Source organism: Streptomyces jumonjinensis, assembly GCF_009600885.1.
Classification (GTDB): domain Bacteria; phylum Actinomycetota; class Actinomycetes; order Streptomycetales; family Streptomycetaceae; genus Streptomyces; species Streptomyces jumonjinensis.
In genome coordinates this window covers 2,910-117,366 of sequence record NZ_VCLA01000145.1, presented here as the reverse complement: position 1 = coordinate 117,366, position 114,457 = coordinate 2,910, and the positions used below count along the sequence as shown (strand labels likewise).

The window sequence follows — 114,457 nt, the reverse complement described above, 5'->3', positions numbered from 1 at the left end:
ACTCCGAGCCCATCGCCGTCCTGGTCCTCGTGCTGCCGGTCGTGACCGTACTCGCCATGGCGGTACGCGCGCGCCGCCGCGCTCGCTGAGCCGAGGGATCCTCCCCCGGACGCTCCCCCTCCGGGCCTCCGTGCGAAACGGCTGAACCCCCGTCATGAACGGGCGCTGTCCTCGGTGCGCGCGCAGGGGCGGCCCAGGATTCTCGACATAGTCACTTCAACGGAATAGTCTCTTCAGCGTAATATCCTCCCGGTGCATCCGGGCCACCGTCGGCCACGCCGGCCACCGGCCCGCCGTGCCCGGCGGCCCCTGACCGCGCCGCCGCACCGGACCCGTCCGAGCGAAAGGGCGCCCCGCAGTGCCGTTCACGCTGTCCCACCCGGCCGCCGTTCTCCCGCTGCTGCGCCGCCCGTTCGTCCCGGCGGCCCTGGTGGCGGGCGCGATGGCGCCCGATGCCCCCTACTTCCTCCAGACTCTGGGCATCAAGCTCTCCGCCGGCGTGTGGTACGAGCCCTATCTCAACGCCACCACGTCCCACTCGGCGACCGGAGTCCTGACCGTCGCGCTGCCGTTCACGCTCGCCCTGCTCGCCGGGTATCACCTGTTGCGCGGACCGGTCACCGCGCTGCTCCCGGCCCGTCTCGCACCCCGGGCGCCCGAGCCCCCGGCGCCCGCGCCGTCGCGCGGCGCCGCACACCGTGCCCGCCATGGCGGCTGGCTCGTCCTGTCGGCGCTGATCGGCATCGCCACCCACCTGGTGTGGGACTCCTTTACGCACGTCGACGGATACGTCGTCACCCGGGCGGCGTTCCTCAGCGAGCCGGCGCTGGGCGGACTGACGGTGGCCCGGGTGCTCCAGCACATGAGCACGGTGATCGGCCTGGCGGCCCTGGCCGTCCACCTCGTCCGTCGCCGCCGCCGCCGTCCGGGCGCCGGACGGCCGGGAGCCGCCGCCCGTCCGGCGCCGGCCGTCCGGTGGGGCGTGACGGCGGCCCTCGCACTGGCCGCTCTGCTGGGCGCCGCAGCCCAGACACAGGGCATCGACGCATACCGGGAGGAGACCGTGTACGACACCAGCCGCCCCATCGTCCGCGAACACGGCGACGGGGTGGTCGAAACGACCTACCCCAGCAGGACGGAACAGGTCCCGTGGCCCACGGTCGCCGAGAACATGCTGTCCCACGCGGCCAAGGGCGCGGGCGCCTGGCTCACCGGCGCCCTGCTGCTGTACTCGGCCGGCTGGCACCTCCGTCTCGTACCGAGCGGCCACGACGGCCGGCGCCGGAGAGACCGCGACCGGGATCAGCTCGACACCGTCCGGTAGCGCTGTAGGCGGTTGCCGTCGATATGAGGGAGTGCGGCGCGTTGGAAAGGCCGTCGTGGCGGCGGCGGAACGGGCCGCGGACCGACCCGACCCCCGCGGCGCCCTCCCGAACCCGTCGCAGGGCCGCCCGTTCGCCCCCTGCCCTCACGCCTCCGACACATCACCCGGGCCCCTTCGACGCCCAGGCCCCGGAGCCACCGGCCATGGGAGAACCCCGCAACGGAGAGAGCGAGCCGAGGGCGCGGCAGGCCGTGCGGGCCGTTACGCGTCCGGTCGCCAGTCGAACGGGAAGTGCTTGCTGGACCCGCCACGGTACTCACGGGAGAAGTCGAAGCCTTCAGCGTGGTCCGCGCTCACCACACCCCATGTCGCGACCTGGCCGGGCCCCACCTCCGCTCCAGGGGCGTTGATCAACTGCACCCGGCGCGTGGGGTCCGACGTGGGACCGGTCAGCGCCGTGGCGCCCACGCTCACCTTGTCGGACACGGTCGCGCGCCAGTACGCGAGATCCGGCGCGGCATCGAAGCGGATCGGGGCGTACTGCACTCCGCGCACTTCGCTGATCAGCGAACCGAACGTGCCCGGCCACCCCCCGGCGTTGCCGCGGAAGATCTCCTCCAGGGCGTCCCGCTGTGCCGGCGTCCCCTTCGCGTCGATGTAGAACATCGCCGTCATCGTGGCGTCCGGGTCGTTCACCCACATGTTCCCGGCGAACTCGCCGAGCGCCACGACGCCCAGGCCGTCCAGGCTCACATCCCCGAAGTGCCCTTCATGGATCTGCCATACGAGCGTGAACAGGCAGGCGCCGTCCGTCGGAGCCTGCGCGAAGGTGCAAGGGCAGGGCATCGAGCAGCTGCATACGTCGAACCACTCGCCCCTGAGCCGCCACTTCGTCTCACTCATCGCCATCCCCTTCTCTGATACCCCGGTGGGGTATGCATCTGACGTGAGGTTAGCCCGCCGTCCGCGACCGTGTCAAATACCCATGGGGGGTATCTTGACGGCCCGCGGGAGCGACAGTCCCGAGGCAGAGGAAGGCGGCCGGGGCAGCCGTTCCCGTCAGTCACCAGGGTGAACTGCCTCCGCCGGCCGGGGAGATCTCCGTATGATGCCCGCACACAGAACCGCACCGCGGCAACTGCTTTCAGGGGGAGATGTGCCTCAGGCCGCCATCGTCTTCGTGCATGGGCTGTTCTCCTCGCCCACCACCTGGACACCCTTGCAGCAGGAGTTACGCGCGATTCCCGCGGTGGCCGACGAGTTCGACTTCCTGTTCTTCGAGTACGCGACGCGTCCGGTGACATGGAACCCCTTGCGTCGGATGCCCGATCTCGACACGGTGGCGGAGAGCCTGCGCGGATTCATCGGGGACTTCACGGCAGGGCACGAGCGGGTGGCTCTGGTGACCCACAGCCAGGGTGGTCTCGTCGCCCAGAGGTTTCTCTCCCGGATGCTGCTCGCGGGCAGAGGCCGGGACCTCGCCGGCATCCGCCGGCTGGTGATGTTCGCGTGCCCCAACAACGGGTCCGATCTCTTCCTCCTGGCTCGCAGGGGGCTGATGCCGGTGACCCGGAACAGTCAGGAGCGGGAGCTCAAGCCGCTGCAGACCGCGGTCCTCGAAACACAGCGCCGGGTCATCGACGGGATCGTCCGGGCCCCGGATCTCGCGCGCGACCGATGCCCGATCCCCATCGTGGCCTACGCGGGCGAGAGCGACAACGTGGTGGTCCCTTCTTCGGCCGCCGGGTTCTTCCCCGAGACGGGTGTACTGCCCGGTGACCACTTCTCCGTCATCCGGCCGAACGGCCCGGGCAGCAGACTCGTCCAGGCAGTACGGAAAGAACTGACACAGGCTCTGGCCGAACCGTTCCCCGCGGAGCCCCAGCCCGAAGCCGACATCCCCCACCACCGCCAGCCAGGTTCCTCCTCCACCGCCGACGTCTTCACGGAGCTGGAGATGCTCGGCCCCATCACCCTCCCCGTGGCCGGGCCCGGCACGCGCTCAACGCAGTTCTTCCTCCACGGAGGGCCCGTGGAGCAGCTCAGAAACATCGACATCGTCGTCTCATCGGAGAACACCTACCTTCAGATGTCCCAGTTCTTCAAACCCTCGACCTCCGGCAGCCTCCGCTGGGCGGCGGCGGAGAAGAGCGGAAGCGGCCAGATCATCGAGGATGTGACGGGCGACCACCTCGCTGCCTGGCTGCGCAGCCACGGTAGTTACGGCCTGCCGGTCCCGGAGGGGACCGTCGCCCCGACACCGGCCGGCGCGCTGCTGAGGCGGAACGTCCAGCGGATCTACCACGCGGCCATCGCCAGCCCCGAGTCGGGCACCAACAGCTACCGGATCGCTCCGCAGGCGATCCCCCGGGCCGTGCACAACACCTTCGACCTCGCCCGGCGGGAGAGGGACGAGCTGGGGCTCCCCCTGTCTTCCATCTGCTTCCCTCTCTTCGGGGCGGGACGCGGGAAGATGAGCGTGTCGGAGAGCTTCGAGCGGATCTGGGAATCGATGACGAGCGAACTCGCCGACGACCCCAACTGGAGCATTCACTTCACCACCCGCCGCAGAACGATCTTCGATCTCCTCCACAGCCGCCTCCAAGCGAAGAAGCGCGCGTACGACGAGACCACGTAGGGAGACGCCAGGTGACTCCGCCGGAACGGGTCCCCCCGTCGCGACCGGTCTGCATGGACCATATATCCGACGCCCATCTCCGCCGCCGCCTCAGTGCCCTGACGACCACGGCTCCGTGCTCCTTCTGCACCCGGACGGCCGGCCCTCACCCCGGTGCGGTGGACCTGAAGCTCCTCGTGCGGAGCGTGATGGCGGGCGTACGGGAGAAGTACGAGGAGACGACCGAGCACGACCGCGGAATTCCCACGGCCCTCGCCGTCGAAGACGTCTGCCGCACAGCTGTGGACCCGCTGGTCGCCCGTGCGCTGCTGGGCTGCGAGACGCGGCCTGCTTCGTGGCGGCTGCGGGAGATTCCCCAGCCGAGCCGGGCAGACGCGGTTCCCATCGAACCGTGGTCCGCCTTCCGTGAGCGCGTCGGACATCAACGGCGCTTCACTCTGCTGTCCGGCGCCGACGAGGCGGGCGACGTGTCCGTGGTCCGCATGCTGGACGCGGTGTCGGCCGTCATCCAACGGCTCGGACTGGTCCGGACCCTCCCGCGGGGCCATCAGGTGTGGCGCGGCCGGATGCGCGCGGACACCGCGAGGCCCGGCTACACTGCCGCGTCCATCGGATCGACCCCCACGTCGAGGGCCACCGCGAACCGGATGAGTCCCGCAGGCGTTCCGATGTTCTACGGATCCGAGGACGTGGACACCGTCGTCGCGGAGATCTCAGCCCACGACCCCCGCCCTTATGTAGCGGCGGCCGCCTTCCAGATCACCCGACCCGTACCGGTAGTCGACCTCTCGACCGTTCCCGACGCGCCGAGCGTCTTCGACCCCCGCCGCAGGTCCCTGATCCGCCCTGTCGGGTTCGTCAGAGCCTTCTCCGAGAACCTCAGCCAGCCGGTGGTCCTGGACGGGCGGGAACGCATCGCCTACGTACCCACGCAGGTTCTGACCGAGTACTTCCGCTGGCTCTCGCCTCTGCGCGTGCAAGGGATCGTCTTCCGCTCCGCTCAGAACGGCGGAATCAACTACGTGCTGTTCACCGGCCCCGAAGGCTGCGTCGACGCGCACACCACCGACCCCGAAGCGATGCTCCGCCTCCAGCCGAACACCGAGACCGTCGTCGGACGCGCTCCCGGCATGGCGCGCGGAACACCGGACTCCGTAGGCGCGAACACGGCTCGGCCGGCCTGAACAGCGATGTTCCGCGGGTGGTACGGGACGAGGGCCGGATCGGCGGCATCGCCCGTGCTGCCCTCACCGTCAACGGAGTCCGGAAGTGATCACCGTTGAGAAACTCACTGGCGAGCCCGGGCCCTCACGGACGAACATGGCGCGCATGAGCGACACACCTCCACGATGGAGCAAGGCGACCGTCTACCCCGACATGTGGGCCGACCCGGACGACGACCCCCGCGACAGCGTGGGAATCGGTCCGGACGGCGAACTGGCGACGCTGCAGGACTTTCTGACGAGCTACCGCATGACCCTGCGGATGAAGTGCGAGGGCCTGGACGCGGAGCAGCTGGCCCGCCGGTCGGTTCCGCCGTCGACGATGTCGCTGCTCGGCCTGGTCCGGCACCTCGCCGAGGTGGAGCGGGACTGGCGCAACTGGATCAGCGAGGGCGAGCCGCTGCCGAAGCTGTACGGCGAGCGTGACGCGGACTTCGACGGCGCTGTCGCCGAGCAGGCCGAGGTCGACGCCGCGTACGCCGCTCTGGAGCGCGAGCAGGCCGCGACCGACGCCGCGCTGGCCGAGCACCCGGATCCGAGCGAGCGTCTGGCGAAGGACGGAATCGCGGTTCGGGAGCTGCTGGTGCACAGGATCGACGAGTACGCCCGTCACTGCGGGCACGCCGACCTGCTGCGCGAGTGCGTCGATGGAAGGGTGGGCCAGTGAGGTTCTCCTCAGCGGAGACCGTTTCCAGCGCTCGTTGAGGACGAGGGGAGCGCACTCCGCTCGTTGAGGACGAGGGAGCGCACTCCCCAGGCTGACCGGACCGCGCACGCCCGGCGCACGGGCACCGGGTGCGGCGCAAGGACACGCCAACAGCCAGGCGTATGCGCTGGTCAGTCCTGCCGGAGCCCGGCGAGTTCGGCATCGATGGCGCCGCGCATCAGTTCCTGCGCGTGACGAATCCCGATGCCACCGCTGAGCCAGCGCATGCTGAGTCCCTCCAGCAGGGCGGTGAGCCGTTCGGCGGCGGCGGCGAGCGACGAGGCCGGCGCCGTCGGCCGGACCTGACCCAGCAGCGCGGCGACCTCCTGCACCCACACCAGGGTGGCCTTGGCGAGATCCTCGCGCAGCACCTCGTCGAAGACGGCGCTCGCCCGCAGTTCACCCCAGGCCGAGCTGTTCTCCCGTACCTCCACCGTGTCCTGGAGCTCAAGCAGGAGGGACTGCTCCAGCTCCTCTCGCGGAGTGGGCGGCGGCTCGTCCGGATCACGGTCGGTGGTGTAGGTGTCAGAGTGGCGGCATGTGACCGCACCGCTTCATCCCCTGCACCGGCCGTTCGCGGGGTCGAGCGCGGACCCTTGTCCCAGGTCGTGTCTTCAAAGTCCCGTCTGTCCGGGCCGGACGCGCTGTTCCGCTCAGCCCCACGATCGGAGTTCCCATGTCGAACCGTCCCTCCACTCGCCGGACCGCCCTCCGCGCGCTCGCCGGGCTCGGCGCCGTCGCCTTCGGCACCGCGGCCCGCGGTCCCTCCGAGACATGGGGTTCGGCGACCGCAAGGCCGACGCCCGCGCCCGCGGCATCCTGCAGGAGCACTTCCCCGACCGGGACATCGTGCCGGTCGGGATCGACACGATCGCCTCGGGCGGCGGCGGCATCCACTGCGCCACCCGCGACCAGCCCGGCGAACCCGCCGCCTGACAGGGCGGTCTGCCCGGAGGGGGCTCCTCGTTCCTTTCAGCCGGCGTTGTCCGGAGCGGTGTCGTGCGGGTGGATGACGACGGGCAGTTCGTGGTGACCGTTGGAGATGAAGCTCTCCTTGGGGCGCAGCTGGTCCGGGGGCACGGCGAGGGTGAGTCGGGGGAAGCGCTCGAAGAGGGCGCGCAGGGCGAGTTCGGCTTCGAGGCGGCCGAGGGCGGCACCGAGGCAGAGGTGCGTTCCGTGGCCGAAGGAGAGGTGGGTCTTGTCGCTTCGCCGGGTGTCGAAGTCGTCGGCGGTGGGGCCGTGCAGATCCGGGTGCCGGTTGGCGGCGGCGTAGGAGGCCAGGATGGCGTCGCCGCTCCGGATGGTCGTGCCGTGTTCGGGGAGGGGGATGTCCTCCACGGCGAAGCGCATGGGGAGGTGTGCGAGGGGGGCTTCGTGACGGAGTGACTCCTCGACGACGTCCTTCCAGTCCGCGTGTCCGGCGCGGACGTGGGCGAGCTGCTCCGGGTTGGTGAGGAGTGCAGTGACGGCCTGGTCGAGAAGGTTGACGGTGGTCTCGAAGCCGGCGTTGATCACCAGCAGCAGTGTGTCCTTGAGTTCGGCCTCGGTCAGGGACGATCCGTCGCCTTCCGTGTCCCTGGCGGCGATGAGGGCCGAGGCGAGGTCGGGTCCGGGCTCGGCGCGTTTGGCGGCGATGAGGTCGGAGAGGAGCGCGTACAGGTCCGTCACCGCGGCGGCGGTCTCCTCGGGGCGGTGGCTGGTGGAGAAGACCACGTCGACGGTGCGGCGGAACCGGGGCCGGACGGACGGGGAGAGGCCGACGAGATGGCTGATGACCCCGATGGGCAGCGGGTAGGCGAAGTGCTCCCGCAGGTCGGCCGGCTCACCGGGCGGGGTGGCGGCGAGGCGGTCGAGCAGCTCCGCGACGAGCTCCTCGACGACCGGCGCCAGCGCGTTGATCCGGCGGGCGGCGAACGCCGGGCCGATGATACGGCGCAGCCGCCGGTGCTCCTCGCCGTAGGCGGTGAACATGTTCTCCACCGTCACCCAGAGTGCGAGCGGCCAGACTCCGGCGATCCGGTCGGGGAAGGCGGGCCAGTGCTGCCGGGCGTCCTTGGATACCCGGGGGTCCAGGAGCAGCCGTCGCAGCAGCGCCGGGTCGGTGATCGACCATGCCTCCACGCCGAGGACGTCGACTCGGGTCAGGGGGCCGCGCGCGCGGAGCGCGGCGTCCTCGCCGTGGCGATCGCTGCCGCGGGGGTCGAGCACGAACACGGATTCTCGGTCCATAAGGGCTCCTTGGGAGCAAGGCGCGGACGGACGACGGGGCCGACCGTGCGACCGGGGAGGAACATCGGACGGGTGCGCCGCCGATGCCGTGCGGACGATGTACGGGGGAATCCTCGGGCCAGTGGAACTCAGGGGATTCCGGAGGGAATCCACGGGGCCAGTCTCATGTCCGCCGCATCGTCACGTCCAGTACGGGAACGCTCGGACGGCTGTCCACAGGACCCCGTCTCCCGGCGCCGGACGGTCCGGTTGAGTGTCGGGGGGACGGCGCGGCACATCCGCCCGGCGACCGCTCCGAACGGACGGCAACGGCAGGGGCGGCCCGGTGACGCCCGTTCCATTCACCGGCTCGGCCCCGCCCCCGCCCTTCCTTTGGCGGCGGTCGGGGCGAACCGGCGCACCTGGGGAAGCGTGGTGACCATGTGTGCCACGGCTCGGTCGCTGAGGCACACATGGACGTGCGGTACGTCGCCGGGAAAGTGCGCGAAGTCGCCGGCTGCCAGCTCGACCGGTTCGCTGACCGGGCCGGTGCGCAGTCTCCCGGAGATCAGGTAGATGTGGTGGAGGGTGCCTGCCGGGTGCGGGGCGATGGCCTCGCTGTCCTTGCCGCCGCGCTCCAGGCGCAGCACCAGGGTGCGTACGTATCCGGAGCCGTAGGTCTCGTCCAGCAGTCGCTCCGACCAGTTGGCGGCCTCGGACCACTCGCCTTCGTCGTGCCGCTGGACGTAGACCGGGGTGCCCCACTCGGTCAGCAGGCGGCGGGCCGGCATGTCGAGTGCCGCGCCCAGCAGGGCGAGAGTCTCGATGGTGGGGTTGCCCGCACCTTGTTCGATCTTGGACAGCGTCTGTTTCGACAGTCCGGACCGGCGGGAGAGTTCGCCGAGGGACATCGCCCGCTCCAGGCGGAAGCGTCGCACGTTACGTGCCACGAGGTCGTTCTCATGCGGGCCGGTGTCACTTTTAATATGCATTCCGTCATTGTTGACGAACGGGCGGCCTGCGCGCACTCTTGTCACGTAGATCCCTCCGAACGGTGTATTAAAAGTGACGCCGTTCGCCTCTCGCAGCTGAGGTGAACACCATGACGGCCACCCTTGCCAGCCCTGCTCGTGATGATCGCGCCGCGGTCGACAAGGCCATCAGCCTGCTCGTCGCCCTGGGAGACCGGGCCGGCGGCGGAATGGGGGTCAGCGAGCTCGCCCGGCGGGCGCGGCTGAGCAAGTCGACCGCGTTCCGGGTACTGGGGTTGCTGGAGCGCAACGGCGTCGTGGAGCGCGTCGGCACGGACTACCGGCTGGGCGAGCGCCTGCATCACCTCGGCAGGTCCGTCTACGCCCCCGAATCCGAGGGGGTGCGCGACAGGCTTCTGCCCTTTCTGGCCGACCTGTACGAAGCGAGCCGGGAGACCGTGCATCTGGCCGTGCTGGACGGCTCCCACGTGATCTACCTCGCCAAGCTGTACGGTCACCGCCCCGCACCCGTGCCGTCCCGGATCGGCGGTCGTCTGCCGGCCCATGCCACGGCGGTCGGCAAGGTCCTCCTGGCGTACGACTCCGATGCCGCGGAACAAGCGCTCTCCCGGCCGCTGGAGCGGTACACCGCCCACACGATCGCCGACCCCGGGGATCTCGCGGCCGAGCTGAACCGGATCCGGCGTACGGGCGTCGCCTTCGACCACGCGGAGTACCAGCCCGGCCTCGCCTGTGTCGCGGCGCCGGTGCTCGGCAGGGGCGGGCGGGCGGTGGCGGCGCTGTCGGTCGCGGGCCGACAGGGCCGGATCGACACGGAGCGGCTCGGAGCGCGGGCACGCCTTGTCGCCGCCGAGGCGTCGCGGGCCTGGTCACGTCAGGTACAGCGGGCGTACCTCGCGTGATCAGCCTGATCCAAGGCCCTGTAGCGGACAGAACACATGTTCCAGGTGAGTGTCCGTCCACGCGGAGGTGAACGGCGGAGGTTCCCTCTCCCCCGGGCGCCCCTGGTGCGGACGGACGAGGCAGGGGCGGCGACCTGCCGGGGGGACAGGTCGCGTCCGGGCTTCCCCTCAGGAGGCTGCCGGTGATGACCCGAGCAGGTCCAGGGTGATGTCGACGATCATGTCCTCCTGCCCGCCGACCAGTCCGCGGCGGCCGACTTCCAGCAGGATGCTGCGTACGTCGAGACCGTACTGGACCGAGGCGGCTTCCGCGTGGCGCAGGAAGCTGGAGTAGACACCGGCGTAGCCGAGGGTGAGGGTCTCCCGGTCGACCTGGACGGGACGGTCCTGCAGCGGTCGCACCAGATCGTCGGCGGCGTCCTGCAAGGCGAAGAGATCGCAGCCGTGCTTCCAGCCGTTGAGCGCGGCGACCGCGATGAAGGGTTCGATCGGGCAGTTGCCCGCCCCCGCGCCGTGTCCGGCCAGAGAGGCGTCGACCCGGGTGACGCCCTCCTCGACGGCGACGACGGAGTTCGCGACCGCCAGCGACAGGTTCTGGTGCGCGTGGATGCCGATCCGGGTCTCCGGATCCAGCAGGTCACGGTAGGCCCGGACGCGCTCGCGGACACCGTCCATGGTGAGGCGCCCGCCCGAGTCGGTGACGTACACGCAGTGAGCGCCGTACGACTCCATCAGTGCGGCCTGCCGGGCGAGCTCCCCCGCCGGAGCCATATGGCTGAGCATGAGGAAGCCGGAGACGTCCATGCCGAGTTCGCGGGCCGTGGCGATGTGCTGGGCGGCCACATCGGCCTCGGTGCAGTGGGTGGCGATGCGTACGGACCGCACGCCGAGGGAGTAGGCGTGCTTGAGCTCGGCGATCGTGCCGATGCCGGGCAGCAGCAGCGTGGTGAGGGTGGCCCGTTCGAGGACGGAGGCCGCGGCCTCGATCCACTCCCAGTCCGTGTGGCTGCCGGGACCGTAGTTCACCGAGCCGCCCGCGAGACCGTCGCCGTGAGCCACCTCGATCGCGTCGACGCCGGCCGCGTCCAGTGCGGCCACGACACGGGACACGTCGGCGGGCGTGATGCGGTGCCGCACGGCGTGCATGCCGTCCCGCAGGGTGACGTCCTGGATGTAGAGGTCGGCGGTCATGCGGAGGCCCCCTGTCGTGAGTGCTGGGCGATGCGCTCGGCGGTGCGGAGGGCGGCCGAGGTCATGATGTCGAGGTTGCCGGCGTAAGCGGGCAGGTAGTGGGCGGCGCCCTCCACCTCCAGGAACACCGAGACCTTGGTGGTCGCCTTCGGCGCGTCGGCGGGCAGCAGGGTGTGCACGGGCTCGTCCGCGGGTACGGGGGTGAACTGCACCTCCTGCTTGAGCCGGTAGCCGGGGACGTACTTCCTGACCTCCGCCACCATGTCGTGGACCGAGGAGCGGATCGCGTCGTGGTCGGCGTCGCCGATGAGACAGAAGACGGTGTCGCGCATGATGAGCGGCGGCTCGGCGGGGTTGAGGACGATGATCGCCTTGCCGCGGGAGGCGCCGCCCACCCTCTCGATCGCGGCCGACGTGGTCTCGGTGAACTCGTCGATGTTCGCCCGCGTGCCGGGACCGGCCGACTTGGAGGCGATGGAGGCGACGATCTCCGCGTAGGGGACGGGGGTCATGCGGGCGATCGCGTGGACGACGGGGATGGTGGCCTGGCCGCCGCAGGTGACCATGTTGATGTTCGCGGCGTCCAGGTGGGCGCCGAGGTTGACCGCGGGCACGACGAACGGGCCGATCGCGGCGGGGGTGAGATCGATGAGGGTCTTGCCGAAGGGCACCAGCCGGTCGGCGTTGGCGAGGTGCGCCTTGGCCGAGGTCGCGTCGAAGACGATGTCGATGTCCTCGAAGCCGTCCATGGCGATCAGGCCCGCCACGCCCTCGTGGGTCGTGGGCACCTTGAGACGGCGCGCGCGGGCGAGGCCGTCGGACGCCGGGTCGATGCCGACCAGGGCGGCCATCTCCAGCGTCTCCGACAGCCTGAGGATCTTGATCATCAGGTCTGTTCCGATGTTGCCGGATCCGATCACGGCTGCTTTCGTCTTCTTCATGACGGGTCCTTGTCGGTGAAAGCGGCGCGCACCGTGCCGAGGCCGGAGATCTCGGCGGACACGGTGACTCCGGCGGAGACGCTGACCATGGGGCCGAGAGCGCCCGAGAGAACGACCTGACCGGCACGGAGCGGGTCGCCGTACGCGCGTGAGGTGCGGGCCAGCCACAGCAGAGCGTTCAGCGGGTCCCCGAGGCAGGCGGCGCCATGGCCCTCGGAGACCAGGGTTCCGGCCGCGTGCATACGCATCGTCGCCTCGCGCGGTTCGAACGCCGTGAGCGGGAGGCGGGCCTCGCCGAGGACGTAGAGGCCGCTGGAGGCGTTGTCGGCGACGGTGTCGGTGATGGTGATGTCCCAGTCGGCGATGCGGCTGTCGACGATCTCCAGCGCGGGTGAGGCGTAGGCCACCGCCGCACGGACCGCGGCGAGGTCGAGGCCCTCACCGTCGAGGTCGGCGGCGAGCACGAAGGCGATCTCCGCCTCCGCCTTCGGCTGGAGCAGCCGGTTGACGGGCACCTCGGCGGCGCCGGACACATCCATGTCGGCGAAGAGGACGCCGAAGTCCGGCTGATCCACGCCGAGCTGTCGCTGCACGGCCGGGGAGGTGAGGCCGATCTTGCGGCCGGTGACGACGGCGCCAGCGGTGAGCCGGCGGGCGGTCAGCCGCCGCTGCACCTCATAGGCCGCGGCGACGTCCGTACGGCCCAGGAGGTCACGGACCGGACTGCACGGCCGGCGCTCGGCGGCGGCGCTCAGAAGCCGGCCGGCGGCTGCGGAGACGATCCGCTCACGGTCAGCGGCTGCCGAGATGATCCGCTCACGGTCGGCGGCTGCGGAGACGACCTGCTCACGATCGGCAGCTGCGGAGACGACCTGCTCACGATCGGCAGCCGCGGGGACGATCTGCTCGCGGCCGGTCATGAGGTCGGCTCCTGTTCCGCGGTCGCCACGGCGAACCCGGCGATCCACTCGGGTATCGGCGCGTAGAAACAGGACGTCATCCGGTAGGGGCCGGTCGCGGCCAGCGAGGCGAAGGCCGCGATCCAGGTGCGTACCTCATGCGCCGAACCGCCGCCCTCGGCCCCCATCCAGTCGACGGTCCAGCGGTCGACATCGGTGAGACGGCCGCTCTTGAACGTGTCGAGGACGAGGTTGTCCCAAGCCGGGTTGATCGGGGTCATCGTCGTCGAACCGGCCGCGTAATCCCGCCCGGCCTCAAGGACCCGCTGTTCACTCCGGGCCCGCTGCTCGGGAGTGGGCGGGTGCCCGTCGATGAGCGCGTCGGCCACGCGCGGTGGAGCGCCCTCCAGCACCGGCACCGGCGGGTCGTGCGACAGCCCGCCGGAGCCGAGGAAGAGCACGCGCCGGTCGAGTGCGGCGGCTGCTTCGCCCAGCGCGGCGCCGAGCGCGCGGACGCGGCCGACCGGACCGAGTGGTGTCGCGACCCCGTTGACGAAGACCGGAACGACGGGGATCTCGTCGATGCCGCCGAAGAGGACCTCCAGCGGCTGAACGAAGCCGTGGTCGACCGTCATACGGGCCGAGACGGTCAGGTCGACGCCTCGGTCGAGGACACCGCGGGCGAGGGCGCGGGCGTCGTCGGCGTCCACCGGGAGAGGCCCGGCGGACGAGCCGAAGTCACCCACCGCGTTCGCATCCGTGCCCAGACAGAAGGGGGGCATCTCCCGGTAGAAGAAGCCGTTGTAGTGGTCCGGGGCGTAGAGGACGACCAGATCCGGGTCGAACGCGCGGACGAAGGTCCGTGCGGTGTCGACGGCGTCCTCCACGGCCGCGAGAACCTCGGGTGCGGGATCGTTCCTGCCGATGAGAGGCGAGTGGGACAGGCCGACGGCGGCGGCGGTCATCGTGACGTTCCTGACTGCTGGGGGCCGGACGGATGGATGACGAGCTTCCCGGCCAGCCGCCCGTCGATCATGAGCTGAAAGCCCTGGTGGATCTCGTCCAGCGGCAGCGTGCGGTCGATCGCCGGGCGCACTCCGGTGGCGTCCAACAGCCTCAGGAGCGCTACCAGTTCGCCGCGGGTGCAGCCGGTCGAGCCGAGGACGCGCTGCTGGAGGTAGAAGATCCGGCCGAGATCGGCGGGCGGGTTCATGCCGCTGGTCGCTCCGGCGACGACGACCGTTCCGCCCGGCCGCAGCGACTTCAGGGAGTGGGACCAGGTCGCCTCGCCGACGGTCTCGATGACGGCGTCGACCCGCTCGGGCAGCCGTTCACCGGTCGGCACCGCGGCCCGCGCGCCCCAGGACAGGGCCTGGGCTCGCTTGTCCGCGCTCCGGCTGGTGGTGTAGACGACGGCGCCCGCGGCCACGGCCAGCTTGATCGCCGCCGAGGCCACCCCGCCGCCCGCGCCCTGGACCAGCACGCGGTCCCCCGCGGTGATCTGTGCCTGGGTGAAGAGCATGCGGTAGGCGGTGCCCCAGGCGACAGGCAGACAGGCGGCCTCGTCGAAGGTGAGGCAGGCCGGCTTGGGGATCAGATTGCGGGTGGGCACGGAGAGGAACTCGGCGAAGGCGCCGTTGTGCTGTTCCGACAGCAGGGCACGGCCCGGATCGAGGGTCTCGTCGCCCTGACCGGCGTCCGGGTCGGCGATGACGGGATACACGAGGACCTCGTTGCCGTCCTCGTCGTATCCGGCGGCGTCACAGCCGAGGATCATGGGCAGCCGCTCGGGCGGGTGGCCGACGCCGCGCAGCGTCCAGAGATCGTGCATGTTGAGCGAGGACGAGACGACGCGGACGGTCGACCAACCGGGCCTGGGCTCGGGCCGGGGAACGTCGCCCAGGACGAGCCCGGCGAGCGGGTCGGTCGCGCTCTGGGAGACGGCGATTGCAGCAAGCATGCGCCCACGCTCTCCCGCTGACCGGGCGGGCCGACAGCGCGTGTGCCGTCGTACGGAACGACGGATGGCACGCCTGTGTGCCACTGCTGTTGCCTGGGCGCATGACCTCGACGATCGAACCCCAGGGCGCGGCCACCGCGACCCCGCGCGGGACCCTGCGGCGCCCGGCGGACCTGGCGCGGAACATCGACGTCTCCGGGCTCGTCGACACCGAGGGCGGGCTGCTGGATCGCGTCGTCTTCACCGACCAGGAGCTGTACCGGCAGGAGCTGCGCCGTGTCTACGCGCCGAGCTGGCTGTTCCTCGCGCACACCGACCAGTTCCACAAGCCGGGAGACTTCTTCACCACGTACATGGGCGAGGACCCGGTCATCGTCACCCTCGACCGGGACCGCCGCATCCGCGCCTATCTGAACTCCTGCCGTCACCGGGGCGCCCGCGTCTGCCGGGCCGACTCCGGCACCACCCGCAACTTCACCTGCACCTACCACGGCTGGTCGTACAACCTGGACGGCTCGGTCGCGAGCGTGCCCAACAAGGACGGCTACCCCGAGTCCTTCGAGTCGGGTCAGTGGGGCCTGGTGGAAGTGCCGCATGTGGAGAGCTACCGCGGGCTGATCTTCGGCACCTGGAACCCGGAGCCGATCCCCCTGCGCGAGTCCCTCGGCGACATGGCCTGGTACATGGACGCCATGCTCGACCACGACGACCAAGGCACCGTCGTCGTGGGAGGGGTCCACAAATGGGTCCTGGAGGGCAACTGGAAGCTGGCCGCCGAGCAGTTCGCCACCGACTGGTACCACGTCAACATGAGCCACGCCTCGGCGCTCATGATCCTCTCGCCCGCCGGTAAGAAGCCCAAGGACGAAGTCGTCCACCGCACCGGCCGCCAGTACTCGGACGCCCATGGGAACGGCGCGGGCTTCCCCGTCCACCCGAAGAACCGGTTCGACGCGCAGACCGTGCACGCGTGGATGGACTACGACGCCCTGCGGGAGCGGCTCGGCGACGCCCGTGTGGAGGGTCCGCTCACGAACGGGCACGCGACCGTCTTCCCGAACTTCTCGTATCTGCCGGTCAACGGCTCGATCCGGGTGTGGCACCCCAAGGGTCCCGACCGGATGGAGGTGTGGGCCTGGACCCTCGTCGACAAGTCGATGCCGGAAGAGGTGCGTGAGGCGCAGCGCCTGTACAACCTGCGGACCTTCGGACCCAGCGGCGTCTTCGAGCAGGACGACGGCGAGAACTGGAGCGAGGCGCAGTCCCCGTCACACGGCTTCATCACCAACGGCGTGGCCCTGAACTACCAGATGGGGCTGGGGACCGAACGCGAGGACGGCCGCCACCCCGGCAGGACCAGCGAACTGTACAGCGACGCCGCAGGCCGGGCCTTCTACGGGCGCTGGCGCGAACTGATGAACACCCCGGCCTGGCACGAGGAGAACCACTCATGAACAAGGGCATCCGCGTCGCGGCGCTCGACGACATTCCCCAGGGCGAAGGGCTCGCCGTGGACAGGACGATCACCGGCACCGACGACGACATCGCCCTGCTGCGCGACACCGACGACACCGTGTACGCGCTCGACGACACCTGCACCCACGAGGACGCCTCGCTCGCGGACGGCTGGGTCGAGGACGGATACGTCGAGTGTCCGCTGCACTCCAGCAGATTCTGTCTGAAGAACGGCGAGGTCCAGGGCCTGCCCGCCACGAAGAACGCCTGCCCGCACCGGGTCGAGGTGCGCGACGGCGAGGTCTACCTCTTCCCCGGGGAGGCGCCGTGACCGACCGGGTCGTGATCGTGGGCGGCGGCATCGCCGGCGTCAGCACGGCCGCGGCCCTGCGGGCGGGCGGCTTCGACGGCGACCTCACCCTGGTGGACGCCGACGAGTTCCCTTATGACCGGCCGCCTCTGTCGAAGGAGTTCCTGGCCGGCGCCAAGGGCGTCGAGCAGCTCGCGCTCCAGCCGCAGCAGTGGTACGACGACCAGCGAGTACGGCTGATCAACCGCGCCGTGGTCACCGCGCTGCGGCCCGGGGACGGAGCCGTCGAGCTGATGGACGGCCGGCTGGTGCACGCCGACCGGGTGGTACTGGCGACCGGCGGCAGTGCCGCCCGCCCGCCGATCCCCGGCATCGACGGCGGCGACGGCGACGGCGACCGCGTACATGTGCTGCGGACGGCGGACGACGCCGACAGGCTGCGTCCGTCCCTCGTACCCGGTGCCCGTGTCCTGGTCGTCGGCGCCGGGCTGATCGGGGCCGAGGTCGCTTCCACCGCCGTACGCCTCGGCTGCGAGGTCGTCCTGGTCGACCCCGTGGCCACGCCGCTCGCCGCCGCGCTCGGCCCGGACCTGGCCTCATGGCTGCACGCGTTGCACGTACGGCATGGGATCACCGCCGTGCAGACCACCGTCGAGAGCTTCGTGGACCGCCCGGCGGGTATCGAGGCCGGCTTCAGCGGGGTCGCCGCACCGCGGCTCTTCGACGCGGTGGTCCTCGGCGTCGGCATGGTGCCACGCACCGAACTCGCGCAGACCGCACGACTTGAGACGGACCGCGGCATCGTCGTCGATGAACGGCAGGTCACCTCGAACCCGGCCGTACTCGCCGTCGGCGACCTCGCCCGCACACGCCGCGACGGTGTCCTCCTGCGGCGTACGGAGCACTGGGAAGCGGCCCAGCACGACGGCGCCCGCGCGGCGGCCGGCCTCCTCGGCGCCCAGCCGCCCGCTCCGTCCGCGCCCTGGTTCTGGACGGACCGGCACGGCCGGCACATCGAGGCCACCGGGCATATGGACGCCGCCGCGCGGACCGTGGTCCGAGGCCGCATCGACGACCCGTCCTTCTCGGTCTTCGGACTGCGGGACGGACACGTCGTCGCCGCGGCCTCCGTCGACGACCCCTCAGCCGTACGGGCCGCGCGCCGCATGATCGACCGCCGCACCCCGGTGGACGCCGCCCGGCTGGCCGACCCGGCCGTGAACCTGCGTGCGCTGTTGCGCGGCTGACGTTCCACCAGACGGCACACTCCGTACCAGCTCGCCCCGAGAAGGGATCGAATGACATCGTGAGCACAGCCACCGACCAGCTCCGGTCACGCGCCGGGACCCGCGCCGACCGGGACACGCACTTCGAGGTCGAGCAGTTCTACTACGAGGAGGCCGACCTCCTCGACTCCGGCCGCTACGCCGACTGGCTCGAACTGCTCGCCGACGACCTCGACTACTGGATGCCCACGCGGACCAACCGCCTGCGCCGACAGCAGGCCCTGTCCATCGCCGCACGGGGCGAGGCCGCCTTCTACGACGAGACCAAGGACAGCCTCGCCTGGCGCATCCGCCGTTTCGATTCCGGCATGGCCTGGGCCGAGGACCCGCCCTCCCGCACCCGGCACCTGGTCACCAATGTGATGGCGCGGCACGTCGACCCGGCGGAGCAGGACGGGTTCACCGCTGACGATCTATGGGTGCGCTCGTCGTTCCTGGTCCACCAGAACCGGTTGGAGCGGGAAGTGAACATCTTCGCCGGCTCCCGCACGGACATCCTGCGCCGCACCGCCGACGGCCGGCTTCAGGTCGCCCGCCGCGCCATCCTGCTCGACCAGAACGTCCTGCTGGCCAAGAACATCTCCACGTTTTTCTGACCATCCGCCTCACCGAGCACCCGTCTCACCGAGCATCCACCTCGCCAAGCATCCACCTCACCGAGCATCCACCTCACCGAGCATCCGTCTCACCGAGCACTCGAATCCTCCGATGGGAAATCCCGTGACCGACCTCGACCTCAAGCAGCACCGTGTGCCCACCTCGCTGGGTGAGATCACGGTGGCCGAAACCGGCGAAGGACCCGTTCTGGTGATGCTGCACGGCGGCGGGCCGGGCGCCTCCGGCGTCGGCAACTACCACCAGAACCTGCCGGCTCTGGCCCGGCGCTTCCGTGTCGTCCTGCCCGACCAGCCCGGCTTCGGGGGAAGTTACCGCCCCACGGAGGACGACCTGGGGACGCGGTCCATCACCGAGATCACCGTCGACGCCCTCTACCAGGCCCTCGACGCCCTCGGGATCGGCGACTTCCACCTGCTGGGCAACAGCCTCGGCGGCGCCGCCGCGATCGCCATGGCCCAAGAGCGCCCGGAACGCGTCACACGACTCGTCCTCATGGCGCCCGGCGGCGGCTGGCTCCCCTTCGGCCCCACACCCACCGAGGGCCAGAAGGAGATGTTCCGGTACTACAACGGCGGGGGCCCCAGCGAGAAGAAGATGGCGGCGTTCATCCGCACCATGGTCTTCGATCACCGGCAGTTCGGCGAGGACGTCGTACGAGCGCGCTACGAAGCCTCGCTCGACGAGAGCCACATCGCCTTCTACCACCGCTACAACGCGGCCTTCGCCCAGCGCGGCGGCATGGACCCCCTCTGGCGTGATCTGCACAAGATCACGGCGCCGACGCTGCTGCTCTGGGGCCGGGACGACCGGACGATCACTTTCGACGGCGCGCAGCTCATGCTCAAGCAGATCCGTGATGTGCAGCTGCATGTGTTCAGCCGCTGTGGCCACTGGGTGCAGCTGGAACGGCGACGCGAGTTCGAGGCCCTGGTCACCGGCTTCCTCGGGGAGCAGGCATGAGCGGCGGCTGGCTGGAGGGCTACGCGGCCCTGATCACCGGTGGCGGATCCGGCATCGGCCGCGCCGTCGCCGAACGGTTTCTCGCCGAGGGCGCCTCGGTCACCGTCCTCGGCAGGGACAGGAGCCGGCTGGAGGAGGTCGTGGACTCTGCCGCCGACCGGTCGCGGATCCACACGGTCACCGGTGACGTACGGGACTCCGACACACTGCACACCGCCGTCCAGGAGACGGTCGACCGCTTCGGGAAGCTCGACACCCTCGTCGCCAACGCCGGAGTATGGGATTACCAGCGGCAACTCACCCGGCTCACCGCCGACGAGCTGGACACCGCCTTCGACGAGGTCTTCTCCGTCAATGTCAAGGGCTATCTGCTCGCGGCGGAAGCGGCCTGGCGTGAGCTGGTGAAGACACGGGGCAGCATCGTCATGACGCTGTCCAACGCGTCCTTCTACGTCAATGGCGGCGGCCCCCTCTACACCGCCAGCAAGCACGCCTGCCTGGGCCTGATGCGCGAACTCGCCTACGAACTGGCCCCCAAGGTCCGGGTCAACGGAGTCGCCTGCGGCGGCATGAACACCGATCTGCGCGGGCCTCGGTCCCTGTCCCTGGCCGATCGCTCGATCGCGGCGTCCTTCGCCAGGCGAGGACCGGACACGCCGCCCCCGCCGATCCCCCTGCACGACTCCAGCACCGACCCGCGCGACTTCACCGGACCGTATGTGCTGCTCGCCTCCCGCGCCCAGAGCGGTCCGGTCACCGGGCACGCAATCAATGCCGACGGCGGCATCGGCGTACGCGGGTTCGCGCACGCCGCCGGCGGCGATCACCTCTGATCTGACGCTCGACGAGGAGCCGACAGTGACCACACCGCCATCAGCCACCACACCTCACCCACGGAACTCGGGGCTGCGGATCGATCTCAATCCCGCCGCGGCCGTCGCACGCAACGCGGTGCACCACGGCGACACCGTCGTCATCCGCTACGCCGGCGGAGACCTGACGTATGCGCGACTCGACGACAAGGCGGCACGGTTGGCGACCGTGCTCGTCCACTCCGGCGTCGGTGACGGCGACCGGGTCGCCTACCTCGGGCTCAACAGCAGTTCCTTTCTGGTCACGATGCTCGCCGCCTTCCGGCTCGGCGCGGTGTTCGTCCCGGTCAACTTCCGGCTCGCCGAGCCGGAGCTCGAAGCTGTCCTCGCCGGAAGCGGTGCAGCGGTCCTGGTCTGCGAGGAAGGGCACCGGGCCAGCGTCGACAAGGTGCGTTCGAGGACCGCGCTGACGCGCTTCCTGCTCGTGGACGACGACCCGGAGGCGCCGACCGCCGGTGCGGCCGGCTGGGAACCGTGGTCGGCCCTGATCACGGCCGCGGTTCCCGAGCCGAAGGTGTTCGCCAAGTACGCCGACGACGCGGCGGTCCTCATGTTCACCTCGGGCACCACCGGCCGGCCCAAGGGAGTCGTGCTGACGCACGGCAACATCTGGTGGAACTCCGTCAACGTCGAACTGAGTCTCGACACGCGCAGAGGTGATGTCACCTACGTGGCGGCGCCGCTCTTCCATGTCGGCGCCCTGAACAGCTTCACCCTGCGCACCCTGGTGCGAGGCGGCACCGTGGTGGTGCGCCGCCGCTTCGATCCGCAGGAGTGTCTCGACGACCTCCTCACCCATCGGGTCAACTCCATGTTCGGGATAGCCCAGATGTTCGCGGCGCTGTCTCGCGTCCCCGGCGTCTTCGAGCACGATCTGAGCGAGCTGCGCTCGATCGTGGTCGCCGGCGCACCGGTCCCGCCCTCGCTCATCGAGCTCTACGCGCGGCACGGCGTGCTGCTCCAGCAGGCATGGGGGCTGACCGAGACCGCTCCCTTCGCCACTCATCTGCCGGCCGAGCGAACCCTGGACAAGATCGGCTCCGCCGGTATCCCCATGCCCTTCACAGAGGTCCGGGTCGTCGACACGGCCGCCAATGAGCCCGTCATGTCCGGCGAGCCCGGTGAGATCGTCGTCCGCGGGCCGAACGTCACCGCCGGCTACTGGAACAACCCGGAGGCGAACCAGGCCGCGTTCGACGACGAGGGCTGGTTCCACTCGGGCGACATCGGCTACCTCGACGAGGAGGGATACCTCTACATCGTCGACCGGCTCAAGGACATGATCATCAGCGGCGGTGAGAACGTCTACCCCGCGGAGGTCGAGCGAGTCCTCGCGTCCATGCCGGGCGTCGTCGACATCGCGGTCGTCGGTGTCCCCGACGAGCAGTGGGGCGAGACGGTGGTCGCCGTGGTCAGCGTGGACGGGTCGCCCTCGGTCACTCTGGAGGAGGTCCGCGCGTACGGCGCCGCACAGCTGGCCCGGTACAAGCTTCCGCAACGCCTGAAGGTCGTTCCGGTCGTACCGAGGAACGCCTCGGGGAAGCTCGACAAGGCCGTCACCCGGCGGCTGGCCGCTGAGGGCGTCTGACGTGCCCGCGATACCTCCCCTGCCCGAACTCGCGGTGCCGGACGCATACCGGACCACCGTGGAGTCGTGGCAGCGCTTCACGGGAAGTCTGCGCCTGCACGGTCAGGGGACCGAGGCCGCCGTCCAGGTGGAACGCTGCGCGGCCGGCCGTCTCCAGGGCGCCTACCCCGCGGGCGCCCACGACGTGGAAGTGCGGATCGAGTCGGAAGTGCGGGGCGACGTGTTGACGACGCTTCTCCGGACTCTGGTGGGGGCCGTCCGAGCTGCGGACGCGCGGTGCCGCCGCATTGTGTACGCCGTCGACGAGGGCGGAGTGGAGAAGATCGAGGCCGCGGAGGCCGCCGGTTTCCGATACGTCGTCGATGTGGACGTGCAGGACCTCGAACTGAGTCTGCTGGTCGCCGAACCCTCTTGGGTCACCGCCACCGACATGGACTTGGACCTGGCGCACGTTCCGGGAACATGAGGCCGACACCGTGCGGCATCCGGGATGGCCCTCTCCCCTGAGCGGCCTCGGGCCGCACCGCCGGCCCGGGTCCGGTCACGGTCCGCAGTCCCGGGCCGACACCACCCCGGCGCCTCCGTCCACGGTGACGATCTGCCCCGTCCGGATGGCCTCCATCGCGCCCCGTACGCCCACCACGGCGGGGATCCCGTACTCCCTCGCCACCACCGCCCCGTGGGAGTTGGCTCCGCCCATCTCCATCACCAGGCCGCCGGCGGTGAGGAAGAGGGGTGTCCAGCCGGGGTCGGTGGACGGCGCCACCAGGATCTCGCCCGGTTCCAGCCGGGCGCCGACCGGGTCCGTGATCACCCGGGCCGGGGCGGTGGCCGTCCCCGCGGACGCCGGGGTGCCCGTCAGGGAGCCGGGGGCGGCCGGTGCGCGGTGCGCCTCCGGGGCCGTGCCGTCCGAGAGCAGGACGCGGGGAACCGGTCGGCGGCGCAGTTCCCGGGCGTAGCTCTCCTTGCGTCGGGCGACCGTGCGGCGGAGATCCCCGTCCTCGGTCTCCATCTCCGTGAAGTCGAGGAAGAACACGTCCTGCGGGGCGTCGATCCGGCCTTCTGCGTGGAGTTGTGCCCCGCGTTCGGCGACCCGCTCGCGCACCACGGCGAGTACCCGGACCGCGAGGTACTTCGGGTACTCGCGCAGGCCGGCGAGGAGCCGGGTGCGGCGCAGCGCGAACCGCACCAGCGGGCCCCGTGGCCCGGCGCGGCGGGCGAGGCGTTCGATCATGGCCTCGGCGTCGGCCCGGGCGCGTGCGAAGACCGCGTCCGGGCGGGCCGCCGGGTCGTCGGCGCGCAGGAGGTTGGCGATGACGCCGATGATGTGCGAGGGGTCCTCGGACCAGCGGGGCAGGCCGATGTCGATCTCGGCGACGGCTCGGTGGCCCCAGCGGTCCAGGAATGCCGCGAGGCCCCGCTGGGCGGTCGGGGGAAGCTCGCCGTTCCGGTAGGCGTGGGCGTGCTCGCCGGCTTCGCGGCCCGGGTTCTGGAAGGCCCGGGCGGCGGCGGGGTCGGCGCGGATGGTGTCCGCGAGGTCCTCCAGGGCCAGGTCCATCTCGGTGGTGATGTTGTGCGGCAGTCCGCGCAGCACGGTCTGGAGCTCCCCGGGTTCCGTGCGGACGATCCGGCCGGTGAGGGCGAGCATCGCGTATCCGATGAGCACGGCCGGGGCGAGCGCCGGCAGGACGGGGACGATCTGGTCGCGCAGGGCGCCCCGGGCGGTCGTGGACCTGGCCGCGGTGATGATGCGCGGTTCCAGCCGGTGCGCCTGCCGCAGCGCGGCTTCGGGGCGGACGAGTGCGCGGGCGGCGGTGGCCGGGGCGTGGAACCGCCGGGCCAGGCGCAGCGCGCGGCGGAGGGCGGGCCGGATCGATGTGTGGGTGAGGGCGAGGCGCGGGTCCCGGTCGCAGAGCTCGGCGAGTACCTCGGCGGACCGGGCCTCCATGAGGCCGAGCAGCCTCAGTGCGAACGCCCGGCCGATCCGGTCGCGCAGCGCGTTGGTGAGGTCGAAGAAGATCCGCTCTCCCGCCTCGGTGTAGCCGGTCGACATCGGGTCGCCGATGACGATCTCGTTGACGGAGCGGGCGATCTCCCGGAACGCGGCGCGTCCGGCCGGGGTGATCGGGCGCTGAAGGCCCTGGGCGAGGCTGAAGCAGAAGTAGACGTGGAAGCCGTCCCGCTCCGGTACGGGGAAGAGGGTGGTGATCTGCCGGGCCTGGGTCAGATGGAGCACGCCGTCCGCGTCGATCGCCCACTCGATGTCCTGGGGGCTGCCGTAGTGGTCCTGCACCGCCGCGCCGAGGGCGACGAGCCGGCGGATCTGTTCGTCGGTCAGACAGGGTCGCTCGTCCGCCCGGACCATGACCTGTTCGGTGCCGCCGCCCGGAAGGGGGCGGACGGCCAGCCGTTTCTCCCCCGTGCGCCGCTCGATGACCGTGTCGCCCTCGACGATGTAGTGATCGGGGTTCACGGCGCCTGAGACGACGGCTTCGCCGAGCCCGGGGGCGGCGTCGATGACGGTATGCCGCCGGTCGCCGGTCACCGGGTCTGCGGTGAACAGCACTCCGGAGACGGCCGACCGGACCATGCGCTGCACGACGACGGCGAGATACACGGAGTCGTGGGGGATGCCGTTGGTCTCGCGGTAGGCCACCGCCCGGTCGGTCCACAACGACGCCCAGCAGCGCCGGACCGCGTCGGCGACGGCGTCCGCGCCGATGATGTTGAGATGGGTGTCCTGCTGGCCGGCGAAGCTCGCGAACGGCAGGTCCTCCGCCGTGGCGCTGGACCGCACCGCGACCGGCGCATCGTCGCCGAGCGCGCGGTAGGCGGTGACGACCGCCTCGTACACCTCCGGTGGCACCGGTGCGCCGAGCAGTGCCCGCCGGGCCGCGTCCGGGGCGAGGCCCGTCAGTTCGCGGGTGGCCGGCAGCATCCGGTAGGCGTCCGTGGTCACGGCGAATCCCGGGGGTACGGGCAGTCCCGCGCGCAGCAGCTCACCCAGGTTCGCGGCCTTCCCTCCGACAAGGGCCGGCATCGTGGCGTCGACGGCGTGCAGATCGATGACGAGCGGCATACGGGCCTCCAGGGGTGGCTCCTGCCAGGCTAGGAGGAGCGGTTCGGGCGCACCACCGGGCCGTCGAGCGCGTTTCGGGCCGGCTCATGCAACGCCGCCGCCTGGCATGCGGCTGTTCATGCAACGCCGCCGCCCGGCATGCGACCGCGAAGCCGGACCCCACCGTTCCGCTATTTCGCGGCTGTGTCGGGGTCAGGGCCGGGTCGCAGGCGTACGGGGAGGGCTTTCAGGTGCCGGTTGACGGGGTTGGCGCCGCGTTGCAGATGCTTCGGATCGGTGGCGAGCCGCAGGTCCGGTACACGGTTGAGCAGCGCGGTCAGAGCCACGGCGGTCTCCTCCTGGGCGAGGTGCGCGCCCAGACAGCGGTGGGCGCCGTGCCCGAATCCGAGGTGGGGTTCCCTGCTGCGGCGGGTGCGGCTGAGGTCGAGGCGGTCGGGGTCGGTGAAGACGGCCGGGTCGCGGTTGGCCGCGGACACGATCGGCAGGACGGCTTCCCCGGCACGTACCGGGGTGCTGCCGACGGTGGTGTCGCAGGTGGCGTAGCGGGGCAGAGCGCGCACGACGGGGCCGCAGTAGCGCATGAGTTCATCGACGGCGTACGGCATGAGGGTGGGGTCTTCGCGCAGCAGAGCGAGCTGGTCGGGGTGGGTGAGGAGCGCTTCGGTGCTGTTGGCGATGAGGTTGACGGTGGTGATGTGCCCGGCGACGACCAGGTTGGTGATGAGTGCGACAAGCTCGTCGGTGCTCAATCGATCGCGGTGATGGGGCGCGAGCAGTTCGGAGATGAGGTCGTTGCCGGGGTTGGTGGTGTGGTGGTCGATGAGTGTGTGGGCGTCGTGGACCATGCCGGCGAGTGCGTCGCCCAGCTCGTCACCGCATACGCCGGCGCTCAGTGTGGCGCTCCGTGCCCGCCAGCGGTCGCGGTCTGCTTCGGGGACAGCGATGAGTTCGCAGATGACGGTGATGGGCAGCGGCCGGGCGAAGTGTTCGATCAGGTCGACGACGCCGTTCTCGGTGTGGTCCGGCAGGCGGTCGAGCAGTTGGGTGGCGATGGCGTCGATCCTGGGGCGCAGCGCGGCCACGCGGCGTGGGGAGAACGCGGCGGTGACCAGGCCGCGCAGACGGCGGTGGTCGGGACCGTCGGCGTCGAAGATTCCGGCGCGCAGGTATTTCTCGTGCCCCGAGTGCATGCCGCGGGCCTGCCAGGTCTGTTCGGTGCGGTGAGCCACCGGCGCACCGGGGACGGTCGCCGCGTCGATGGTGAAGCGAGGGTCGCTCATGATCGTACGGATGTCGTCGTGGCGGGTGGCCACCCACATGAGGTCGACGCCTCGTACGCGCCCCCGCGCCATCTGCTCGCGTTCACGGATGGGCGCGTAGGCGGTGAACGGATCACGGACCAGCTCCTGATCGGCCAGGTCCAGTGGTTCGCCGTCGGCTTCGGTGGTGCCCGGTTCCTGCACAGTCATATGGGGGCGCTCCAAACAGGTGGTCGTTCAGTGACGGCATCATCACGCCGAGACCACACCCTGCGCCCCCTGAGGGCGCCAATCCCCCCGAACGAATGCATTCGCCGCAGACGGGTTCGTGGCACACCCGTTGGGCGGTCATGACAGAGGGCGCTTCCCCAACAGCGTCCTCCAACAACGTCCTCCAACAGCGCCCTCCCTGAACAGGCCGTCCGACGGAGTGGGACGCCCCGATGGGCCCACGCGGTGGAGCGGGGCCGGTTCAGGATCCGGTGAGGACGTCGCGGACGGCTGAGTCCAGGACGGTGCGGGCGTGGGCCGGGTCCATGAACTGCACCTGGGTCATGCCGCCGTGGCGCAGGAGCATCAGGCGGTCGGCGGCCGGCTCGGGGGTGGGGTGGTCCGCCTCCCGGAGCAGGGCGAGCAGTTGGCCGTGGAGCCAGTCCATGTGGGAGCGGATGGCGCGGGAAACGGGGCTCTCGGGGTCGGGGTGCTCGGCGGCGGCGTTCAGGAAGGGGCAGCCGCGGAAGCCCGGCCGGCACAGCTGGTCGCCGACGCCGCCCGGGCCGCCGAAGAATGCCTCGATCGCGGCGTGCGCGGACAGCTGGACCCGGATGCTCTCGACCAGGCCCCTGATGTCCCGGTCGATGCTCTGTACGTAGGCGACCACCAGCTCTTCCTTGCTCGGGAAGTGATCGGCCCGACCACGGGGAAGATCATATAGATGCCCGGACCGAGCAGGCCGATGACCAGAAAGGTGCGCACCAGATGATGGGCCGGGAACCGGCCCTCGGCGGCCACATGACGCAGCTGGTACACCGCGAAGACGACCGCGGCCACCGCCAGCTTGACGTAGACCCAGTCGAGAACATGGGCGCCGATCGGGCCGGTGGCCGTGACCATCCGGCCTACCAGCCACGACGGGTTGCCCAGTGCTTGATCGGCGGTCAGCACATACTGGTCGAGCACCTCGGGGCGGGTCTTCGACGTGATCAGCAGCCAGGTATCGCCGGTTTTACGGCCCGCCACCAGCAGCAGGCCCAGCGCGACGCCCTTCAGCAGCAGAACACGTTCCTGGCCGGTGCGGCGTGTCACAGCGATGACCGCACAGCCCAGAATCACCCACAATGCAATTGCCATACCCTTGTTCGGCGCCGGCCGCCCACCGTACGAGCCAGAAGGCGATGTCGATGCCGACCGCGATGAACCGTTGCCGCCATGTGAGCACCACCATCATCAACGCCATGCTGACGTAGAGCAGGGGCCCCGACGCGGGGACGAATATCGCCTCTCTCGCCTGATGGGCGATCGGCCCCGGCAAGTGATAGTTACGCGCGGCGATCTCCAGCGCGATAAGGAATCCGAGGGCGACCACACCCGCCGCGGCCCACAGCCTCGCCCGCGGTTGACGCCACACGGCGAATGCGGTTTCGCATTTTTCTCGCGAGAACCACCCTGTTGCACGTATCGATTATTTAGCCAATTTACTTGATCTTGATCGAAAGGTCATTCTTCGTGCCAGGCAGCACGGTCCATGCACGGTTCGTGCACGGTCCATGCACGAGACGGGCGATCAGGGTGATCGCCAATCATCCGATCATGCTATCGAAGCAGTCCAGTGAGTCCCGCTGGTCACCTGGGCTGCCTGCCGGCACCTGACCCTCCGCCGCCCCGCCCCTTCCGGCAGCAGCCGAACCCGTGGTTCGCCTGGATGACCGCGCGAGACGGCGGCGCCGTCAAGGACCTGATGTCCACGTCATGAGAAGACCCACCCGCCGATGCATGGGCTCCATAGCCATCACCGCAGGTGAGGAGCGTCACACGCCTTGCCGGCGTGGAGGTGTCGCGGCTTGGAATCGACCACCGGTTCCGGAGACCGGCTGAGCACGGCCTTGCGGTGCGGCTCCCCCCTCGGTCAGGGAGGCGGGGAGCCGGGTGAGCCGCCGGCCGGTCACCCACCGCACCGACGGCGGCGCCGAAGCCCCGCCGCCCCCGCCACTCAGACCGCGGCCGACTCCTCGGCCGCGCTGTGCGGGAGCAGCTTTCCTTCGTCGTCGACGGGTGCCCCGGCCCATGCCCGCAGGGCGTCCATGGCGGGGCCGAGGCCCGTGCCGCGCTCGGTGAGCCGGTAGGTCACGGCGACGGGGGGACCGGGGGCGACTTCACGCTCGACCAGGCCGACCCCCTGGAGTTCGCCGAGCCGGTCGGTCAGGACGCGCTTGGACAGGGCCGGCAGGGCCGCGTGGATCTCGCTGAAGCGGGCGGGGCGCTGCAGCAGGAGATCGATCAGAGGCCCCGTCCAGCGCTTGGCCAGCCGCAGCCGGCAGCGCCTCGACACGCTCACCCAGCTGATCGGACCGGGCCTCGCCGCCAACCTCAAGGGCGTCAACGCCCCGTACGGAACCTTCGACGAGGCCCGCGACCTCGCCGCGAGGATCGCCGCCGAGTACGGCCGCGTCGACCACGTCGTCGCCTCCGTCGACGGCTGGTGGATGGGCAATGCCCTGTGGGACACCAGCGAGACCGAGTGGCAGAAGTACTTCATCGACACCACCACCTCGCATATGGCCCTGGCCCGTGCCTTCATCCCCCGGCTGGCCCCGGACGGCAGCTACACCGTCATCGCCGGCTTCTCCGGCCACAAGCCCTACCCCGAGGTCACCGGCGAGCGCATCGTCCTGGACACCGTGGACGACCTGAAGCGGGAGCTGGGACATGAACCCCTGACCACCCCTTGAGGGGTTCCGTGAGGCACTCGACGAGGGCTCTGGGCTTGGCCTCGCCGATGCCCTGGACGTTGATGACAGGCGATCAGGCGGACGGACCGCCGACCGGACCCCTGCCGTGGACCAGCGGCAGAAAGACCTCGTCGACGATCTCGGCGAGGACCGCGTCCGGCACCGCCGGGGCGCCACGCGTCACATACTCGTTGCGCAGCAGCGCCGTCGGCGCGGAGGCGACCCGGGGGTGCAGCGCCTCGGGCGCGGCCTCGCCGCGGGCCACCGCCCGGCCGAGCAGCGTCAGCCACGCCGCCTCGCACGCGCCGCCGCCCGCCGCCGGGTCGCGCCGCAGCTCGGCCAGGAGCTCCGAAGTGCCGTCAGCCGCCACGATCAGGCCGCGGAGGATCTCCCCGTACGGCGATGACCAGGTGCTGTTCGCGCGCCGCAGCATCTCCAGAGCGTCGCAGCGCAGCGAGCCGGTGTCCGGCGGCACGGTCTGCGCCTCGGCCAGGCGGCGGTACGCCGCGACGCCGAGCGCGAGGCGGTTCGGCCAACGCCGGTAGAGCGCGTTCTTGTTCGTCCCCGCCCGCCGGGCCACCTCCTCCATGGTCAGGCCCGCGACGCCGGAATCCTTCAGCACCTCGGCCGCCGCTCGCAGAATCGCCTCCTCCAGCGCGGCTCCACGCCGCCGCCCCTGCCCGCCATGCGCCACCGGTCGTCCCCTCCCCCCTCCGCGTACCGAGGTCTACGGTACGCATCGTACGTTCCGGATACCCGTGTTCCCTTCCCCAACCCAGGGTTAAGGTACGGGACGTACCTTACAGTTGGGGGAGAGAGGACCCGCCGTGCGCGCCTTCGGCATCACCTACGACACCGGCTTCACCTCCGCGGGAACCAGCACCCGCGAACCCTTCGACCTCGCCACCGTCCGCCGCGAGATGCAGATCATCCGCGACGAGCTGCGCTGCGACGCCGTCCGTGTCACCGGCGGCGACCGCGACCGGCTCGACACGGCCGCACGGTACGCGGCCGACGCCGGACTGGAGGTCTGGTACTCGCCGTTCACCCATGGTCTGACCCAGGACGAACTCCTCGGCTTCCTCGCCGACAGCGCCGAGCGCGCCGAGCGGCTGCGCCGCGCGGACGCCGGGGTCGTCTTCCTCACCGGAGCGGAGATCTCCCTCTTCACCACCGGTTTCCTGCCCGGCGACACCCTTGAGGAGCGCACCGCCGTCCTCGCCGACCCGCAGCGGCTGAGGGCCGCGCTTCCCGGCCTCCCCGCCAGGATCAACGCGTTCCTCGGCGAGGCGGTCGCCGTGGTGCGGGCCCGGTTCGGCGGCCCGATCGGGTACGCCTCACTTCCGTTCGAGGGCGTTGACTGGGCGCCGTTCGACGTCGTCGCCACCGACGCCGGCTACCGCGACGCGCAGACCGCCGACCGGCTGGCCGACGGCCTCCGTGCACTGACCGCACTCGGCAGGCCCGCCGCCGTCACGGAGTTCGGCTGCACCACCTATCGCGGGGCAGCCGACGCGGGCGGCCGGGGCGACACGGTCGTCGTATGGGACGACCGCGCCCGTCCCGCACGGTTCAGCACCCACGTCACCCGCGATGAACAGGAACAGGCCGACTACCTGTGCGAGCTCCTCGTCGCCTTCGACCGGGCCGGCATCGACGCGGCCTTCGTCAACACCTTCGCCCGCTACGACCTCCCGCACTCGGACGCCGACGACGACCGCGATTTCGACAAGGCGTCCTTCGGCGTCGTCAAAGTCCTCGACGGCGGCCGAACCGGCACCGCATACCCGGGCCTCCCGTGGGAGCCCAAAGCCGCCTTCCACGCGCTCGCGAAGTTTGGACGCAGCCGGACGAACGACGGCGGGAACACCGCCCCGGGTGCGGCAGGGTGAGGACCCGAAAGCCGTCCAATGGACCGGGATGCGGCGCGGACCGGTGCCTGCGGTGGAGTCGCCGAGGACATGGTCGTCGAGCAGGCCCCGCAACATCCGGTGGGCGGTCGTCGAGATGCTCCCGGAGCACGTCGAACGGCAGCGGTCACCGGACACTCGACCCTCCGGGCTTCCGGGCTTCCGGGCTTCCGGGCTTCCGGGCTTCCGGGGCATCGAGCGTCGCAGCGGGGCACGCCAGCACGCTCCTGCCCCGCCCCGATAAGGCAGATGAGCGACGACAGAAAACATGAACGAGCAGACATGTCACCTATATCCGTGATTCAGCCAACCTTCGCCTGGCTCAGGTCATTCTTTGCCGCTTCGTAGCCTTCGGAAGGCCTTCGCTTGACCCTGTGCGGGAGGACGGGTCATCCGTCTCGTCGCCGGCTCAAGGGTCCGCACCCGGCCCGCAAGCTTGGCCGGCAACACCATGGCAGAAGGAGTCTCGGCATGATCCGCCTCTCCAGAACGCTTTCTTCAGGGTGGTTCGCGGCGGCGGGAGCAACCGCGCTGTTCAGCTTGTCGGTGCACCCGCCGGCGGCGCACGCCGCGCAGCTCTCCTGCGGTCAGACGGTCACAGTCGGCGTCGTTCTCACCGCTGATCTGCTCGACTGCCCCGGCGACGGTCTGGTCGTCGGCGGCAGCGGCATCACCATCGACCTCAATGGGCACACCATCGACGGCGTCGGCCTGGGCGTCGGGGTCCGCAACAACGGATTCGACAACACCGTCATCACCAATGGCAGCAGTACTTCCGCCCGTGTGCAGCAGTTCGACCATGGAGCACAGCTCAGCCCCGGTGCTTCAGGCAATGTCATCGAAAAGCTCACCATCCATGACAACGAACTCTCCGGCATCGAACTCGACAACGCCGACAACAACAACCGCGTACGCGACAACCTCATCGAGCGGCAGGCCCAAAGGGGTGTCGTGATCACCGGCGGATCGAGCGGCAACGTGATCGTCGGCAACACGATCACCGCCAACCAGGGCGAGGGCGTCCTCGTTCAGAACTCCGCCGACAACCATCTGGAGGGCAATCGCATCGCCGACAGCGGGGACGGCGGCCTGATCCTGGAGGGCGCCAGTGGCAACACCCTGCTGACCAACACCGTCGGCAACAGCAGCGACGGTGCGATCGCCCTGCGGCTCGGCTCGAACGACAACCTCGTCCAGGACAACTCGTCCTCCCTGAACCAGGATGCCGGGCTGACCGTCTCCGATTCCACCGGAAACCATCTCCTGTCCAACACGCTCCAGGACAACGGCGACAGCGGAATCGTCCTCCAATCCGCCCACGGCAACACGGTCACCGGAAACGACGTCAGCAGGAACACCGGCGGCATAGAGCTGAGCCAAGCCGACCACAATCTGATCCAGTCCAACATCGCCGACCACACCACCGGGGACGGCATCAGCCTGGAGCTCTCGCTCGACAACTCCCTGCGGCTCAACCAGGCCGGCCACAACGGATCACAGGGCATCCGTGTCGAGGGAGAAGCGGCGCCCGGGACCGGCAACCGGCTGGTCCGCAACACCGCCAACGCCAACCAGGGCGGCGGCATCTTCGTCTCGAAGGCCGTCCACACCCTTCAGGGCAACACCGCCCGGGACAACGACGGCTGGGGCATCTTCGCCGACCCGGGCAATGTAGACGGCGGAGGCAACCGGGCAGGCAACAACGCCGAACCCGGCCAGTGCGCGGGCGTCGTCTGCACTCCCTGAGGCCCGGCCCGGCCACCGTGTCCGGCCCGGCCACAATCCCCGTCGGCTGACTGTTCAGAACGGGCAGGGGAATTCAGTGACGGCCCCGGGGGCGGCCCGGTCCGGCACGTCGGCCAAGAGGGAACTCAGCAGGCGAAAGCCAGTCCTGCATGGGCGCCGCCGATCAGCACCGAGCCCGACGTGCAGTACAGCCGTCGCGGCCACTGGTCCCGCTGACCGCGGCTGCGGTACTGGACGCCGATGAGGTTTCGCCATGCCCACACCTTTCACCCCGCACGGCCTTCGTCGAGGTGTTCGTGGCCGTCATCCCCTTGCACGCGCCGTGTGCGACCTGCATGGCGTGGGTCGGCACTCAAGGTGCTTCCCATGTCAGCCTGTTACCACATATGGGTGATCGCAACTTGCACGGTTCCCGCGCGTGAAATCCCGCTCAGCGGCGGCCGCTGGACGGGCGCCGCGTTCCAGATCAGGCCCGGGAACCGTACCGACGGCCCCTGTACGTACACCACCGCAACCGGACAGACCGTCACCGACACCTGGAACAGCGCCTACTCGCACGGTGCCCACGATCTGAGCGTCCACGGCCCGAACGGCTTCCTGTGCCGCTTCGCCGGCCATGTCGAGAACGGCCGCCCCGGCACGAGCGACCCGGGCCTCCGCACCGCCTGCCCCCGGGCCCGGATCGCCCCCGTCCCGCAACCTCCCGACTGTGGGACGGGGTACGGGCAGAGCCTGGGCCCCGCACGTGGACGGTGGTGCGCCGGCCGGGAGGGCGGAGCATCCCGACCGGCACCGACCCACCCGGCACAGGAGGCATCCCGAAGGAGCGGGGAACTGCACACCCACCGGATACCCGCACGGACGTGACGCGCCTGCTCGTGGTGACCCGGAGGCGCGTGGACCCGCCCCCTCACACCCACCCGCTCACACCCGCCCGGCCGACCGGCCGGCGGAGTCGAACGCCGTACGGCTGTTCGTGGCCCGGGTCACCGCCCGCCGCTCCCGGCTCCGCCCTGGAGCCCGGCAACGCGGAGGCCGTCGCGACGATCTGCCGCCGAGGATGACTGGACGGCCCTGCGCCGTGCCGTGGACACCGTCCTCGACCCGTACCGGCAGGACCCGGAGCACGCTCTCGCGCTGCTGAACCTCGTGCAGGAGACCTCGTCCCTGTGTGCCCGGCGGCTTGAGAAGCAGGACGGCTGGCACGCCCTCCTGGCCCGTGCTCTCGCGGAGCGCAAGGGGTCCGGCACGCCCGCCGGGCTGGCGCAGTCCGTCCTCGCGGCGGCAGCGCTCGACTGTCTGAACGCCGCCCTGGAGCACTGGGCCGCCGCCGAGGGGCGCTCCGATCTCACCGCCCTCATCGACGAGGCCTTCGCGGTTCTCGCCCGCTGACGAACCGGCGCCACCGGTCAGTCGCCGATCGTCAGTACGTCGCGCACGGGGCGGCGTGGTGTCCTGGGGCCTCGGGGCCCGTATCCGAGGCGGATGACCATCTGGACGTGGCCGGTGCCGGAGACGGGTTCACGCAGGAGCCAGCGGAGGTCGGGCCATTCGAGGGCCTGGGTGGCGAAGGCGGCGACCAGTCCGCGCCGGGTGGCGAGGAGGAGGACGCGTTCCAGCGCCTGGCCAGCGTGCAGCCAGTCGGCCGGCTCGTCGCCTTCCGTGCTCAGCAGGGCGAGTTGGGGGTGGCCCTCGAAGTTCGCAACGGGTCGGCCGGGGAGGGTGCTCCGGCCGGCGAAGTCGCGGGTGGCCGCGGCGCCGCCGCCTCTGCGTGGTCCGAAGGCGTAGTCCGGGATTCCGTCGCTGGGGGCGTCGGTCTTGGAGTCGCGGGTCCAGCGCCTCGTCTCGGCGTCCCTGTCGTCGTCCATGCGGTTGTAGCCTTCGGCGTCGCGGATCAGGTCCAGCACGTTCCCCAGGTGCTGCTCGGCGGGGAAGGTCAGGGCGGCGCCTTCGTGGCGGGCTGCTTGTACGAGTGCGTCTCGCAGGTACGGCGGCATCTTCTGGTCGGCGAAGGGGGAGCGGCTGGTGTGGCGGTCGTGGATGGCCGGGTGGAGATCGCCGAGTTCTGCTGCCGGTCCCGGACGGCCTTCCGGTGGTGCGGGGGCGAGCCGCACGGTCGCGAGGAGATGCGGGGTGCCGGGGTCGGGGAGCAGTGTGGTCGTCGGCTGCCAGCCGTGGTGGGTGACGGCGACGCGCAGGTTGAGGAGGGCGGCGGCGCAGCCCACGTGCAGTCCCCGTGTGGTGGGATCGGTGTGGGGCATGGCGCGGTCCAGGTCGGCGAAAAGGGTGAAGGTGCGGCTGCGCGGAGCAAAGTGGAAGCGCCATGGCTGTGCGTTGTGCATGGAAGGTGCGGCGATGGCATCGGCGACGAGGCTGGTCACCGTGCGTTCGTCGAGCGTTGGTGAGGACACGGGGTTCCCTGCCGTCCTTCTTCTGCCCGGCCGTCGGCATGACCTGATCGGCCCCTCTTCGTGACCGGATCGGCCCCTCTTCCAGTCTCGCGCGGTTCCGGCATCCCGCCAGAGCCCACCGTCCGGGAGCAGGCGTCCCCCCTCCCCCCGGACTCTTCCGAACGGTCCGGGGCCGTTCGTGTCGCAGATCCCACCGGGCGCGGCCACTCTTGAAGTGTGTTCGCGGTGCCCGTCGGAGGACCGCGCCACCGGACGGGGTCCAGTCCTCGTCACAGGAGACGGGAACAGACGTGGAGGAGGCGGGGCACATCATGGAGCCAGTCATCACCGTCGGCCTGGACGGGACGCCCGAGTCTGTGGCCGCGGCCGGCTGGGCGGCCCGGGAGGCGGCCCTGCGCGGGGCGACCCTGCGCTTGTTGCACGCCTGGGTGCTGCTGTCCTTGGAATCTGCCCAGTCCCCTTCGGAGGAGGACCAGAACTACTGGGCCAGGCAGATTGTCGATGGTGCCCGCGCGGCGATCGGGCAGCGTTTCCCGGACCTTCCCATCGTCGAGGATCTGGTGCGCGCGGACCCCAGGGACGCGTTGCGGGCTGCGGCGGACGCGTCGGGGATGCTGGTGCTCGGTTCCCGGGACATGGCACCCCTGACCAGCTACTTTCTCGGTGATGTCGGCCTGCAGGTGCTGGCGCGGTCCCCGGTTCCGACCGTTCTCGTGCGTGCCCGGGAGAACTCGGCAGACACTACGGACACCGGGGACGAGGGTGACGTGGTGGTGGGGCTGAGCCTGCACGGTCCGTGTGACGCGCTGGTCGCCTTCGCGTTCGAAAGCGCCGCCAAGCGGGACGTCGCCCTCCGGGCCGTCCACGGCATCAGGGTTCCGGTGCCCGCATACACACGGACGGATGTCGACTCGTACATCTCCGTGAGCCTCCTCGAAGGCGCCCGGCGGAATCTCTCCGAGGCGCTGCGCCCCTGGCGGAGCGAGTACCCCCGGGTCCGCGTGGAGGAGGTCGTACGGACGGAGAGCCCTGCGCGGGCGGTGGTGCGGGGGGCCTCCGGGGCCGGGCTGCTCGTCGTGGGCCGTCGGCAGGAGCCGCTTCCGCTCCGGCCCCGGATCGGTCCCGTGCTGCAAGCGGCGGTGCACCACGCGCCCTGCCCCGTGGCCGTCGTCCCGCACGAGTGAGCCGTCCCGTGCTCGGGAAGACGGTGCTCGGGGCCGTGCCGCGATCGGCATTGGCGGCAGGCGATGGAGGACGTACGGCTGAGACATCACGCCTAGGACCGCCGTGTGCGGAGCCGATCTCCCTGAGGTGGCCGGCTGGCGCGGAACCGATCTCCCCGAGGTGGCCGGCTGGACCTGGAGCCAGGCTCCGCCGACACCCGTCCCGGCGCGGCCTGACGCGTCCGGCTACCCCTCCACGCGGACGTGACCATCGCCGAGGCCGCGAGGATCATGGCGCGGCGGCAGGTGAAGAGACTGCCCGTGGTCGACCGGGTCGGCATGCCGGAAGGCGTGGTGAGCCGCAGCGACCTGCTCAAGGTGTTTCCGCGCCCGGATGAGGAGATCGCGGGCGAGACCCGTGCCACGGTCCTCGGGAAGGTACCCGCCGCTGCCGGCGTGAACGCCTCGGTCGCCGCTGCCGACGTGAACGCCTCGGTGACGGACGGGGTCGTCACCCTCAGCGGCGATCTTCAGGACCGGTCGCTGATTCCGCTGCTGGCGAGGGCGGTGCGTGCGGTGGAGGGCACGGTCGACATCCGGGTGGACCTCAGCGGCCCGCCCCCGCGCAGCCACGGATAGCGCGGCAGGGGCGGGGCAATGCCGGGCGGTCGTTCAGGGCGTGTCGCCGCCGGGGCCGTCGCCTTCTGGGGGCGGGGTTCCCGCCTGTCCGGCCAGGGGGGTGCCCAGGGAGTTCACGATGCGGCGGCCGGTGATACGCCGGGGTGAGATGGCGAGCCAGAGGGGGCGTTCGCCTCCGGCCCAGGCCAGGCCACGGGCCTTCGGTTCGAGTTCGCGGATGGTGTCGGGGTCGGTGATGCGGCGTGCTTCCCCGACCACCAGGACGCTCCAGCCCTGGCTGAAGGTGTCGTCGATGTGGTCCACCTCGAACGCGACCTCGGCTGCTTCGGCCGCCGAAGCGGGCACGGTATCGGGAGCGGTCCGGTAGACGATCTCGTCGTCGGCGAGGAGGTAGTTGACCGGTACGACGGCGGGGCCGTCGGAGGCGATGAGGGCCACCCTGCCGACGCCGCCCTGAGAGAGGAGGGCGCGGCATTCGTCTTCGCCGAGTTCCCGCAGGCTCGCGTCGCGGAGGGCGGATCCGCGGCCCTGCGGCCGGTCGACCGTCCCTCCGGTGAGTTCGGGGACCGTGGTCTGCAGGGCGTCCGCGATCCGGAGCATGACGCCGATGCCGGGCGCTGATTCCCGGTCTTCGAGGTAGTCGATGTAGTTGGTCGCGGTTCCGCTGCGCTCTGCCAGTTCCTGACGGGAGAGTCCCAGTGCCTCGCGCCGTGTGGTGATCCGGCGTCCGATATCCGTGCGCCGGATGCCGTCTCCCCGTGGGCCGGAGGGGGGAGGTGTCGTGTCCGGCATGTCGTTCGCCTCCATCGGGTGCTAGTTCGCGGGCAGCACGGTGTCGTGCGGGGTACCGCCCAGGACCACCTTCATCGCGCCCGTGTCGGCGGCGCGGGAGAAGACGTCGTACGCCTCCTCCATCTGATCCAGCTCGAAACGGTGGGTGACCAGCGAGGTCAGGGGGATCTTCCCGGCAGCCGTCATGCGCAGCAGCAGCGGTGTGGAGAAGGTGTCGACCAGGCCGGTGGTGATGGTCACGTCCTTGATCCACAGATCCTCCAGGTGAAGGGTCGCGGGTTTGCCGTGGACGCCGATGTTGGCGACCCGGCCGCCGGGGCGGACCATCCGGGTGCACAGGTCGAAGGTCTCGGGCAGGCCGACCGCTTCGATGGCCACATCGGCGCCGAGGCCATCGGTGAGATCGGCGACGAGCCGTTCGGGGTCCTCGGTGCTGAGAACCGTGGCGTCGGCGCCCATGGCCCGTGCGGCGGTCAGCCGGGATTCGGCGAGGTCGACGGCGATGATCCGTTCGGGGGTGCAGAGCCGGGCGGTGGCGACGGTGGCGAGTCCGATGGGGCCGGCGCCCACGATGACGACGGTGTCGCCGGGCTTCACCTGACCGTTGACCACGCCCACCTCGTAGGCGGTGGGGAGGATATCGGCCAGCAGCACCGCGTCGGCGCCGTCGACAGCGCTGGTCAGGGGGTGCAGGGAGAGGTCGGCGAAGGGTACGCGGACGTACTCGGCCTGGGTTCCGTCGATCAGATGGCCCAGGACCCAGCCGCCGCCGCCCTGGCACTGTCCGTAGCGGTTCCCGCGGCAGAAGCGGCACCGTCCGCACGGGGAGATGCAGGAGATCAGCACCCGGTCGCCGGGGCGGACGGTGCGGACCTCGGCCCCCACCTCCATCACCTCGCCCACGGCCTCGTGCCCCAGGATTCTGCCGGGTGTCACCTCGGGTACGTCTCCCTTGATGATGTGGAGGTCGGTGCCGCAGATCGTCACCGTGTCGCCCCGGACGATCGCGTCGGCGGCGTCCTTGACCTCAGGGTCCGGCGCATCCCGCCAGGAGGTTCGTCCCGGGCCTTCGAAGACGAGCGCTTTCATCGCGGTGACCTCGCTCTCTGCTGTCGCAGCCGCGCTCCTTCAGCGTCTCGCGGGCCGGCGGATCGGGCATCTGGGGCGGGCCCGTTCCCGGATGCCCGATCGGGGGCCGGCCCGGACACTGGACGGGGAGAGCACCTGTCGCGAGGAGGCCGCTGCCATGGCGGAGCAGTCCGTGCGCCCGGCCCCCATGGGCCGGGCGGTGCCGTCGCTGCTGACCTTACTCGGCGGGGTGGGCACGGTCACCGGCAGCAAGTTCCTGGTGGAGGGCGCGCGCTCACGCGTTCTGGTCGACTGCGGGCTGTTCCAGGGGCTCGCCGATCTGCGGCGCCGCAACTGGCGTCCGCTGCCGTGCGACGCACGGGACATCCACGCCGTGGTCGTGACCCACGCCCATCTGGACCACTGCGGCTACCTCCCCCGCCTCGTCCGGCACGGCTTCCGGGGACCCATCCTGACCAGCGCGAACACAGCCCGGCTGGCAGAAATCGTGCTGCGCGACAGCGCCCGGCTCCAGACCGAGGCGGCCCAGCACGCCAATGAGCACGGCTGGTCCAAGCACCGCCCGGCCCAGCCGCTCTACGACGACCTCGACGTCGACCGGACCGTGTCCTTCTTCGACCCGGTGGGCATGGACACCGAGGTCGAGATCATGACGGGCATCCGGCTGACCCTGCACTCCGCCGGGCACATCCTCGGCTCGGCCTGGGCCCGGCTCACCCTGGAGGACGGGCACACCCTCGTCGTCAGCGGGGACCTCGGCCGCCCCGGACACCCCCTGCTGAAGCCCGCGGAACCCTTCTCCGGCGCGGACGTCCTGCTCATGGAGTCCACCTACGGCAACCGCCGCCACGACGACGCGACCGGCAGAAGCCTCTTCGCCGACGTCGTCGACCGGACCATCCGGCGCGGCGGCATCGTGGTCGTGCCGGCGTTCGCCCTCGACCGCACCGAGGTCGTCCTGCACGAACTCGCCGCCCTGCGCCGCGCGGGCACCCTGCCCGCCGGCGTGCCCGTCTTCGTGGACAGCCCCATGGCCCTGGCCGCCCTGGAGGTCTACCGGGACGCCGTCCGCGCCCAGGCCCCCGAGCTGCGGCCCGGTGTCTCCGCCGACGGCAGGGCGTCACGGCCACCAGGCAGAGCGCAGGTCAGATCACCTCATAGTTGTGCAAATCATCTCATGATCCTCGTGGTCCAGCATGTGGCAGTGCCAGACATGGACACCTCGTCTGTCGAACACCGCCCTGATCCGGGTGACCCGGCCGGGGGGTGCCTGCACCGTGTCCTTCGGGCCGCGTTCCAGGGCGTCCGGCGGCTGCGGGGTTCGGATCCGGACCTCGGACAGCGCACCGCTCCCCGGGTCCTGCTCGGGCCGGACCGATGGGCCGCCGGGCCACTGGGGCGAGGCGGCGGGAGCATCGGGAAGGCCAGACGGCCGTCCGGCTGGAACATGCGGTCCTGGATGACCAGTTCGACTTCGTACCGCCCGCTGGGCAGGTGGTTGCGGTCGATCAGCGCCATCTCCCGGTCGTCACGGAGCAGATAGAAACCGGCGAGTCCGGCGTGGACGTTGAGCCGGGTGATTCCGAGCGTGTGATTCGTGATACCAGAGTGTGGCCGCTTCCTGGCTGTTCTCGTACGAGGACCAAGGGACGCCGGGGATACGCCCGCAGCGGGTGCCGGATGTGTCGCGTGGAGCGCGAGCGCACTCCCGGCCGCCGAAACGGCGCGGAGCAGGGTTCTTCTCAGCACGGGCACTCTCTCCACAGGCCGGCGGCGAATCGGTGTGTCGTCACCGCAGCGGCCTGCGGACGGCTGATGACATTTCACTCATGTGAGGGCAGGGCAGCCACCGCCCGGCTCACCATGGGCACCCTCGCGCTCCGGCGGTTCGTGGCCGGCGGAGGAAGTTCACCGCCGACAGGAGAAGGAGGAGACCTTCGACGACCAGGCTGACCAGTCCGAGGGGCTCGGTCCAGTTGCCGACATCGCTGCTGTAGTCGGGCAGCCCCGGCCCCCGGGAAAGGACGTATCCCACGATCGGTCCTGCCGCCACCCCCATCGCCAGGAACCAGCTCAGCCGGGTTCCGCGCGCGACGAGTAGCACGGCCGTCAGGACACCCGCGATCTCCAGGGCGTAGTAGAGGACGGCGACGTACTGCGGTGTCTTCGAACCCGGCACGCCCCCTTGGTCCACGACATGCACGGCCACCACCGCGAGACACAGCAACGCGCCCAGTGAACGCACGCCCCAGCCCGGAGTGATCAATGTCCGCTCTGTCATGCATCAGCTCCTCAGGCATCCGTGAACCAGTGAGTACCCGGTCGGCTTTCCCTCTCTGCCGGCTCCCCTATCGCACACCTGAGGATCTCGACCCTGATGCCTGACACGGGCCGGGCGAACGGGTAGTTCGAGCAAGAGGTCAGTCGCCCGGCAGGGTGAGGTTGCAGGTCTCCCCGGTGCCACCGAGACCGTGCGGTCGGGAAGTTCGACACCGACCGGTGCGCGGTCCAAGTCCGGTACGGACATATGGAGTTGTCCGTCGCGCAGCCGGAGCCGTACGCCCCAGTGCCCCTGGTAGCGGATCGCGAAGCTGTACGCGGCGGGGCCGGGCCAGGGTACGGGCCCCGGACCATCTCAGGATCGGGATGGGTCTGCGACAGCCCCTCGGCCGCGTCCCGGGGGACACGCTCCGACCAGTGGCGGTGGGTCTCCTCGCGCGCTGGGTCTCCTCGCCCATGACCGGAGCCTGGCCGAGGGGCACGGGTTCCCAGACGTTCACGAGCCTCAGCGGCAGACGGCGCAGAGACGCCTCCCTGGCCGCCCACTGGGCAGCAGCGAGGCTCTCCCGGGAGCCGTCGAGACCGACGGTTACGGTGCGGGGCATGTGCGCCCCCTGAGGCGGCGGTGGCTGAGGGGCCGCCTCTTCCAGCATGAACGCCGGGACGCGAACGGGCGAGGCATCACAGTCCCCCGCCTCCCTGCCGGAGAGCCCGGACCGTGGGGCCGGACGAGGCTCCGGCCTCGCGGCTGCCCGCCCGGTGGCGGGATGCTGAAGGCCCGGGCGAAAGGAGACCCCCTTGCCCCAGCGCGCCGACGACGCCGGCGGGAGACGGCATCGGTTCCTTCCACCGCTGCCGGGAATCACGCTGCTCGCCGGATACCGGCGCTCCTGGCTGCGGGGCGACGTACTGGCCGGGATCACGGTCGCGGCCTACCTCGTACCCCAGGTCATGGCGTACGCGAGCGTCGCGGGACTACCGCCGGTCACCGGGCTGTGGGCGGTTCTGCCCGCCCTGGTGCTCTACGCACTGCTCGGCTCGTCCCGGCTCCTGTCCGTCGGCCCGGAATCGACGACCGCGCTGATGACCGCCGCCGTGGTGGGGCCGCTCGCGGCCGGAGACCCCGCACGCTACGGCGCGCTGGCCGCCGCGCTCGCGGTCACGGTCGCGCTGCTGTGCCTGGTGGCCTGGACGGCCCGCCTCGGATTCGTGGCCGATCTGCTGTCGAGGCCGGTCCTCATCGGCTATCTGACCGGGATCGCCCTGATCATGATCGTGGACCAGCTCCCCCGGCTCACCGGCGTCCCCACGACAGGGGCGGAGTTCTTCCCCCAGGCGCTGTCCTTCCTTCGGAATCTCTCCCGTGCCGAACCGGCGACCGTGTGCTTCAGCGCCGTCGTCCTGGCCTTCCTGTTCACGGCGCCGCGCCTTTGGCAGGCTGTTCCCCGGCCGCTGCTGGCCGTCGTCCTCGGCACCGCCGCCGTCGCGCTGTTCGACTGGGGGGAGCAGGGCATCGCGGTGGTCGGGGCGGTCCCGTCCGGGCTGCCCGTCCCCTCCCTGCCCGACCTGGGCGAGCTTCCCCGCCTGCTGCTGCCCGCACTGGGCGTCCTGCTCGTCGGCTACAGCGACGTCATCCTCACCGGACGCGCCTTCGCCGACCGCGACGACCCCGGCCGGCACGACCCGAACCAGGAACTGCTCGCCCTGGGCGCCGCGAACCTCGGCTCGGGCCTCTTCCACGGCTTCCCCGTGAGCAGCAGCGCCAGCCGCACCACCCTCGCCGCGTCGGCGGGCGGACGCAGCCAGGCGTACTCGCTCGTGACCGCCGCGGCGGTGGTCGCCGTGCTGCTGTTCCTCAGCCCCGTGCTCAGCCACATCCCGGTCCCCGTACTGGGGGCGCTCGTCGTCTACGCGGCCGTCCGACTGATCGACCTGGCCGGATTCCGGCGCCTGGCGGCCTTCCGCCGGCGGGAGCTTCTCCTCGCCGTGGGCTGTCTGCTCGGTGTGCTCGCCCTCGGGATCCTGTACGGGGTCCTCGTCGCGGTGGGCCTGTCCGTGGCCGAGCTGCTCAGCCGGGTCGCCCGACCGCACGACGCCGTCGAGGGACTCGTGCCCGGCATGCCCGGCATGCACGACGTCGACGACTACCCGAAAGCACGCACCATCCCCGGCCTGCTGGTCTACCGCTACGACTCCCCTCTCTTCTTCGCCAACGCCGAGGACTTCAAGCGCCGGTCCCTGGCCGCCGTGAACGAGCAGACCGAACCCGTCCGCTGGTTCGTGCTCAACACCGAGGCGAATGTGGAGGTGGACATCACCGCGCTGGACTCCGTGGAGGAACTGCGGCGGGAGCTGACCGAGCGGGGCGTCGTGTTCGCCATGGCCCGGGTCAAGCAGGATCTGCGCGACCCGCTGGACGCCTACGGGCTGACCGAGTCGGTCGGCCCCGAGCTGATCTTCCCGACCCTGCCGACCGCCGTGGCCGCCTACCGGAGGTGGTGCGGGGACCGGGCAGAGCCCGAGGACGACGAACCCGGGTGACGCCAGGCCCGGATACCGGGTCGGCGTCCCGGATTTCCGGTGGGCTGGACGTCAGCCGGGCACCAGTACGGCGGCGCCGTTCACCCGGTCGGCCGCCAGATCGGCGAGCGCCCGGTCGGCGCGGCTCAAGGGGTAGGGGCTCACCGTGACCCGGATGCCGACGCGTTCGGCCAGCGCCAGGAAGTCCCGCCCGTCCTGGCGGGTGTTGGAGGTGACGCTGCGCAGATTCCGCTCCTGGAACAGATGGCGCTGATAGTTCAGCACCGGGATGTCGGAGAGGTGAATACCTGCGACGGCGAGGGTGCCCGACCGGTCCAGGGCCTCCAGCGCCACCGGCACCAGGTCGCCCACCGGGGCGAACAGGATCGCCGAGTCCAACGGCTCGGGCGGCCGGTCGTAGGCACCACCCGCCGAAGCCGCGCCGAGTTCCAGGGCGAGCGCCCGCGCCCGCGCAGACCGGGTCAGCACATGAACCGTGGCGCCCTCGGCAAGAGCCACCTGGGCGGCCAGATGAGCCGACGCGCCGAAACCGTAGATCCCCAGCCGCCCGCCCTCGGGCAGCACGCTGCGCCGAAGCGCCCGGAAGCCGATGATCCCGGCGCACAGGAGAGGGGCGAGCAGCTCCGCGTCCCGGTCCTCCGGCAGCCGGTAGACGAACGCCTCCGGAACCACGGCCGTCTCGGCGAAACCGCCGTCCGCGTCCCACCCCGTATAGATGGACCGCGGGCAGAGGTTCTCCCGGCCGGCCCGGCAATACCGGCAACACCCACAGGTTCCGCGCAGCCAGGCCCCGCCCGCCCGGTCCCCGACGCGGAACAGGCCGACGCCTTCGCCCACGGCCTCGACCCGGCCGACGATCTCATGCCCGGGAATCGTGGACGGCCGGTGCGGTACGAGGTCCCCCTCTGCCAGGTGCAGATCCGTACGGCACACACCGCACGCCTCCACCCTCAGCAGCAGCTCCCCCGGACCGGGTGCTGACATCTCCCGCCGGACCCGCTCCAACGGCCCGGTGTCGATCGGCCCCGGTGTCCTTACGGCCCAGCCACTGTGCGCGGCAGGCGTGGACGCGGATACAGCCATGCCTCAAGCCTGCGGCGGATGACCGGACGGAGCAAACGGACTGGCGGCACGGGCCACCGTGATGGGGTGCGCCCCTGCGGCCGGCTTGCCCTACCCGGACGGCGCCAGGACCGCGGACGGAGGATCCCCCTGCCCCAACTTGTCGACCTGACAGACCGGAATTCGGCTTCGGGCTGAGCCTGCCGACCAGAGCCCGGGGGCGTCGAACCGGATGTCCCCGCAGTATGGCTTCAACGGCGGTTCCTCACCCCGAAACGACTCCAGCAACCGCCGTAAAGGACACACCAGTGACCAGAGTCGGAGATGCACTAGCACATGCGGCTCCTGTTGATCATCTAACCGACCAGATTCCCCTCTGCGCGCCCACTCTTCGCCATTTGTCCAAAAACTGCTATAGAGCAAGCCCTCTGCCGACGGTCACAGGAACGGATCTGCTCATCCGCCTCGACCTGTTCACCCGGCTGCACGACAGGATCGGAGCTGCCCACTGCCGAGCCGGGGTGTCAATGTCCACCGGGTGTCAGCAGACAGCGACGTCTTCGATGACGAGGGCTGAGTTGAGCACCAAGGCGGGACTAGACAGCGGCAATCCCCGCCAGCACCCCCCGGCCGGGGCCGGTGCGCGATTCGCTAGAACCACTCGGGTGGCGCGAAGAGCTGGAGCCTAGCGCAGTGAGAGCGCGGACGGCTTCCGCCATGTCGGCACGTGTCATGTATATCGCTGCTTCCAGATATCGGCCTGCTGGGCCTAGCGAGCGTGCAGGATGGACACGTGCTCGTTGCGACCATGCCCATGCGACGGGCTGCCGCCCATCAAGGCACCGTTTGAGCAGCAGTGCTCCCTCGTACACGCCACCGCCGGACAGAGGCTGACCCAGGGCGATCGCAAGGTCTTGGTGATCTTGTGGGTGTGCAGGTCAAGGCCGTGCGGAAGGCGGGTCGGCTCAGGTGAGGAGTTTCGCGAGCAGGGCCATCTCGGTGGGCGGGTCGATCACCGGCTGGATGAGGAGTTCGTCGACGCCGGCCTGTTCCAGGGTGGTGATACGGGCGAGGAGGTCGTCGCGGGTGCCGACCAGGGCCAGGGTGTTCATCAGCGAGGGCAGAACCAGGTCCCGGTCCTGCGGTGCGATGCGTCCGAGGTAGTTGGGGTAGAGCTTGGTGTGCCGGTCCGACGCGGTGGCGGTGGTGCCGCGCCGGTCGAGGAACCGCCGCACCGCCTCGCCTTCCTCGGGGCCGAGTTGCTCGGCGAAGGCGGGTGTGTCGGCGGCGAAGGCCAGCAGCGACAGGACGAGGTGGCCCGTCGCGTCCCGGGCCGCGTCGCCGTGGGGGTCCTCGTCCTCGTCGAGTAGGTGGAGCGAGGTGACCGCGTAGGAGTCCGCCCGGGAGCCCGTGTGGGAGCCGGGGGCGCGGGGTGTGCCCTGGGCGGCGTGGCGGCGGGTGTCGTGCAGCGCGTGCCAGGCGGTGGGGTCCAGCAGGCCGTAGGAGATGAGGCCGGTGCCACGGCGGCCGGCGACGGCGGCGGCCTTCGGTCCGAGCAGCGCGGCCACGACGAACTCGATCGGATCGGCGGTGTTCACATGCGCCCCGGCGTGCAGGAACCGGATGTCGCGGACCCGGTCGCCTTCGCGGTACTCGGTCGAACGTCCGGCACACAGGTCCTGCAGTGCGACGGTGAAGTTCTCCAGCCTGGCCGCCGTGGTCGGCCGCATGCCCAGGGTGCGCCGGGCGGTGTTTCCGGTGCCGACTCCGCAGATGATCCGGCCCGGCGCCAGGGCGTTGAGGCTGGCGAGCCCGCTCGCGGCAGCCGGGGCCGAGCGCAGCGCCGGTGAGGTCACGCCGATGCCGAGCCTGATGCGGCTGGTGGCCTTCGCACACAGGCTCAAGGCGACGAAGGGGTCGCCGTGGACCATTGGGGTGTCGTTGACCCAGAAGCTGTGCAAGCCCAACTCCTCGGCCCGCACGGCGAGGTCCTCCACACCGGGCTGCGCGGCGACAACGACGCCTGCACGCATCAAAAACTCCAAGGTGTGAGAATCGAATCGAACCTGCTCAGCATGGCAGGTCCCGGCACAGGGCCGTTGCGGGAGCGCGTTATCTTGTAGCGTCGCAGGGCGGAGTGGCCGTGCCCGACGCAACGAAACCCCGTCGCTGCAGATGACCTTCCCAAGTCGTCTGCCTGCAACGGAGCTTCGATGTGCCGTCAGCCGCCATGCCGTGTCCCGCCAAGACCCTGCCGCCGCACCGGGTGGCGGGCATGTCGCTGACGGAGCGGCTGGTCAGGTTGCCGGACCCGCGCCGTAGACGGGGAGTACGTCATCCGTTCGTGAGTGCGGTGCTGATCGCGGCGTCCGCGATAGTGGCCGACGCCCGCTCAGACACGGCGATCGGGCAATGGGCCGCTGCGGCCCCGCAGACCACCCCGGCCCGGCTGGGTACCCGGGTCGCCGGTGCCTTCACGGTGCGTATCGCGCCCAGTGCCGCGACCATCCGCCGGGCGCTGGAGCGGGTCTGCCCAGATGGACCGGCCGACTTGGCCGGTGGCGATCCGTCCGGGGCCACCACAGTCGCAGCGGACGGCAAGAGCGCCCGCGGCTCCCGCAACAGCCGTGTCCCGTCCGCACATCTGCCGACCGCGATGACCGGCGACGGGCAGACGATCAGTCAGCTGCCGGTGCCGGACAAGACCAACGAGATCACGGGCTTCGCCCGGCCGCTCGCCCCCCTTCGACCTGACCGGGATCGCCGTCACCGCCGACGCGCTGCACACCCAGCGCGAGCACATCCGCTTCCTCACCCCGGACAAGCAGACGCACTACCTGCTGATGGTCAAGAACAACCAGCCGTCCCTGTTCACGGCGCTGCACCCGCTGCCCTGGAGCCGGGTCGCCGCCCGCCATGCGGCCCGCAGCCGCGGGCATGGTCGGCGTGAACTGCGGGTCGTCAAGGCGCTGACCGTTGACGAGCTGGAGCCGGACTTTCCTGGCGCGGTCCAGGCCGCCCAAATCATGCGCTCTCGCACGCGAGGGGCACTGGGGCGGGGCGCGGGCTCCCCGACGGGTGGCTGGATGCGTCCCGCCCCGAGGGTCAGCCGTCGTGGAAGCCCATCGAGTGGAAGGAGTCCTCCATCATGCGTCGCCAGTACTCCCCCGACTCCCGGACCGTCGGCTCGTCGATGCTCTGGAAGCCCGCCCAGATCGCCTCGAATGCCTCCCGCACCTCCTCCCCGTCCGTGTCCCACATTTCGTCCTCTGCCGTGTTGATCTGTTCCTGAATAAGCGTCAGGAAGTAAACGAAGACGTCGAGACGGGGTGTCACCCGGGAAAGCCGTTCCTGCTCCCAGACGAGTACCTCTCCAGTCCGCCCGTCCAGCAGCAGGAGCCCTTCCCCGTCTGTGCCGGTTGTGCCGAGTGAGACGAAGTTCTCCACGATCTGATCGGATTCCTTCAGGGGGCCGATGTCTTCCTTGACCGTGACCGGCCCATCACTGAAGTCCGACAGCAGCACATGACCACCGACCTGGTCCGGGATCCCCACCTCCGTGATCATTCTTGCCGCCGTCTCGTCCGTCACCAGCCCCCGAAGGCCATCCGCTGCTGACATCGTCGAACCGGAACTCAATACAGAGAACACGGATTCGATTCGTTCCCGATCCATCATGTTCCGCATCCCTCACAGCCGGGCTCCGGTGCCCGTATCAGCCCGTTCCCGGCCCTATGGGTTCAACTTTGCATTGACTTTCTCGATGGCTTCTTTCAGGACCTTCATCGATTTCTTGAACTTCTTCTTTTTACCTGCCTCTTCGGGAACGTCGGTCACATCCGCTTCGGTCAGCACGGCGACCTCGACCCCGGCCCGTCGGAGTATGGACAGGCCCACATGACCATGCTCGTGGCTCCGCTTCAGCCTATACCAGGGATCACCTTCCTTGGCTTCCTCCAGGGAAACCCTGTCCGATTCTCCCCACCGACGCAGAATGAATCTCTCCTGGTTGTCGATCTGCTCGGGCGTCACCTGTCTCACCGCGTCCCCGAACCATCCCTTCTTCATGAACAGTTCGAAGAGTTCCCGATCCATGTCCAAGCTCTCCTGCGGGATGACGGTCGGATACTGGTGCACCTGGCCACCGCCGTAGAGGGAACCGAATCTGAGCAGCGCTGTGACATCGAACCCCTCCTCTTCAAGGAACTCCTTGAAGGAGACCACGAAGCGAGCGCAGTTGAGGCAGCAGCTCATGCTCACGTCGATTTCCATACTGATTTGGGGCCGGCCCTTCTTGGCCTTCTTCGCCTGCTGAGCCGTGGCGGCCTGTTCCTGGGACTGAGCCTTGTTCGCAAGGATCGACTTGATGTACTTCCAGAAGTAGAGAACGACGATTTCCTCGGCATGGGGACGGCGGTATGCGCCGATCTCCGCCAGCAGCTGTTGTCCCGGACCGATGCTGACGCGCTGCACCACGACACCCTGCTTGTTGTCGATGGACAACGCCCCACGGGCCGAGGTGGGATTGACCACCTGGCTGAAGGTGAGCGGCTGGGCCTGCGGCTGCGGGGTCTGCGGGAGGCTCCATGCGATGGCCGGGCTCGCCCAGGCCGGGTTGACCTCGGCACGGACCTTGAAGGCGTTGCCGCCGTGCGGGACGAGGTAGAGCTTTCTGGCGCCCCGGGAGCGCCACTTGGCGAGCGTCCGGGACAGCACCCCCTTGACCTCACCGGGCGCAACACCCCGACCGAGCGCGCGCCGGGCGTCCATCGCCACCCGGGCCGCAAGCCTCTCCTTGTGCTTCTGCTCGTCCTGTCCGTCCTTCCTGCTGCCGGGCCCCCGCTTCGCGGAGGTTCCGGAGCGATCCGGGCGACCGCCGGAACGCCACCGGGCGGGGCGACGGGGCCCCCGGGACGGACCGCGCCGGCCCCTCTCCGGCCTGCCACCGGGTATCCGGCCCGGGGCCCTGCCCGGGGCAGCGGCACCGGGCCGCCGGGGGCCTCTCCTCCCGGCGCCGAGCCGTCGGACGAGTGCGGCGATACGGTCGATGGCCTGGTCGATGAGGCGGTTGACGGGCCGGGACATGGCCTGGACGATCTGGCGGATGCGGCCTGTGACGCCTCCGATGCCGATGAGGGCGGCGAGGAAGGCGAGGAGGACGGGGATGGCGCGGGCGAGGGCGCGTTCGATGAGGGCGGGGACGGCTCCGGTGGCGCCGCGGGCGATGGCGATGACCGAGTCGAGGACGGCGTTGACGAAGTCGATGATTTGGCGGGCGCGGGTGACGACGAAGGTGATGACGTCGATGATGAGTTTCATCGCGCGGACGAACGCGGAGGCGGGGTTGAGGAGGGAGAGGATCCACATGATCCCCGCGGTGACGATGGTGGGGGTGGCGTAGGCGATGACCTTGTCGAGGAGGGTCTTGCGCAGGTCGCCGACCTTGTTGCGGACGTCGTCCCAGAGGGCGGTGGCGCCGCGGCGGCGGAGGTCGGCGACGACCGGAAGCGCGGTCTCCGCGGCGGCCACGGCCTCCTCGGGGACGCGACGGGTGAGGCGGGCGCGGATGTTCGCCCAGGACAGCCCCAGGAGGGAGGCCAGCAGGGTGAACACGCCGCGGGTGTCGAACTTCGCGGGGAGCTGGAGGCCGGCGGCGGTGGCCTGGCCCAGCAGCCAGCCCATGATGCCCTGCTGGAGATGGGTCCTGATGTTCTTGAGGAACAGTTTCAGCCCGGCGCCGACCCCGGTGACCAGATTGCGCAGGAAGCCGATCGGGTCCTTGAGGATCAGCACGATCGCGGTGCCGGCCTTCGCCAGCACCCCCATCAGCAGCTTGCGGAGTTCGTTGATGGTGTTGATGGCGCCGGTGACGGCTTCCCTGGCCTTGTCGACCAGGCCCCTGTTCTTCTCCTTCTCCGCCGCGATCTCGCTGTCCACGGCCTTCAGCGCGTCGGTGTACCTGGCGGCGAGGGTGTCGACCAGTTCGGTGCCCTTGTCGTTCACCGACTGGGCCAGTTCCTCGAACCTGCCCTCGAACTCGGCTGCTGCCTGACGGCCGATCGCCCGCAGCCCCACCGGCAGACGCACCACCTCCGTCTGGAGCTCGGTACGGCCCTCCTTGATCCGCTTCTTCGCCCGGCCCAGCTCGGCGGCGATCAGGTCCGCGATCCCGGCGATGACCTCCTTCATGCGCCGGATGTAGTTCCGACGGGCGGTATCGAAGATCTTGTCCGCCTCCGCCGGCAGCCCCTTGAACAGATCCCTGCCCCAGCGCGCCCAGCCGTCCCACCCGCCATAGCGGCGCTTCTTGTACGCCTTCATCTCCCGCTGATGCTCGGCGGTGAGAGCGTCCCGCGCCGCTTTCTCCTCCCGGGTGAACTGCTCGTCCACCTTGGTGTCGAGACCGGTCAGAATCGCCTCGACATCCTTCTTCATCCCGTCGAACACCGTCTGCAGACGGGCCGTGACCTGAGCGCGCTGTTCCTCGTCGCGCCCCTTGGCACCGGTCTTGCCCGTACCGACCCGCTGACCGGTGGTCACCCGCGCACCGGCCATCCCCGCCATCGCCTCGGCACCGACAGCACCGGCCTGCGCGGTCGCCGCGCCCAGCTCACCCGCCTCGTGCCGCCGCATCCGGCCCGGCGCGGTGGCCGAGTGCTGCTCCGCCTTCTTCTTGTGGCCCAGCGCGCTGGTGAACGCGGGCTCGTTGCCCTTGCGGAGCTGGGTCTCCGTGACCCGCGCCGCAGCCATGTCACGGTTGACGCGTGCCGGGCCGGCCGAGAGGTCCGTGGCGGACGGGGGCAGCCGGTCCGGGACCGCCGAGGCCGCATCCGGTGCGGCCGGGGCGCCCGGCGGGCGGTCGGCGGCCAGCGGGGTGACCTCCTTCACCACCGCCGCCGACGTGTCCGGCGGCGCCGCGGTCGTGCCGGTGATCTCCCCCGCGCTGGCCTCCTTGCCTTCCCCGACCTTGCCCTGGACCTCGGCCTTCACCTCGTCGGCCTTGCCCGAGTCCGCGAACCCGTCCGCCTGGTCCAGATTCTTCGGCGCCCGCTCCGCGATCGCCTTCTCCACCGCCGCGACGAACGCCACCTTGTCGAACGTCCCGGGCTCGGCCTCGTTCATCCGCTCCGCGTTGACCGTCTTGCCCTGCGCCTCGGCATCGTCCTTCGGCGGCACCGCAGCCGCCTGCGCCGCCCCCGCCTCCACCCGCGCCGGCGGATGCGACGACGCCACCGCCCGCTTCTTCCGCCCCACGTCCCCCTTCAACGCCACAAACTTCGGATCCGCATGCGGACCCGGACGACGCAGCGTCTTCCCACCGCCCGATCCGGCAGACGGGCGACCGGACCCCACCCTCCCCGCCGCCGAACCCACCGCATCCGGCTCCCGCCCCAACGCCTCCGCAACCGCCCCATTCCCCACCCGGGACTGCGCCCCGCCCGGCGGCCGCCCCGCCGGGCGCGCAGGCTGGCCGGTCCCCGGCGAGCCGGACAGCGACGCCGCCACAGCGGCGTTGGACACCGGCGCACCCGACACACGCACCGGGCGGCCCGATAACTCCCCCCGGCCCCCGGAGACAACCGTCCCCCGCTCCGAACGCCGCGGCGTCGGCACAGGCGACTTCGGCGACACCACCGACCCGACCTCCTCTCGCGCCCCATACCTCGCGGCGCCGCGGACAGCCCGGCACCCGAGCGGACACGCGTCACAGGAGGCTGGCAGTGAGAGCGTGACCGCCGCGTCGCCACTCCGACACCAAAACGTCCCCCGATGTCCACGACGGTCCCACGAGCAGATACCCCAGCAGCGGAAACAGGCGTTCGGCAGCAGCCCTCCCACTCATGTCACATCACCAAGGAATCCGGGACACCGGGCGGGCCGCTGAGCCGGCGGAGGCACTGGAGGGCATGGCTCCGGGCCGGGAGACGCTCATGTGGGAGGCCGCCCGGTTCCTCGCCCAGGACGAGGTCGTGGGGCCGGGTGTTCCTGGTGCAGACCCAGGCGTTGTCGGTCAGCGTTCGTCCGACCGTGATGCCCAGGCCGGCGAACCAGGCGGTGGCCCTGGCCAGGAATGCCGCGCAGGTGCCGGCGGTCTCGTCGGCGGGCGGCAATCCGGTCGGGGGCCCGAGCCCAACGGGGAGGGTCCCGAACGCGCCCCGCTCTGACACCTTGCACCCATGTCCACGTCCTGCACTGACAGTGCACGAGATAGCACCGGCTCCCGCCACGCGGGTCGGTGCCATCGACACGAGAAGACCGCTCAGGGCCGGAAGTGCCACTCCCCGCTGTACCGACTACGGTGTGGGGCTTGAGGGCGTGGGTGATGTTGGTATGCGCACCGTCTGCGATGGGGAGGGCCGGGGAGCGGTGCAATCCCCTCCTGCGAGCCGTGCGTGCCACGACCGATGAACCAGCCGCGCACGGCAACGGAAAGAGCATGGCGGCGGTCAGTCCCCGCCGTGCCCGGCCGGATCCCGGCCCGGCGGGGAACCGAAGCACTGCCCGGCGTCCCGCAATCATGCAGCCGGTATTCAGGCGCTCGATCCTGTATCGAGCCCTACCCTGCATTCCACCGGCCACCACCGTGTGTACTCAACGGCGGTAGGTCTCCAGCAAGCGCCGTAAAGGACACACCGTAGCGACCGAACGGCTTGCCGGCGTTGCTCGCGCCGGACTCACCGACCCTCCGTCATGGCTACCTCCCACGTACCCGCACTGGACCACATGCGTCGCTTCGACAACGACGGCGGCTGCCCGAGCACGACCCGAAGGTCATTTACGGGATACCCCTTAACCTCACCTCATGCCTCTCACCGTTGATCAATTGACCGGGTACGTGGATCGGGATCTGCACAACGACCTGGCACGCTGGTTTCCCGACGAGCCACGGGTCGACATCCCGGCGTCGACCCGCCCGGTCGAACCGTTCCTCGCCAAGCTCCCACCCGACGCCGCGACCGCGTTGGCCGGCTTCGACCGCAGGGTCCGCTCAGGATCCTTGCCGCAGTGTCTCGACATATACGACTGGTCGTACGCCTTCGGCTTCAAGGCCAACGACTGCCGGATCCTCGACTCCGGCTATGAGACGGAGCTGTCCGACGACGATGTGTGGTCCATCGGCGCCGACGGAGGAGGCAACTACTACGCCGTGCTCACCAGCGGCCGGGTCGCGGTGTGGTTCCACGAGGAGGAGGTCATCGAGGCCGGTACGCAGTTCGACAACCTCGACATCTTCCTGTGGTCGATCGTCCGGTACCACGCCGTGCGTGCCGGCGTCCTCGACCTGGCAGCGGTCGAGGCAGACTTCCACGCCCTCGGACAGCCCGGAGCGCTGGCACCGGAGATCGGGCTCCTCGCCTCACTGCGCTGATGCCGGAGCGCCGGAAATCGACAGCGTCCGGCGGCGCCTGAGGGCGGGACGGTACCAAAGGATCCCGAACTGCCCTCCTATCGTTGCCACTGCGGCAGAGCTGCTGGTCGCGGGGGCACCGGCTAGGTGTCCAACGGCGGTTGCCGACCCCGAGAACGTCTCCGGCAGCCGTAAAGCACACACCGTAGCCGAGCCGGGCGATCCAGTTGGCAACGCTACTGACCACAGTGTGTGGCAAGCACCGAGGTGGAGAAGTCTCCCGTCGCGGATCGGTGGGCGGTGTGATGGCGGCGGGTGAGAAGGAAGACGATCAGTCCGAGCAACGTCATCAGGGCACCGGCCAGGGCCAGCAGCGGGTAATCGGAGGTCCGGGTCAGGACGATCCCGCCGACCGCGGAGCCGAGCGCTACACCGGCGTTGAACGATGCGGCCGCCAGCGCGGAGACCAGGACGGACGCCGTACCGGCCAGGTGCAGGACATAGGACTGCAACGGGGGCACCATGCCGAAGCCGGCGCCGCCGAGGAGCACCAGCAGAACGATGACAGCGACCACGGCGGAGCCCAGGGCCCACAGAAGCAGCAGGGAGACGATCAGCAGGCCGAGGATGACGATCACGGTGCGGGTCACCGACCGGTCCGCGTAGCGACCGCCGAGTGCGTTGCCGACGATCAGGCCCACACCGAACAACAGCAGCAGCCAGGTGACGGATCGCGCCGTAACGCCGGTCACGGATGTCAGGTAGGGGGCGATGTAGGTATAGACGACGAAGAGTCCGCCGTAGCTGAGGGCAATGGCGAGGAAGGCCCCCCACAGGACTCCGCCGCGCAGGACGCCGAACCCGCGGTCCTCCTTCGTGTCCTCGGCGCCCACTACGCCGGGCAGCACCAGCCACATGGCGACGGCGCCGACGAGTGCCAGGGCGGACACGACCCAGAAGGCCGACTCCCACCCTGCGGCACGCCCCACGAGATTTCCAATGGGGACACCGATCACATTGGACACGGTGAAGCCGGTGAACACCACGGCGATGGCCATGGCACGCCGGTCCGGCGCGACCAGAGCGCCGGCGATCGTGATCGCGATCCCGAGGAACCCGCCCAGCATCGCCCCGGCGAACGCCCGGGAGACGGACACCACCAGCAACGAGCCGGTGGTCGCGGTGATGACGTTGGCGACCAGGAAGGCCAGGGTGAGGCCGATCGCCGAGGGCTTGCGGGGCAGGCGCATCGTGGCTGCCGCGACGAGTGGGCCGCCGATCGTCGCACCGAGTGCGAAGCTCGTGGTCACCCAGCCCGCCCGGGACACCGACACCCCGAGATCCTCACTGATGAGGGGCAGCAGACCATTGGGGACCAGTTCGGCCGTCCCCAGGGCGAAGGCGGTGAGGGCAAGAGCGATGATCGGTAGAGGCATACCCACGATCGTGGAAGGTGCTCAGGTCAGCTACCAGATCCCGGCTCTTGCGCTCCTTGGGGAGGGTGGCACTCCCAGGGATATGGTCGCGGTCACGCCCACCGACCTATGGTTGACGCATGAACCATCCGGGTGATCTAGCCGTCTTCCTCCGGGCCAAGCGCGCCGTACTGGTGCCGGAGTCCACCCCTCTGAACGGGTTCGGGGTACGCCGACGGGTCCCCGGCCTGCGCCGCGAAGAGGTGGCCCAGCTGGCCGGGGTCAGCGTCACGTACTACACCCGCCTGGAACAGGGCCACAGCCGCAATGCCTCCGACGAGGTCCTCCTCGCGCTCGCCAGGGCGCTACAGCTCTCCGTCACCGAGGCGGAGCATCTGCTCGACCTGGCGCGCGCCAGACGCACGGCCACCACCACGGGCAGCGGCACGGAGACCGCCAGCCCGAACGCGCGGGCGCTGCTCGCCCTGGTCGCCGCGCGGCCCGCCGCCATCCTCGGCCGCCGCAACGACATCCTGGCCTGGAACGCCCTGGGCCACGCCTTGGTCGCCCCGCACCTGCCCTCCGACGCCCCCGACCATCCCGGCACCCGCCCCTCCCTGCCACGGTTGCTCTTCCTCGACCCGCAGGTCCGCGCCCTGTACCGGAACTGGGACCAGGAGGCAGCCGACTACGTCGCCTATCTGCGACTGATCAGCGGAAAGTATCCGGACGACGAGACCCTGACCAGCATGGTCGGCGAACTGTGCGTGCACGACGACGTTTTCGCCGGGTTGTGGTCTTCGGGGCGCGTCGGCGAATGCGTCGCCGGGACCAAGCACATGATCCACCCAGGCGCCGGCCGCATCACCGTCGACTTCCAGCTCTGGGCCCAGTCGGACCGCCCCGACCAGCGCCTGGAGATCTACGAGCTGCGCGACGACCCCGACGGGGCACGCACCCGCGCGTTGCTGAACGTACCGGCCTCGTACGCGACCCGGTAGCCGTGACGCACCAGGACCGCCGTGGAGCCAGGACCGCCGTAGAGCACAGACCACAGCACGCACGAACCTGTCGCCCCACCGGTGGGACCGGACACCCGGCTGCGACGGATGAGGCGGTCCCTCATCACGGGCAGGTTGATGGAGAGCGGTATGGCACCAGCCGCGGCCCACACCCTCGCCGGAACGGTCATCAGCATGGGTGAACCTGGTCGTTGACGGTGAACGGCACGGCGATCCTCCCCCCAACCGCCACACCAGGCGAACACCAGTGCATGGCTCGGGCGGCAGTTACCCCTGCCTGTAGGTCTCCAGCAACCGCCGTAAAGGACACACCATAGCTGCCTGTCCAGAGCCGTCGGCAAGAGCCCGGGAGTCTCCAACCAGGCCGTTCAACCCGAACCCGAGACCTCCGTACGACAAGAGCATGAGTGGTCATGCCGCCTGGTTCCATGCCGTGTCGTGAGATCCACGTTTCACCTGATCAGGGCATGTGCTGCTGGCAGGGTGCCGGTGCCCTGAGAGGCGGTTTCCGTGATGCCCCGAGACCGGCCTCCCTGGTGTTCCCACTCGCCGCAGGAGACGGTACAGATACCTACTCCGCCGCTGATCACGGCGACGGGCGGAATCACCTCACCCCACCTATCCTGTTGGTAGCCAGTTGGCTACTTTGTGGAGTGACCGTGTCGGATTCCCGGTGAGCCCAGCCTCCTCGCAGCGACCCGCCTTCCTCCGGCACCGTAGGCCGGGCGTCCGGCACCGGCCACTCCGGCAGCGAGAGCCGCCTCATCCCGGTCGCGGCAGCACAGCAGCGAAAGCCCGGTCCGGAAGCCGGCACGAAGCGCGGAACGGGCACCGGCCATCCGTACCGGGCACCTGAACGACAGGAGGCTGACATGCTTCAGGACGATCTCCCGGCCCCGGACACCGGGCTGCTGCTCACCCACTTCCTCACCGTGGCCGATGTGCCCCGCTCGCGAGCGTTCTACAGCGATGTGCTCGGCGGCACGGTGGTGCTCGCCGAGAATCCGTGCATCGTCAGACTCGCCAACGGCTGGATCATCATGAATCCCGGCGGCGGTCCCACACCGGACAAGCCCGATGTATCCCTGCATCCGCCCACCGACCCGAGCACCGCCACCAGCTTCCTCAACATCCGGGTGGCCGACATCAATGCCTGCCATCAGCTGTGGAGTGAGAAAGGCGCCGAGTTCCTCACCCCGCCCATCGACCGCAAGGCCGAACTCCGCTGCTACATGCGCGACCCCGACGGATATCTCATTGAGGTCGGCCAGGCCACCGGCCTCACCCATGGCATCTTCGCCGACCCACCCGCCTCCGGATGACCGGGTGCCCCCGCCCCTTGAGGCTGTGGACGCGGGGCGGTTTCGCCGGCCGCACCACCGGATCGCCGCAGGTCCGGCCGACCGGCTCAACCGGCGGACCGCCCACTCCAGGGCGGACCACGTCCGGGATGCCGGTCCAGGACAGGGCCCCGGCTCCAGGGCAGGGACGAAGGAGTACGAGCGGCCGTGTGCGGGCCGGTGACGTACCGGGGGCGGGTTCAGCCGCCGAGAGGGCAGCCAAGGCGGACGATGGGGGCGGGCAGAGGTACGGAGGAGGACTCATGAGGTCGGTCATTCCCGACTATCTGGCCGAGGCCCTCGGAGAGGTCGAGTCGGACACGTCCGGAGAGCCGGCGGACTACATCCCCGAGCTTGCGGCAGCGGACCCGGAGCGCCTCGGTGCGGTCTTCGCCACCGTTGACGGCGAGGTCTACGGTGCCGGTGACATCGACACCGAGTTCACGATCCAGTCGATCTCCAAGCCGTTCGCGTACGCGCTGGCGCTGGCCGATCGCGGCTTCGGCCCTGTGCTCGCACGAGTCGGTGTCGAGCCATCGGGAGAGGCGTTCAACCAGATCTCCCTCGAAAGTGATACCGGGCGCCCTTTCAATCCCATGATCAACGCCGGTGCGATCACCGCCCACTCGCTGGCCGGCCAGGAGGACATGAATCCTGCGGAACGCGTGGAGCGCGTGGTCCGCGGCCTTTCGGCGTTCGCCGGTCGTGGGCTGAGGGTGGACGAGGCGGTGTGCGTGTCGGAGATGGAGCACGCGCACCGCAATCTCGCCATCGCGTACATGCTCCGCGGCTACGGCATCCTCACCGGGGATCCCAGGGCCGTCGTCGAGGGCTACATCCGCCAGTGCTCTGTGCTCGTCACCGCGCGAGATCTGGCCATGATGGCCGCGACGTTGGCCAATCGCGGCGTGAATCCTCTCTCGGGCGAGCGGGTGATTCGCGAACCGGTGGTGCGTCAGGTGCTGAGCGTCATGTCCACCTGCGGAATGTATGACGCGGCCGGTGACTGGGCGACCCAGGTCGGCATTCCGGCGAAGAGTGGCGTGGCCGGGGGCCTGATCGGCGCGCTCCCCGGTCAGATCGGCATCGCCACATTCTCACCACGACTGGACTCCCACGGGAACAGCGTCCGCGGAGTGTCACTGTTCGGGAGGTTCTCCTCCGATATGGGTCTGCATGTGATGGAGGTCCCGGCCGCTGCGCGTGCCATCGTGCGGTCCAGCCATGTCGTCGGCAGCGGCCGGAATGCGGTCCGGGTCCTCCAACTGCAAGGCGGGATCGCTTTCGCCGGAGCCGAGAGAGTTGTCCGGGAAGTCGTGAACACCGCCCCCGCGGAAGTCAGGGTGGCTCTGGACCTCACGATGGTCTATTCGATCGATGACGTGGCACGGCGCATGTTGCTGGAGGTCGTGCGTCGGCTCACGCTGGATGGTCACGAGGTCTACCTCGTGGACCCGGAATCGATCATTCCCGATCCCGATCCCGGCGATGGTGGCCGGGTCACCGTCGTAGGCGATGTGGAACAAGCCGTGATGCGGCCGCACACGGTGGCCCAGCGCGGGAGCCGTCCGAACAAGGGAAGACTTGACGCATGAACGGTGACTGCCTCTTCGGCCGGCACGGGCGCGACGCACTCCGCCAGGTCCGGGCGGCAGGCCGCATGCTCAGCGGGCGGCGGGACCGGCACGGGCGCCTCGGTCGATCGCGCCTCTGCCGCATCACCCTCATCATCAGGTGTGGCTTCAACGGCGGTTCCTACCCTCGAAACGCCTCCAGCAACCGCCGTAAAGGACACACCATAGCTGCCACACCACAAATGCCGGCAAGAGCCGAAAAAGGGGGGAAGCCCCAGGACCGGGAGTTCGAGGTCTCGGTCGCCGTGCCCGCCGGCGGCGGCTGCTTCATCGAGGTCACCGACGAGAACGGGACCGCACCCGGCGCGGTGAACCGGGTCGACGGTCCCGGCGCCGGCCCCGCGCGCGGGCGGCGACTGCTGGAGGCCCTCACCGACGTGTGGGGCGTCTGGCACGGGGGCGGCGTGGAACGACGGTGTGGGCCCTGGTCCTCGCCCGTCAACTCCCCTTGCCCGCGGCCCCGGACGCCGATGACGACGAGGGCGACGACGGCGACGACGGCGGTGACGCGGGCGAGGGCCCGGGGCCGGGCCCGGCATCCGGGACGGGAGCCGAACCGCCTACCGAGGAGCCGCCCGGCGTCTCGCCCGGGTAGCCCCGGCCGCCGGGCCCCGCAGGCAGGGCGACCACGACCGCGAGCCCGCCCCCGGACCGTCGGCGCACCGTGACCCTTCCCCCGTGCGCGTCGACCACCCCCCGGACGATCGCCAACCCCAGCCCGCTGCCCGCCCCGCCGCCCGCCCGGAAGAAACGGTCGAAGACCCGTACGGCGTCCTCCTCGGCGAGCCCCGGACCCCGGTCCGCCACCACCACCGTCACCGTCTCGTCCGTGCGCCGGACCGACAGTTCGACGGGTGCGTCCCGCGGAGTGTGCACCCGCACGTTGCCCACCAGGTTCCCCAGCACCTGGCGCAGCCCGCACTCGTCCGCATGCACCAACAGCACCCCGTCGGCCCGTACCGTCACGGGCCGCTCCGGCTGCTGGGCCCGGAGGTCGGCCGCCGCGTCCCGCACCAGGGCGCACACATCGGTGTTCCGCAGCCGCAGTTCGGCGCGTTGGTCCAGCCGGGCGAGCATCAGCAACTCGTCCACCAGCCGGTGCATGCGGTCCACCTCGGAGTTGATCCGCGACCAGGCCCGGTCCCGGTCCTCGGGCGCGTTCAGCATCCCCCGGTCGAACAACTGGAGGTAACCGCGGATCGCCGACAGCGGGGTGCGCAACTCGTGGCTGGCATCCGCGACGAACTGCCGCAACTGTTCGGCGCTGCGCTCCCGGGTGCTGTAGGCCGTCTCCACCTGCTGGAGCATCGAGTTCAGCGCGATCCGCAACTGCTCCACCTCGGTGGCCGGATGGCGGCTGGACGGCACCCGCCGGGTCAGGTCCCCGTCGGCGATCGCGGACGCCGTCTCGACCATGTCCTCCAGGGGCCGCAGCCGGTGGTGCGCACCGATCATCGTCAGTACCGCGAGCAGCCCCAACAGGACCGTGCTCAACCCGAAGTCGAACTTCACCGCCTTGCGGATGTTGGTGTGGACGAACTCCGTGGACCCGGCCAGCACCACGGTCGTCCCGTCGTCCAGGGTCGCCGCCGTCGCACGGAACGGCTCGTCGTCCAAGGTGACGTCCACCGGCCGGTCGGACCGGGCCAGCCGCCCCGCGTCGTCCACGGCCGCCGCGAGATCCCGTTGCCGCCCGGTCGGCTCCAGTCCGGCGACCCGGATCGCCGTGCCGGACGCGTCGACGGCGACGAACTGGAAGTCCGAGTGCGGCAGCAGCCCTCGTTCGCCGCTGCCGGGCGACAACTCGTCGAGGGCGATGCCCAGGGTGCTCAGCGCCTCGATCTGTTGCAGGGTGAGGTTGGACTCCGCGATCGAGTCGCGCGTCGACGTCAGTTGTTTGTCGATGGTGTCGAGGAAGAAGTGGCGCATCCCCATCAGGCTCACCGTGCACGCCACGACGATGGCGCACATCAGCAGTGCGACGTTGATCAGGGTGAGTTTCGCCCGCAGCGAGCGCGCCCCCCGGTGCGGGAAGCGGCTCGGGACGCGGCGCCGGGACGCACGATAGGTCACCGCCGGGCCCTCAGGTGAGCCCATAGCCGACACCGCGCCGGGTCGTGATCAGCGGCGGCCCCAGGGTCCCGAGCTTGCGCCGCAGATAGCTGATGTACGTCTCCACGACGGTCGACTCGGCCGGGTGCTGGTACTGCCAGACGTGGCGCAGTAGTTCCTCCTTCGGCACGATCTGCCCGGCGTTGCGGACCAGGAAGCGCAGCAGGGCGTACTCGGTCGGGGTGAGCTGGGCACTGCGGGCGCCCCGGCGCACCGTGTACGTCGTCTCGTCCAGTTCCAGGTCGCCGTGGCGCAGCGGCGCGCGCCGGGGCAGGACGTCCGCGGGGCGGGTGCGGCGCAGCACGGCGGCGATCCGGGCGACGACCTCGTCGATGTGGAACGGCTTGGTGATGTAGTCGTCGCCGAAGCCGAGCGCGCCGACGACCTCGGCGGGTGCGTCCCGCGCGGTGACGAAGACGATCCCCGCCTCGGGCAGCGCCGACCGCAGTTCGCGCCCCAGTTCGCGGCCGTCGCCGTCCGGCAGCATCACGTCGAGCAGGACGGCGTCCGGGCGGACGTGTTCGGCCAGGTGGCGTGCCTGGCGGACGGTCGCGGCGGTCGACACGTCGAAGCCGTGGAAGCGCAGGGTGATGGAGAGGACGTCGGCGATGCTCGGCTCGTCCTCCACGACGAGGACCCGCGCCCCTCGAACGTCCCCGCGGGGCGGCTGGCTTGAATCGGTCATTCCCTCAGTATCGGTCGGCGCCGCGCCGCGCGGGCGGGTCGAAGCTGGGAGTTCCTTGTGAACCCTGGCAGTCGCCTGGGAGTCCTGGGGATCGGCTGGGAGCCCTGGGAGTTGCCTGGGAGCCCTGGGAGTTGGCTGGGGATCACCGCCTCGGCCTCCCCGCCGGGGTGCCGCCCGCTCGATGCTGGGCCCCTGACCCGGGGGAACGAACGACTTCCGGGCGACGGTCGGGGCGCCGCACGGGCACCCGCGGCTGCCGCCCGGACAACAGAAGGAGCGGACGACGTGACGGCATTGGCGCGCTGGTGCTACCGGCACCGGCTGGTGGTCCTGGTGCTGTGGGTGGGGGTGTTGTTCGGCGTGGGGGCGGTCGGCACCTCCGCGGGGAGCGACTACTCCAACGACTTCGCCCTCCCCGGGACGGACTCCACCCGGGCGAACGAACTATTGGAGAAGGCCCGTCCGGGCGGCGCGGGGGACGCCGGCACGGTGGTGTGGCGGGTCGCCGACGGCTCGGTGCGCGACGCCGACGTACGGTCCCGGATCGAACCGGCGCTCCGCGAGATCGCCGGCATGGACGGCATCGGGGAGGTCAGCGGACCCTACGCGGACGAACCGGGTGCCGCCGCCCGGATCAGCGAGGACGGCCGCACCGCCTACGCCGAGGTGGCGTTCGCGCAACGGGCGAACTCGGTGCCGACGGAACTGGCCGAGGCCGTCGTCGACACCGCACGGGCAGCCGCGGGCGACGGCCTCCGGGTCGAAGTGGGCGGACAGGCCATCGCCCGCATCCAGCAGGCCACGGGCGGGACCTCCGAACTCGTCGGCATCGCCGCCGCCGCGGTCGTGCTGTTCCTCGCCTTCGGCTCGTTCTTCGCGATGCTGCTGCCGATCGTGGTCGCCGTGTTCGGCGTCGGCATCGGTCTGTTCAGCACGATGCTCCTCAGCCACGGCACGGGGATACCCGACCTCGCCCCGCTGCTGGGCTCCCTCGTCGGACTCGGCGTCGGCATTGACTACGCCCTGTTCATCGTGACCCGGCACCGGCGCGCACTGCTGCACGGCGAGGACCCGGTGACCTCGGTGGGGGTGGCGCTCAACACCGCGGGGCGCGCGGTCGTCTTCGCGGGCGCGACGGTCTGCATCGCGCTCGCGGGCATGCTCGTGATGAACCTGCGCTTCCTGGACGGGGTCGTCATCGCGACGACCCTGACCGTGGTGCTGAGCGTGCTGGCCGCCGTCACCCTGCTCCCCGCGCTGCTCGGGTTCCTCGGGCCCCGGGTGCTCAGCCGCCGTCAGCGCCGCCGCCTCGCCGAGGAGGGACCCGAGCGGGGGGCGACCAGCGGGCTCGCCGTGCGCTGGTCGGGGCAGGTCCAACGGCGGCCGAAGTCCCTGGTGGCGCTCGCCCTGGTGGCGCTGACCGTGCTGGCGCTGCCGGTGCTTTCCCTGCGGCTCGGCGCCACCGACCAGGGCAACCACCCGGAGGGCCAGACCACGCGCCAGGCGTACGACCTGCTGGCGGAGGGGTTCGGGCCGGGCTTCAACGGTCCGCTCGTCGTCGTCGCCGAGGGTGCGGGACCGGACGCGGTGCGACGGTTGACGGCGCGGGTCGAGGGCGACGAGGGCGTGGCGCAGGTCGCCGCCCTCCCTCCCGCGGGCGGCGTGTCCGTCGTCCAGATCGTGCCCACCACCTCACCGCAGTCCGAGGACACGGACCGGCTGATCGACCGGCTGCGGGACGACCACCTGCCGCGGGCCGGGGTGGACGGCCACGTCGGCGGGGTGACGGCCGTGTTCAAGGACTTCGCCGAGAAGACGGGGGAGCGACTGCCGTACTTCGTCGCCGCGATCGTCGGTCTCGGCTTCGTCCTGCTGCTGATCGCCTTCCGGTCCCTGCTCGTCCCGCTCACCGCCGCGGTGATGAACCTCGTCGCGGCGGCGGCCTCCTTCGGGGTGGTGGTCGCCGTCTTCCAGTGGGGCTGGGGCCTGGAACTCATCGGGCTCGACCGCTCGGGGCCCATCTCGGCGTTCCTGCCGGTCATCATGCTCTCGCTGCTGTTCGGGCTGTCGATGGACTACCAGGTGTTCCTGGTCAGCCGGATGCACGAGGAGTGGATGCACACCCGGGACAACGCACGGGCGGTACGGGTCGGGCTCGCCGAGACCAGCCGGGTCATCAACTCCGCCGCGCTCATCATGATCTGCGTCTTCCTCGCGTTCGTGCTGAGCGGCGACATGGAGGCGGTGGTGGCGGGCGCCGGGCTCGCGGTGGCCGTGGCCGTCGACGCGTTCATCCTGCGCACGGCGCTGGTCCCCGCGTTGATGCACCTGCTGGGACGGTCCAACTGGTGGCTGCCCGGCTGGTTGGACCGGCGGCTGCCGCACCTGGCGGTGGAAGGTTCCGAGGTGCCGTCGGGCACCGGTCCGGTGGGCGCCGGTCGGTCGGTCGCCGCTTCGGAGCCCGGTGCAGGGGGCCCGGCGACCGGGGGCAGTGCGGTGCACGGCTTCGTCCGGACGGTGGAGGGCGGACCGGTGGCCGGCGCGGTGGTGACCCTGCGGTCGGTCGACGGCAGCACGCTCGACCGGGTGCGGTCCCTGGCGGACGGCTCCTACGTGCTCGCCGCGCCGGCGCCCGGTGCGTACCTGCTCGGCGTGACGGAGGAGGGCGGTGCGGAGCACACCCGGCGGGTGACGACCGGTGACGGTCCGCTCGTCCAGGACGTGGAGCTGGCGGAGGACGGCGTGGACGTGCGCTGACCGCACGCTGCCGGGCGATCGACGGGGCGGTGGGGTCGCCCCCGCCGCTTCCGCCCACGCATCGATCACAGCACCCTCCCGGCACGAAGAAGACTCGGACCGGAAGGGTGCATGCTCAGCTGGATGGCGCGCAGCTCCATCTGCGCGCCCCAGGCTTCCGTCGTGAGACGGTTCTCGCGGTATGCCTTCAGCAACCGCCGTAAAGGACACACCGGCAGCCCGGCATCCCACCAGACACCCGATCCGGGAGTGCGCCGTAACCAGCACCCGGAGGTCGGCCGCAGCCCTCGCCCGCTCCTCGGCGGTGAACTCTGCCGCACGATGATCGAGCTGCTCATTGCGTCTCATCGCTCAGCGTGTCCATTCCGTCGTCATACTTCACGAAGGCGCTGCCGAACTCCCAGTGACGCTCAATCTCCGGATCCTGCCGCGAGATGCTTGCGCGGGTAGTGCTCAATACACCGCCTCCGGCGGTCGTGGATACTGACCGGAACGGTAGCGAATGCGTAGATCCGGTTGAGGGCATGTGGGATGTCTTTCCCCTTGAACCGCCAACGCCCACCCAACAACCGGGTATCCCGGCCGCGAGTACAAGATCAGCGAACCCCGGAACCGCCCCGCCCGTCGCCGCCGCGGGGACGGAGCCCTGTCCGGTCACCGCCGGTTTGGACGGCGCCTGACGGTCAGGGCGGTGGTGAGACAGGATCCCGGCTCACGTTGGCGCCCGTGCCGACGGGGGGCCTTCAGAGGAGACGACCGTGATGAACTCAGACACGTCCGTGCAGGATGATGACCACAGGAGAGGCCAGTGCGATGACTCCGAGGGCCCAGAACGGCAGCAATCCGATTCGTTCACCCTGTTTCGGCGCTCCGAGGAAGGAGGACAGGACGAGCTTCGGCAGCTTCGGAAGGGGCCATTTCCTGAGCAGGCCGGCTGATGGAGCACGGTGCCGACCACCGCGGCCAGGTACCTGCCCCACAGGCGCTGAGGTACTGCCCGTAGATTCTGTTCCTGTCGGCTGCGGTCTGGTTCCCCGCGACGTCGGGGATGCTCCCCAGTTCAGGTGAGACCGGTCGAACCGGATCTCGCGCTCCCCGCATTCCGCGGGGGTGTCGTCCCGGGCATGCAGCCGACCGGAACGGCCACCGTCATCCGACGGTGGCCGTTCGTCATCGCCCCGGGATGTCCTGGTGGCCGACGTCGTATAGGTGGTGGCCTGAGGCGGCGCGAGTCCGCCTCGGGCCGATCGCAGGGATGACTGGTTCTCGTTATCCGGTTCGACCGGTCTCGCCTCGGTCGCGACCAGAATGGTCGCGACCGGTCTCACCTCAACTACTTGGGGGCATGCCGCTCAGTCGGCGCATGCCACGAATCCGGCCCTCCGCCGTGCGGCGGAGGTACTGACGGGAGCGTGCAGCAGGACTCCCACCTCGTCAAGAACCCCGACACCCGTGCACGCCGGCGCTGGACGCGGCCCGCTACGGGGACTCGCGGTTGGCAGCACAGATCACCGCTGTGCCGGTCGACGGTGGGGCGGAGCCGCAATGGGAGGCGGAGTGGGCCACCGGTTCTCCGGACTCCCCCGGGCCATCATCGGGGGCACGGACGGAACGGTGCGCATGTGGGACCTCACCACCGGACAGCCGATCGGAACGGCATCAGTGTTTCCGCTGCCGATCCTCACGCCGGCGACGGGCACGGCTCCGGACGGACGGCTCGTCGTGGGCTTCGGCAGCGACATCGCGGTGCTGCCCCCCTCCCCGCTACACCTGCCGACCCAGGAAATTCAGCAGCCTGGTCTGGGCATCCGCATCGGGAGCCGCAGGAACCTTGGCGCCAAACGCCCTCGGCATCCGGATGTCCCCGTCTTCTGGAACCAGAGTTTCCGTCGCCACAGCCACCGCCTCGGAATCCAGTACCTCGTCCTGACCGGTTGCCCGGGCCAGATCCCATCCGTGGATCAAGGTGTCGGCGCACGCCATCCGCCTCACGAACTCCTCGAACGGAATGGAGCCGAACTCGTCTCCCAGGAGAGCGGACGCCTTCGCCGGGTCACGCAGGGCGGCCTTGATCTCCTCTGATGCCGCATCCCACGCATGAGGCAGGTTCTCGCCCCGGCCGGGCGCGGAATAGCCCGATCCGTCCAGCCCGGCGACGGCTCGCCTGTGATTCGAGACCACGTGGACGACAACGTCCCGAGCCGTCCATCCGGGACACGGAGACGGGTTCTCCCACCTATCTTGCGGGCAATTGAGGATCAGCTCCCCAAAACGCTCCGCGATCCGTCCGTAGAGTTCCAGCACTGAAGATGCCACCACACCCCCTCTTTCCGGCTCGGCCCATTTCACCGTGCCGGCCGCTTCATCAACGATCAGACCACAATCTCCCATGGCGGCCGACCGATGCGGGCCCATGCGTGCGCTTCTACCGCGCCGGCCCCTCCCGTTCCCCCACGCCCTCGGGCTCCGGCCTCGATCGCGCCATCGCCGCCGCCACCGCCCACGACGGCCGACTGGATCTCGACACCGTCCCCGGCCGGGGCAGCGTCTTCCGGCCGGTGCTCCCCGGGGCCTCCTCGGGGCCCGCCGCGGCAGGCCGGGCGGGGTGCCGCGAGGTGCCCGGGGTCATCCGACGCCTCGGCCGCGAGAACAGGCTGGTAAGCGAGGAGGACGACGGGGCGACTGGTGTCCCGCCCTTCAGCGCGCGGTCGAAGGCGGCCCCGTCGTGCGTGATCTCGACCCGCTCCCGGCCCGCGGTAGGGCGTCAGGATGCGGGCGGCGGGGGCGATCACCGCCGAGCCCGCGCCCATGGCCGCGCAGAGGCCGATACCCAGCAGGTGAGAAGTGCTCCTTGAGCCGGTCGGCGGGCGCCGCCGCGGGGCAGCCCCGGCGACGGCACCCACCGTTGTCCACCGGACGTGCGGGTCCGGGTCAGTCCTCGATGTCGAAGCGGGTGTGGACGCGGCGCAGCGGGGCGGGCGCCCACCAGTTGGCCCGGCCCGCCAGCCGCATCAGCACGGGCACCAGGACGGCGCGGATGAGGGTGGCGTCGACGAGGATGACGACGACCATGCCCAGCCCGAGCATCTTGAGGTAGACGATCCCGGAGGAGGCGTAGGTGGCGAAGGAGGCGGCGAGGATCACGGCGGCGGAGGTGATCAGCGGACCGCTGCGTTCCAGACCTGCGGCGACCGCGGCCGTGGTGTCGCCGACGCGGTGGTACTCCTCCTTGATCCGGGACAGCATCAACACCTCGTAGTCCATGGAGAGCCCGAACGCGGTGCAGAACATCAGGATCGGGATGGACGGTTCCAGGGCGCCGGTGGCGGTGAAGCCGAGAGCGGAGGAGAGGTTGCCGTCCTGGAAGATCCAGACCAGCGCGCCGAACATGACGGCCATGGAGAGGGTGTTGAGGACCATCGCCTTGGCCGGGAGCAGCAGGCTGCCGGTCATCAGGAACAGGATGACGAAGGTGACCAGGAGGACCAGCCCGAAGACGAGGGGTAGCCGGTCGACCAGCACCGTGCGGAAGTCGGCCAGTTCGGCGGGGTAGCCGCCGACCCGGACCTCGGTGGCGGCCCCGTCGGCGACGGTGGAGCGCACCTCGGCGATGACCGCGTCCGGGTCGTCGGAGAGTCCGTCCTGGGTGGCGACGACGGAGAACCAGGTGGCATCGGAGCCCTCAAACCGTTCGGCGGACTCGCCGGGTTCCAGGATGCGGCGGCCGTCGGCGTAGGAGCCGGTGAGCGCATCGACCTGGGCGATGCCGTCGAGGCGGGAGAGGTCCCGGGCGGTGTCCGCGATGGCGCTCCGGTCGGTGAGGCCGGGGGTGAGGACCTGGAGGGCGTCCACCTCCTCGGCGACGAAGCCCGCGCGGATCTGGTCCTGGACGACCCGGCTGGAGACCTCGGCGGGCAACACCCGGTCGTCCGGGGTGCCGAAGTTGACGCCCAGGGCGGGGGCGGAGAGGGCGAGCAGGACCGCGAGCGCGGAGACGCCGTAGATCAGTGGGCGGCGGGTCACGCGCAGTGCGGTGGTGTGCCACCAGCCGCCGTCGGCGCGGGCCCGGGCGGGCTTCTTGCGCTGGACTCGGTGGCCGAGCCGGGCGAGGGCGGCGGGCAGGATCACCACGGCGGCGAAGACCGAGGTGAGGACGGTCGCGATGCCCGAGTAGGCGAAGGAGCGCAGGAACGGGAACGGGAAGAGGAGCAGACAGGCCAGGGAGACCATCACGGTCAGCCCGGAGAAGGCGACGGTGCGGCCCGCGCGCCCCACGGCCCGCCGCACCGCCTCGGGGACCTCGTGTCCGTCGGCCAGTTCCTCCCGGAAGCGGCTGATCACGAAGAGGGAGTAGTCGACGCCGAGGCCGATGCCCATGACGAGGGTGAGATTGGCGGCGAAGGTCGAGACGTCCGTGAAGCCGGTCAGCAGACGCATCAGGGCGAGCGTCATGACGACGGAGAACAGGCCCATACCGAGGGTGAGCAGGGCCGCGTTGAACCGTCGGTAGATGACGGCGAGGAGGAGCAGGACCAGCGGGAAGACGATGAGTTCGGCGCGGAGGAAGTCGGTGCGGGCCTGTTCCGCGGCCTGCCGGAAGATCTCGTCACCGCCGCCGACCTCGACCCGCAGCCGCTCGCCGTCGCGCGCGAAGTCGGGGGCGAACTCCGCGAGCTTGGTGCGGGCCTCGGTGACCGTGCCGGCCATTCGGGCGATCACCAGCGCCTGCTGGCCGTTCTTCGAACGCATCACGGGGGACGCGTCGCGCGACCAGTACGAGGCGGTCTCGGCCACCCCGTCCTGGTCCGCCAGTTCCCGTTCCAGGGCGCGGCCCGCCGTCACGACGGCGTCCGTGTCCACGTCGCCGCTCTTGGCGGTGACCAGGAGCAGCACGCTCGGTGTTCCGGTGCCGAACTCCCGCTCCAGGACGGCGCGGGTGTCCAGGGACTCGGAGCCGGGGCCCTCGAACCGGCTGAGGACCAGCCGGTCCATCACCCCGGCCGCGAGGGCGAGTCCGAGCACGGTGAAGAGGACGCTCAGCCAGATCACCGGGCGGGGGCGGCGGGCGGCGGCGGCGCCGAGGCGGTACAGGACGGTGTCGTCGCCGGGTGGCGCCGCCGTGTTCCGGGAGGCGGCTGGGGGCGTGGAGGTGGAGGCCACTCTTGGTTCCTTCGTGTTCGGCCGTGTCCGGCGGGACGTCCGCCGGGCAGGCGCCCGTGGGGCACCGGCACGGGAGGGGCACCGTGGGGCGGGGAGGCCGGGGCCCGACGCGGCTCGGTGTCGGTGACGTGTGCACACCTTTCCCGAAGGCGCTGGAGCGGACCGCCGTACACGTCGGGAGGGAACGGGGAAGGCCGCTGGAAGGACCGCTGAAGGAGTGGGGAAGGATCAAGGAAGAAACAGAGAACGATCTATGACGTATTGTCAGAAGTGGTGTCCGGCCTCCGGAACCGGAACGGGTGGACGGAACGGGGCGGTCGGATCGACGAGGGGGAGGACGATGTCCACGGTTCTGCTGAGGCACACGGGTCCGGACGGCGACGGGGACGGGGACCGGTCGTCGGGTGTCCGGTTCACCCTCTTCGGTCCGATCCAGATGCTGGTGGACGGCGATCCGGTGACCCTGGGCCCACCGAAGCAGCGGGCGTTGCTGGCGACCCTGCTGCTGCGCCCCGGACTCTCCACCGGAACCGATCAACTGATCTCCGCCCTCTGGGGGGTCGAGCAGCCCGCGTACGCGAAGAACCTGGTGCAGAAGTACGTCTCCGGGTTGCGCGGGGTGCTCGCCGGCGCCGTGGCGGGGGTCCCGGGCACGGCCCCCGAGGTCGTGTGGACCCCGGGCGGCTACCGGCTGGAGACCGGCGACGCCGTGGTGGACCTGCACGTCTACGAACGGCTCGCCTCGGAGGGCACCACCATGGCCCTCACCGGCGACCTGCACGGGGCGGCGCGACACCTGGACGGCGCGCGAATCCTGGTCACCGGCACCCTGGCCGAGGGGCTGGAGGCCCCCGTGCTGGACCGTGAGCGCGTCTACCGGGAGGAACGCTTCCTGGCCGACATGGAGTTGCGCGCCGAAGTCGAACTCGACCTCGGTCGGCACCGCAACGCCATCCCCTACCTTTACTTCGTCCTGCACCGCCGCCCGCTGAGCGAACGCTTCAGCTGGTTGCTGATGCTCGCTCTGTTCCGCGCCGACCGGGGCGGCGACGCGCTCTCCCACTACCACGGCTACCAGCGCCGGGTGGCCGACGAACTCGGCGCCGACCCCGGCTTCGCCCTGCGGGAACTGCACCGCCGCATCCTCGCCCAGGATCCCGCGCTGATGACCCTCGCCACCGTCCCGCCGCCCGAGGGCGGCCGCCTCCGACCCGGTGGCGACCCCGCTCCGGGCACGCCCCCGGGAACGCCGTGAGCGGGCTTCCGGCGGTGCCGGTGACGACCCCGGCGGGAGCCTCGCCGCAGGGACGATGGCGGTCCGACCGGCCCCCTGCCGCGACTGACCGGGCCCTTCTGCCGGGCCTTGATGGTCGCCTCGCGGTTGCGGCGCTGGATGGCGCGCAGCCCCCGCGCACCTCACCCCCGGTAGGCCTCCAGCAACCGCCGTAAAGAACACTCGCACCCAGCTCGTGTGCGGCACACTCGAGGGCATCCAGCGCTCGAACCTGGTCGGCATGGGCGTGCTGCCGCTGCAGTTCCCGGCCGGCCGGACCGCCGAGTCGCTGGGCCCGACCGGCGGGGAGACCTTCCCCTTCACCCTCCTTCACTGGTGTCACCGGTCACCTCGGGCTCGGTCGAGTTCGACGCAGTGGTCCGCATCGACACCCTCGGTGAGGCGGACCACTGACGCAACGGCGGCATTCTGCAGTACGTGCTGCGCAGCCGAGCGGCTGAGGCACCATCAATTCCCAAGAAGGCCAGGCTACTTCATGTGGTTCGACCTCTTGTGTGCACCCCCGGGCATGGACTAGATCTCTTCTCGCGATTGGTACAGACCATCTGACCCCGCTCAGACAAGGCCACCAGTATGTTCAGACGCGCCTCCGCGTTCCTGGCGACGGCTCTGCTCGCCTCGCTCGTCGCGGCCCCCGCGACCGCTCACGCCGATGACGACGACAGCCGCCGGCTGCCCGGCCACCGTGTGGCCTACTTCACCGCGTGGAGCGTCTACAGCGGCTTCTCCGCCAAGAAGGTCCAGGACTCGGGCCAGGCGGCGAAGCTGACCGTGATCAACTACGCCTTCGGCAACATCTCCCCCGAGGGCACCTGCTTCGAGGACAACCTGGCCGACCAGGCCGACGCCTGGGCCGACTACCAGCGCCCGATCGGCGCGGCCGACTCGGTGGACGGCGTCGCCGACACCTGGGACCAGCCGCTGAAAGGCAGCTTCAACCAGCTGCGGAAGCTGAAAGCGAAGAACCCCCACCTGAAGGCCGTCATCTCGATCGGCGGCTGGGGCTGGTCCAAGTACTTCTCGGACGTGGCCGCCACTGACGCCGCGCGCAAGAAGTTCGTGGCCTCCTGCGTCGACCTCTACATCAAGGGCAACCTGCCGAAGCTGGGCTCGCTGGAGGGCGGCCCGGGCAGCGGCGCGGGCGTCTTCGACGGCATCGACCTCGACTGGGAGCACCCGGGCGGCGACGGTCTGCCGGACAACTCGGTGCGCCCCGAGGACGGCCGCAACTTCACCCTGCTGCTGGCCGAGTTCCGGCGGCAGCTGGACGCGCTGGGCAACGGCGGGCGGGGGCGCCACCTGCTGACGGCGGCCGTCGCCGCCAACACCGACGTCGCGGACCGGCTGGAGCTGCGGAAGGTCGCCCGCCAGGTGGACTACCTGAACCTGATGACCTACACCATGCACGGCTCCTGGGAGCCGCAGGGCCCAACCAACCACCAGGCGAACCTCTACACCGACCCGGCCGACCCCTCCGGCATCGACCACAGCTACAGCGCGGACCGGGTCGTGCGGCACTACCTGGCCGGCGGCCTGCCGGCCCGCAAGGCGGTGCTCGGGGTGCCATCCTGGGGCTACGGCTGGACGGGAGTGCCCGCCGGGACGAAGAACGGCCTCTACCAGCCCGCCACCGGCATGTCCCCGCGCGGCGGCGGCCAGCTGCCCTACAAGGCCATCAAGGACCTGCCGGGCGCCGTGCACACCGACCGCAAGCACGGCGCGGCCTGGAAGTACGACGGCACCGAGTTCTGGACGTACGACACCCCGGCCACCGCCGCCCAGAAGGCCCGCTACACCCAGCGGAACGGTCTCGGCGGCGTGATGGTCTGGTCCCTGGACGGGGATGACGCCCAGGGCTCGCTGATCGCTGCACTGGACCGCGGTCTGCGGCGCTGACCTGCGGTTTCGACCCGGTGGCGGGCGGGGCGCCCCGGCCGCCACCGGGTGCGGCGGCGGAATACACAGACTCCTCACGGTTGCGGCGCTGGATGGCGCGCAGCTCCATCTGCGCGCCCCAGGCTTCCATGGTGAGGCGGTTCTCGTCGTTCGGGTCGTCGAGGTGCCAGGGACCGTCGTGGCCGTAGGTCAGCAGGATCTTGCCGGTGTCGTCGGCCCAGGCCACGACGTGCCCGCCGATGGAGTCGACCACGGCGAGCACGTGGTCACGCCGGCGCTCCGGGGAGCTGGTGGCGGCGGACATCTGGGAGAGGCGGCGGACTCCGACGAGGCACGTTGGTATCCGCCAACCTCCGCAAGGACAACCCCAGCCTATCCGGATGGCAACGCACGCCGGTCCAGCCGTGGCCGTCACCTCGCGGGGTGACCACCACGGCTGAAGCATCTGCTCGGCATGTGGTGGCGGGCCGTTCCCAGCCCATCATGTCGGCGTCACAGCCTCCTTGCCGACCCGGATCACGAGTCGTAGCGTTCAGTCACCACCATCGCCGTCCCTGCGAGTACCGCTCCCGCGGGTGCAGCAGCCCACTCGGCGAGCAGCAGCAGCTTCTCGTCCACGGACTTCAGCAAGTGAGCGATCTCCTCGGCGGCTGGCGCGACCGGAAGGGCGCAGCCGACCACGGCGTGACCTGTCGCGCTGGTGTGGTTCCCGGGCTCCTCCTCGGGATCGTGCGGCACCCAACGGCCGACCTCGATCTCCCACGAAGCCTCGTCGTCGCCTGGTTCCGGCGCTTCGATCGTCAGGTAGAAGCCGTCGGAGTCGTACGGCTCCATGAAGAGGCGACAGCTGGGGTCGTCGAGTGAAGCCCACGCGTCGCCACTCTGGGAGTGCGCGGTGACCAGCACCCGGAGGGCGGCGACCGCCTTCTCCCGTTCCTCCGAGGTGAATCCCGACTCATGTCGGTCGAGCTGCTCGCGCGTCTCGTCGTTCAGGGTGTCCAGCCCGTCGTCGTACTTCACGAAGGGGTGCCCGAACTCCCAGCAGCGCTCGGTCTCTGGCTCCTCCTCCGAGGAAGTTCCCGAGAAGTCCGCGAGTCCTGTCTGCAATCCGTGCTTCTCTGCCTCCAGTTCGGATCGGATCGCCCTGCTGACCGTGTCGGGGAGAGTCGCCACGGCACTTTCCAGGTCGGCGAGCGCCTGGTGAAGCCGCAGGCAGACGTACTCGTACCACAGACTGTGGGCGCCGCCGAGAAGAGCGGTGTGGGTGGCGGGGTCGGTCAGCGCGGCGAGGTGGGTGCGCGGGTATTAGCCCACACGCCGTTCCCGGCGGTCGTGGATGCTGACGGGGACGGTGGCGAAGGCGGAGATCCGATTGAGGGCGTCGACGACCGGAACCGCGAGGCGAGGCTCGGCAAGACTCGTCACGGTCTTGGACACGACGCCGTCCGGACCCTGGTAGGTCGCAAGGATCTGGGTCTTTCCACGGGTGGCGTGCTGAGAGTAGATGGTCAAGGAAACGTCTTTCGGCTGTCCGGCACACGACGGCCGGACAGAACAGGTACACAGGAAGCGGGAAGGAGGTGGTGGCGAGGGTGCTTTCCGACGCTCCGTACCTCAAGACGACCGGAGGTGGCCCAGGTACCGTCCCAGGCTCCATTCCTGCCCGCAGGCTAGCGCATACCCTGCGCGCCGCAAGCAGATACTCTGCCCGCTCGGCCGCAAGGACCGGTGACTGGCGAAACCGCGTCGCAACCGGACTCGATGACGCCGCCTACGGATTGAGACAGGCGTGTCAGTAGCGACGCGCGGCGGACAGCGCGGCGGCCACACTAACCTCGTCGGCAGCCGACTCGACAGCCGAGAACGATTTGGGGAGATACGTGCTCGACTGTGCGCTGACCGCTGATGTCCCGCTTGGCCCGTTCCAAGACCACGCCGTTTCCGTCTACTCGGCGAAGGGGAAAGGCTCCAAGCTGCACGCCCGCCGCACGTGCACCCGGCTGCGCGCCGACGGCGCCGTGACGTCGGAGGTGCCGCTCAACTCCCACACCATCGGTCGGATGTGCTCCAGCTGTGCACACCACGGCGACTGGGGCCGCCCTGACAGCGGCGTAGGCCTGTTCCTCCGTGCACTGGGCGGCGTCGGTCTTCTGTACCAACTTCAGCGGTACACCGAGCGGGACCGGGACTACACGGTGGACCAGGAGGAAGTCGAACGCACTGCCGAAGTGCTGCGGGTCGAACCCGTTGCCTCGGAGGACGAGGAGCACGAGGAGGAGGACTGGGAGATCCGCGACGATGCCGAGCGCCTGCGGGAATCGGTGGTGTCCGCGTGCCGTGATGCCGCACGAAGTCTCCACCTCGCCCAGGTGACCGTCGCTTCGTTCCCCTGGCTCGCCGACTGGGCCCAGCCGAAGATGGCTCTGAAGGAGCAGTTCATGGAGACACTCCGCGGGCAGGCGGCACATTTTGTTACCCCCGCAGGGCTCCTGGCTGCGGCAGCTGGGGCCTCCCCGGCGACTCTTTGCTCACCCACGACGCTGTCCACGGTATCCGCCAAAGCCGCAAAGGGTACGCCGAAGCCCGCGCCGCGGTTGGCCGGTTGATGGCGTCGTGGGATGACGAGGCACACCGGATCGTCAATGCCGCTGACACCGAGACAGCGGTGGTGCTGACAGTGCACCTTTCGGAGATCCAGAAAGATGAGACGTACCGGTCTCGCGGGCGAGAGATGGGCCTGCTGGCCGACCTGGACGACTGGACGACCGGGGTCCTCCTCACCCATCTCACCGGCGCCGACTGGGGCCACCGCCGGCTCACCATCCGCGTGCCGCAACTTATCGCCGACCGGCTTCTCATCCGCTCCTCGCCCCTGCACTGCGAGCCCTCTTCCCCCCGAGGCCGTCGCAGCCGAGGCCGAGGCAAGCCAACTCGGCCCCGGTGTCTTCGACGACACGACCGTGCACCGACGTCGTCCCCTCACCGCAGACCACCTGCGGCTGCTGCGCTCGGTCGGGAACGCCGAGGACGAGCTGTACATCGTGTTCTCCACGGACGGCGGGGCAGAGATGCTGCCGTTCCCAGAGTTCGAGCGACGGGCCGCCCATGGTTGGCGAGGTTTTCTCGTCGCGAGCTCGAAGAACCTTCCCGCCGCCCTGATCGAACCATGGTCGAACGAGGTCGGTCAGCGGCCCGAGAACCAGGACAGGTGGCGGCCGGGGCACCTACGCAGCGCTGACGACCCGCTGTTCGGTGAGGAGCTCGGCCTGAACTCGGTTGCCCAGCAAGCCGCGTGGCTGGCGTTCGGTGACGAGGCGAGAGTGCGGGAGCGCAACCTGCGTCTGCTGGCGATGGCCCGTGGTGTCCAGGACCTACGGAGGCTCGATACCGGGTACGACCGGGCCGGGCGCTCCCGCGGCCTCCCTAGCGCGGTGTGGCACGGGCTCCTCGCTTCCGGCCAGGACTTGGACCTGGTGCCGTTCGAAGCACCCGGAGGCAGCGGGTGGAAGCCTCATGGCAGCGGTATCCCCCTCGGCGTTCTCGCGGACGTCCAGGTGTACGCGGTCAACGCCGATCCCCGGTTCCAGGGCAAGGGGCACTCCGCCACAAGCACCCGGCAACTGCCTGCTGAGGCGGCTCACCACACCGCTGCGACTGGTCGGCTGGAGCGCCCGGGTAAGCCATGGACAGCTCAAGGTGGTGACGTTGTGAGGCTCACCGGTGTCGACGAGTTCCTCGAAGCCGCCGGACGTCCAGAAGGCATTTCCCACTCGACCACTGCCCCTTCGGGGTCGAAGTTGCCGGAGGGGAGCGACTCGAATGCCCGCCCCGGCTCGGTCTGGAGGGCCAGGCTCGCTGATGTGCAGTCCGGTGCCGCATCCGGGGGAATCCGACGAGGGCGCGGTGCGGACATGAGTCGGGCGGTCGTCCATCTTGACTCGGTGGCCCGCGACCGGTAGTCAATGCGGGCGGCTTTGGTATAGACCAAGTCGCCGCATCGACCGGTACGGCTCGCGCTCGTTCCCCGTTTGGGAGGCAGCAATGCGAAGATCACTGGCGTCATTGGTCGCCACCGTCCTCGGAGTCCTCACCCTGTTGGGTGCCCCGCCCGCCTCCGCCACCAGCCCCTTGGTGCTGGTGACGGCAGAGTCCCGCAAGACCTCTTCCTGGGAGAGCGGCTACCAGGGCACGTACACGATCAAGAATCACAGCCGTACGGCGTTGGACAGCTGGACCGTTGAGTTCTCCCTGCCCGTGAACACGACCGTCACGACCCACTGGGACGCCCAGCTCACCCGCGACGGGGACCGGTACACCTTCCGCAGCGTCGGCTACAACGGCTCGCTCGCCCCCGGGGCCTCCACCACCTTCGGATGGGTGGCCCAAGGCAGCGGTGTGCCCGGGCGGTGCGTGGTCAACAAGGGCGGGCCCTGTGAGGAGGACTCGGACATCACGCCCCCGACGGTTCCCACCGGCCTCCACGTCACCGCGATCGAGGACAGGGCGCTCACGCTCAACTGGACGGCATCGGTCGACGACCGCAGCCCGGTGGTGGACTACGAGATCTTCGTCGACGGTGTCCGGCACTCCACCCTGACCGGTGTCACCTCCCACCGTATGACCGGGCTCCGGCCCAACACGGCGTACATGTTCCGACTGCTCGCGAGGGACCTGGCGGGCAACCGGTCGGCCCTGAGCCACGCGGTCACGGGTGCCACCGGGGACCCGAGCCCGCCGCGGACCCTGTCCACCGCGCCGTATGTGGACATGGGCACCTGACCCACTCCGAGTCTGAGCACCCTGGTCCCTGTGCACCAACGTCCCACAGCCGCCGTACGAGTTCTCCCGGATCGTCGGCACCTACGAGGGCTGACCGGGAAGGCGCCGCCGATCGAGGGCCACACCGTCCCCGCGCCTCACCGCGCGGTGGGCGGTGCCGCGCCTGGGACCTGGTCATGTTCGCGGACGAGCCGGAGCGTGGTGGCGTACAGCCCGGCGAGGAGCGTGAGGGTCGAGGTCGAGGGTGGTCAGACTGCGCACGGCCGTCCGGAGCGGGGCGTGGCCAGCAGTCGGGGCGCCCCGGCCCCGGCCAGGGCGAGCACCATGGCCAGGACGGGGCGGCCCGCCAGTACCGCCAGCGCGATGACCACGGGGAGACGCCCACCAGTACGGCCGTACATGGTGTCCAGGACAGGAGGGAGAGAGTCACAAGAATCCCAGGGCCGTACCGCTCGATGTACGAGGTGATCTCATGGAAGGTCGACTCTTCAGGGCTGCCGCCGAGGACCCGGGCGAACAACGCAGGTCCAGCCGTCTGCACCGGCTCGGGACCACCAGCGTTCCCGCAACGGCGCCGACGATGAAGGCAAAGGCTGTGCCCGCCACCGGCGGAGGCTGACGGCAAGAGTGGCGGCGGTGTCCCGGGGTTCGGCGTCCACGCCTGCGGGCCACTGGGCCGATGCACTCGCCCAGGCCAGGGCCCGACGGGATCAGCGCATGGGACCGCGACTACCGGGACGGTGGTCACCGTGCACCCCGCGGACACGCCCCTCCCACAGTCGCGCACCCGAGCGATCCGCATCCGGCACGCGGTCATCGAAGTCGGCTGGGACGCGACCGTCCGATGAATCAAGCCGGTCAGTCGCGGCTGCACACTGGCAGGGATTGCTCCACGCTCAGCTTCTGCAGCTCCTTCAACTGGGCTTCCAGTGAAGCAGGTTCGACGAGAAAGCGCAGCACCGCCTGCTGGAAGGCGTCCCGCATGGCGCGGGGCATCGTGTCGGAGGCGTCCCAGCAGCGAGTCTCCTTCTGCCTGCCGCGCAGGATGTCGCCGATCTCCTTCTGGGTGGCATCCTGGGCGCTGTCCGGGGCCGCCGCCTCGTTCGCCGAGTGGTCCGGCAGCGCTGCGCCGGTGCCGGCCAGGTAGCGGATCAGCTGCCGGGCCTCCTCGGTCGGGTTCAGCAGGATCGCGAGGTCGCCGGAGACCTCCCAGGCCCCGGCGTCCGGGCCGGTGTCGGGGACGATCTCGGAGGAGTGGACGTAGTCGCCGCCCGCCGCCCGCCAGTGGCCGGCACGGAAGGACCCCTGGTGCTCCAGGCGCCGCCCCGCGCAGTCCTCCCCGTATCCGGTCGTCAGCGCCCGCACGGCGCGGCCCTCGCCCGCGCCGACCAGTTCCCCCCACGTCATCCATGCCTTCCGTACGGCGGGGTGGGTCCAGTCCAGCCCGCCGTTCGCCCACTTCTCGTAGACCTGCGGTCCGGCCTGCTGGAGCAGGATGTCCTCCACCCAGTCGGTGCCGGGCCAGCCGGAGGTCGCGCCGGACTCCATGCCCAGGCACCAGCGTTCCGGATCGCCCGCCGACTCCACGGTGGGCCGTTCGCCCGAGTACCACACCATGCTCTTCAGGCCGGTCTTGACCGGCAGCCAGTACGTGTTCCGGCCCTCCCGGCCCGGGACCGTCACCTCGGGCGCCCAGATCCGGTCGTAGTGCCCGGCGTCGAACAGGCCGTCCAGCGGCTGGAGCCGGCCGTCGACGGCGTAGGCCAGCAGTTCGCCGGGGCCGGGCAGCACCGCCACGTCCGGCGGGTTCCCGGCTACCATGTCGGCGGCAAGCACCTGGCTGAGCGCGGAACTGCCCTGGTAGACGACATCAATGCGGTACTTCCTCTCGAACGGCTCGATGACGTTCTCCTCGAACTGATCGCGCTCCTCGCCGCTCCAGTTGGCGAGCAGCGTCACCGAACCCTTCCAGCCCTGGGCCCAGCGCGCCCCGGCGAACACTCCGGCTCCGAGCAGGACCAGACAGGCGCAGAGGATGCCCGCCGTGCGGGGTCGCAGCCGTCTCATCGCGGTGCCCTCCATCTGTACTCGGTGATCCGCGGCCACAGCCCCCACACCGTGAGCGCCATCGCCACGGCCCCTCCCAACAGCACCCAGCCGGACAGCGACGCCCAGAAACCGGCATCCGCCAGGGCACTCTGCACCTGGTCGGCGGTCTTGGGAATCCCGTCCGGGTCTTTCTCCCGTACCCGGATCCCGTCGAGGGACCCACTCATCGCGCGCTGCGCGGTCCACGTGATCCGGCCCAGCACCGGCACGCCGAGTCCGCACACCGCGGTGGCCGCGAGCAGCCGCACCTGCACGGGGCGCCGGAAGCGCCGTCGCAGAAACCGCTGAGTGTCCAGCAGGGCCAGGAGCAGCGCGAGGTACAGCACCGCGACCGCGCTCCACCCGAGCCACAGTTGCCAGGGGAACGCGGCCTGCCGCTCGGCCACGTCGAGTTGCTTGTCGCGCAGCGCATCGAGGCGGCTCATCACGTCCCCGTCGGTTCCGGGCTCGGACTCCAGGCCGAGCACCCGTTCCGCGTAGTGCAGATAGGCGGTGCTCAGCGCCTGGTGGTCCTCACGGCCCCATCGCTCCACCCAACCCGAGTAGACGGCGATCAGCCCGGTGATCGTCTGGAGGTCGTGGCGGCCCTCCACGCCGATGACGTTCTCCGACGCGGTCAGGGCGAGGCTCTGGTGGGCGACCGAGACCTGGGTGTGGAACTCGTCGCTCATGTCGCCTTCCGGCCCGCTGTCGCCGACGATCCGATGTGCCGTGGCGAGCGCGTTCCGCGCGGTGTCGACGGCGAGGATCCCCGGGGTGCTCGACGACGACAGCGGTACGGTGTCGTCGTGCACGCCCCGGTAGGCGAAGAACAGTACGAGCGTGGTGGCGGCCCCGAGCGTCAGCAGCAGCCGGAGCCTGCGGGTCAGTTCCCGGCCGGTGGTGCTCACGGCCGCCCCGTGAAGCGGTGGCGGCAGGAGGGGCAGAACCGTGCGGTGGCCGGCGCCTGGTGGGCGCAGCTCGGGCATTGCACAGCAGCCCTGCCGCCCGGTCCCGCAGCATCGGTGGCGCTGCCGACGCCGGTGCCGGACGCAGGACCGTAGGTACTGTGGCTGCTTGCGGTGATCAGGTGCTCGAAGTCGACGGCCGTCACCTCGGAACGCAGTCTGACCTGCCCGGCTCGTGCGTCGTCGATCTCCACCAGCCTGGCCAGTCTGCCGAGTTGCTGATCGGCGCCCATGGCGTGGGCGAGTCGCACGGCCCAGCCGAGGTTCCGCTCCGCCAGGTCGCGCTCGCCGCGGCGGTGCGCGTCGGTCGCGGTCGCGATGGCCTCGCCGAGCCGCTGGTGGTGCTCGAAGTGCTCGACCTGGGCGTCGGTCCGCGCGGAGAGCGCGGGGTTGTCGGTCCAGTGCACCACGCAGGGCTGCGGCGGTGGCAGCCGCACCTCTGCGCCGCCGGGCGCCTCGACGGTGACCACGGCGAGCTGGAGGTCCTCGTGGCGCGGCCGGGCGGCCGGGTCGGCGGACAGGCACAGCTGGTAGCGGCGGGTCTCGTCGCCCCAGGCTCGGGTGACGAACCGCTGGGTCCCGCCCTCGGGGATCAGTTGCGCCTCGGTCGGATAGACCTGCTTGAGGTAGCGCACGGCGGCCCCGGCCATGGGGGTCACGGTGATCTCCAGTTCGGGCACGGTCTTGGTGAGCAGGCGCTCCATCAGCTTTTCGTACTCCGCCGGAAGGGCCGCCTCCTCGTGGACAGAAGAGGCGCTGCCGTGCAGCCGACGGGTGATGCGCAGCAACTCCCGGCCGTCCCAGCCGTCGCCGATGCCCCACGCGTCGCAGACGAACCGCCCCGCGCAGATTTCCAGGACCTCCGCCAGCGGCATCTGCTCGTCGTGCTGGTTCATGCCGTCGGTGAGCAGCAGCACGTGTCCGATGGGCGCGTTCTGCTCGGCCAGAAGCCGATGGGACAGGTCCAGCCAGGCGCCGATGCAGGTGCCGCCGCCCGCGACCAGCCGGTGCACGGCCCGCTCCGCCGCCGCCCGGCTCCGGTCGTCGGCCCGGGCCATGCCGAGGGTGTCGGGGTAGACCACTGCTGCCTTCTCGTTGCCCCGGACCACCGCGAAGGGGGTGCCGTCGGACAGCATCCGGATCGCCGCCGCTGCCGCCTGCTGGGCGGCGTGCAGCTTCTCCGGCGGCCAGGTCATCGAGCTGGAGCAGTCCACGGCCAGGACCTGTGCGAGCACCGGGCTGCGGCCGCCGCCCTCAGCGCCGTTTACCTGGACGCTGAGGATGGCGTGCATCTGCGGGTCGTCGGCCTCGCTGGACAGGTACTTCCACTGGCTGATCTCCAGTCCGACGGCGACCTGTGCGGTCGCCTCGTCCGCTTCGGGCGTTTCTCTGTCCACTGTGTCCGTACTCCTCGCCCTCGTCGTCGCTTCCTCAGGCGGTACGCCGCCATCCGCGCAGCAGGTCCCGGAACCCGGGGGGCTCGGGGAGCACCGCGTACGCCCGGTCCAGCAGATCGCCGCGCTCACCGACGCTGCCCGCCTGGTCCGCGAGCCGCTTCAGCGACCGGGACAGCAGGGCGGCCAAGGCCTCCGGGGTGTCCTCGGGCCCGAGCAGGTCACCGGCGGGGAAGCCGGTCCCCCATCCAGCGCGCGGACGGCAGGCGAGCGCGTGCTCCCTCACCTCGGTGACCAGCCGGTCCCAGGGCCCGCTGTCGTCCAGGTGCAGCCCGGCCAGCCGCTCGGCCGCCCCGCCCAACTCGGCGGGTCCTGGCCCGGCCCCACCCGGCAGCCGGCCGACCAGCAGCCGGACCGCGGCGACGCGCGCGGCGTCGTAGTGCCGTGAGGTCGTCGGTACCTCGTCGAGCACGGCGACGGCCCGGTCCCGCTCGCCCTGGCGCAGATGGACGCGGGCCAGTCCGAAGGCGGCACTGCCCTGGGCGGGGTCCCGCCGCCGGACGGCCTCGTAGTACTCCGTGGCACGCCGCCCGCGGTCCTGTTCCTCGGCGAGCTGTGCCGACTCGCGGTACTCCGCGCAGTACCCGAGGGCCAGCTTCGGCGCGGACTCGCCCGGGAGCGCGTGGTAGGCGGCCGTGAACTCGGCCTCCGCCTCGTGCACCTCCCCGCGCACCAGATGGACCAGGCCTTGGTGCCAGAAGATCCGCCAGTCGTAGTCGCCGGTCCACCCCTTCGCCGTCCGCACCCACGCGTGGGCCTGGTCCGCCTCATCGGCTTCCAGATACGCGCGGCACAGCCACAGCGCGGCCTCCACGGTGCGCAGCTTCGGGTCCTGGCACGCCTGCTCCGCGATGCGGTTCGGACTGTCGGCGGCGAGTCCGCCGAGCAGCACGGCGGCACCGTCCTCGGCGTCGGGGATCGGGACCGGCAGGGCCAGAGCCGTCTCCCGGGGCTCCGGAGCCCCGACGGGCAACTCCGGTGCCTCGGCTCCGGAGCGGCGCGTCCAGTGCTTCAGCTCCGGGACCGTGCCGAGATCGGCGCCGAAGACCGCCGCGGTCGGCTCGAACCGTGTGGAACGCTCCGGGTACGGCTCGTGCCCGGCGAGCGCCTGATGCTCGCGCAGCACCTCCCACAGCTGGCGGGACATCTCGGCCGCCGAGCCGAACCGGGCGGCCGGGTCCGGGTGGGTGGCGCGGCGGATCAGCACGTCGAACGAGCGGGCGGCGAGCCCGACGGGCTCCGCGGCACGGGCGGCGAGGGACTTCAGGGTCCGGCCGACGGTGAACAGGTCGCTGTCGATGTGGAAGCCGCGCTTATCGAGTTCCGGCCTGCCGGGCGGGAAGCCGTGCGTGTAGGTCAGGACAGAGGTCCGGTCGCCGATCGTTCGAATGGCCCCGAGGTCGATGACCTTGATCCGCCGCCCGTAGTGGATGACGTTCTCGGGCTTCATGTCGCAGTACAGCAGACCCTGGTCGTGCAAGTACTCCACGGCGCCGAGGATCACGCAGCCGTAGGTGATCACATGCCCGAACTCCAGTGGGCCGCCGAGCAGCCGGGTCAGCTCCTCGTCCGGGGCGAACCGGATCCAGGCGAGCGAACGGCCACCGACGTACTCCATCACGATGTAGCCGGTGGGTTCCGGATCCCCGGTCGCCCGGTGCTGTACATGAGTGATGATGCGGACGATGTCCGGGTGGCGGAGCGTGGTGAGCGAGCGGCGCTCCTCGACGGCCGCGCGCCGGGCCATGGCGTCACCGGTGTTGATAAGCCCTTTGAGGACGACGTGGAGATCCGGCACCCGGGTGTCCTCGGCCAGGTAGATCCAGCCGTGGCCACCCGCGGCGAGATAGCCGAGCACCTTGTAGTGGCCACCGACCACGTCGCCGGGGCGCAGTTTCGGCCTGAACGAGTACTCCGTACCGCACTCCGGGCAGAACCCGTGGTCGGGCGGCGGGTCGCCGCCGTACGAAACCCCGATGGTGCCGACGCAGTTGTCCACACCGCAGCGTCGGCCGCCGGTGGGCGGCTGGGCTGTGGTGTCGGCGGCCTCCGAGGGGTCAGGAGAGGGGAGATACGGCAGGACCGGCAGGCCGTCGCGGTCCAGCTCTCCGGCGGCCGGGCTGGAGGAGCGGCGTGGGGGATCGGGCTGCTCGGCTTCGGGCTGTTCCGGCGCCGGGGCGGGCGGGGCCTTGGGGGCGGCGGGGCGGCGGAAACATGTGTCGCAGAAGCCGGTCACCATGATGCGGCCGCTCTGGCAGCCAGGTCTGACACATACCGCGGCGGTCATGACGGCGAACCCCCGAGGCGGCTGCGCCGCTGCCCGTCGCGGTCGTCGACCTTGCGCGTGTAGGCGTCCACCGCCGCCTCGGCCGCGCGCACGTCGCAGGGCCTGGCCTGGAGCAGGGCGTGCGCCCGGAGATAGAGAGCGTCCACCGCAGGGTCCTCCTTGCCTTGGGCGGAGTGCTGGTGCAGAACGTGGTAGCCGCGCAGGCGTCCGCTCAGTTCGTCGCGCCGGTCGCGGAGCCGGTCGAGGCGGTCGATGTGTCTGGCCAGCCGGGCCGCCACCCACTCGGCCAGCCGCTCGTAGCGGACCCGATCCGGGCCCCGGCCCGGGTCGTCCTCCGCGCGGGTGAGGTCGGCGAGGGCGGCGTGGGCGGCCACCAGGTCCGAGTCCATGGGCCGGATGCCGTCGGGTACCACGGCGGCCCGGCGCTCGTAGAGGGCCCCGGCGAGTGGCCCAGTGATCTCCCTCAGCCGCTCGACGAGCTGTGCTCGGCGCTCGCGCGCAGGCCTGATCAGCAGCTCGTCGCGGGCACGGCGGTGCAGAGCACCGGCCGTGCGGAAGACGAGCAGCAGCCTGCTGCCCCCGGCGCGCAGCACTTCCAGCAGATCGAGGAGGGCGGGGGGATCCACGGCCTCGTCGACGCCGACGACGACAAGGCTGAGGGTGGCCTTGGTGTCCCGGATCCCATCGGTGGCCAAATCCGCCGAGTGCTGCCGGAGCCCCATACGCTCGGAGATCCGCTCGGCGATCTCGGCGCAGGTGAGCCCGTCGGCGTCCACCGCCAGATCGTGGCCGCCGGCCGAGGGGATCGTGCCCGGTGGATCGAGCGAGGCGCGATGGACGGACGCGGCGGTGCGCAACTCCCGGTCGGCGAGGGTGATGGCACGGCGCAGCGTGGCGGCCCGGGCGCTGTCGCCGGGCCGGACGACGCTGATCTTCACCTGCTGCCCGTCGTCCCGCAACCAGGCGGCGAGGCCTTGGGCGAACGGTTCGTCGAGCAGGGTGTCGGATGCGTCGTCGCCGGTGGATCTGAGCCGGTCGTCGACGGCGGTCCGGCCCACCGTGAACGGGTGGACGTGGTGCAGATGCCGGACGATGGTCTCGGCCGGGGTCATGAAGGAGAACAGGTTCCCGTGTGCGTCCTTCTGCCCGGTCAGCACCATGCCGAAGACCTCGCCGGTCAGGCTGTCGGCGACGCCCGCGCCGCTGCATCCGGGGCTGGCCAGCTCACCGGGGCTGGTCGGGATGAGCTGCACCTGCCCGTCGCGTCCGCAGCCGCCGACGACGGTGGCCCGGAACCAGATGCCGCCGTTGTGGTCCTCGGGGAAACCGTACATCCGCACGTCACGGTTGGACGCGGACAACCGGTGGAGCCGTACCGCTTCTTCGGCGGGCCTGGGCCGTTCCAACCTCAGCAGTGCGACATCCCCGCTGGGATCGCCGTCGGCGTCCTGGGTCTCCGGCACATAGGCGTCCCCGTCCACCCAGGCCGCCATCGAAGGGACGCTGTGACCAGTGGCGCCGACGAACTCTGCGGTGATCCGCCCCGCCGCCGCGTCCACCACATGAGCACAGGTGAGGACTCGGTCGGGGCTCAGCAGAATGCCGGCCCCCACGATTTGCCCGTCCGCTCCCCGGATCCGCGCCGCCCAGCTGGGCGTCTCCATCGACGAAGCGGCCCGGACTCCCCCGCCAGCAGCCATATCGAAACTATACGGGCGCCTGCTCCTGTCGCATACTGACGGGACAGAGGATCAACATGCCTACTGTGGAGGCGAGTTGTCGAACGAATCGGAGTCCGTGGGGCTGGCCGAGGTGATCCGTCAGATCCGCAGCGAACTGGAGGAGGCCCGCGCGGAGGCCCAGGGCCGGGACGTCGGTTTCACCGTGGAGAACGTGAACCTCACCCTGACCTTCCAGGTCCACCGCTCCGGAACCGGCCGCGGCGGTGTCAACATCGGCGTGGTGACAGCCGAATTCGGCGGCGCGGTCGACCGCCAGACGACGCACCAGATCCAAGTCGACCTGAAGCCGGAGCTGCCCTCCGGCGAGCGCGTGAAGGTCAGCCGGACCAGGGGGGCGCGCGGTGCGGACGGCTGAGGCTTCCGGGGAAGCGGCAGCCGAGTCGGGGCCGCATGCCGGGTGCCATCCCGACACACCACGGTGAATCGCCTGGTCAACGTCTGAGGCCGGGCAGCCCATGAGGCTCGGTGCGCTCTTCCACGGCGTTGTCCCCACCGCGCTCGACCAGGCAGGCAGCTTTACCCGGTACCTCGGCCACCGTCTCCACCGGCTCCGTTCCCCGGCAGACCAGGCGGCTCCGTCGTCCGTGCAGTGAGCCATCGGCATGACGCCGTCCGCCACAAGCCGATGCGTCAATCGGTCGCGCCTCCCTGGAACGTGCAGGACGTACCCGCCGATGGACTCGACCACGGCGGGCATACCGCGGCCTCCGCCGGTATGTACTCAGCGGCGGTAGGTCTCCAGCAACCGCAACCACACCTCGCTGATCGTCGGATACGCCGGCCCCGCGTGCCACAGTCGTTCGCTCGGCACCTCGCCCACCACCGCCACGGTCGCCGAGTGCAGCAGTTCGCCCACGCCGGGGCCGACCAAGGTGACGCCGAGCAGGATCTCGCGGTCCAGGTCGACGATCATCCGGGCCCGGCCGCGGTAGCCGTCGCCGTAGAGGCTCGCGCCCGCGACGGAGGAGATGTCGTAGTCGACGGCGCGGACGCGGTGGCCCGCTGTCTCGGCTTCCGCGAGGGAGAGGCCGACGGCCGCGGCCTCCGGGTCGGTGAAGACGACCTGGGGGACGGCGGCGTGGTCCGCGGTCGCCGTGTGGGCGCCCCAGCGGTCGGTCTCCAGGAGGGGGACGCCCTGGGCTCTGGCCACGATGGCCGCCGCGGCGATGCGTGCCTGGTATTTGCCCTGGTGGGTGAGGAGCGCCCGGTGGTTCACATCGCCCACCCCGTACAGCCACTCGCTGCCCTCGACGCGGCAGCTGTCGTCCACCGGCAGCCAGGAGCCCGGGCGCAGGCCCACCGACTCCAGGCCCACGTCCTCGGTGCGCGGGGCCCGGCCGGTGGCGAAGAGGACCTCGTCGGCCTCGATCCGTTCGCCGTTCTCCAGTACCAGGGTGACGGGACCGCCGGTGTCCGGGCGCTCCACGGAGGCGACGGAGGTGTTCCTGCGGACCTCGGCTCCCGCCGCCGTCAGCGCGTCGGCGACATATTCGCCGACGAAGGGCTCCATCCGGGGCAGCAGCCCGTCCCCTCGCACCAGCAGGGTGACCCGGGAGCCCAGGGCCTGCCAGGCGGTGGCCATCTCCACCCCCACCACTCCCCCGCCGACGACCGCGAGCCGGCCGGGGACCGCGTGAGCGCTGGTGGCCTCCCGGCTGGTCCATGCCTTCGCGCCGGCGAGCCCCGGCAGATCCGGCAGGACGGCCCGGCTGCCGGTGCAGACGGCTACCGCGTGTCGCGCGGTCAGCACATGGTGTTCGCCCTCGGGCCCGTCCACCACGACTTTCCTCGGCCCGTGCAGCCGGCCCCGCCCGCGGTAGAACCGGGCCCCGGTGGAGTCCAGCCAGGAGACCTGTCCGCCGTCCTTCCAATGAGAGGCGTACTCGTCCCGGTGGGCGAGTACGGCATCGGTGTCCAAAGGCCCTTCGGCGGCCTGGCGCAGTCCCGGGACACGGCGGGCCTCGGCGCGGGCGATCACCGGGCGCAGCAGGGCCTTGCTGGGCATGCACGCCCAGTACGAGCACTCGCCGCCGACCAGTTCGCTCTCCACGACCGCCGTGCTCAGGCCCCCGGCGCGCAGCCGGTCCGCCATGTTCTCGCCGGTGGGCCCCGCGCCCAGCACCACAACGTCGTATTCAACAGCTTCCGTCATAGGCACAGTCTGGTACCGGGTGTGGCTCATGGCCACATGGGCAGGCGCGGCGGCAGGAATAGCACGGCCCCGGTCGCCGTTGTGCGGGGCGAGTCCATCGGACGCATCGGACACATGGGAGAGGTAGCACGTCATGAGCACTGTTGAGCTCACCAAGCAGAATTTCGATCAGGTTGTTTCGGACAATGACTTCGTTCTGATCGATTTCTGGGCTTCATGGTGCGGCCCCTGCCGGCAGTTCGCCCCGGTCTACGAAGGGGCCGCCGAGCGCCACCCCGACCTGGTGTTCGCCAAGGTGGACACGGAGGCCGAACAGGAGCTGGCCGCCGCGTTCGAGATCCAGTCCATTCCGACGCTCATGATCGTCCGCGAGAACGTCGCGGTGTTCGCCCAGCCGGGTGCGCTGCCCGAGGCGGCGCTGGAGGATGTGATCGGGCAGGCCCGGGCGCTGGACATGGACGAGGTCCGCAAGTCGATCAAGCAGGCCGAGGCGACCGCCGCCGACGGCGACCGCCCCCGGGAGAGCTGACCCGGGAGAGCGGACCCGGGAGAGCGGACCCGGACGGTGCCCCCGCTCGGCGGGGGCACCGGCTGTGCCGCGCGGGCGCCGGTTCTCAGGACGCGGCGTCCCGTACCCGTACCGAGAGGCCGTAGTCCAGTTCCGCTCCATCGACCAGCAGCGCTTCCACCGTCCGGGTGATGGGGTCGATGTCCGCCACCACTCCCTCGCCCGCGTAACGGGGGTAGCCGGAGGCGCCTGTCTCACCCGTGGCGACCACGAGCGCCGACCGGATGGCGGCCTCCGCCAGCGAATCGGGGCCCCGTCCCAGGACATGCTCGGGAACCACCAGGATCTCGAAGCGCCGTGGGGGATCAGCGGCGGCATGACCGTGCCGCCTGAAGTCCCGGGGGCCGGTCTCCTGCACATCCCGGCCGTGATCCGCGTCCTGACCGGGGTCGTCGCCTCGGTGTCCGTGCTGTCGGCGGCCGTGATCGCCGTGATTACTGCTGGCATCGTCCATGCGCGCGACGGTAGACAGACGCCGGTCGCGCCGCATCCGCAGGGACGCGGTCAGCTGGACTCCCGGTGGACCGCTCTCGCCCCCATCAGATCACGGGTCTCCGGCTCGCCGTTCGGGTCCCGCACCGTGCGGTCGACGAGCTCGGCGAGCAGTTGCCCGGTGACCATGTCGATATGGACCGTGCTCAGCCGGGGCCGCAGCAGTCTGCCCAGCAGCAGATCGTCCGCGCCGACCACCGCGGTCCGGCCGGGTATGTCGATCCCCGCGTCCTGGAGGGCGCGCATCAGCAGCATGGCGTACTCGTCGTTGTACGCGTAGACCGCGTCGAGTCCGAGCCCAGCCCAGCCCGCCGCGAGGTCGTTCGCCGATTTCTCGTCGTACGCCAGCGCCAGCGGCACGATCCGCGCCCCGGTGCCGGCGGCGGCCCGGCGCGCGCCCTCGAACCGCGGCTCGGCGAAGTGTTCGAGCCCTGGTTCGCTGGGCATGACGACTCCGATGGACCGCCGTCCGCGCTGGACCAGATGGGCGACCGCGCAACCGCCGACCTCGCTCTGGTCCATGACGAGGGAGTGCGCACCGGCCACCCGGCGGGGAGCGAGGGTGATGACCGCTTTCGCGCCGGAGCGCTTGAGGATGTCGACGCCCTGCGGGGTGAGCCCCACCTCGCCGAGCGAGACGACGGCGACCGGCCGCAGTTCGGCCCAGGCACGGGCCGCCTCGTCGCCGTCGAGGCCGAGGCTGCCGTACTGCACGACGGTGTAGTCGAGCCTTCTCAGGGCCCACTGGAGCTCGTTGAAGAACTGGAGGTACAGCGGTCCGACCGAGGACGCCGAGGCGGGCAGCAGCACCATGCGGGTATGTCCGGCCCGCAGACTGCGGGCCGCGGCATGGGGCACATAGCCCAGTTCCTCGGCGGCTTCCCGGACCCGACGGCGCGTGGGCTCGCTGATCCGTACGGACGAGGTGTTGTTGAGTACATACGAGACTGTGGCCCGGGAAACCCCCGCTAACCGGGCGACATCGGCGCTGGTGGGAACGGAGCGTTCGGCGGATTGTCTGGGTGTCTGGCTCATCGCCCTGGGAATCTTTCCAGAACGGTTCCGGGCACCGCCCCATAGTTGGCCTGATTCGGCTGCACCTTCTCCTATGGTCTTCGGCCATCGATTCCGATCATGGCGGCTCACTCCGCGCCGGCGGGGCGACGGCCGGGCGCGGGCCGGGCTCCGGCATGGCACTGGCGTGCGACGCGATGGAGCGCTGGCTCGGCACGGCGGCTTCCGCTCCTCGCCGTCGCGGACTCGCGGCGGGGCTCGGCGGGCTCCCGCCGACGTGCGCGGTGGAGCGGATCCGGCCTGGACCGCGAGGGACCGCGCCGGCGGTTTCCGTCCCGAACTGTTCGCCCGGGCCGGGCTGTCGGCCCGGGAGGGTACGGCCCGGGAGGGTACGGCCCGGGAGGGGATGCGGCCCCGCACTCCGCGGTCGCCGTCGCCGTCGCGGAATGCCGCCGGCCGCGACCCGCGGACAGTACGGTGAGAGCTGTGACGACCTTCCCCGGCGCATCGGACCCCGCCGACCTCCCCGGCCGCACCGGCGCCGGCGCCACCTCCGAGGCCGACCCCGCCGCCGTGGGCCCGGTCCACACCTCGTACGCCCCCGACCGCGACGGCGATCCCGACCCCGGCGAGATCGTCTGGACGTGGGTGCCGTTCGAGGAGGGCGACGGGCGCGGGAAGGACCGGCCGGTGCTGATCGTGGCCCGCGAGGAGCCGGGCACCCTGCTGGCGGTGCAGCTGTCCAGCAAGCGTCATGACCGGGACCGTGAGTGGGTGCCGATCGGAACCGGGAGCTGGGACCGGGAGGGACGCGACTCCTGGGTCGATCTGGACCGGGTGCTCCGGGTGCATGAGCGGGGCATGCGCCGCGAAGCGTGCGCACTGGACCGGCCGCGGTTCGACACGGTGGCGGAACGGCTCCGTGAGCGCTACGGCTGGAGGTAGGTCCCGTCCGCTGCGGCGGACGGCGGACCGTACGACCGTCTCCGGCCCGTACCCCCGGCCCCCGGACCCCGTACCGCCGCCCCCCCAGCCCCCGGCCCGCGCTCAGCCATGTCCGCTGAAATGATTGCCTTACGCCCATTGGGTGCGTACTACGTGATTTCCACGATCTCCCGAGGCCGCCGGGCGATCCCCCGCCGTCGTGCGCTCCTCGCCGCATGCTCGCTGACCTGCGACAGACGCGCCCATCGCCGCTCCCCCGCCGTCACCCGTCCGCGCAACCCGGCGGGCGGGCCCACCAGGGCACTCTTGTGCGGACCGGCGACCGTGGCCTTAGGTTGGCAGAGTGCCTTCGCAAGGCCTTCGAAAGAGGAGCCGATCATGCGTCCACCCGACAGCGGCGACTACGGCCGCCCCATCACGGAAGCGGAAGCAGAGGACCTGCTGCACGGCATCTGCTTCAAGAACGGCCCGCCCGTATCCGTGGGCGTGGAGTTGGAATGGCTCATCCAGGAACACCGCAACCCCCGGCGCACCATCGCCGCCGACCGTCTCACCGCCGCCCACGAACAGGTGCGCTCGCTGCCGCTCACCTCGGCGCTCACCTTTGAGCCGGGCGGCCAGCTGGAGCTCAGCTCCCCTCCCGCCGCCTCCCTGATGGAGTGCATCGACTCCGTCGCGGCCGATCTGGACGCCGTACGCACCGCTCTCCAGCCGGGCGGCCTCTCCCTCACCGGGCTCGGAATCGACCCCTGGCAGCCGCCCCGCAGGATCCTCCGGGAACCCCGCTACGACGCCATGGAGGCGTATCTCGACCGTACGGGACCCTACGGCCGCGTCATGATGTGCAACTCCGCCTCCATACAGGTCTGCCTCGACGCGGGAGAGAAGGAGCCGGGCCCGCTCGGTCACGGCCGCCGCTGGCAGCTGGCGCATCTGCTCGGCGCGGTGCTCACCGCCGCCTTCGCCAACTCACCCGTCCTCGGCGGGCAGCGGACCGGCTGGCGCTCCACCCGGCAGGCGATCTGGGCCGGACTGGACGCCGTACGCCCCATCGCGCCGCCGCTGGACCAGGAGCCCAGGTCCGCCTGGACCGCCCATGCCCTGGACGCTCCCGTGATGTTCATACGGACGCCCACCGGCCCCTGGGAGCAGCCCGAGGGGCTGACCTTCCGCGCATGGCTGCGTTCGGGCGCACCGCGCCCCGCGACCCGGCAGGATCTCGAACACCATCTGAGCACCCTCTTCCCGCCGGTGCGCCCGCGCGGCCACCTCGAACTGCGCATGATCGACGCCCAGCCGGGCGACAACGGCTGGATGGTGCCGCTCGCGGTCGTCACCGCCCTGTTCGAGGACCCCGAGGCGGCGGAGACCGTCTACCGGACCGTCAAACCGCTCGCGGAGTTCGCCGGGGAGCTGCCCGCCCCGATCAATCCGCTCTGGGTCGGCGCCGCCCGGCGCGGACTCACCGACCCGGAGCTGCGCTCCGCCGCCGTGAGCTGCTTCCGGCTGGCCCTGGAGGCGCTGCCGAGGATCGGCGCGTCCACCGCGGTGTGCGAGACGGTCGCCGCCTTCAACGAGCACCACGTTCTGCGGGGCCGATGTCCCGCCGACGATCTGCTCATGGAAACGCACCGCCAGGAGCCGACCGCCGACGGGAAGGAAGCGAGCCCATGACCGAGGACCTCCGCAGCCGCGCGCTCGACGCGCTGACGACCGCGCGGGCCCGTACCGCGATCCTCACCGGCTGTGTCGACGACCACGAGCTGACCGCCCAGCACTCCCCCCTGATGTCCCCGCTGGTCTGGGACCTCGCGCACATCGGCAATCAGGAGGAGCAGTGGCTGCTGCGCACGGTCGGCGGGCGCACCGCGCTCCGCCCCGAGATCGACTCCGTCTACGACGCGTTCGCACACCCCCGCGCCGACCGCCCCTCGCTGCCGCTGCTCGCACCGGCCGAGGCGCGCGGCTACGCCTCCGACGTACGCGGCCGGGTGCTGGATATCCTCAACGCCACCCCGCTGGAGGGCGGACCGCTGACGGACTCCGCCTTCGCTTTCGGGATGATCGCCCAGCATGAGCAGCAGCACGACGAGACCATGCTCATCACGCATCAGCTGCGCAAGGGCCCCGCGGCGCTCACCGCGCCCGAGCCGCCGCGCGCCGGCGCCGGGGAGCTGCCCGCCGAGGTCCTGGTCCCCGGCGGCCCCTTCACCATGGGCACCTCGGCCGAGCCCTGGGCGCTGGACAATGAACGGCCCGCGCACCAGCGGGCCGTCCCGGCTTTCCATCTCGACACCGTGCCGGTGACCTGCGGGGCGTATCTCTCCTTCATGGCGGACGGCGGCTACCGCGAGCCGCGCTGGTGGGCGGCCGAGGGCTTCGAGCAGGTCCGGCGGAACGGCATCGACGCACCGCTGTTCTGGCGGCGCGAGAGCGGGCAGTGGCTGCGCCGCCGCTTCGGGGTGACCGAGCCGGTGCCGCTGGACGAACCGGTGCTGCATGTGAGCTGGTACGAGGCCGATGCCTACGCCCGCTGGGCGGGACGGCGGCTGCCCACCGAGGCCGAGTGGGAGAAGGCCGCCCGTCATGACCCCGTGTCGGGCCGCTCCCGCCGTTTCCCCTGGGGCGACGAGGACCCCACACCGGCCCATGCCAATCTGGGCCAGCGCCATCTGCGCCCGGCCCCGGCAGGCGCCTACCCGCAGGGCGGATCGCCGCTCGGGATACGGCAGCTGATCGGCGATGTGTGGGAGTGGACGTCGAGCGACTTCGGGCCCTACCCGGGCTTTGCCGCCTTTCCCTACCGCGAGTACTCCGAGGTGTTCTTCGGCAGCTCGTACAAGGTGCTGCGGGGCGGCTCCTTCGGGGTGGACCAGGTGGCCTGCCGGGGCACCTTCCGCAACTGGGACCTTCCGGTGCGGCGGCAGATCTTCAGCGGGTTCCGCACCGCGCGGGACGCCGGACCGGATGAGGGGATCGGCTGATGTGCCGCCATATCGCCGCTCTCGGTCCCCCGCTGCCCCTGGGCGAACTGCTCATCGCGCCGGAGCACGGGCTGCTGCGGCAGTCCTGGGCTCCGCGCCGTCAGCGCCATGGCACCGTCAACGCGGACGGCTTCGGCGTGGGCTGGTACGCGGACGGCGATCCGGTGCCGGCCCGCTATCGGCGGGCGGGCCCCATCTGGGGCGATCTCTCGTTCGCCGATCTGGCCCGGGTGGTCCGCAGCCGCGCCGTGCTCGCGGCCGTGCGCGACGCGACCCTGGCCGGTGCGGACGGTGAGGCCGCGGCGGCGCCCTTCGCCGGCGGGCCCTGGCTGTTCAGCCACAACGGCGCGGTCTCGGGCTGGCCCGGCTCGCTCGCGCCGCTCGTCCGGACGCTGCCCGCCGACGAGCTGCTCTCGCTGGAGGCCCGCTCGGACTCGGCGCTGCTGTGGGCGCTGGTGCTGCGCAGGCTGCGGGACGGCGACGGGCCCGGCCAGGCGCTCGCGGACACGGTCCGCGAGGTGGCGGAGGCCGCGCCCGGATCCCGGCTGAATTTTCTTCTCACCGATGGCGAGACCATCGCGGCGACCGCCTGGGGCGATTCCCTGTGGTCCCTGGCGGAGTCCGTGGAGTCCGTGGAGTCTGCCGCCGCCTCGGCGGCGCCGGTCGTGTCCGGCCCCGCCGCCGCGACGGGTCTGCGGATCGTCGTGGCCTCGGAGCCGTACGACGACGATCCGCGCTGGCGCGAGGCGCCCGACCGCACCCTGCTGGTCGCCGGCCGCGCCGATGTTCTTCTGTCCCCGCTCAAGGAGCCTGCTCTGTGAGTCCGTTCCAGCTGACCCGTACCCTCCCCGAGGACGCCACCGGCGCCGCGCTGAGCGAAGATGTGCTCCAGGGGCTGACCAGCACTCCGAAAGTGCTGCCTCCCAAGTGGTTCTACGACGCCCGGGGCAGTGAGCTGTTCGAGGAGATCACCCGGCTGCCGGAGTACTACCCGACCCGGGCCGAGCGGGAGATCCTGATCGCCCGCGCCCCCGCGATCGCCGCCGCGACCGGGGCCCGGACCCTGGTGGAGCTGGGCTCCGGATCCTCCGAGAAGACCCGGCATCTGCTGGACGCCCTGCCCGGTCTGCGGAGTTATCTGCCGGTCGATGTGAGCGAGAGCGCTCTGACGGGAGCGGCCGAGGCGCTGCTGAGGGAGCGCCCGGCGCTCCAGGTGCACGCGCTGATCGCCGACTTCACCCAGGAGCTCATCCTGCCCGACACCCCCGGGCCGCGCCTGGTCGCCTTCCTCGGCGGCACGATCGGCAATCTGCTGCCCCCGGAGCGTGCGCTGTTTCTGCGCTCCGTACGGACGCTGCTGCGCCCGGGGGACGCGCTGCTGCTGGGCACCGACCTGGTGAAGGACGAGGAGGTGCTCGTACGGGCGTATGACGACGCCAGGGGAGTGACGGCCGAGTTCAATAAGAATGTACTGAATGTCCTGGCGCGGGAGCTGGACGCCGATGTGGATCCCGCCGACTTCGACCATGTGGCGCTCTGGGACCGGGAGCGGGAGTGGATCGAGATGCGCCTGCGGGCGCGATCCGCGCTGACCGTGAAGATCCCGGCGCTGAATCTGGTGGTGGCCTTCGAGGAGGGCGAGGAGCTCCGTACGGAGGTGTCGGCGAAGTTCCGTCGCGAGGGGGTGGCCGCCGAACTCGCCGGCGCCGGGATGGAGCTGTCGCGGTGGTGGACGGACGAGCGGGGCAGATTCGCGCTCTCGCTCGCGACGGTCGCCTCCTGAGCGGTGCGCGGGCGCGGGCGCGGGCATCTCGCGAGTGGTCCGCGGGCCCGAACCGCGGCCGTCTCGTAAGCGGTGCGCGCGTGTGACCGCGGCCGTCTCGCAAGCGGTGCACAGGCGCGTTCCGTCCGGGCAGCGGGCGACTCCTGAGCGGTGCCCCGGGCACCGCGCGAGCGGCAGAAGCGGCGACGGCCGGATATCCGGCCGTCGCCGCTTCCGTGTACGGGGCGGGTCAGCCCGGGGTGAGAAGGGACGTGATGCGCTTGGACGCCTCGCGTCCGGCCGCCTCGGGGTCCCCGCCTTCGAGCACCTTGGTCATGAACGGCTTGATGGGGTTCTCGATCTCGACATCCGCCCACTGGGCGGAGTTGGGGGTGGCCTGGCTGCCCTCGGCGGCGGCGCCGGCGGCCATCGCCGCCGTGCTCTCCTCGCCCTGGACGACCTTGGCCAGCGACTTCTTGTTGGGCACGTAGTTCATGGTGCGGGCGAGGTCGGTCTGCCAGCGCTCGCCGGCCAGCGCCTTGACGACCTCGATCGCGGCGCCGCGCTCTTCGGCCTTCTGCGGAATGATCAGGTCGGAGCCGCCCGTGAAGACCGCACCCGCCTTATCCGCTGTTTTGCCCGGAATGGTGAAGTAGCCCAGCTTGTCCTCAAGCTCGGGGTTGGCCTTCAGGATCGTGCTCGCCACGGACGGGGGAGCCACGATCTGGGCCACATTGCCCTTGGCGAAGACCTCGCCCTGCGGCGGCTTCGTCTCGTCGGAGTCCTTGGGGCCCTGGCCGAGCTCCTGGAGTTCCTTGTAGAAGTCCATTCCCCGCAGCGTCGCGTCGGTGTGGAGCATGCCCTCCCAGCTCCCGGCGCGCTCGACGGCGAGGTCGCCGCCCTCGTCCCAGATGAAGCCCGCGAGGGTGTACCAGTCCTGGCCGGGGAGGTAGATGCCCTGGGTGCCGTCCTGGTTGAGCTGCTCGGTCATCGCGAGCCACTCGTCACGCGTCTTGGGCGTCTTCTTGATGCCCGCGTCCGCGAAGACGTCCTTGTTGTAGATGACGACCCGGTTGGCGGCGTACCAGGGGATGCCGTACTGCGAGCCGTCGATGTTGCCGGGCTGGGCGAGACCCTCCAGCCAGTCCTCGCCGCCGAGGTCGCGCACGGATTCGAGGGTGAGGTCCTCCAGGGCGTCGGTCTCGGCGTACTGGGCGACCTGGGTGTTGCCGACCTCGATGATATCGGGCGTGTCCTCGCCCTCCAGGGCCGCGTTCACCTTCTTCCCGATGCCGGTCCAGGGCTGGAAGGTGAACTCCAGCTTCACCGAGGGGTGCTTCTCCTCGTACTCCTTGGAGAAGCGGTCGAGGAATTCCTCGGAGACGCTGTCCTGCATCAGCCAGATTTTCACGGTGCGCGTGTCCGAGCCGCTGCCCGGTATGAGCCCGCATCCGGTGGTGAGCGCGAGAACACAGACGAGCGCGACGGACGGTGGGAGGGGGCGTCGGATTTTCACAGCGTTCACCTTCGAGGGCATGGAAACGTGTACCCGGTGGGGAAGCGCGCTCCAGGCTCGCACGGGTGTGGCTGGATTTTGGTATGTACCAAAGTGCCGGTCAAGCCCTATACCTACGCCTCGCGCACCGCCTCCTGGTGGGGCACGGTGGAGAGCATGTGGAGAGAGTGTAGCGAGAGGAGTACGTCAACATGTCCAATCACACTTATCGGGTCACTGAGATTGTCGGCACATCTCCCGATGGAGTGGATCAAGCCATCCGCAATGCCATCGCACGGGCGGACCAGACCCTGCGCGCGCTCGACTGGTTCGAGGTGACCCAGGTCCGCGGCCGGATCGCCGAGGGGCGGATCGAGCACTACCAGGTGGGGCTGAAGGTCGGCTTCCGGCTGGAGGACGGGGATTGACGCTCCGGCCCGGCGCCCCCGCTCGGAGGCGGGCGTCACCCGGGCGGCGCAGAACGGTGCGGGAATCGTGCGACGGCCGGAGCGCAGGGCACGGCCCGGCGCGGTGCGGCAGGCCACGGCGCGGTACGGGAATCGTGCGACCGCCGGGGCGTTGAACGGAAGGTGACTTCAGCGCCGGCCTCCACGCCCCTGTCCGTACTCGACCGCTCCCCCGTCCGCGAGGGGCACGACGGCCCTGCGGCGCTGCGCGACACCGTCCGGTTCGCACAGCAGGCGGAGGCGCTCGGCTACCACCGGTTCTGGGTCTCCGAGCATCACAGCGTGCCCGGGGTGGCCGGCTCCGCGCCGACCGTTCTCGCGGCGGCCGTCGCCTCGGCGACCTCGGCGATCCGGGTGGGCACCGGCGGGGTGATGCTGCCCAATCATCAGCCGTTCGTCGTCGCCGAGCAGTTCGGGGTGCTCGCCTCGCTCTTCCCCGGGCGGATCGACATGGGGCTCGGCCGCTCGGTCGGCTTCACCGAACCGGTGCGCAGGGCGCTGGGCCGGGGCAAGGACGACATGGAGCTGTTCGAGCGGAGCCTCGATGAGCTGCTGCGGTACTTCGCGGACTCCAGCGGCCCGGCGGACCCCAGCGGCTCAGCGGACCCCGGCCGCCCGGCGAGCTCCAGCAGCCCGGCGGACCCCGGCCGCCCGGCGAGCTCCAGCAGCCCGGCGGACCCCGGCACCCCCGCGAGCTCCAGCACCCCGGCGGACTCCAGCCGCTCCACGGTGCGCGCCCACCCCGCCGACGCGCTGCGGGTCCCCGCGTACATCCTGGCGACCGGCGAGGGCGCGGGTGTCGCGGCACGGGCGGGGCTGCCGCTGGTCATCGGCGGGGTCCGGGGCCGCGACCGGCTGCTGGCGGCCATCGACCGCTACCGCGCGGAGTTCACCCCCGCCCCCTGGGGCGATCGGCCCTATGTGATCTACTCGGGCACGGTCGCCGTCGCCGACACCGACGCCCTGGCGCACCGGATGCTGCTGTCCGAGGCCTGGTCGCTGGCGTACTCACGGACCCATGGCGTCTTCCCTCCACTGCTGCCGCCGGAGCGGATCGAGACGCTGACGATGACGGAGCGGGAGAGGCGGCTCCTCGAATCGGGGCTGCGGGGCGGCATCGCCGGAACCGAGGACCGGGTGCGGGAGGAGCTGACCTCCGTGATCAGGGACACCGGGGCGGACGAGGTGCTGGTCACGACCGCCGCGTACGACCGTGACGCACTGCTGGACTCCTACCGGCGGCTGGCCAGGATCGCCGGAACACCAGAACACCGGCCGCCGACTGGGGACCGGTCGGACGACTGACCACCACCACACCTAGAATTGTCCGTTATGCACAGCCCTCATGACCCCTATGTCCGCGTCCGTGACGCCCGGGAGCACAATCTCCGCGGTGTCGACGTCGACATCCCCCGTGACGCCCTGGTCGTCTTCACCGGGGTCTCCGGGTCGGGGAAGTCCTCGCTCGCCTTCGGCACGATCTACGCGGAGGCCCAGCGGCGCTACTTCGAGTCCGTCGCGCCCTACGCCCGCCGGCTCATCCACCAGGTGGGCGTGCCGAAGGTGGGCGAGATCACGGGGCTGCCGCCCGCGGTCTCGCTGGAGCAACGGCGCTCCTCCCCCACCTCCCGCTCGTCGGTCGGCACGGTCACCACGCTCTCCAACTCTCTGCGCATGCTGTTCTCCCGGGCGGGCGACTACCCCGAGGGCGTGCCACGGCTGGACTCGGACGCCTTCTCGCCGAACACCGCCGCCGGGGCGTGCCCCGAGTGCCATGGTCTGGGCCGGGTGCACCGCACCGACGAGGAGCTGCTCGTGCCCGATCCCTCGCTGTCGATCCGCGAGGGCGCGATCGCGGCGTGGCCGGGCGCGTGGCAGGGCAAGAATCTGCGCGATGTGCTGGACGCCCTGGGGTACGACGTCGACCGGCCGTGGCGCGAGCTGGCGCGGCGGGACCGGGAGTGGATCCTTTTCACCGACGAGCAGCCGGTGGTCACGGTGCATCCGGTGCGGGAGGCGGGCCGTATCCAGCGCCCGTACCAGGGCACGTATGCGAGCGCCCGGCGCTATGTGCTGCACACCTACGCCGATTCGAAGAGCCAGACGCTGCGCGCCCGGGCCGAGCGCTTTCTGACCAGTGCGCCCTGTCCGTCCTGCGGGGGCGGCAGACTGCGGCCACAGGCGCTGGCGGTCACCTTCGCGGGCCGGACCATCGCCGAGCTCTCGGCGCTGCCGCTGACCGTGCTCGCCGGGGTGCTCGGCTCGGCGGACGGCGACGAGACGGCGCGGGTGCTGACCGCCGATCTGCTGGCCCGGATCGCCCCGGTCACCGAGCTGGGGCTCGGCTATCTCGGCCTGGACCGGGCGACGCCCACGCTCTCCAGCGGTGAGTTGCAGCGGCTGCGGCTGGCGACCCAGCTGCGGTCCGGCCTCTTCGGGGTGGTGTACGTACTGGACGAGCCGTCGGCCGGACTGCATCCGGCGGACACCGAGGCCCTGCTGGTGGTCCTGGAGCGGCTGAAGGCCGCGGGCAACTCGGTCTTCGTCGTGGAGCACCATCTGGACGTGGTGCGCGGCGCGGACTGGATCGTGGACGTGGGCCCCCGGGCGGGCGAGCACGGAGGTCTGGTGCTGCACAGCGGGCCGGTGGCGGAGCTGGCGTCGGTGGCGGAGTCGGCGACCCGGAGGTTTCTCTTCGGCGGCTCGCCGGCAGCCGCGCGCCCGCCGAGGCGGAGCACCGGATGGCTGGAGATCGGCCCGGTGACCCGGCACAATCTGCGAGCTGTCGGGACCCGGGTGCCGCTGGGGGCGCTGACGGCGGTCACCGGGGTCTCCGGGTCGGGAAAGTCCACGCTCGTCGGGGCCATCACCGCGGGATCGCCGGGCGTGGGCAAGCTGGTGACGGTGGATCAGAAGCCGATCGGCCGCACTCCCCGTTCCAATCTGGCCACCTACACGGGTCTGTTCGACGTCGTGAGGAAGCTCTTCGCGGCCACCGACGAGGCCGGGGCCCGTGGCTACCGGGCGGGCCGGTTCTCGTTCAATGTGGTGGGCGGGCGGTGCGAGACCTGTCAGGGCGAGGGGTTCGTCTCGGTCGAGCTGCTGTTTCTGCCGAGTACGTACTCGCCCTGCCCGACATGCCGTGGCGCGCGCTACAACCGGGAGACACTGGAGGTCCGTTACCGGGGTCTGGACATCGCCGGGGTGCTGGATCTGACCGTGGAGGCGGCGGCGGAGTTCTTCGCCGGCGTCCCGGCGGCGGCCCGCGGTCTGGGCGCCCTGCTGGAGGTGGGGCTCGGCTATCTGCGGCTGGGTCAGCCCGCCACCGAGCTGTCGGGCGGCGAGGCCCAGCGGATCAAGCTGGCGACGGAGCTTCAGCGGCTGCGCCGCGACCACACCCTCTATGTCCTGGACGAGCCGACGACCGGGCTGCACCCCGCCGATGTGGAGGTGCTGATGCGCCAGTTGAACGGTCTTGTGGAGGCGGGACATTCGGTGGTCGTCGTGGAGCACGACATGGATGTGGTCGCGGCTGCCGACTGGGTGGTCGACATGGGGCCGGGCGGCGGCGACGAGGGCGGACGCGTCGTCGCCACGGGCACCCCGGCCGAGGTCGCCTCGGCAGCGGGGAGCCGTACGGCGCCGTTTCTGGCGACCGCCCTCGGGGACCGTCAGGCGTAGGTGTAGAACTGCGTGTGGTCCAGCATGTTCTGCGGGGTGGTGCTGGTCCAGGGCGGCATGGTCTCGTTCAGGTCGATCACATCGGCCGTGGCCCCGGCGGGGAGGTACTCGGCGCTGGTCGGGTGGAGCTTGTGCCAGTCGACCCAGAGCTTGTCGACGAACGCGTGGTGCAGCCAGAACACCGGATCGTTCGGGGAGACGCTCGACTCCATCTGGCCCCAGACCCAGGAGTGCACCCGGTTGTGCATGCTCAGATAGCCGTCCGCGCCTTCGAGCCTGGCGCGGAAGCCGGCCGAGCCGTCGCGGAAGGGCGCCGAGTCATAGGTGGGAATGGCGAGGGCGGCGTCGACCTCGGCCCGGGTCGGGAGCGAGGGGACGCGGTAGGCCAGATTGCGGGCGAGGAACGGGCGGCTGTCGACCTGGATGTTGATCGGCCAGTTGCCGGCGGAGTACGCGAAGGGGCCGTCCATCACCTGGTCGTCCAGGGCGCGTCCGGTGCCGCCGAGGAAGTCCGGCGCCCAGATCGAGGAGGCGACGGTGTTGTCGGCGGTCCAGTCCCAGTAGGGGATCGACACCGACCAGTTGACCTTCTGGAGCTCCTTCTCGAAGTCGATGAGGAACTTGCGGTGCCAGGGCAGGAACGACGGGCCGAAGTGGCCCACGTATACCCCGGTGTTCATGTCCAGCGCGAAGCGGAGGCGGTGGGCGGCGACGAACTCGTCGTACACGCCTCTGCGCTTGACTTCGAGTACGGCGTCGACGAAGGCTTTCTTCTCGGCGGCCGTGAGGTTCGCCTGGTTCTTGCGTATGGTCATGGCGAGGGCTCCCGGCTCAGGCGGTGGGATCGAAGGGGACGACGACCGCGCCCTTGAGTGAGGTGACCGCGGTGCGCGCGGCGTCGAGCGGGGTCTCGAACCTCACGTAGTGGTTGATCGGGCTGCTCCAGCCGCTCTTCCCGTGCTTCATCACCTGGAGTTCGCGGCCGTCGATGAGGACGCGGTAGCCGTTTGTGTGCCCGCCGTGCCCATGGGCGTGGGCAGCGGCGTCATCGGCGGGCATGCCCTGGATGCGGCGGCCCTGGAAGACCTCGTCGAAGGGCGCGAGCTCGCCGGCGCCCTTGGGCTTCGCGGCCTCGCCCTTGTTCTTCGCCGGGTTCTTCGCCGGTGTGGTGTCGTCCGCCGATGCGGTGGCCACACCGGCGAGCGCTAGGCCCGCCGCGGCGCCGGTGACGGCGCCCACGGCCTGACGACGGGTGAGTCTGGACATGACTGATAACCCCCAGAAGGATGGCGGGAGGCGGCTCCCGGATCGGATGGGGCCGCCTCGCCCATGCCTACACGGACAGTGATGACCCGTAGTAGGGGGGTCATTTCGGTTGGCTGTCATCTGGACATTCCTGATGGGCCGCGCGAAGGCCGTCGCCATGGATCTTGCTCCGCGCGGGTGCCCCAGAGGCTCCAGAAGAGGAGATTCAGCCGTTCATGTGCCTCTCATGTGAAGATCTTGCGGAATCCATGGCGTCTCGCTACGCAGTGATCATGGCGCAAACATGTCTGAAAATCTACGCAACCACTTGCCCGATACACCCTATTGGCCGGTTCCTAAATCCGGGGCGTCAGCGGCCCCAGTCTCCGCCGACTACCGCTTGACCTTGCGGTTTGCCCGCAGCCACTCCTTGTTCATGGCCGCGATGGACGGCAGCGGAATGCCCTTGGGGCAGGCCGTCGCGCACTCACCGGCCAGGGTGCAGCCGCCGAAGCCCTCGGCGTCCATCGTCGCCACCATGTCGAGCACCCGGGTCTCACGCTCGGGCACGCCCTGCGGCAGCACATTGAGATGGTTGACCTTCGCCGAGGTGAAGAGCATCGCCGAGCCGTTCGGGCAGGCCGCGACGCAGGCTCCGCAGCCGATGCACTCGGCGTGCTCGAACGCGAAGTCGGCGTCCGGTTTGGGCACGGGCGTGGCATGCGCCTCGGGGGCGGCTCCGGTCGGGGCGGAGACATAGCCGCCGGCCTGGATGATCCGGTCGAACGCGGACCGGTCGACGACCAGGTCCTTGATCACGGGGAAGGCGGCGGCACGCCAGGGCTCGACGTCGATGGTGTCGCCGTCGCGGAAGGAGCGCATATGGAGCTGGCAGGCAGTGGTGCGCTCGGGCCCGTGGGCGTCGCCGTTGATGACCAGGCCGCACGCGCCGCAGATGCCCTCGCGGCAGTCGTGGTCGAAGGCGATGGGGTCCTCGCCGCGCAGCAGCAGTTCCTCGTTGAGGGTGTCGAGCATCTCCAGGAAGGACATGTCCTCGGAGACGCCGTCGACCTCGTAGGCGGCCATCTCGCCGGTCGCGGCGGCGTCGCGCTGACGCCAGACGCGCAGTTTGAGTTTCATGCGTAGCTCCGCTGGGTGGGGTGGACATACTCGAAGACGAGGTCTTCCTTGTGCAGCACGGGCGCTTCACCGGTCCCGGTGAACTCCCAGGCGGCGACGTAGCCGAACTGCTCGTCCTTGCGGGCGGCCTCGCCGTCCGGGGTCTGGGACTCCTCGCGGAAGTGACCGCCGCACGACTCGGACCGGTGCAGCGCGTCCAGACACATCAGCTCGGCGAGCTCCAGATAGTCGACGACGCGGTTGGCCTTCTCCAGCGAATGGTTGAACTCCTCACCGGTGCCGGGGACCTTGATCCGCCGCCAGAACTCCTCGCGGATCAGGGGGATGCGGTCGAGCGCCTTGCGCAGCCCCTCTTCCGTACGGGCCATTCCGCAGTACTCCCACATCAGCTCGCCGAGTTCGCGGTGGAAGGAGTCGGGGGTGCGGTCCCCGTCGACGGAGAGCAGCAGATTCAGCCGGTCCTCGGTCTCGGCGAGCACCTCGGCGACCGCCGGGTGGGAGGCGTCGGGCCGGTCCGCGAGAGGGGCGCGGGCCAGATAGTCGTTGATGGTGGACGGCAGGACGAAGTACCCGTCGCCGAGCCCCTGCATCAGCGCGGAGGCGCCCAGCCGGTTGGCGCCGTGGTCGGAGAAGTTGGCCTCGCCGATGGCGAAGAGCCCGGGGATCGTGGTCCGGAGGTCGTAGTCCACCCAGAGCCCGCCCATGGTGTAGTGCACGGCGGGGTAGATCCGCATGGGCGTCTCGTAGGGGTTCTCCGCGGTGATCCGCGCGTACATGTCGAAGAGGTTGCCGTACTTCTCCTCGACCTTCTCCCGGCCCATGCGCCGGATCGCGTCGGCGAAGTCGAGATAGACGCCCTGGCCGCCGGGGCCGACGCCGCGTCCCTCGTCGCAGACGTTCTTCGCGGCGCGGGAGGCGATGTCGCGGGGGACGAGATTGCCGAAGGAGGGATAGATCCGCTCCAGGTAGTAGTCGCGCTCGTCCTCGGGGATCTGATGCGCGGGCCGCGTGTCGCCGTGGGCCTTGGGCACCCAGATACGGCCGTCGTTGCGGAGCGACTCGCTCATCAGGGTCAGCTTGGACTGGTGATCGCCGGTGCGCGGGATACAGGTGGGGTGGATCTGGGTGAAGCAGGGGTTGGCGAAGTACGCGCCGCGCCGGTGGGCACGCCAGATCGCGGTGGCGTTGGAGTTCATGGCGTTGGTCGACAGATAGAAGACATTGCCGTAGCCGCCGGTCGCCAGCACCACCGCGTCGGCGAAGTGGCTGGAGATCTCGCCGGTGATCAGATCACGGGCGACGATGCCACGGGCCCGTCCGTCGATCACGATCAGATCGAGCATCTCGGTGCGGGCGTGGAGGACGACGTTTCCGGCGGCGATCTGCCGGGAGAGCGCCTGATAGGCGCCGAGCAGCAGCTGCTGCCCCGTCTGGCCCCGGGCGTAGAAGGTACGGGAGACCTGGACGCCGCCGAAGGAGCGGGTGTCCAGGAGTCCGCCGTACTCGCGGGCGAAGGGCACGCCCTGCGCCACGCACTGGTCGATGATCTCCACGGATATCTGGGCGAGCCGGTGCACATTGGACTCGCGGGCCCGGAAGTCGCCGCCCTTGACGGTGTCGTAGAAGAGACGGTGCACGGAGTCGCCGTCGTTGCGGTAGTTCTTGGCGGCGTTGATGCCGCCCTGGGCGGCGATGGAGTGGGCGCGGCGGGGCGAGTCCTGGTAGCAGAACTGCTCGACGTGGTAGCCCTGCTCGCCGAGGGTGGCTCCGGCCGCGCCGCCGGCCAGTCCGGTGCCGACGACGATGACGGTGTGCTTGCGGCGGTTGGCCGGGTTGACGAGTTCGGCCTCGAAGCGGCGGCGGTCCCAGCGTTCGGCGATGGGACCGTCCGGGGCGCCGGCGTCGGCGATCGGCTCGCCGGTCTCGTACTGCGGATAGCTCATATCAGCTCACCACTCCGGTCATGACGGCGACGGGCACGGCGATGAATCCCGCGGTCAGCACCAGCGCGAGGCCGCTTGCGACGGCCTTGAGGGCGCGGTCGCGGGAGGCGCTGCCCGCGCCGAGGGTCTGGGCGGCGCTCCAGAAGCCATGGCGGACATGGAGTCCCACGGCGAGCATCGCGGTGATGTAGACGACGTTGCCGTACCAGGTGGAGAAGGTGGCGACGACGTTCTCGTAGGGGTGGCCCGGCTGGGCGTTCTCGTTGACGGTCAGCGTCGTCAGATCGAGGATGTGCCAGACGATGAAGAGCGCGATGATCACGCCGCCCCAGCGCATGGTGCGCGTGGCGTAGCTCGCGCGCCGGCGCTTGTGCGCGTAGGCGACCGGGCGGGCCTTGATGTCGCGCCTGCTGAGCTGGTACGCGGAGACCGCGTGCGCCGCCACGGTGGCGAGCAGCACGAGGCGGACGATCCACAGGGCCCACTCCTCGTGCAGGACGGGTGCGCCCATGGTCCGCAGCCAGTGACCGTACTCGTTGAACTCCCGCGGTCCGAAGAAGACCTTGAGGTTGCCCATCACATGGGCGACGAGATAGCCGAGCATCAGCAGGCCGCTCACGGCCATGACGGCCTTCTTGCCGACGGTCGATCCCCAGAAAGTGCGCTGGGGCGACGGTTTTCGGTCCGTCCCCCGCTGCCGCGTCCGCGTTGCCAGAGCCATGGGGGAACCGTAGGTCCGGATGGTTCAAGAGGTCCAAGACATGATCTGGCTGATCTCCATAGGCTACGCCTATCGTGGATCTAGGGTGGCCGTATGCAGTTCCAACAGCTTCTGTACTTTGTGGCGGTCGCCGAGACCCGGCACTTCACCCGCGCCGCCGAGCGGGTCCATGTCTCCCAGCCCTCGCTCTCGCAGCAGATCCGGGCGCTGGAGAGCGAGCTCGGGGCGGAGCTCTTCAGCCGGGCGCGCGGCAATATCGGGCTCACCGAGGCGGGGGCGGCGCTGCTGCCGCTGGCCCGCCGGATTCTGGCGGACGCGGACACCGCCCGGCTCGAAGTGCAGGAGCTGGCGCAGCTGAGGCGCGGCCGGGTGCGGCTGGGGGCGACGCCGAGTCTGTGCACGGGGCTGCTGCCCGAGGTGCTGCGGGTCTTCCACGACCGGCATCCGGGCATCCGGCTGCTGATCGAGGAGGGGGGCTCGCACGATCTCGTACGGCAGCTGGCGCGCGGAGCGCTGGATCTGGCGCTGATCGTGCTGCCGCTGCCGCCGGGGTCGCCGGCGCTGACGACGGTGGAGCTGCTCCAGGAGGATCTGGTGGTGGTGTCGGCCGCGGCCGGGAAGGCGCCGCGGCGGCCGGTGCGGATCGCCGATCTGCGCGATCAGCCGCTGGTGATGTTCCGGCACGGCTACGACCTGCGCGAGCTGACGGTCGCGGCGTGCCGGGCGGCGGGGTTCGAGCCGGGCTTCACGGTGGAGGGGGGCGAGATGGACGCGGTCCTGGGGTTCGTCCGGGCGGGGCTGGGGATGGCGGTGGTCCCGAGCATGGTCGCGGACCGGGCGGGTCCGGGGTTCCGGGTGACTCCGCTGGCGGGGCCGGGGCTGCGGCGGACGATCGCGCTGGCGCACCGCAGTGATGTGGCGCCGCCGAGGGCGGCGCGGGAGTTGCAGCGGGTGCTGCTGGAGTCACGGTCACTGTGACGGCCGGCGCCTTACGGGAGCCGGTGCGGGAGCCGCCGCGCCGGCCTCCGGTTCGCCTGAGGTGCCCGGCGTGCCCCGGACATCGGATTCGCCCTTCTCGCCCATCCGACTCGCACGGTCAATTTCCCCATTTGTCGGCTTTTGGCGTGAGATGTTCATTCTGCGGCGTCTTCCGGAGGGAAGCGCATCGGCCGAGAAAGGGGCTCACCATGCCGGCGGATTTCCTCAGCCTGCCCAATCCGGAGTCGATCCGGATCATCGACTTCGACGTGGCGGAGATCGTGCCCATCCCCTTCGGGGACCACTCCTACGTCCTGGTCGTCAGCGGCACCAAGCCTTTTCTGAACATGCGGGTCCAGCTCTCCCCGCGCATCTACATCGAACAGCCGGAGTACTGGGGCATCGAGGTGCTCGGCGATCTCTCCGGCTTCGGGCTGCCCGCGCTGGGGCCGTACACGGTGACCCTCCCGCTGAACGACCTCTTCGGGAGCAAGGGAATCGAGGTCATCGGGGCGAACACCAGCAAGAAGCTGGACCGCCCCTACTAGGTCGTGTCTTCAAAGTCCCGTCTGTCTGCCGTGCCCTGGCACGCACGCTCGCTGCGTTGTCGTCAGTCGCCAATGCTCCGCAGTGGCTCCTTCCTCCGCCTTGCGATGCACGCACCAGACCCCGCCAGACCCGCCCTCCGGGCGGACGACGCTACTTTGAAGACACTCCCTAGGCTCCGCCGATCATGCCGAGAGGGCTCCGGCCCTCTGGACGGAACGTCCTGTCCAGAGGGCCGGAGCCCCGGGGTCCGAATGCCCCGGGGTCCGAAAGCCCGGCCGTCAGATCGCGTCGGCCAGGGAGAGGGCGTGCAGCAGCTCCGGCGGGCCCGGACGGGCGTAGTACCAGCCCTGGGCCGTGTCGCAGCCCAGCTCTCTCAGCCGGTCCGCCTGCGCGCCCGTCTCGACCCCCTCCACCGTGACCGCCAGCTCCAGGCTGTGCGCCAGCGAGACGATCCCCTCCACGATCTTCAGATCGACCGGATCGACCGGCAGCTGCTGCATCCCCTGGGTGAAGGAACGGTCCAGCTTCAGAACGCTGACCGGCAGTCTGCGCAGATTCGCCAGGTTCGAGTAGCCGGTGCCGAAGTCGTCCAGCGCGATGTCCACGCCCATCTCGGCGAGTTGGCGCAGCGGCCGGAGCAGCGTCTCATCGGCCCCGATCAGCGCCGATTCGGTGACCTCCAGACAGAGCACGCCCGGCGCCAGGCCGGAGCGCTCCAGGACCGCGACGGTGTCGGTGACCAGGCCGGGATGCTGGAGCTGGGCGGGCGAGAGGTTCACATTGATCCGCAGCGGACCGCCCTCGGTGTGATGCTCCTGCCAGTACCGCGCCTGGCGTACCGCCTCCTGGAGCACCCAGCGGCCCAGCGGGACGATCAGACCGGTGCGCTCGGCCAGCGGAATGAACTGGTCCGGTCCCAGTATCCCGTGCTGTGGATGGGACCAGCGCACCAGCGCCTCGGCGCCGTGCACGCTGCCGTCGTCCATGTGCACCAGGGGCTGGTACTCGATGAAGAACTCACCGCGCTCCAGCGCCGCGGGCAGCGCGGTGGTCAGTCCGTGGCTGGTGATGGCGCGGGCGTCCAGTTCGGGGTCGGCGGTCTCGCAGCGATTGCCGCCCGCCGACTTGGCCCGGTACATGGTGATGTCGGCGCTGCGCAGCACCTCGGCCGGGGTGCGCTCGCCCGCGGGGCCCTCGACGATCCCGATGGAGCCGCGCACGGAGAACTCGCGTCCGTCCACCCGGATCGGCGCGGCGAGCGCCGCCAGGATCCGGGCGGCCAGTTCATGGACCTCGTGCTGGGTGTCGGGCCCGGTGGTGAGCGCCACGAACTCGTCGCCGCCGAGGCGGGCCACCATCTCGCCGGGGGCGGTGGCGCAGCTCTGGAGCCGGTCGGCGACCTCCACCAGCAGCCGGTCCCCGGTGGCATGGCCGAGGCTGTCGTTGATGGCCTTGAACCCGTCGAGATCCAGATAGCAGAGCCCGAACCGGGAGCCCTCGCCCTTGGCGAGCGCCTTCTCCAGCCGCTCGAAGAACAGCGTCCGGTTGGGGAGTCCGGTCAGGGCGTCATGGGTGGCCTCGTACCGGAGCCGCAGATTGAGCAGCCGGCGCTCGGTGGTGTCCTCCAGGAGGGCCAGCTGGTACTGGGGCCTGCCCTCGGGGTCCCGCAGCAGGGAGACCGTGAGATTGGTCCAGAGCACGGTGCCGTCATTGCGGAAGAACGGTTTCTCCACCCGGAAGTGCTCGCGTTCGCCCCGGATCAGCTCCCGGTGCAGCTGCCAGACATGGGGCCGGTCCTCGGGGTGTGCCCACTCGGTGACCTTCTTGCCCCGCACATGGTTCTCCAGGCCGCCGAACATCCTGGTCAGGGTCTCATTGACCTCCAGCACATTGCCTTCGAGGTCGGCGATCCCGATGCCGATCGCGGCTCCCTCGAACACGGCGCGCAGCCGGGTCTCGGTGGCGTGCAGGGCGTTGACGGCGTCGGAGCGGGCCTGGAGCGTGGAGCGCGCGATGGCCTCCTGCTCGGCGAGGGTGCGCTCGCGCAGCCCCCCGGCGAAGCCCGCGGCGAGCGCGTGCTGGAGCCGGGCGCAGCGGGCGCGGCTCTCCTCCGCGGACGGTTCGGGCCGCTGCCCGGGGCCGGAGCCGCAGTAGAGCACGAGATACGCGTCGATGACGCCGAGGGTGCGGCTGAGCGCCTCCGGATCGGTGCAGTGCGCGTCGATGAGCGCGGCCCCGACCCGCTGGGCCGCGTGGGGGTCGAAGGGGTGGGCGTGCAGCGATTCGCTCAGCGTCCGGGCCAGGGGCAGCAGACGCTCCTCGACTTCGGCGCGGGTGAGCGAGGTCGCCGTCACCGGGAAGACGGCCCGGCTCCAGATGGTCGCGAATCGGCGGAGTCTGTCCTCAAGACCGTCGGGGTCCGTCTGGGGACCCACCGCCTGCGGGGGCGTCATCACGCCTTGCGCCCCACCCCGGCGAAGCCTGTGAAGGCATATGGGTCATCCTGCTCGGCGGAGGCGTCGGGCCGCCAGTCGGGCGGTGACACCAGTCCGGGCTCGACCATCTCGTACCCCTCGAAGAACCTGGCTATCTGTTCCCGTGAGCGCATGCTCAGCGGATTGCGGATGTCACGGTAGACCTGAACGGCGCCGGCCGCCTGCTCCTCGGGCACCGGCATTCCGCCGTACGACGTGTGGTTGATGACGAGCAGACTTCCGGGTGCGAGCGCCGCGCCCAGTTCGGCCACCGCGCCGTACGGGTCGTCCGCGTCCTCGACGAAGTGGAGCACGCAGTACAGCAGCAGCGCCACCGGCTGTGCCAGGTCCAGCAGCCGGGCGAGCTCGGCGTTCTCCAGGATCTGGCGGGGTCTTCGCAGGTCGGCGGCGATGACGCCCGCCCGGGTCTCCTCACCGAGCACGGCCCGGCTGTGGTTGACCGCGACGGGGTCGTGGTCGACGTACAGCACCCGGGAGCCGGGGTCGGCCGCCAGCGCGACCTCATGGACGTTTCCATGGGTCGGGATGCCGGAGCCGACGTCGAGGAACTGGGTGACGCCCTGGCCCGCCGCGTACCGCACCGACCGGCGCATGAAGGCCCGATTCGCCTGCATGACCTTGGGCAGTCCGGGCATGAACTCCATCGCCCGGCGGGCGGCTTGACGGTCGATCTCGAAGTTGTGCGAGCCGCCCAGGTAGAAGTCGTACATTCGGGACACGCTCGGCACCGAAATGTCGATGCCGGGCGGGGCCCAGGCGGGTCGCTCCATCGATCTCTCCAACCAAGTCGCCACAGTGGCCAGGGGAAGTCCGGCCATGCACATGGCCAGTGTTCGAGCCGAGGCTACTGATCGGCCGCCAATTGAGCGAGCCCAAACGGAAATTCACGATCCGTTCTTGGTCACATATCGGGGCGGCGACCGGCCCGCCGCGCGGGAGCGGCGCGGGGCGGGACGGCGGAGACCGGTGTCGGTGCGCGGGGGCTACTCGGGCGCTCCGACCAGCTTTCCCTGCGGGCTGACCGCGTACCAAGTGCCGCCGACGCCTTGTCCGTTGACGTCTCCCGGCTTGCTGTCGCCGGCGAAGGTGTAGAGGGGCCAGCAGTCGATGGTCTGCTGCTTGACGCCGTCGGGCCGGCTGAACGTGACATAGCCCTTCTTGAGGATTCCCTTGGTGTCATTCTTGTCGACAGGGGCGACAACCGGCCATTTCTTGAGGCACTCACCGGTGCAGGCCGTCTTCATGGGCCAGGCCGAGTCCTTCACGAACCGGTAGACGGTCATACCGTTCCTGTCGATGACGATCTCGCCGAGCTCGGGGTCCTTGCGGGTGGACAGGCCGACTCCGGCCTCCCCGCCGCCCGCGTCGTCCGCGGAACCGGAACCGGAGCCGGAACCGGAGCCGGAACCCGAACCGGAGCCCGCGCCGGCCTCGGCCTTCTTGCCGTCGGGTGCGGCGGCGAACCAGGTGCCGCCGACGCCCTGGCCCTTGGCGTCGCCGGGCTTGGTGTCCTTGGCGAACCGGTACATCGGCCAGCCGGCGATGGTCAGCTGCTTGGAGCCGTCGCTCCGGGTGACCTCGCCGATCAGGTCGGCGTCGACCCCCGGTGCGGGCGACGCGCCGCCCGCGGCGACCACGGGCCAGGTCTTGGCGCAGTCGCCCTCGCAGGTCGCCTTGGGCGGCGAGGCGGTGTCGTTGTCGAAGCGGTAGAGGGTGAGGCCCGCGCTGTCGGTGACGACCGAGCCGAGCTCCTCGCTCTCCCATACGGCGAGCTGGCCGGCGGGCTCGGCCGCCGTCCGGGCGCCGGAACCGGAGTCGGAGCCGTACCCCCCGTTTCCGGGCTGGGCCTGGCCCGCGGCCTCGGCCGGCTGCGCCTTGGAGCTCTCGTCGCCCTTCTCCTGACCGCACGCCGTCGTCAGTACGAGCACGGCCGCCGCGGTCACCGCGAGGGAGGCGTTCCGCCAGGTGTTCATGTCCACTCCAATTGTCCGTCGGACCTTCGCGGCGCCGGGGCGCGCCGTTCATGGCCCTGGATACGGACCGGATGCGGCGGAGCGTTCAAACGTCTCCGAAAAATTCTCGGGACGCCAGGAGAAGCCGCCTCGGAGAACATCCGCCGGGGAGGGACCCCCCTATCGGTTCCCGTACGGGGTGCGCCGGATACCGGATGCGCCGGACAGCGCGCCCGGCCGTCCTCCGCACGGCGTATGCCGGATGACCCATTCGCCCGACAGCGATCGCGGGGCCGCGGACGGGCTCTTAGCGTTTCGGTCATCGAGGGGCATTTACTTCCTTGTGTGGAAACTGTTCCGCGGCTGCTCCTCGGGGAACCCGGAGGAAATCACCATGCGCGCGATATGTGCCGCATTCGCAGCCGTGCTGTCAGCCACCACCGCCCTCACCCTCGCCGCCCCCGCCGCGACGGCGGCGCCCGGCGGCGGGGACGGCAAGGCGGAGGGCAGGGCGACGCCCCTCTTCACCGCCAGTCCCTCGACCGTCGCACCGGGCGGGCGGGTCTCCCTGTCCGCGAGCGGGTGCAACACCACGGCGACCGCGTCGTCCGGCGTCTTCGAAGCCGTGACCATCCGTCCCGGCACCTCGTCCGTGGCCACGGTGTACGCGGACGCCCGGCCCGGCGCCCAGTACTCGGTCCAGTTCACCTGTGGTAGCCAGCGGGGCTCGTTCAATCTCGCCATCGCGGGCGGGAGCTCGACGCCCACCATCAGCTCCACCGCCGCCGTCAGCGCGCCCGCCGCCGTGAGCGCGACGGCTTCCGCCACCCCCGAAGGGGTACGAGGCGGGCTCGGCGGCAGCGTCGGGGAGGCCGACGCCGGGCAGATCGCGATCGGCGC

At 70.6% G+C, this 114,457-nt stretch carries 91 protein-coding genes and 8 pseudogenes; 48 read left to right on the top strand and 51 right to left on the bottom strand.

Translation table 11 applies throughout. The features are described 5' to 3' along the window. Positions 1 to 358: 358 nt before the first annotated feature. Entirely contained in the window at positions 359 to 1,324 is a 966-nt protein-coding gene (locus FF041_RS17990) for a DUF4184 family protein (protein ID WP_323392024.1), read from the top strand. Between the two features lie 261 nt (positions 1,325 to 1,585). Here FF041_RS17990 and FF041_RS17985 read toward each other — a convergent pair whose 3' ends face one another. Continuing rightward, positions 1,586 to 2,227 carry a DUF1326 domain-containing protein gene (locus FF041_RS17985; protein WP_153523748.1) on the bottom strand — a complete coding sequence of 214 codons (642 nt, stop codon included), beginning with the start codon at positions 2,225 to 2,227 and terminating at the stop codon, positions 1,586 to 1,588. A 253-nt stretch (positions 2,228 to 2,480) separates the two neighbouring features. Between FF041_RS17985 and FF041_RS17980 the strand changes: the two genes are divergently transcribed. From FF041_RS17980 to FF041_RS17970, 3 genes are all read left to right on the top strand, one after another. Beyond that, a complete protein-coding gene (locus FF041_RS17980; RefSeq protein WP_194292073.1) occupies positions 2,481 to 3,962 on the top strand; it encodes an alpha/beta fold hydrolase in 1,482 nt (493 codons plus the stop codon). A gap of 158 nt (positions 3,963 to 4,120) precedes the next feature. Next, positions 4,121 to 5,146 (top strand): RES family NAD+ phosphorylase, encoded by a 1,026-nt coding sequence (locus tag FF041_RS17975; RefSeq protein WP_194292072.1) that lies wholly within the window; start codon positions 4,121 to 4,123, stop codon positions 5,144 to 5,146. 145 nt (positions 5,147 to 5,291) lie between these two features. After that, on the top strand, positions 5,292 to 5,852 hold the full coding sequence (locus FF041_RS17970; RefSeq protein ID WP_153523745.1) for a DinB family protein: 561 nt from the start codon (positions 5,292 to 5,294) through the stop codon (positions 5,850 to 5,852). Positions 5,853 to 6,022: 170 nt separating this feature from the next. On the opposite strand, the pseudogene FF041_RS17965 reads toward FF041_RS17970, so the two are convergent. Then, positions 6,023 to 6,421: pseudogene (locus FF041_RS17965) on the bottom strand (TetR family transcriptional regulator C-terminal domain-containing protein); the annotation flags it as partial. A gap of 250 nt (positions 6,422 to 6,671) precedes the next feature. On the opposite strand from FF041_RS17965, the pseudogene FF041_RS17960 reads away from it, so the two are divergent. Then, positions 6,672 to 6,827: pseudogene (locus FF041_RS17960) on the top strand (agmatine deiminase family protein); the annotation flags it as partial. Positions 6,828 to 6,863: 36 nt separating this feature from the next. On the opposite strand, the gene FF041_RS17955 reads toward FF041_RS17960, so the two are convergent. Then, on the bottom strand, positions 6,864 to 8,120 hold the full coding sequence (locus FF041_RS17955) for a cytochrome P450 family protein (protein WP_153523744.1): 1,257 nt from the start codon (positions 8,118 to 8,120) through the stop codon (positions 6,864 to 6,866). A gap of 341 nt (positions 8,121 to 8,461) precedes the next feature. Next, positions 8,462 to 9,049, bottom strand: a complete 588-nt coding sequence (locus tag FF041_RS17950) for a helix-turn-helix domain-containing protein (RefSeq protein ID WP_323392020.1) — start codon at positions 9,047 to 9,049, stop codon at positions 8,462 to 8,464. Positions 9,050 to 9,201: 152 nt separating this feature from the next. On the opposite strand from FF041_RS17950, the gene FF041_RS17945 reads away from it, so the two are divergent. After that, positions 9,202 to 9,993, top strand: a complete 792-nt coding sequence (locus FF041_RS17945; protein ID WP_153523742.1) for an IclR family transcriptional regulator — start codon at positions 9,202 to 9,204, stop codon at positions 9,991 to 9,993. Between the two features lie 168 nt (positions 9,994 to 10,161). Here FF041_RS17945 and dmpG read toward each other — a convergent pair whose 3' ends face one another. Genes dmpG through FF041_RS17920 form a run of 5 tightly spaced genes read right to left on the bottom strand, consistent with a single transcriptional unit; the run spans position 10,162 to position 14,984 of the window. Beyond that, positions 10,162 to 11,184 carry a 4-hydroxy-2-oxovalerate aldolase gene (gene dmpG / locus FF041_RS17940; protein WP_153523741.1) on the bottom strand — a complete coding sequence of 341 codons (1,023 nt, stop codon included), beginning with the start codon at positions 11,182 to 11,184 and terminating at the stop codon, positions 10,162 to 10,164. Continuing rightward, the gene (locus FF041_RS17935) at positions 11,181 to 12,125 is read right to left on the bottom strand and encodes an acetaldehyde dehydrogenase (acetylating) (protein ID WP_153523740.1); all 945 of its coding nucleotides are present in this window, start codon (positions 12,123 to 12,125) and stop codon (positions 11,181 to 11,183) included. The genes dmpG and FF041_RS17935 overlap by 4 nt, the downstream gene beginning before the upstream one ends. Then, positions 12,122 to 13,045: a 2-keto-4-pentenoate hydratase gene (locus tag FF041_RS17930; protein ID WP_153523739.1), complete on the bottom strand. Its 924-nt coding sequence runs from the start codon at positions 13,043 to 13,045 to the stop codon at positions 12,122 to 12,124. The genes FF041_RS17935 and FF041_RS17930 overlap by 4 nt, the downstream gene beginning before the upstream one ends. Next, positions 13,042 to 13,989 (bottom strand): 3-carboxyethylcatechol 2,3-dioxygenase, encoded by a 948-nt coding sequence (locus FF041_RS17925; protein ID WP_153523738.1) that lies wholly within the window; start codon positions 13,987 to 13,989, stop codon positions 13,042 to 13,044. The genes FF041_RS17930 and FF041_RS17925 overlap by 4 nt, the downstream gene beginning before the upstream one ends. After that, positions 13,986 to 14,984, bottom strand: coding sequence for a zinc-binding dehydrogenase (locus FF041_RS17920; protein ID WP_153523737.1), 999 nt, complete (start codon positions 14,982 to 14,984; stop codon positions 13,986 to 13,988). Before FF041_RS17920 ends, FF041_RS17925 begins: the two co-directional genes overlap by 4 nt. A gap of 101 nt (positions 14,985 to 15,085) precedes the next feature. On the opposite strand from FF041_RS17920, the gene FF041_RS17915 reads away from it, so the two are divergent. From FF041_RS17915 to FF041_RS17880, 8 genes are all read left to right on the top strand, one after another. Further along, positions 15,086 to 16,438 (top strand): SRPBCC family protein, encoded by a 1,353-nt coding sequence (locus FF041_RS17915; protein WP_153523736.1) that lies wholly within the window; start codon positions 15,086 to 15,088, stop codon positions 16,436 to 16,438. Next, positions 16,435 to 16,770 carry a non-heme iron oxygenase ferredoxin subunit gene (locus FF041_RS17910; protein ID WP_153523735.1) on the top strand — a complete coding sequence of 112 codons (336 nt, stop codon included), beginning with the start codon at positions 16,435 to 16,437 and terminating at the stop codon, positions 16,768 to 16,770. The genes FF041_RS17915 and FF041_RS17910 overlap by 4 nt, the downstream gene beginning before the upstream one ends. Further along, positions 16,767 to 17,996, top strand: a complete 1,230-nt coding sequence (locus FF041_RS17905) for an NAD(P)/FAD-dependent oxidoreductase (RefSeq protein ID WP_323392017.1) — start codon at positions 16,767 to 16,769, stop codon at positions 17,994 to 17,996. Before FF041_RS17910 ends, FF041_RS17905 begins: the two co-directional genes overlap by 4 nt. Before the next feature lie 59 nt (positions 17,997 to 18,055). Next, complete coding sequence (locus FF041_RS17900; RefSeq protein ID WP_323392016.1) at positions 18,056 to 18,631, top strand: 3-phenylpropionate/cinnamic acid dioxygenase subunit beta; 576 nt, start codon at positions 18,056 to 18,058, stop codon at positions 18,629 to 18,631. Between the two features lie 112 nt (positions 18,632 to 18,743). Beyond that, on the top strand, positions 18,744 to 19,613 hold the full coding sequence (locus FF041_RS17895) for an alpha/beta fold hydrolase (protein WP_153523733.1): 870 nt from the start codon (positions 18,744 to 18,746) through the stop codon (positions 19,611 to 19,613). Beyond that, positions 19,610 to 20,446 (top strand): 3-(cis-5,6-dihydroxycyclohexa-1,3-dien-1-yl)propanoate dehydrogenase, encoded by an 837-nt coding sequence (gene hcaB, locus FF041_RS17890; protein WP_153523732.1) that lies wholly within the window; start codon positions 19,610 to 19,612, stop codon positions 20,444 to 20,446. Before FF041_RS17895 ends, hcaB begins: the two co-directional genes overlap by 4 nt. A gap of 25 nt (positions 20,447 to 20,471) precedes the next feature. Next, entirely contained in the window at positions 20,472 to 22,073 is a 1,602-nt protein-coding gene (locus tag FF041_RS17885) for an acyl-CoA synthetase (protein WP_323392013.1), read from the top strand. Position 22,074: 1 nt separating this feature from the next. Continuing rightward, positions 22,075 to 22,539: a hypothetical protein gene (locus FF041_RS17880; RefSeq protein ID WP_153523730.1), complete on the top strand. Its 465-nt coding sequence runs from the start codon at positions 22,075 to 22,077 to the stop codon at positions 22,537 to 22,539. Positions 22,540 to 22,614: 75 nt separating this feature from the next. Here FF041_RS17880 and FF041_RS17875 read toward each other — a convergent pair whose 3' ends face one another. From FF041_RS17875 to FF041_RS39095, 5 genes and pseudogenes are all read right to left on the bottom strand, one after another. Continuing rightward, the gene (locus FF041_RS17875) at positions 22,615 to 25,152 is read right to left on the bottom strand and encodes a PEP/pyruvate-binding domain-containing protein (protein ID WP_153523729.1); all 2,538 of its coding nucleotides are present in this window, start codon (positions 25,150 to 25,152) and stop codon (positions 22,615 to 22,617) included. Positions 25,153 to 25,322: 170 nt separating this feature from the next. Continuing rightward, on the bottom strand, positions 25,323 to 26,621 hold the full coding sequence (locus FF041_RS17870; RefSeq protein WP_153523728.1) for a cytochrome P450 family protein: 1,299 nt from the start codon (positions 26,619 to 26,621) through the stop codon (positions 25,323 to 25,325). Between the two features lie 262 nt (positions 26,622 to 26,883). Next, positions 26,884 to 27,069 carry a hypothetical protein gene (locus FF041_RS39100; protein ID WP_228388311.1) on the bottom strand — a complete coding sequence of 62 codons (186 nt, stop codon included), beginning with the start codon at positions 27,067 to 27,069 and terminating at the stop codon, positions 26,884 to 26,886. A 245-nt stretch (positions 27,070 to 27,314) separates the two neighbouring features. Further along, positions 27,315 to 28,014: pseudogene (locus FF041_RS17860) on the bottom strand (DUF5933 domain-containing protein); the annotation flags it as partial. Between the two features lie 606 nt (positions 28,015 to 28,620). After that, positions 28,621 to 28,965 (bottom strand): winged helix-turn-helix transcriptional regulator, encoded by a 345-nt coding sequence (locus FF041_RS39095; RefSeq protein ID WP_323392010.1) that lies wholly within the window; start codon positions 28,963 to 28,965, stop codon positions 28,621 to 28,623. Here FF041_RS39095 and FF041_RS39090 point away from each other — a divergent pair. Then, on the top strand, positions 28,928 to 29,359 hold the full coding sequence (locus FF041_RS39090) for an SDR family oxidoreductase (RefSeq protein WP_153523727.1): 432 nt from the start codon (positions 28,928 to 28,930) through the stop codon (positions 29,357 to 29,359). The genes FF041_RS39095 and FF041_RS39090 overlap by 38 nt on opposite strands. 73 nt (positions 29,360 to 29,432) lie before the next feature. Here the strand turns inward: FF041_RS39090 and FF041_RS17845 are convergent, their stop codons facing one another. Beyond that, entirely contained in the window at positions 29,433 to 30,053 is a 621-nt protein-coding gene (locus FF041_RS17845) for a TetR/AcrR family transcriptional regulator (protein WP_323392008.1), read from the bottom strand. Between the two features lie 133 nt (positions 30,054 to 30,186). On the opposite strand from FF041_RS17845, the gene FF041_RS17840 reads away from it, so the two are divergent. The 4 genes from FF041_RS17840 (at position 30,187) to FF041_RS17825 (ending at position 34,407) form a co-directional block, all read left to right on the top strand. Next, positions 30,187 to 31,251: a hypothetical protein gene (locus tag FF041_RS17840; protein WP_323392006.1), complete on the top strand. Its 1,065-nt coding sequence runs from the start codon at positions 30,187 to 30,189 to the stop codon at positions 31,249 to 31,251. A 489-nt stretch (positions 31,252 to 31,740) separates the two neighbouring features. Beyond that, positions 31,741 to 33,015 (top strand): right-handed parallel beta-helix repeat-containing protein, encoded by a 1,275-nt coding sequence (locus FF041_RS17835; RefSeq protein ID WP_153523725.1) that lies wholly within the window; start codon positions 31,741 to 31,743, stop codon positions 33,013 to 33,015. 240 nt (positions 33,016 to 33,255) lie between these two features. Next, the gene (locus tag FF041_RS17830) at positions 33,256 to 33,882 is read left to right on the top strand and encodes a phospholipase domain-containing protein (protein ID WP_153523724.1); all 627 of its coding nucleotides are present in this window, start codon (positions 33,256 to 33,258) and stop codon (positions 33,880 to 33,882) included. A gap of 207 nt (positions 33,883 to 34,089) precedes the next feature. Continuing rightward, positions 34,090 to 34,407, top strand: a complete 318-nt coding sequence (locus FF041_RS17825; protein ID WP_194292083.1) for an acyl-CoA-like ligand-binding transcription factor — start codon at positions 34,090 to 34,092, stop codon at positions 34,405 to 34,407. A gap of 17 nt (positions 34,408 to 34,424) precedes the next feature. Here FF041_RS17825 and FF041_RS17820 read toward each other — a convergent pair whose 3' ends face one another. Further along, the gene (locus tag FF041_RS17820; protein ID WP_323391999.1) at positions 34,425 to 35,426 is read right to left on the bottom strand and encodes an Acg family FMN-binding oxidoreductase; all 1,002 of its coding nucleotides are present in this window, start codon (positions 35,424 to 35,426) and stop codon (positions 34,425 to 34,427) included. A 311-nt stretch (positions 35,427 to 35,737) separates the two neighbouring features. On the opposite strand from FF041_RS17820, the gene FF041_RS17815 reads away from it, so the two are divergent. Both FF041_RS17815 and FF041_RS17810 read left to right on the top strand, forming a co-directional pair. Further along, entirely contained in the window at positions 35,738 to 36,610 is an 873-nt protein-coding gene (locus FF041_RS17815; RefSeq protein WP_153523723.1) for a universal stress protein, read from the top strand. 231 nt (positions 36,611 to 36,841) lie between these two features. Beyond that, positions 36,842 to 37,228 (top strand): annotated as a pseudogene (locus FF041_RS17810) (CBS domain-containing protein); the annotation flags it as partial. Between the two features lie 33 nt (positions 37,229 to 37,261). On the opposite strand, the gene FF041_RS17805 reads toward FF041_RS17810, so the two are convergent. Both FF041_RS17805 and FF041_RS17800 read right to left on the bottom strand, forming a co-directional pair. Continuing rightward, a complete protein-coding gene (locus FF041_RS17805; RefSeq protein WP_153523722.1) occupies positions 37,262 to 38,020 on the bottom strand; it encodes a helix-turn-helix domain-containing protein in 759 nt (252 codons plus the stop codon). A 21-nt stretch (positions 38,021 to 38,041) separates the two neighbouring features. Then, a complete protein-coding gene (locus FF041_RS17800; protein ID WP_153523721.1) occupies positions 38,042 to 39,109 on the bottom strand; it encodes a zinc-dependent alcohol dehydrogenase family protein in 1,068 nt (355 codons plus the stop codon). Between the two features lie 157 nt (positions 39,110 to 39,266). Between FF041_RS17800 and FF041_RS40760 the strand changes: the two genes are divergently transcribed. Beyond that, a complete protein-coding gene (locus FF041_RS40760) occupies positions 39,267 to 40,652 on the top strand; it encodes an MBL fold metallo-hydrolase (RefSeq protein WP_434094504.1) in 1,386 nt (461 codons plus the stop codon). Between the two features lie 315 nt (positions 40,653 to 40,967). On the opposite strand, the gene FF041_RS17785 is transcribed toward FF041_RS40760, so the two are convergent. Continuing rightward, positions 40,968 to 41,390, bottom strand: a complete 423-nt coding sequence (locus FF041_RS17785) for a hypothetical protein (protein WP_153523720.1) — start codon at positions 41,388 to 41,390, stop codon at positions 40,968 to 40,970. A 350-nt stretch (positions 41,391 to 41,740) separates the two neighbouring features. Next, positions 41,741 to 41,994 (bottom strand): annotated as a pseudogene (locus tag FF041_RS17775) (universal stress protein); the annotation flags it as partial. A 193-nt stretch (positions 41,995 to 42,187) separates the two neighbouring features. On the opposite strand from FF041_RS17775, the gene FF041_RS17770 reads away from it, so the two are divergent. Continuing rightward, complete coding sequence (locus tag FF041_RS17770; RefSeq protein WP_153523719.1) at positions 42,188 to 43,930, top strand: SulP family inorganic anion transporter; 1,743 nt, start codon at positions 42,188 to 42,190, stop codon at positions 43,928 to 43,930. A gap of 51 nt (positions 43,931 to 43,981) precedes the next feature. On the opposite strand, the gene FF041_RS17765 is transcribed toward FF041_RS17770, so the two are convergent. Further along, on the bottom strand, positions 43,982 to 45,013 hold the full coding sequence (locus tag FF041_RS17765; RefSeq protein ID WP_153523718.1) for a zinc-binding alcohol dehydrogenase family protein: 1,032 nt from the start codon (positions 45,011 to 45,013) through the stop codon (positions 43,982 to 43,984). A gap of 944 nt (positions 45,014 to 45,957) precedes the next feature. Further along, complete coding sequence (locus FF041_RS17760) at positions 45,958 to 47,025, bottom strand: LLM class flavin-dependent oxidoreductase (RefSeq protein WP_153523717.1); 1,068 nt, start codon at positions 47,023 to 47,025, stop codon at positions 45,958 to 45,960. 197 nt (positions 47,026 to 47,222) lie between these two features. Between FF041_RS17760 and FF041_RS40555 the strand changes: the two are divergent. Then, positions 47,223 to 47,516 (top strand): annotated as a pseudogene (locus FF041_RS40555) (transposase family protein); the annotation flags it as partial. 190 nt (positions 47,517 to 47,706) lie between these two features. On the opposite strand, the gene FF041_RS39085 reads toward FF041_RS40555, so the two are convergent. From FF041_RS39085 to FF041_RS37960, 4 genes and pseudogenes are all read right to left on the bottom strand, one after another. Then, positions 47,707 to 48,015, bottom strand: coding sequence for a hypothetical protein (locus FF041_RS39085; protein ID WP_228388309.1), 309 nt, complete (start codon positions 48,013 to 48,015; stop codon positions 47,707 to 47,709). A gap of 82 nt (positions 48,016 to 48,097) precedes the next feature. Next, a complete protein-coding gene (locus FF041_RS17750) occupies positions 48,098 to 48,670 on the bottom strand; it encodes an SUKH-4 family immunity protein (protein WP_194292068.1) in 573 nt (190 codons plus the stop codon). 54 nt (positions 48,671 to 48,724) lie between these two features. Continuing rightward, positions 48,725 to 52,246, bottom strand: a complete 3,522-nt coding sequence (locus FF041_RS17745; RefSeq protein ID WP_153523714.1) for a phage tail protein — start codon at positions 52,244 to 52,246, stop codon at positions 48,725 to 48,727. Between the two features lie 725 nt (positions 52,247 to 52,971). After that, positions 52,972 to 53,091, bottom strand: a pseudogene (locus tag FF041_RS37960) (IS481 family transposase); the annotation flags it as partial. A 704-nt stretch (positions 53,092 to 53,795) separates the two neighbouring features. Here FF041_RS37960 and FF041_RS17740 point away from each other — a divergent pair. Continuing rightward, the gene (locus FF041_RS17740; protein WP_153523713.1) at positions 53,796 to 54,362 is read left to right on the top strand and encodes a hypothetical protein; all 567 of its coding nucleotides are present in this window, start codon (positions 53,796 to 53,798) and stop codon (positions 54,360 to 54,362) included. Between the two features lie 215 nt (positions 54,363 to 54,577). Here FF041_RS17740 and FF041_RS17735 read toward each other — a convergent pair whose 3' ends face one another. Further along, positions 54,578 to 55,777 (bottom strand): MFS transporter, encoded by a 1,200-nt coding sequence (locus FF041_RS17735; RefSeq protein ID WP_153523712.1) that lies wholly within the window; start codon positions 55,775 to 55,777, stop codon positions 54,578 to 54,580. 119 nt (positions 55,778 to 55,896) lie between these two features. On the opposite strand from FF041_RS17735, the gene FF041_RS17730 reads away from it, so the two are divergent. The 3 genes from FF041_RS17730 to FF041_RS17720 all read left to right on the top strand — a co-directional run bounded on the left by FF041_RS17730 (position 55,897) and on the right by FF041_RS17720 (position 59,713). Further along, positions 55,897 to 56,757, top strand: a complete 861-nt coding sequence (locus FF041_RS17730; protein WP_153523711.1) for a helix-turn-helix domain-containing protein — start codon at positions 55,897 to 55,899, stop codon at positions 56,755 to 56,757. Positions 56,758 to 57,650: 893 nt separating this feature from the next. Then, positions 57,651 to 58,100 (top strand): VOC family protein, encoded by a 450-nt coding sequence (locus FF041_RS17725; protein ID WP_153523710.1) that lies wholly within the window; start codon positions 57,651 to 57,653, stop codon positions 58,098 to 58,100. Positions 58,101 to 58,381: 281 nt separating this feature from the next. Further along, positions 58,382 to 59,713 (top strand): glutaminase, encoded by a 1,332-nt coding sequence (locus FF041_RS17720; RefSeq protein WP_153523709.1) that lies wholly within the window; start codon positions 58,382 to 58,384, stop codon positions 59,711 to 59,713. A gap of 477 nt (positions 59,714 to 60,190) precedes the next feature. Here FF041_RS17720 and FF041_RS17715 read toward each other — a convergent pair whose 3' ends face one another. Both FF041_RS17715 and FF041_RS17710 read right to left on the bottom strand, forming a co-directional pair. Continuing rightward, positions 60,191 to 61,825, bottom strand: coding sequence for a sensor histidine kinase (locus FF041_RS17715; protein ID WP_323391994.1), 1,635 nt, complete (start codon positions 61,823 to 61,825; stop codon positions 60,191 to 60,193). A gap of 10 nt (positions 61,826 to 61,835) precedes the next feature. Next, entirely contained in the window at positions 61,836 to 62,549 is a 714-nt protein-coding gene (locus FF041_RS17710) for a response regulator transcription factor (RefSeq protein ID WP_153523707.1), read from the bottom strand. A 294-nt stretch (positions 62,550 to 62,843) separates the two neighbouring features. On the opposite strand from FF041_RS17710, the gene FF041_RS17705 reads away from it, so the two are divergent. After that, the gene (locus FF041_RS17705) at positions 62,844 to 65,306 is read left to right on the top strand and encodes an MMPL family transporter (protein WP_153523833.1); all 2,463 of its coding nucleotides are present in this window, start codon (positions 62,844 to 62,846) and stop codon (positions 65,304 to 65,306) included. Positions 65,307 to 67,070: 1,764 nt separating this feature from the next. Here FF041_RS17705 and FF041_RS17700 read toward each other — a convergent pair. Next, positions 67,071 to 67,721, bottom strand: a complete 651-nt coding sequence (locus FF041_RS17700) for a TIGR03086 family metal-binding protein (protein WP_228388307.1) — start codon at positions 67,719 to 67,721, stop codon at positions 67,071 to 67,073. A 516-nt stretch (positions 67,722 to 68,237) separates the two neighbouring features. Next, the gene (locus tag FF041_RS17695) at positions 68,238 to 70,466 is read right to left on the bottom strand and encodes an MMPL family transporter (protein ID WP_323391992.1); all 2,229 of its coding nucleotides are present in this window, start codon (positions 70,464 to 70,466) and stop codon (positions 68,238 to 68,240) included. Between the two features lie 340 nt (positions 70,467 to 70,806). On the opposite strand from FF041_RS17695, the gene FF041_RS17690 reads away from it, so the two are divergent. The 3 genes and pseudogenes from FF041_RS17690 to FF041_RS17685 all read left to right on the top strand — a co-directional run bounded on the left by FF041_RS17690 (position 70,807) and on the right by FF041_RS17685 (position 73,656). Continuing rightward, entirely contained in the window at positions 70,807 to 71,721 is a 915-nt protein-coding gene (locus tag FF041_RS17690) for an AfsR/SARP family transcriptional regulator (RefSeq protein WP_194292066.1), read from the top strand. A 229-nt stretch (positions 71,722 to 71,950) separates the two neighbouring features. Beyond that, positions 71,951 to 72,153: pseudogene (locus FF041_RS39075) on the top strand (hypothetical protein); the annotation flags it as partial. A gap of 180 nt (positions 72,154 to 72,333) precedes the next feature. Further along, on the top strand, positions 72,334 to 73,656 hold the full coding sequence (locus FF041_RS17685) for a glycoside hydrolase family 18 protein (protein ID WP_153523705.1): 1,323 nt from the start codon (positions 72,334 to 72,336) through the stop codon (positions 73,654 to 73,656). 516 nt (positions 73,657 to 74,172) lie between these two features. On the opposite strand, the gene FF041_RS17680 is transcribed toward FF041_RS17685, so the two are convergent. Together FF041_RS17680 and FF041_RS39070 are read right to left on the bottom strand one after the other, a co-directional pair. Further along, positions 74,173 to 74,829 (bottom strand): hypothetical protein, encoded by a 657-nt coding sequence (locus tag FF041_RS17680; protein ID WP_228388305.1) that lies wholly within the window; start codon positions 74,827 to 74,829, stop codon positions 74,173 to 74,175. A gap of 132 nt (positions 74,830 to 74,961) precedes the next feature. Continuing rightward, positions 74,962 to 75,168, bottom strand: coding sequence for a hypothetical protein (locus tag FF041_RS39070; RefSeq protein WP_228388303.1), 207 nt, complete (start codon positions 75,166 to 75,168; stop codon positions 74,962 to 74,964). A gap of 368 nt (positions 75,169 to 75,536) precedes the next feature. Here FF041_RS39070 and FF041_RS17675 point away from each other — a divergent pair, with 368 nt between their 5' ends. The 3 genes from FF041_RS17675 to FF041_RS17665 all read left to right on the top strand — a co-directional run bounded on the left by FF041_RS17675 (position 75,537) and on the right by FF041_RS17665 (position 78,435). After that, positions 75,537 to 76,262: a hypothetical protein gene (locus FF041_RS17675; RefSeq protein WP_153523704.1), complete on the top strand. Its 726-nt coding sequence runs from the start codon at positions 75,537 to 75,539 to the stop codon at positions 76,260 to 76,262. 435 nt (positions 76,263 to 76,697) lie between these two features. Beyond that, positions 76,698 to 77,615 (top strand): hypothetical protein, encoded by a 918-nt coding sequence (locus tag FF041_RS17670; protein ID WP_153523703.1) that lies wholly within the window; start codon positions 76,698 to 76,700, stop codon positions 77,613 to 77,615. Between the two features lie 82 nt (positions 77,616 to 77,697). Then, positions 77,698 to 78,435, top strand: coding sequence for a cellulose binding domain-containing protein (locus FF041_RS17665; RefSeq protein ID WP_153523702.1), 738 nt, complete (start codon positions 77,698 to 77,700; stop codon positions 78,433 to 78,435). Between the two features lie 248 nt (positions 78,436 to 78,683). On the opposite strand, the gene FF041_RS17660 is transcribed toward FF041_RS17665, so the two are convergent. The 6 genes from FF041_RS17660 to FF041_RS17635 form a co-directional block, all read right to left on the bottom strand. After that, positions 78,684 to 78,836 (bottom strand): hypothetical protein, encoded by a 153-nt coding sequence (locus tag FF041_RS17660; RefSeq protein ID WP_153523701.1) that lies wholly within the window; start codon positions 78,834 to 78,836, stop codon positions 78,684 to 78,686. A 457-nt stretch (positions 78,837 to 79,293) separates the two neighbouring features. Continuing rightward, the gene (locus tag FF041_RS17655; protein ID WP_153523700.1) at positions 79,294 to 80,502 is read right to left on the bottom strand and encodes an ABC transporter substrate-binding protein; all 1,209 of its coding nucleotides are present in this window, start codon (positions 80,500 to 80,502) and stop codon (positions 79,294 to 79,296) included. Continuing rightward, positions 80,499 to 81,434, bottom strand: a complete 936-nt coding sequence (locus FF041_RS17650; RefSeq protein ID WP_323391990.1) for a hypothetical protein — start codon at positions 81,432 to 81,434, stop codon at positions 80,499 to 80,501. Before FF041_RS17650 ends, FF041_RS17655 begins: the two co-directional genes overlap by 4 nt. After that, complete coding sequence (locus FF041_RS17645) at positions 81,431 to 82,888, bottom strand: VWA domain-containing protein (RefSeq protein WP_323391987.1); 1,458 nt, start codon at positions 82,886 to 82,888, stop codon at positions 81,431 to 81,433. Before FF041_RS17645 ends, FF041_RS17650 begins: the two co-directional genes overlap by 4 nt. Positions 82,889 to 82,922: 34 nt before the next feature. Continuing rightward, positions 82,923 to 85,232 carry a tetratricopeptide repeat protein gene (locus FF041_RS17640; RefSeq protein WP_194292065.1) on the bottom strand — a complete coding sequence of 770 codons (2,310 nt, stop codon included), beginning with the start codon at positions 85,230 to 85,232 and terminating at the stop codon, positions 82,923 to 82,925. Continuing rightward, positions 85,229 to 86,932 carry a trypsin-like serine peptidase gene (locus FF041_RS17635; RefSeq protein WP_153523699.1) on the bottom strand — a complete coding sequence of 568 codons (1,704 nt, stop codon included), beginning with the start codon at positions 86,930 to 86,932 and terminating at the stop codon, positions 85,229 to 85,231. The genes FF041_RS17640 and FF041_RS17635 overlap by 4 nt, the downstream gene beginning before the upstream one ends. A 76-nt stretch (positions 86,933 to 87,008) precedes the next feature. On the opposite strand from FF041_RS17635, the gene FF041_RS17630 reads away from it, so the two are divergent. Continuing rightward, positions 87,009 to 87,329 carry a trypco2 family protein gene (locus FF041_RS17630; protein ID WP_153481627.1) on the top strand — a complete coding sequence of 107 codons (321 nt, stop codon included), beginning with the start codon at positions 87,009 to 87,011 and terminating at the stop codon, positions 87,327 to 87,329. A gap of 366 nt (positions 87,330 to 87,695) precedes the next feature. Here the strand turns inward: FF041_RS17630 and FF041_RS17625 are convergent, their stop codons facing one another. Continuing rightward, positions 87,696 to 89,126, bottom strand: a complete 1,431-nt coding sequence (locus FF041_RS17625; protein WP_153523698.1) for a dihydrolipoyl dehydrogenase family protein — start codon at positions 89,124 to 89,126, stop codon at positions 87,696 to 87,698. Between the two features lie 133 nt (positions 89,127 to 89,259). Here FF041_RS17625 and trxA point away from each other — a divergent pair, with 133 nt between their 5' ends. Further along, a complete protein-coding gene (trxA, locus tag FF041_RS17620; RefSeq protein WP_153523697.1) occupies positions 89,260 to 89,655 on the top strand; it encodes a thioredoxin in 396 nt (131 codons plus the stop codon). 85 nt (positions 89,656 to 89,740) lie between these two features. Here the strand turns inward: trxA and FF041_RS17615 are convergent, their stop codons facing one another. Next, a complete protein-coding gene (locus FF041_RS17615) occupies positions 89,741 to 89,980 on the bottom strand; it encodes a hypothetical protein (RefSeq protein ID WP_323392067.1) in 240 nt (79 codons plus the stop codon). A 218-nt stretch (positions 89,981 to 90,198) separates the two neighbouring features. Then, the gene (locus FF041_RS17610; RefSeq protein ID WP_153523696.1) at positions 90,199 to 91,221 is read right to left on the bottom strand and encodes a LacI family DNA-binding transcriptional regulator; all 1,023 of its coding nucleotides are present in this window, start codon (positions 91,219 to 91,221) and stop codon (positions 90,199 to 90,201) included. 465 nt (positions 91,222 to 91,686) lie between these two features. Between FF041_RS17610 and FF041_RS17605 the strand changes: the two genes are divergently transcribed. The 5 genes from FF041_RS17605 (at position 91,687) to egtD (ending at position 96,912) form a co-directional block, all read left to right on the top strand. Continuing rightward, positions 91,687 to 92,145: a type II toxin-antitoxin system PemK/MazF family toxin gene (locus FF041_RS17605; RefSeq protein WP_323391986.1), complete on the top strand. Its 459-nt coding sequence runs from the start codon at positions 91,687 to 91,689 to the stop codon at positions 92,143 to 92,145. A 378-nt stretch (positions 92,146 to 92,523) separates the two neighbouring features. Then, positions 92,524 to 93,819 carry an ergothioneine biosynthesis glutamate--cysteine ligase EgtA gene (gene egtA / locus FF041_RS17600; protein ID WP_153523695.1) on the top strand — a complete coding sequence of 432 codons (1,296 nt, stop codon included), beginning with the start codon at positions 92,524 to 92,526 and terminating at the stop codon, positions 93,817 to 93,819. After that, positions 93,816 to 95,129, top strand: a complete 1,314-nt coding sequence (gene egtB / locus FF041_RS17595; RefSeq protein WP_153523694.1) for an ergothioneine biosynthesis protein EgtB — start codon at positions 93,816 to 93,818, stop codon at positions 95,127 to 95,129. Before egtA ends, egtB begins: the two co-directional genes overlap by 4 nt. Then, on the top strand, positions 95,129 to 95,950 hold the full coding sequence (gene egtC, locus FF041_RS17590) for an ergothioneine biosynthesis protein EgtC (RefSeq protein WP_153523693.1): 822 nt from the start codon (positions 95,129 to 95,131) through the stop codon (positions 95,948 to 95,950). Before egtB ends, egtC begins: the two co-directional genes overlap by 1 nt. Next, positions 95,947 to 96,912: an L-histidine N(alpha)-methyltransferase gene (egtD, locus tag FF041_RS17585; RefSeq protein ID WP_323391985.1), complete on the top strand. Its 966-nt coding sequence runs from the start codon at positions 95,947 to 95,949 to the stop codon at positions 96,910 to 96,912. The genes egtC and egtD overlap by 4 nt, the downstream gene beginning before the upstream one ends. Before the next feature lie 229 nt (positions 96,913 to 97,141). On the opposite strand, the gene FF041_RS17580 is transcribed toward egtD, so the two are convergent. Continuing rightward, complete coding sequence (locus FF041_RS17580; RefSeq protein ID WP_153523692.1) at positions 97,142 to 98,428, bottom strand: extracellular solute-binding protein; 1,287 nt, start codon at positions 98,426 to 98,428, stop codon at positions 97,142 to 97,144. A gap of 170 nt (positions 98,429 to 98,598) precedes the next feature. On the opposite strand from FF041_RS17580, the gene FF041_RS17575 reads away from it, so the two are divergent. The 3 genes from FF041_RS17575 (at position 98,599) to FF041_RS17565 (ending at position 102,534) form a co-directional block, all read left to right on the top strand. Then, positions 98,599 to 98,814 carry a dodecin gene (locus tag FF041_RS17575; protein ID WP_153523691.1) on the top strand — a complete coding sequence of 72 codons (216 nt, stop codon included), beginning with the start codon at positions 98,599 to 98,601 and terminating at the stop codon, positions 98,812 to 98,814. Positions 98,815 to 98,976: 162 nt separating this feature from the next. Then, positions 98,977 to 100,158 carry an LLM class flavin-dependent oxidoreductase gene (locus tag FF041_RS39065; protein WP_323391984.1) on the top strand — a complete coding sequence of 394 codons (1,182 nt, stop codon included), beginning with the start codon at positions 98,977 to 98,979 and terminating at the stop codon, positions 100,156 to 100,158. 27 nt (positions 100,159 to 100,185) lie between these two features. Next, positions 100,186 to 102,534, top strand: a complete 2,349-nt coding sequence (locus FF041_RS17565; protein ID WP_153523690.1) for an excinuclease ABC subunit UvrA — start codon at positions 100,186 to 100,188, stop codon at positions 102,532 to 102,534. Here FF041_RS17565 and FF041_RS17560 read toward each other — a convergent pair. The 5 genes from FF041_RS17560 to FF041_RS17540 all read right to left on the bottom strand — a co-directional run bounded on the left by FF041_RS17560 (position 102,525) and on the right by FF041_RS17540 (position 107,583). Then, positions 102,525 to 103,349, bottom strand: a complete 825-nt coding sequence (locus FF041_RS17560) for a tyrosinase family protein (RefSeq protein ID WP_153523689.1) — start codon at positions 103,347 to 103,349, stop codon at positions 102,525 to 102,527. The genes FF041_RS17565 and FF041_RS17560 overlap by 10 nt on opposite strands. 16 nt (positions 103,350 to 103,365) lie before the next feature. Then, positions 103,366 to 103,800, bottom strand: a complete 435-nt coding sequence (melC1, locus tag FF041_RS17555) for an apotyrosinase chaperone MelC1 (protein ID WP_153523688.1) — start codon at positions 103,798 to 103,800, stop codon at positions 103,366 to 103,368. Between the two features lie 372 nt (positions 103,801 to 104,172). Then, positions 104,173 to 104,919, bottom strand: coding sequence for a succinate dehydrogenase/fumarate reductase iron-sulfur subunit (locus tag FF041_RS17550; RefSeq protein ID WP_153523687.1), 747 nt, complete (start codon positions 104,917 to 104,919; stop codon positions 104,173 to 104,175). Further along, positions 104,916 to 106,862, bottom strand: coding sequence for a fumarate reductase/succinate dehydrogenase flavoprotein subunit (locus FF041_RS17545; protein WP_153523686.1), 1,947 nt, complete (start codon positions 106,860 to 106,862; stop codon positions 104,916 to 104,918). The genes FF041_RS17550 and FF041_RS17545 overlap by 4 nt, the downstream gene beginning before the upstream one ends. 1 nt (position 106,863) lies before the next feature. Next, positions 106,864 to 107,583 (bottom strand): succinate dehydrogenase cytochrome b subunit, encoded by a 720-nt coding sequence (locus FF041_RS17540; RefSeq protein WP_153523685.1) that lies wholly within the window; start codon positions 107,581 to 107,583, stop codon positions 106,864 to 106,866. A 93-nt stretch (positions 107,584 to 107,676) separates the two neighbouring features. On the opposite strand from FF041_RS17540, the gene FF041_RS17535 reads away from it, so the two are divergent. Both FF041_RS17535 and FF041_RS17530 read left to right on the top strand, forming a co-directional pair. Further along, complete coding sequence (locus FF041_RS17535) at positions 107,677 to 108,561, top strand: LysR family transcriptional regulator (protein WP_153523684.1); 885 nt, start codon at positions 107,677 to 107,679, stop codon at positions 108,559 to 108,561. Positions 108,562 to 108,770: 209 nt separating this feature from the next. Continuing rightward, positions 108,771 to 109,109: a hypothetical protein gene (locus FF041_RS17530; protein ID WP_153523683.1), complete on the top strand. Its 339-nt coding sequence runs from the start codon at positions 108,771 to 108,773 to the stop codon at positions 109,107 to 109,109. Between the two features lie 279 nt (positions 109,110 to 109,388). Here FF041_RS17530 and FF041_RS17525 read toward each other — a convergent pair whose 3' ends face one another. The 3 genes from FF041_RS17525 to FF041_RS17515 form a co-directional block, all read right to left on the bottom strand. Further along, on the bottom strand, positions 109,389 to 111,563 hold the full coding sequence (locus tag FF041_RS17525) for a putative bifunctional diguanylate cyclase/phosphodiesterase (protein ID WP_153523682.1): 2,175 nt from the start codon (positions 111,561 to 111,563) through the stop codon (positions 109,389 to 109,391). Next, positions 111,563 to 112,375: an SAM-dependent methyltransferase gene (locus FF041_RS17520; protein WP_153523681.1), complete on the bottom strand. Its 813-nt coding sequence runs from the start codon at positions 112,373 to 112,375 to the stop codon at positions 111,563 to 111,565. The genes FF041_RS17525 and FF041_RS17520 overlap by 1 nt, the downstream gene beginning before the upstream one ends. 213 nt (positions 112,376 to 112,588) lie before the next feature. Next, complete coding sequence (locus tag FF041_RS17515) at positions 112,589 to 113,578, bottom strand: SCO0930 family lipoprotein (RefSeq protein WP_153523680.1); 990 nt, start codon at positions 113,576 to 113,578, stop codon at positions 112,589 to 112,591. Between the two features lie 373 nt (positions 113,579 to 113,951). On the opposite strand from FF041_RS17515, the gene FF041_RS37955 reads away from it, so the two are divergent. Continuing rightward, positions 113,952 to 114,457: hypothetical protein (locus FF041_RS37955; RefSeq protein ID WP_194292064.1), on the top strand; the 506-nt coding region annotated here is incomplete at its 3' end.

Coding starts and splice junctions, on each gene's coding strand:
- FF041_RS17985 (WP_153523748.1), bottom strand. CDS start 2,227: ATGAGTGAGACGAAGTGGCGGCTCAGGGGCGAGTGGTTCGACGTATGC.
- FF041_RS17970 (WP_153523745.1), top strand. CDS start 5,292: ATGAGCGACACACCTCCACGATGGAGCAAGGCGACCGTCTACCCCGAC.
- FF041_RS17955 (WP_153523744.1), bottom strand. CDS start 8,120: ATGGACCGAGAATCCGTGTTCGTGCTCGACCCCCGCGGCAGCGATCGC.
- FF041_RS17945 (WP_153523742.1), top strand. CDS start 9,202: ATGACGGCCACCCTTGCCAGCCCTGCTCGTGATGATCGCGCCGCGGTC.
- dmpG (WP_153523741.1), bottom strand. CDS start 11,184: ATGACCGCCGACCTCTACATCCAGGACGTCACCCTGCGGGACGGCATG.
- FF041_RS17935 (WP_153523740.1), bottom strand. CDS start 12,125: ATGAAGAAGACGAAAGCAGCCGTGATCGGATCCGGCAACATCGGAACA.
- FF041_RS17930 (WP_153523739.1), bottom strand. CDS start 13,045: ATGACCGGCCGCGAGCAGATCGTCCCCGCGGCTGCCGATCGTGAGCAG.
- FF041_RS17925 (WP_153523738.1), bottom strand. CDS start 13,989: ATGACCGCCGCCGCCGTCGGCCTGTCCCACTCGCCTCTCATCGGCAGG.
- FF041_RS17920 (WP_153523737.1), bottom strand. CDS start 14,984: ATGCTTGCTGCAATCGCCGTCTCCCAGAGCGCGACCGACCCGCTCGCC.
- FF041_RS17915 (WP_153523736.1), top strand. CDS start 15,086: ATGACCTCGACGATCGAACCCCAGGGCGCGGCCACCGCGACCCCGCGC.
- FF041_RS17910 (WP_153523735.1), top strand. CDS start 16,435: ATGAACAAGGGCATCCGCGTCGCGGCGCTCGACGACATTCCCCAGGGC.
- FF041_RS17895 (WP_153523733.1), top strand. CDS start 18,744: ATGGGAAATCCCGTGACCGACCTCGACCTCAAGCAGCACCGTGTGCCC.
- hcaB (WP_153523732.1), top strand. CDS start 19,610: ATGAGCGGCGGCTGGCTGGAGGGCTACGCGGCCCTGATCACCGGTGGC.
- FF041_RS17875 (WP_153523729.1), bottom strand. CDS start 25,152: ATGCCGCTCGTCATCGATCTGCACGCCGTCGACGCCACGATGCCGGCC.
- FF041_RS17870 (WP_153523728.1), bottom strand. CDS start 26,621: ATGACTGTGCAGGAACCGGGCACCACCGAAGCCGACGGCGAACCACTG.
- FF041_RS39100 (WP_228388311.1), bottom strand. CDS start 27,069: ATGGACTGGCTCCACGGCCAACTGCTCGCCCTGCTCCGGGAGGCGGAC.
- FF041_RS17835 (WP_153523725.1), top strand. CDS start 31,741: ATGATCCGCCTCTCCAGAACGCTTTCTTCAGGGTGGTTCGCGGCGGCG.
- FF041_RS17830 (WP_153523724.1), top strand. CDS start 33,256: ATGAGGTTTCGCCATGCCCACACCTTTCACCCCGCACGGCCTTCGTCG.
- FF041_RS17815 (WP_153523723.1), top strand. CDS start 35,738: ATGGAGCCAGTCATCACCGTCGGCCTGGACGGGACGCCCGAGTCTGTG.
- FF041_RS17805 (WP_153523722.1), bottom strand. CDS start 38,020: ATGCCGGACACGACACCTCCCCCCTCCGGCCCACGGGGAGACGGCATC.
- FF041_RS17800 (WP_153523721.1), bottom strand. CDS start 39,109: ATGAAAGCGCTCGTCTTCGAAGGCCCGGGACGAACCTCCTGGCGGGAT.
- FF041_RS40760 (WP_434094504.1), top strand. CDS start 39,267: ATGGCGGAGCAGTCCGTGCGCCCGGCCCCCATGGGCCGGGCGGTGCCG.
- FF041_RS17785 (WP_153523720.1), bottom strand. CDS start 41,390: ATGACAGAGCGGACATTGATCACTCCGGGCTGGGGCGTGCGTTCACTG.
- FF041_RS17765 (WP_153523718.1), bottom strand. CDS start 45,013: ATGGCTGTATCCGCGTCCACGCCTGCCGCGCACAGTGGCTGGGCCGTA.
- FF041_RS17760 (WP_153523717.1), bottom strand. CDS start 47,025: ATGCGTGCAGGCGTCGTTGTCGCCGCGCAGCCCGGTGTGGAGGACCTC.
- FF041_RS17750 (WP_194292068.1), bottom strand. CDS start 48,670: ATGATGGATCGGGAACGAATCGAATCCGTGTTCTCTGTATTGAGTTCC.
- FF041_RS17740 (WP_153523713.1), top strand. CDS start 53,796: ATGCCTCTCACCGTTGATCAATTGACCGGGTACGTGGATCGGGATCTG.
- FF041_RS17735 (WP_153523712.1), bottom strand. CDS start 55,777: ATGCCTCTACCGATCATCGCTCTTGCCCTCACCGCCTTCGCCCTGGGG.
- FF041_RS17730 (WP_153523711.1), top strand. CDS start 55,897: ATGAACCATCCGGGTGATCTAGCCGTCTTCCTCCGGGCCAAGCGCGCC.
- FF041_RS17725 (WP_153523710.1), top strand. CDS start 57,651: ATGCTTCAGGACGATCTCCCGGCCCCGGACACCGGGCTGCTGCTCACC.
- FF041_RS17720 (WP_153523709.1), top strand. CDS start 58,382: ATGAGGTCGGTCATTCCCGACTATCTGGCCGAGGCCCTCGGAGAGGTC.
- FF041_RS17710 (WP_153523707.1), bottom strand. CDS start 62,549: ATGACCGATTCAAGCCAGCCGCCCCGCGGGGACGTTCGAGGGGCGCGG.
- FF041_RS17700 (WP_228388307.1), bottom strand. CDS start 67,721: ATGGGCCCGCATCGGTCGGCCGCCATGGGAGATTGTGGTCTGATCGTT.
- FF041_RS17690 (WP_194292066.1), top strand. CDS start 70,807: ATGTCCACGGTTCTGCTGAGGCACACGGGTCCGGACGGCGACGGGGAC.
- FF041_RS17685 (WP_153523705.1), top strand. CDS start 72,334: ATGTTCAGACGCGCCTCCGCGTTCCTGGCGACGGCTCTGCTCGCCTCG.
- FF041_RS17665 (WP_153523702.1), top strand. CDS start 77,698: ATGCGAAGATCACTGGCGTCATTGGTCGCCACCGTCCTCGGAGTCCTC.
- FF041_RS17660 (WP_153523701.1), bottom strand. CDS start 78,836: ATGTACGGCCGTACTGGTGGGCGTCTCCCCGTGGTCATCGCGCTGGCG.
- FF041_RS17655 (WP_153523700.1), bottom strand. CDS start 80,502: ATGAGACGGCTGCGACCCCGCACGGCGGGCATCCTCTGCGCCTGTCTG.
- FF041_RS17640 (WP_194292065.1), bottom strand. CDS start 85,232: ATGACCGCCGCGGTATGTGTCAGACCTGGCTGCCAGAGCGGCCGCATC.
- FF041_RS17635 (WP_153523699.1), bottom strand. CDS start 86,932: ATGGCTGCTGGCGGGGGAGTCCGGGCCGCTTCGTCGATGGAGACGCCC.
- FF041_RS17625 (WP_153523698.1), bottom strand. CDS start 89,126: ATGACGGAAGCTGTTGAATACGACGTTGTGGTGCTGGGCGCGGGGCCC.
- trxA (WP_153523697.1), top strand. CDS start 89,260: ATGAGCACTGTTGAGCTCACCAAGCAGAATTTCGATCAGGTTGTTTCG.
- FF041_RS17610 (WP_153523696.1), bottom strand. CDS start 91,221: ATGAGCCAGACACCCAGACAATCCGCCGAACGCTCCGTTCCCACCAGC.
- egtA (WP_153523695.1), top strand. CDS start 92,524: ATGCGTCCACCCGACAGCGGCGACTACGGCCGCCCCATCACGGAAGCG.
- egtB (WP_153523694.1), top strand. CDS start 93,816: ATGACCGAGGACCTCCGCAGCCGCGCGCTCGACGCGCTGACGACCGCG.
- egtC (WP_153523693.1), top strand. CDS start 95,129: ATGTGCCGCCATATCGCCGCTCTCGGTCCCCCGCTGCCCCTGGGCGAA.
- FF041_RS17580 (WP_153523692.1), bottom strand. CDS start 98,428: ATGCCCTCGAAGGTGAACGCTGTGAAAATCCGACGCCCCCTCCCACCG.
- FF041_RS17575 (WP_153523691.1), top strand. CDS start 98,599: ATGTCCAATCACACTTATCGGGTCACTGAGATTGTCGGCACATCTCCC.
- FF041_RS17565 (WP_153523690.1), top strand. CDS start 100,186: ATGCACAGCCCTCATGACCCCTATGTCCGCGTCCGTGACGCCCGGGAG.
- FF041_RS17560 (WP_153523689.1), bottom strand. CDS start 103,349: ATGACCATACGCAAGAACCAGGCGAACCTCACGGCCGCCGAGAAGAAA.
- melC1 (WP_153523688.1), bottom strand. CDS start 103,800: ATGTCCAGACTCACCCGTCGTCAGGCCGTGGGCGCCGTCACCGGCGCC.
- FF041_RS17550 (WP_153523687.1), bottom strand. CDS start 104,919: ATGAAACTCAAACTGCGCGTCTGGCGTCAGCGCGACGCCGCCGCGACC.
- FF041_RS17545 (WP_153523686.1), bottom strand. CDS start 106,862: ATGAGCTATCCGCAGTACGAGACCGGCGAGCCGATCGCCGACGCCGGC.
- FF041_RS17540 (WP_153523685.1), bottom strand. CDS start 107,583: ATGGCTCTGGCAACGCGGACGCGGCAGCGGGGGACGGACCGAAAACCG.
- FF041_RS17535 (WP_153523684.1), top strand. CDS start 107,677: ATGCAGTTCCAACAGCTTCTGTACTTTGTGGCGGTCGCCGAGACCCGG.
- FF041_RS17530 (WP_153523683.1), top strand. CDS start 108,771: ATGCCGGCGGATTTCCTCAGCCTGCCCAATCCGGAGTCGATCCGGATC.
- FF041_RS17525 (WP_153523682.1), bottom strand. CDS start 111,563: ATGACGCCCCCGCAGGCGGTGGGTCCCCAGACGGACCCCGACGGTCTT.
- FF041_RS17520 (WP_153523681.1), bottom strand. CDS start 112,375: ATGGAGCGACCCGCCTGGGCCCCGCCCGGCATCGACATTTCGGTGCCG.
- FF041_RS17515 (WP_153523680.1), bottom strand. CDS start 113,578: ATGAACACCTGGCGGAACGCCTCCCTCGCGGTGACCGCGGCGGCCGTG.